This is a genomic window from Paenibacillus sp. Marseille-Q7038 (assembly GCF_965111595.1).
Genome location: NZ_CBCOOM010000001.1, coordinates 2,021,374 through 2,136,716 on the forward strand (window position 1 = coordinate 2,021,374; position 115,343 = coordinate 2,136,716).

116 protein-coding genes and 1 pseudogene (2 of these 117 only partly in view) are annotated in these 115,343 nt (G+C 41.1%); 32 read left to right on the plus strand and 85 right to left on the minus strand.

The window, feature by feature from the left end; translation table 11 throughout:
- From ACWPWY_RS09525 to ACWPWY_RS09535, 3 genes are all read right to left on the minus strand, one after another.
- On the minus strand, nucleotides 1–996 hold the 5' portion of the coding sequence (locus ACWPWY_RS09525) for an acetyl-CoA C-acyltransferase (protein WP_454191474.1). 210 nt of this gene lie to the left of the window's left edge; the window shows 996 of its 1,206 coding nt (coding positions 1–996); it begins with the start codon at nucleotides 994–996; its stop codon lies off the left edge, out of view.
- A gap of 152 nt (nucleotides 997–1,148) precedes the next feature.
- The gene (locus ACWPWY_RS09530) at nucleotides 1,149–3,581 is read right to left on the minus strand and encodes a 3-hydroxyacyl-CoA dehydrogenase NAD-binding domain-containing protein (protein ID WP_454191475.1); all 2,433 of its coding nucleotides are present in this window, start codon (nucleotides 3,579–3,581) and stop codon (nucleotides 1,149–1,151) included.
- Nucleotides 3,578–5,758 (minus strand): heterodisulfide reductase-related iron-sulfur binding cluster, encoded by a 2,181-nt coding sequence (locus ACWPWY_RS09535; RefSeq protein ID WP_454191476.1) that lies wholly within the window; start codon nucleotides 5,756–5,758, stop codon nucleotides 3,578–3,580. Before ACWPWY_RS09535 ends, ACWPWY_RS09530 begins: the two co-directional genes overlap by 4 nt.
- A 367-nt stretch (nucleotides 5,759–6,125) precedes the next feature.
- On the opposite strand from ACWPWY_RS09535, the gene ACWPWY_RS09540 reads away from it, so the two are divergent.
- From ACWPWY_RS09540 to ACWPWY_RS09550, 3 genes are all read left to right on the plus strand, one after another.
- On the plus strand, nucleotides 6,126–6,710 hold the full coding sequence (locus ACWPWY_RS09540) for a TetR/AcrR family transcriptional regulator (protein WP_191799662.1): 585 nt from the start codon (nucleotides 6,126–6,128) through the stop codon (nucleotides 6,708–6,710).
- Between the two features lie 72 nt (nucleotides 6,711–6,782).
- Nucleotides 6,783–7,550 (plus strand): electron transfer flavoprotein subunit beta/FixA family protein, encoded by a 768-nt coding sequence (locus tag ACWPWY_RS09545; RefSeq protein ID WP_454191477.1) that lies wholly within the window; start codon nucleotides 6,783–6,785, stop codon nucleotides 7,548–7,550.
- A 128-nt stretch (nucleotides 7,551–7,678) separates the two neighbouring features.
- The gene (locus tag ACWPWY_RS09550; protein ID WP_454191478.1) at nucleotides 7,679–8,656 is read left to right on the plus strand and encodes an electron transfer flavoprotein subunit alpha/FixB family protein; all 978 of its coding nucleotides are present in this window, start codon (nucleotides 7,679–7,681) and stop codon (nucleotides 8,654–8,656) included.
- Between the two features lie 149 nt (nucleotides 8,657–8,805).
- Here ACWPWY_RS09550 and ACWPWY_RS09555 read toward each other — a convergent pair whose 3' ends face one another.
- The 7 genes from ACWPWY_RS09555 to ACWPWY_RS09585 all read right to left on the minus strand — a co-directional run bounded on the left by ACWPWY_RS09555 (nucleotide 8,806) and on the right by ACWPWY_RS09585 (nucleotide 15,636).
- Nucleotides 8,806–9,435 (minus strand): SGNH/GDSL hydrolase family protein, encoded by a 630-nt coding sequence (locus ACWPWY_RS09555; RefSeq protein WP_454191479.1) that lies wholly within the window; start codon nucleotides 9,433–9,435, stop codon nucleotides 8,806–8,808.
- 177 nt (nucleotides 9,436–9,612) lie between these two features.
- Nucleotides 9,613–10,377 (minus strand): exodeoxyribonuclease III, encoded by a 765-nt coding sequence (locus tag ACWPWY_RS09560; protein WP_454191480.1) that lies wholly within the window; start codon nucleotides 10,375–10,377, stop codon nucleotides 9,613–9,615.
- A 155-nt stretch (nucleotides 10,378–10,532) separates the two neighbouring features.
- Nucleotides 10,533–11,060 (minus strand): hypothetical protein, encoded by a 528-nt coding sequence (locus ACWPWY_RS09565; RefSeq protein WP_454191481.1) that lies wholly within the window; start codon nucleotides 11,058–11,060, stop codon nucleotides 10,533–10,535.
- A gap of 267 nt (nucleotides 11,061–11,327) precedes the next feature.
- On the minus strand, nucleotides 11,328–12,050 hold the full coding sequence (locus tag ACWPWY_RS09570; RefSeq protein WP_285742172.1) for a YebC/PmpR family DNA-binding transcriptional regulator: 723 nt from the start codon (nucleotides 12,048–12,050) through the stop codon (nucleotides 11,328–11,330).
- A 126-nt stretch (nucleotides 12,051–12,176) separates the two neighbouring features.
- Entirely contained in the window at nucleotides 12,177–13,544 is a 1,368-nt protein-coding gene (locus ACWPWY_RS09575; RefSeq protein ID WP_454191482.1) for a DUF4179 domain-containing protein, read from the minus strand.
- Nucleotides 13,537–14,118 (minus strand): sigma-70 family RNA polymerase sigma factor, encoded by a 582-nt coding sequence (locus ACWPWY_RS09580; protein WP_454191483.1) that lies wholly within the window; start codon nucleotides 14,116–14,118, stop codon nucleotides 13,537–13,539. Before ACWPWY_RS09580 ends, ACWPWY_RS09575 begins: the two co-directional genes overlap by 8 nt.
- Before the next feature lie 138 nt (nucleotides 14,119–14,256).
- Nucleotides 14,257–15,636: a DUF4179 domain-containing protein gene (locus ACWPWY_RS09585; RefSeq protein ID WP_454191484.1), complete on the minus strand. Its 1,380-nt coding sequence runs from the start codon at nucleotides 15,634–15,636 to the stop codon at nucleotides 14,257–14,259.
- A 103-nt stretch (nucleotides 15,637–15,739) separates the two neighbouring features.
- Here ACWPWY_RS09585 and ACWPWY_RS09590 point away from each other — a divergent pair, with 103 nt between their 5' ends.
- On the plus strand, nucleotides 15,740–16,522 hold the full coding sequence (locus tag ACWPWY_RS09590) for a DUF4184 family protein (RefSeq protein WP_454191485.1): 783 nt from the start codon (nucleotides 15,740–15,742) through the stop codon (nucleotides 16,520–16,522).
- A gap of 93 nt (nucleotides 16,523–16,615) precedes the next feature.
- Here the strand turns inward: ACWPWY_RS09590 and ACWPWY_RS09595 are convergent, their stop codons facing one another.
- On the minus strand, nucleotides 16,616–18,997 hold the full coding sequence (locus ACWPWY_RS09595; RefSeq protein WP_454191486.1) for a family 43 glycosylhydrolase: 2,382 nt from the start codon (nucleotides 18,995–18,997) through the stop codon (nucleotides 16,616–16,618).
- A 316-nt stretch (nucleotides 18,998–19,313) separates the two neighbouring features.
- On the minus strand, nucleotides 19,314–20,558 hold the full coding sequence (locus tag ACWPWY_RS09600) for a purple acid phosphatase family protein (RefSeq protein ID WP_454191487.1): 1,245 nt from the start codon (nucleotides 20,556–20,558) through the stop codon (nucleotides 19,314–19,316).
- A 284-nt stretch (nucleotides 20,559–20,842) separates the two neighbouring features.
- Here ACWPWY_RS09600 and ACWPWY_RS09605 point away from each other — a divergent pair, with 284 nt between their 5' ends.
- The 4 genes from ACWPWY_RS09605 (at nucleotide 20,843) to ACWPWY_RS09620 (ending at nucleotide 24,914) form a co-directional block, all read left to right on the plus strand.
- A complete protein-coding gene (locus ACWPWY_RS09605) occupies nucleotides 20,843–21,256 on the plus strand; it encodes a hypothetical protein (protein WP_454191488.1) in 414 nt (137 codons plus the stop codon).
- Between the two features lie 272 nt (nucleotides 21,257–21,528).
- Nucleotides 21,529–22,242, plus strand: a complete 714-nt coding sequence (locus ACWPWY_RS09610; RefSeq protein WP_454192842.1) for a polyphosphate polymerase domain-containing protein — start codon at nucleotides 21,529–21,531, stop codon at nucleotides 22,240–22,242.
- A gap of 1 nt (nucleotide 22,243) precedes the next feature.
- Nucleotides 22,244–22,972 carry a DUF4956 domain-containing protein gene (locus tag ACWPWY_RS09615; protein ID WP_454191489.1) on the plus strand — a complete coding sequence of 243 codons (729 nt, stop codon included), beginning with the start codon at nucleotides 22,244–22,246 and terminating at the stop codon, nucleotides 22,970–22,972.
- Nucleotides 22,973–22,991: 19 nt separating this feature from the next.
- Nucleotides 22,992–24,914 (plus strand): CotH kinase family protein, encoded by a 1,923-nt coding sequence (locus ACWPWY_RS09620; protein ID WP_454191490.1) that lies wholly within the window; start codon nucleotides 22,992–22,994, stop codon nucleotides 24,912–24,914.
- A 120-nt stretch (nucleotides 24,915–25,034) separates the two neighbouring features.
- On the opposite strand, the gene ACWPWY_RS09625 is transcribed toward ACWPWY_RS09620, so the two are convergent.
- The gene (locus tag ACWPWY_RS09625; RefSeq protein ID WP_454191491.1) at nucleotides 25,035–25,823 is read right to left on the minus strand and encodes a sulfite exporter TauE/SafE family protein; all 789 of its coding nucleotides are present in this window, start codon (nucleotides 25,821–25,823) and stop codon (nucleotides 25,035–25,037) included.
- A gap of 447 nt (nucleotides 25,824–26,270) precedes the next feature.
- Here ACWPWY_RS09625 and ACWPWY_RS09630 point away from each other — a divergent pair, with 447 nt between their 5' ends.
- Nucleotides 26,271–27,008: a spermidine synthase gene (locus ACWPWY_RS09630; RefSeq protein WP_454191492.1), complete on the plus strand. Its 738-nt coding sequence runs from the start codon at nucleotides 26,271–26,273 to the stop codon at nucleotides 27,006–27,008.
- Between the two features lie 106 nt (nucleotides 27,009–27,114).
- On the opposite strand, the gene ACWPWY_RS09635 is transcribed toward ACWPWY_RS09630, so the two are convergent.
- The 4 genes from ACWPWY_RS09635 to ACWPWY_RS09650 form a co-directional block, all read right to left on the minus strand.
- Nucleotides 27,115–28,281 (minus strand): copper amine oxidase N-terminal domain-containing protein, encoded by a 1,167-nt coding sequence (locus ACWPWY_RS09635; RefSeq protein WP_454191493.1) that lies wholly within the window; start codon nucleotides 28,279–28,281, stop codon nucleotides 27,115–27,117.
- Between the two features lie 309 nt (nucleotides 28,282–28,590).
- The gene (locus tag ACWPWY_RS09640; protein WP_454191494.1) at nucleotides 28,591–29,055 is read right to left on the minus strand and encodes a GNAT family N-acetyltransferase; all 465 of its coding nucleotides are present in this window, start codon (nucleotides 29,053–29,055) and stop codon (nucleotides 28,591–28,593) included.
- A gap of 154 nt (nucleotides 29,056–29,209) precedes the next feature.
- Nucleotides 29,210–29,431, minus strand: coding sequence for a hypothetical protein (locus tag ACWPWY_RS09645; RefSeq protein ID WP_454191495.1), 222 nt, complete (start codon nucleotides 29,429–29,431; stop codon nucleotides 29,210–29,212).
- A 130-nt stretch (nucleotides 29,432–29,561) separates the two neighbouring features.
- Nucleotides 29,562–32,153, minus strand: a complete 2,592-nt coding sequence (locus ACWPWY_RS09650; RefSeq protein WP_454191496.1) for a WG repeat-containing protein — start codon at nucleotides 32,151–32,153, stop codon at nucleotides 29,562–29,564.
- Nucleotides 32,154–32,288: 135 nt separating this feature from the next.
- On the opposite strand from ACWPWY_RS09650, the gene ACWPWY_RS09655 reads away from it, so the two are divergent.
- Nucleotides 32,289–32,660: a DUF948 domain-containing protein gene (locus tag ACWPWY_RS09655; RefSeq protein WP_454191497.1), complete on the plus strand. Its 372-nt coding sequence runs from the start codon at nucleotides 32,289–32,291 to the stop codon at nucleotides 32,658–32,660.
- 32 nt (nucleotides 32,661–32,692) lie between these two features.
- Nucleotides 32,693–32,866: a hypothetical protein gene (locus ACWPWY_RS09660; protein ID WP_454191498.1), complete on the plus strand. Its 174-nt coding sequence runs from the start codon at nucleotides 32,693–32,695 to the stop codon at nucleotides 32,864–32,866.
- Between the two features lie 72 nt (nucleotides 32,867–32,938).
- Here ACWPWY_RS09660 and ACWPWY_RS09665 read toward each other — a convergent pair whose 3' ends face one another.
- From ACWPWY_RS09665 to ACWPWY_RS09675, 3 genes are all read right to left on the minus strand, one after another.
- Nucleotides 32,939–34,489 carry a BCCT family transporter gene (locus ACWPWY_RS09665; RefSeq protein ID WP_454191499.1) on the minus strand — a complete coding sequence of 517 codons (1,551 nt, stop codon included), beginning with the start codon at nucleotides 34,487–34,489 and terminating at the stop codon, nucleotides 32,939–32,941.
- 87 nt (nucleotides 34,490–34,576) lie between these two features.
- Nucleotides 34,577–34,876, minus strand: a complete 300-nt coding sequence (locus ACWPWY_RS09670) for a hypothetical protein (RefSeq protein WP_454191500.1) — start codon at nucleotides 34,874–34,876, stop codon at nucleotides 34,577–34,579.
- Nucleotides 34,877–35,004: 128 nt separating this feature from the next.
- Complete coding sequence (locus ACWPWY_RS09675; RefSeq protein ID WP_454191501.1) at nucleotides 35,005–35,286, minus strand: hypothetical protein; 282 nt, start codon at nucleotides 35,284–35,286, stop codon at nucleotides 35,005–35,007.
- Between the two features lie 190 nt (nucleotides 35,287–35,476).
- On the opposite strand from ACWPWY_RS09675, the gene ACWPWY_RS09680 reads away from it, so the two are divergent.
- Nucleotides 35,477–36,334, plus strand: a complete 858-nt coding sequence (locus ACWPWY_RS09680; protein WP_454191502.1) for an SDR family oxidoreductase — start codon at nucleotides 35,477–35,479, stop codon at nucleotides 36,332–36,334.
- A 143-nt stretch (nucleotides 36,335–36,477) separates the two neighbouring features.
- Here the strand turns inward: ACWPWY_RS09680 and ybaK are convergent, their stop codons facing one another.
- From ybaK to zwf, 5 genes are all read right to left on the minus strand, one after another.
- A complete protein-coding gene (gene ybaK, locus ACWPWY_RS09685; protein WP_454191503.1) occupies nucleotides 36,478–36,957 on the minus strand; it encodes a Cys-tRNA(Pro) deacylase in 480 nt (159 codons plus the stop codon).
- A 155-nt stretch (nucleotides 36,958–37,112) separates the two neighbouring features.
- Nucleotides 37,113–37,481 carry a hypothetical protein gene (locus tag ACWPWY_RS09690; protein WP_454191504.1) on the minus strand — a complete coding sequence of 123 codons (369 nt, stop codon included), beginning with the start codon at nucleotides 37,479–37,481 and terminating at the stop codon, nucleotides 37,113–37,115.
- 117 nt (nucleotides 37,482–37,598) lie between these two features.
- Entirely contained in the window at nucleotides 37,599–38,315 is a 717-nt protein-coding gene (locus tag ACWPWY_RS09695; protein ID WP_454191505.1) for a 3-ketoacyl-ACP reductase, read from the minus strand.
- 194 nt (nucleotides 38,316–38,509) lie between these two features.
- Nucleotides 38,510–39,178, minus strand: coding sequence for a fructose-6-phosphate aldolase (gene fsa / locus ACWPWY_RS09700; RefSeq protein ID WP_454191506.1), 669 nt, complete (start codon nucleotides 39,176–39,178; stop codon nucleotides 38,510–38,512).
- Between the two features lie 73 nt (nucleotides 39,179–39,251).
- Nucleotides 39,252–40,787, minus strand: a complete 1,536-nt coding sequence (gene zwf, locus ACWPWY_RS09705) for a glucose-6-phosphate dehydrogenase (protein WP_454191507.1) — start codon at nucleotides 40,785–40,787, stop codon at nucleotides 39,252–39,254.
- Nucleotides 40,788–40,902: 115 nt separating this feature from the next.
- On the opposite strand from zwf, the gene ACWPWY_RS09710 reads away from it, so the two are divergent.
- The gene (locus ACWPWY_RS09710; protein ID WP_454191508.1) at nucleotides 40,903–41,787 is read left to right on the plus strand and encodes a LysR family transcriptional regulator; all 885 of its coding nucleotides are present in this window, start codon (nucleotides 40,903–40,905) and stop codon (nucleotides 41,785–41,787) included.
- A gap of 170 nt (nucleotides 41,788–41,957) precedes the next feature.
- Nucleotides 41,958–43,288 (plus strand): IS3 family transposase gene (locus ACWPWY_RS09715; RefSeq protein ID WP_454190738.1). Its coding sequence is split into 2 segments (ribosomal slippage): nucleotides 41,958–42,336 and nucleotides 42,336–43,288, totalling 1,332 coding nucleotides; the frame shifts between segments, so codons are not numbered across the junction.
- Nucleotides 43,289–43,405: 117 nt separating this feature from the next.
- On the opposite strand, the gene ACWPWY_RS09720 is transcribed toward ACWPWY_RS09715, so the two are convergent.
- The 5 genes from ACWPWY_RS09720 to ACWPWY_RS09740 all read right to left on the minus strand — a co-directional run bounded on the left by ACWPWY_RS09720 (nucleotide 43,406) and on the right by ACWPWY_RS09740 (nucleotide 46,479).
- The gene (locus ACWPWY_RS09720) at nucleotides 43,406–43,873 is read right to left on the minus strand and encodes a hypothetical protein (RefSeq protein WP_454191509.1); all 468 of its coding nucleotides are present in this window, start codon (nucleotides 43,871–43,873) and stop codon (nucleotides 43,406–43,408) included.
- 17 nt (nucleotides 43,874–43,890) lie between these two features.
- Nucleotides 43,891–44,430 carry a redoxin family protein gene (locus ACWPWY_RS09725; protein WP_454191510.1) on the minus strand — a complete coding sequence of 180 codons (540 nt, stop codon included), beginning with the start codon at nucleotides 44,428–44,430 and terminating at the stop codon, nucleotides 43,891–43,893.
- A 13-nt stretch (nucleotides 44,431–44,443) separates the two neighbouring features.
- Nucleotides 44,444–44,977 (minus strand): MauE/DoxX family redox-associated membrane protein, encoded by a 534-nt coding sequence (locus tag ACWPWY_RS09730; protein WP_454191511.1) that lies wholly within the window; start codon nucleotides 44,975–44,977, stop codon nucleotides 44,444–44,446.
- Nucleotides 44,978–45,004: 27 nt separating this feature from the next.
- Nucleotides 45,005–45,649, minus strand: a complete 645-nt coding sequence (locus ACWPWY_RS09735; RefSeq protein ID WP_454191512.1) for a hypothetical protein — start codon at nucleotides 45,647–45,649, stop codon at nucleotides 45,005–45,007.
- A 239-nt stretch (nucleotides 45,650–45,888) separates the two neighbouring features.
- Nucleotides 45,889–46,479, minus strand: coding sequence for an MSMEG_1061 family FMN-dependent PPOX-type flavoprotein (locus ACWPWY_RS09740; RefSeq protein WP_454191513.1), 591 nt, complete (start codon nucleotides 46,477–46,479; stop codon nucleotides 45,889–45,891).
- 160 nt (nucleotides 46,480–46,639) lie between these two features.
- On the opposite strand from ACWPWY_RS09740, the gene ACWPWY_RS09745 reads away from it, so the two are divergent.
- The 3 genes from ACWPWY_RS09745 (at nucleotide 46,640) to ACWPWY_RS09755 (ending at nucleotide 48,173) form a co-directional block, all read left to right on the plus strand.
- The gene (locus ACWPWY_RS09745; protein ID WP_454191514.1) at nucleotides 46,640–47,365 is read left to right on the plus strand and encodes an AzlC family ABC transporter permease; all 726 of its coding nucleotides are present in this window, start codon (nucleotides 46,640–46,642) and stop codon (nucleotides 47,363–47,365) included.
- Complete coding sequence (locus ACWPWY_RS09750; protein WP_454191515.1) at nucleotides 47,362–47,685, plus strand: AzlD domain-containing protein; 324 nt, start codon at nucleotides 47,362–47,364, stop codon at nucleotides 47,683–47,685. Before ACWPWY_RS09745 ends, ACWPWY_RS09750 begins: the two co-directional genes overlap by 4 nt.
- A gap of 86 nt (nucleotides 47,686–47,771) precedes the next feature.
- The gene (locus ACWPWY_RS09755) at nucleotides 47,772–48,173 is read left to right on the plus strand and encodes a secondary thiamine-phosphate synthase enzyme YjbQ (protein WP_454191516.1); all 402 of its coding nucleotides are present in this window, start codon (nucleotides 47,772–47,774) and stop codon (nucleotides 48,171–48,173) included.
- Between the two features lie 93 nt (nucleotides 48,174–48,266).
- Here ACWPWY_RS09755 and ACWPWY_RS09760 read toward each other — a convergent pair whose 3' ends face one another.
- From ACWPWY_RS09760 to ACWPWY_RS09790, 7 genes and pseudogenes are all read right to left on the minus strand, one after another.
- Nucleotides 48,267–48,689, minus strand: coding sequence for a hypothetical protein (locus ACWPWY_RS09760; RefSeq protein ID WP_454191517.1), 423 nt, complete (start codon nucleotides 48,687–48,689; stop codon nucleotides 48,267–48,269).
- Nucleotides 48,690–48,776: 87 nt separating this feature from the next.
- Entirely contained in the window at nucleotides 48,777–49,937 is a 1,161-nt protein-coding gene (locus ACWPWY_RS09765; protein ID WP_454191518.1) for a DUF2812 domain-containing protein, read from the minus strand.
- Nucleotides 49,918–50,226, minus strand: a complete 309-nt coding sequence (locus ACWPWY_RS09770; protein ID WP_454191519.1) for a PadR family transcriptional regulator — start codon at nucleotides 50,224–50,226, stop codon at nucleotides 49,918–49,920. The genes ACWPWY_RS09765 and ACWPWY_RS09770 overlap by 20 nt, the downstream gene beginning before the upstream one ends.
- Nucleotides 50,227–50,476: 250 nt before the next feature.
- Nucleotides 50,477–50,926, minus strand: a complete 450-nt coding sequence (locus ACWPWY_RS09775) for a MarR family winged helix-turn-helix transcriptional regulator (RefSeq protein WP_454191520.1) — start codon at nucleotides 50,924–50,926, stop codon at nucleotides 50,477–50,479.
- A gap of 110 nt (nucleotides 50,927–51,036) precedes the next feature.
- Nucleotides 51,037–52,068 (minus strand): annotated as a pseudogene (locus ACWPWY_RS09780) (NADH:flavin oxidoreductase/NADH oxidase).
- A 306-nt stretch (nucleotides 52,069–52,374) separates the two neighbouring features.
- Nucleotides 52,375–53,670 carry an arsenic transporter gene (locus ACWPWY_RS09785; protein WP_454191521.1) on the minus strand — a complete coding sequence of 432 codons (1,296 nt, stop codon included), beginning with the start codon at nucleotides 53,668–53,670 and terminating at the stop codon, nucleotides 52,375–52,377.
- 103 nt (nucleotides 53,671–53,773) lie between these two features.
- Nucleotides 53,774–54,115 (minus strand): ArsR/SmtB family transcription factor, encoded by a 342-nt coding sequence (locus ACWPWY_RS09790; RefSeq protein ID WP_454191522.1) that lies wholly within the window; start codon nucleotides 54,113–54,115, stop codon nucleotides 53,774–53,776.
- A gap of 255 nt (nucleotides 54,116–54,370) precedes the next feature.
- Here ACWPWY_RS09790 and rocF point away from each other — a divergent pair, with 255 nt between their 5' ends.
- The gene (rocF, locus tag ACWPWY_RS09795) at nucleotides 54,371–55,279 is read left to right on the plus strand and encodes an arginase (protein WP_454191523.1); all 909 of its coding nucleotides are present in this window, start codon (nucleotides 54,371–54,373) and stop codon (nucleotides 55,277–55,279) included.
- 57 nt (nucleotides 55,280–55,336) lie between these two features.
- Here rocF and yidC read toward each other — a convergent pair whose 3' ends face one another.
- From yidC to ACWPWY_RS09825, 6 genes are all read right to left on the minus strand, one after another.
- Nucleotides 55,337–56,206, minus strand: a complete 870-nt coding sequence (yidC, locus tag ACWPWY_RS09800; protein WP_454191524.1) for a membrane protein insertase YidC — start codon at nucleotides 56,204–56,206, stop codon at nucleotides 55,337–55,339.
- Nucleotides 56,106–56,510, minus strand: a complete 405-nt coding sequence (locus tag ACWPWY_RS09805) for a hypothetical protein (RefSeq protein WP_454191525.1) — start codon at nucleotides 56,508–56,510, stop codon at nucleotides 56,106–56,108. The genes yidC and ACWPWY_RS09805 overlap by 101 nt, the downstream gene beginning before the upstream one ends.
- 317 nt (nucleotides 56,511–56,827) lie before the next feature.
- The gene (locus ACWPWY_RS09810) at nucleotides 56,828–57,016 is read right to left on the minus strand and encodes a hypothetical protein (protein ID WP_454191526.1); all 189 of its coding nucleotides are present in this window, start codon (nucleotides 57,014–57,016) and stop codon (nucleotides 56,828–56,830) included.
- 166 nt (nucleotides 57,017–57,182) lie between these two features.
- The gene (locus tag ACWPWY_RS09815) at nucleotides 57,183–58,328 is read right to left on the minus strand and encodes a stalk domain-containing protein (RefSeq protein WP_454191527.1); all 1,146 of its coding nucleotides are present in this window, start codon (nucleotides 58,326–58,328) and stop codon (nucleotides 57,183–57,185) included.
- Between the two features lie 180 nt (nucleotides 58,329–58,508).
- Nucleotides 58,509–59,177, minus strand: a complete 669-nt coding sequence (locus tag ACWPWY_RS09820) for an HD domain-containing protein (protein ID WP_454191528.1) — start codon at nucleotides 59,175–59,177, stop codon at nucleotides 58,509–58,511.
- A gap of 28 nt (nucleotides 59,178–59,205) precedes the next feature.
- Nucleotides 59,206–60,810, minus strand: a complete 1,605-nt coding sequence (locus ACWPWY_RS09825) for a DUF4153 domain-containing protein (RefSeq protein ID WP_454191529.1) — start codon at nucleotides 60,808–60,810, stop codon at nucleotides 59,206–59,208.
- Nucleotides 60,811–60,929: 119 nt separating this feature from the next.
- Between ACWPWY_RS09825 and ACWPWY_RS09830 the strand changes: the two genes are divergently transcribed.
- The gene (locus ACWPWY_RS09830) at nucleotides 60,930–62,660 is read left to right on the plus strand and encodes an ABC transporter substrate-binding protein (RefSeq protein ID WP_454191530.1); all 1,731 of its coding nucleotides are present in this window, start codon (nucleotides 60,930–60,932) and stop codon (nucleotides 62,658–62,660) included.
- A gap of 73 nt (nucleotides 62,661–62,733) precedes the next feature.
- Here ACWPWY_RS09830 and ACWPWY_RS09835 read toward each other — a convergent pair whose 3' ends face one another.
- Nucleotides 62,734–63,222, minus strand: coding sequence for a GyrI-like domain-containing protein (locus ACWPWY_RS09835; RefSeq protein WP_454191531.1), 489 nt, complete (start codon nucleotides 63,220–63,222; stop codon nucleotides 62,734–62,736).
- A 177-nt stretch (nucleotides 63,223–63,399) separates the two neighbouring features.
- A complete protein-coding gene (locus tag ACWPWY_RS09840; protein WP_454191532.1) occupies nucleotides 63,400–64,239 on the minus strand; it encodes an AraC family transcriptional regulator in 840 nt (279 codons plus the stop codon).
- A 123-nt stretch (nucleotides 64,240–64,362) separates the two neighbouring features.
- Between ACWPWY_RS09840 and ACWPWY_RS09845 the strand changes: the two genes are divergently transcribed.
- The 3 genes from ACWPWY_RS09845 (at nucleotide 64,363) to ACWPWY_RS09855 (ending at nucleotide 67,005) form a co-directional block, all read left to right on the plus strand.
- Nucleotides 64,363–65,361 (plus strand): Gfo/Idh/MocA family protein, encoded by a 999-nt coding sequence (locus ACWPWY_RS09845; RefSeq protein WP_454191533.1) that lies wholly within the window; start codon nucleotides 64,363–64,365, stop codon nucleotides 65,359–65,361.
- Between the two features lie 13 nt (nucleotides 65,362–65,374).
- Complete coding sequence (locus ACWPWY_RS09850; RefSeq protein WP_454191534.1) at nucleotides 65,375–66,319, plus strand: aldo/keto reductase; 945 nt, start codon at nucleotides 65,375–65,377, stop codon at nucleotides 66,317–66,319.
- A gap of 107 nt (nucleotides 66,320–66,426) precedes the next feature.
- Complete coding sequence (locus tag ACWPWY_RS09855) at nucleotides 66,427–67,005, plus strand: sugar O-acetyltransferase (RefSeq protein ID WP_454191535.1); 579 nt, start codon at nucleotides 66,427–66,429, stop codon at nucleotides 67,003–67,005.
- A gap of 44 nt (nucleotides 67,006–67,049) precedes the next feature.
- Here the strand turns inward: ACWPWY_RS09855 and ACWPWY_RS09860 are convergent, their stop codons facing one another.
- Together ACWPWY_RS09860 and ACWPWY_RS09865 are read right to left on the minus strand one after the other, a co-directional pair.
- A complete protein-coding gene (locus tag ACWPWY_RS09860) occupies nucleotides 67,050–67,571 on the minus strand; it encodes a glycosyl-4,4'-diaponeurosporenoate acyltransferase CrtO family protein (RefSeq protein WP_454191536.1) in 522 nt (173 codons plus the stop codon).
- A gap of 65 nt (nucleotides 67,572–67,636) precedes the next feature.
- Nucleotides 67,637–68,728, minus strand: a complete 1,092-nt coding sequence (locus tag ACWPWY_RS09865; RefSeq protein WP_454191537.1) for a glycosyltransferase — start codon at nucleotides 68,726–68,728, stop codon at nucleotides 67,637–67,639.
- Nucleotides 68,729–68,929: 201 nt separating this feature from the next.
- Here ACWPWY_RS09865 and ACWPWY_RS09870 point away from each other — a divergent pair, with 201 nt between their 5' ends.
- Together ACWPWY_RS09870 and ACWPWY_RS09875 are read left to right on the plus strand one after the other, a co-directional pair.
- Complete coding sequence (locus ACWPWY_RS09870) at nucleotides 68,930–70,456, plus strand: phytoene desaturase family protein (RefSeq protein WP_454191538.1); 1,527 nt, start codon at nucleotides 68,930–68,932, stop codon at nucleotides 70,454–70,456.
- Between the two features lie 172 nt (nucleotides 70,457–70,628).
- Nucleotides 70,629–71,357, plus strand: coding sequence for a cupin domain-containing protein (locus ACWPWY_RS09875; RefSeq protein WP_454191539.1), 729 nt, complete (start codon nucleotides 70,629–70,631; stop codon nucleotides 71,355–71,357).
- Between the two features lie 277 nt (nucleotides 71,358–71,634).
- On the opposite strand, the gene ACWPWY_RS09880 is transcribed toward ACWPWY_RS09875, so the two are convergent.
- From ACWPWY_RS09880 to ACWPWY_RS09915, 8 genes are all read right to left on the minus strand, one after another.
- Nucleotides 71,635–72,999: an LLM class flavin-dependent oxidoreductase gene (locus tag ACWPWY_RS09880; protein WP_454191540.1), complete on the minus strand. Its 1,365-nt coding sequence runs from the start codon at nucleotides 72,997–72,999 to the stop codon at nucleotides 71,635–71,637.
- 37 nt (nucleotides 73,000–73,036) lie between these two features.
- Nucleotides 73,037–73,933, minus strand: a complete 897-nt coding sequence (locus ACWPWY_RS09885; RefSeq protein WP_454191541.1) for an ABC transporter permease — start codon at nucleotides 73,931–73,933, stop codon at nucleotides 73,037–73,039.
- 46 nt (nucleotides 73,934–73,979) lie between these two features.
- A complete protein-coding gene (locus tag ACWPWY_RS09890) occupies nucleotides 73,980–74,870 on the minus strand; it encodes an ABC transporter ATP-binding protein (RefSeq protein WP_454191542.1) in 891 nt (296 codons plus the stop codon).
- Nucleotides 74,871–74,903: 33 nt separating this feature from the next.
- Nucleotides 74,904–75,944: an ABC transporter substrate-binding protein gene (locus tag ACWPWY_RS09895; RefSeq protein WP_454192843.1), complete on the minus strand. Its 1,041-nt coding sequence runs from the start codon at nucleotides 75,942–75,944 to the stop codon at nucleotides 74,904–74,906.
- Between the two features lie 304 nt (nucleotides 75,945–76,248).
- On the minus strand, nucleotides 76,249–77,496 hold the full coding sequence (locus tag ACWPWY_RS09900; RefSeq protein ID WP_454191543.1) for an ABC transporter permease: 1,248 nt from the start codon (nucleotides 77,494–77,496) through the stop codon (nucleotides 76,249–76,251).
- 26 nt (nucleotides 77,497–77,522) lie between these two features.
- On the minus strand, nucleotides 77,523–78,245 hold the full coding sequence (locus ACWPWY_RS09905) for an ABC transporter ATP-binding protein (RefSeq protein ID WP_454191544.1): 723 nt from the start codon (nucleotides 78,243–78,245) through the stop codon (nucleotides 77,523–77,525).
- A gap of 197 nt (nucleotides 78,246–78,442) precedes the next feature.
- A complete protein-coding gene (locus tag ACWPWY_RS09910) occupies nucleotides 78,443–78,952 on the minus strand; it encodes a PTS sugar transporter subunit IIA (RefSeq protein WP_454191545.1) in 510 nt (169 codons plus the stop codon).
- Between the two features lie 128 nt (nucleotides 78,953–79,080).
- The gene (locus ACWPWY_RS09915) at nucleotides 79,081–80,148 is read right to left on the minus strand and encodes a stalk domain-containing protein (RefSeq protein WP_454191546.1); all 1,068 of its coding nucleotides are present in this window, start codon (nucleotides 80,146–80,148) and stop codon (nucleotides 79,081–79,083) included.
- A gap of 202 nt (nucleotides 80,149–80,350) precedes the next feature.
- Between ACWPWY_RS09915 and ACWPWY_RS09920 the strand changes: the two genes are divergently transcribed.
- Nucleotides 80,351–81,226, plus strand: coding sequence for a LysR family transcriptional regulator (locus ACWPWY_RS09920; protein ID WP_454191547.1), 876 nt, complete (start codon nucleotides 80,351–80,353; stop codon nucleotides 81,224–81,226).
- Nucleotides 81,227–81,248: 22 nt separating this feature from the next.
- Here the strand turns inward: ACWPWY_RS09920 and ACWPWY_RS09925 are convergent, their stop codons facing one another.
- From ACWPWY_RS09925 to ACWPWY_RS09960, 8 genes are all read right to left on the minus strand, one after another.
- Nucleotides 81,249–82,103 carry a RhaT/GlcU family sugar-proton symporter gene (locus ACWPWY_RS09925; protein WP_454191548.1) on the minus strand — a complete coding sequence of 285 codons (855 nt, stop codon included), beginning with the start codon at nucleotides 82,101–82,103 and terminating at the stop codon, nucleotides 81,249–81,251.
- A 229-nt stretch (nucleotides 82,104–82,332) separates the two neighbouring features.
- Complete coding sequence (locus ACWPWY_RS09930; protein WP_454191549.1) at nucleotides 82,333–82,680, minus strand: DoxX family protein; 348 nt, start codon at nucleotides 82,678–82,680, stop codon at nucleotides 82,333–82,335.
- A gap of 126 nt (nucleotides 82,681–82,806) precedes the next feature.
- Nucleotides 82,807–83,325: a hypothetical protein gene (locus tag ACWPWY_RS09935; protein WP_454191550.1), complete on the minus strand. Its 519-nt coding sequence runs from the start codon at nucleotides 83,323–83,325 to the stop codon at nucleotides 82,807–82,809.
- A gap of 53 nt (nucleotides 83,326–83,378) precedes the next feature.
- Entirely contained in the window at nucleotides 83,379–84,020 is a 642-nt protein-coding gene (locus ACWPWY_RS09940; RefSeq protein ID WP_454191551.1) for a hypothetical protein, read from the minus strand.
- The gene (locus ACWPWY_RS09945; RefSeq protein WP_454191552.1) at nucleotides 84,017–84,922 is read right to left on the minus strand and encodes a hypothetical protein; all 906 of its coding nucleotides are present in this window, start codon (nucleotides 84,920–84,922) and stop codon (nucleotides 84,017–84,019) included. The genes ACWPWY_RS09940 and ACWPWY_RS09945 overlap by 4 nt, the downstream gene beginning before the upstream one ends.
- Nucleotides 84,919–85,476, minus strand: coding sequence for a hypothetical protein (locus ACWPWY_RS09950; protein WP_454191553.1), 558 nt, complete (start codon nucleotides 85,474–85,476; stop codon nucleotides 84,919–84,921). The genes ACWPWY_RS09945 and ACWPWY_RS09950 overlap by 4 nt, the downstream gene beginning before the upstream one ends.
- A gap of 50 nt (nucleotides 85,477–85,526) precedes the next feature.
- Nucleotides 85,527–86,348 (minus strand): hypothetical protein, encoded by an 822-nt coding sequence (locus ACWPWY_RS09955; protein ID WP_454191554.1) that lies wholly within the window; start codon nucleotides 86,346–86,348, stop codon nucleotides 85,527–85,529.
- A 181-nt stretch (nucleotides 86,349–86,529) separates the two neighbouring features.
- A complete protein-coding gene (locus tag ACWPWY_RS09960; protein WP_454191555.1) occupies nucleotides 86,530–88,059 on the minus strand; it encodes an MDR family MFS transporter in 1,530 nt (509 codons plus the stop codon).
- Between the two features lie 478 nt (nucleotides 88,060–88,537).
- Here ACWPWY_RS09960 and ACWPWY_RS09965 point away from each other — a divergent pair, with 478 nt between their 5' ends.
- Both ACWPWY_RS09965 and nrdG read left to right on the plus strand, forming a co-directional pair.
- A complete protein-coding gene (locus tag ACWPWY_RS09965; protein WP_454191556.1) occupies nucleotides 88,538–90,505 on the plus strand; it encodes an anaerobic ribonucleoside triphosphate reductase in 1,968 nt (655 codons plus the stop codon).
- Between the two features lie 5 nt (nucleotides 90,506–90,510).
- Complete coding sequence (gene nrdG, locus ACWPWY_RS09970) at nucleotides 90,511–91,005, plus strand: anaerobic ribonucleoside-triphosphate reductase activating protein (protein ID WP_454192844.1); 495 nt, start codon at nucleotides 90,511–90,513, stop codon at nucleotides 91,003–91,005.
- A gap of 134 nt (nucleotides 91,006–91,139) precedes the next feature.
- On the opposite strand, the gene ACWPWY_RS09975 is transcribed toward nrdG, so the two are convergent.
- Nucleotides 91,140–91,817, minus strand: coding sequence for a DUF1796 family putative cysteine peptidase (locus ACWPWY_RS09975; protein WP_454191557.1), 678 nt, complete (start codon nucleotides 91,815–91,817; stop codon nucleotides 91,140–91,142).
- A 193-nt stretch (nucleotides 91,818–92,010) separates the two neighbouring features.
- Between ACWPWY_RS09975 and ACWPWY_RS09980 the strand changes: the two genes are divergently transcribed.
- Complete coding sequence (locus ACWPWY_RS09980; protein WP_454191558.1) at nucleotides 92,011–92,184, plus strand: hypothetical protein; 174 nt, start codon at nucleotides 92,011–92,013, stop codon at nucleotides 92,182–92,184.
- A gap of 139 nt (nucleotides 92,185–92,323) precedes the next feature.
- Here ACWPWY_RS09980 and ACWPWY_RS09985 read toward each other — a convergent pair whose 3' ends face one another.
- From ACWPWY_RS09985 to ACWPWY_RS10025, 9 genes are all read right to left on the minus strand, one after another.
- Nucleotides 92,324–93,064: a glycerophosphodiester phosphodiesterase gene (locus tag ACWPWY_RS09985; protein ID WP_454191559.1), complete on the minus strand. Its 741-nt coding sequence runs from the start codon at nucleotides 93,062–93,064 to the stop codon at nucleotides 92,324–92,326.
- A 159-nt stretch (nucleotides 93,065–93,223) separates the two neighbouring features.
- Complete coding sequence (gene rbsK, locus ACWPWY_RS09990; RefSeq protein WP_454191560.1) at nucleotides 93,224–94,117, minus strand: ribokinase; 894 nt, start codon at nucleotides 94,115–94,117, stop codon at nucleotides 93,224–93,226.
- 298 nt (nucleotides 94,118–94,415) lie between these two features.
- Nucleotides 94,416–94,829 (minus strand): cupredoxin domain-containing protein, encoded by a 414-nt coding sequence (locus ACWPWY_RS09995; protein ID WP_454191561.1) that lies wholly within the window; start codon nucleotides 94,827–94,829, stop codon nucleotides 94,416–94,418.
- Between the two features lie 222 nt (nucleotides 94,830–95,051).
- Nucleotides 95,052–95,330, minus strand: coding sequence for a hypothetical protein (locus tag ACWPWY_RS10000; RefSeq protein ID WP_454191562.1), 279 nt, complete (start codon nucleotides 95,328–95,330; stop codon nucleotides 95,052–95,054).
- Between the two features lie 22 nt (nucleotides 95,331–95,352).
- Nucleotides 95,353–95,706 carry a hypothetical protein gene (locus ACWPWY_RS10005; RefSeq protein WP_454191563.1) on the minus strand — a complete coding sequence of 118 codons (354 nt, stop codon included), beginning with the start codon at nucleotides 95,704–95,706 and terminating at the stop codon, nucleotides 95,353–95,355.
- A 141-nt stretch (nucleotides 95,707–95,847) separates the two neighbouring features.
- On the minus strand, nucleotides 95,848–96,537 hold the full coding sequence (locus ACWPWY_RS10010; RefSeq protein WP_454191564.1) for an N-acetylmuramoyl-L-alanine amidase family protein: 690 nt from the start codon (nucleotides 96,535–96,537) through the stop codon (nucleotides 95,848–95,850).
- Nucleotides 96,538–96,878: 341 nt separating this feature from the next.
- A complete protein-coding gene (locus ACWPWY_RS10015) occupies nucleotides 96,879–97,211 on the minus strand; it encodes an antibiotic biosynthesis monooxygenase family protein (protein ID WP_454191565.1) in 333 nt (110 codons plus the stop codon).
- Nucleotides 97,212–97,304: 93 nt separating this feature from the next.
- Nucleotides 97,305–97,883 (minus strand): DUF1273 domain-containing protein, encoded by a 579-nt coding sequence (locus ACWPWY_RS10020; protein WP_454192845.1) that lies wholly within the window; start codon nucleotides 97,881–97,883, stop codon nucleotides 97,305–97,307.
- A gap of 114 nt (nucleotides 97,884–97,997) precedes the next feature.
- Nucleotides 97,998–98,345, minus strand: coding sequence for a hypothetical protein (locus ACWPWY_RS10025; protein ID WP_454191566.1), 348 nt, complete (start codon nucleotides 98,343–98,345; stop codon nucleotides 97,998–98,000).
- Nucleotides 98,346–98,942: 597 nt separating this feature from the next.
- On the opposite strand from ACWPWY_RS10025, the gene hflX reads away from it, so the two are divergent.
- Nucleotides 98,943–100,223 carry a GTPase HflX gene (hflX, locus tag ACWPWY_RS10030; protein WP_454191567.1) on the plus strand — a complete coding sequence of 427 codons (1,281 nt, stop codon included), beginning with the start codon at nucleotides 98,943–98,945 and terminating at the stop codon, nucleotides 100,221–100,223.
- A 91-nt stretch (nucleotides 100,224–100,314) separates the two neighbouring features.
- On the opposite strand, the gene bshB2 is transcribed toward hflX, so the two are convergent.
- Together bshB2 and ACWPWY_RS10040 are read right to left on the minus strand one after the other, a co-directional pair.
- Entirely contained in the window at nucleotides 100,315–100,971 is a 657-nt protein-coding gene (gene bshB2, locus ACWPWY_RS10035) for a bacillithiol biosynthesis deacetylase BshB2 (protein WP_454191568.1), read from the minus strand.
- 15 nt (nucleotides 100,972–100,986) lie between these two features.
- Nucleotides 100,987–101,331: a YojF family protein gene (locus tag ACWPWY_RS10040; RefSeq protein ID WP_213531368.1), complete on the minus strand. Its 345-nt coding sequence runs from the start codon at nucleotides 101,329–101,331 to the stop codon at nucleotides 100,987–100,989.
- Nucleotides 101,332–101,592: 261 nt separating this feature from the next.
- Between ACWPWY_RS10040 and ACWPWY_RS10045 the strand changes: the two genes are divergently transcribed.
- Entirely contained in the window at nucleotides 101,593–102,372 is a 780-nt protein-coding gene (locus ACWPWY_RS10045) for a sporulation protein (protein ID WP_454191569.1), read from the plus strand.
- An 86-nt stretch (nucleotides 102,373–102,458) separates the two neighbouring features.
- On the opposite strand, the gene ACWPWY_RS10050 is transcribed toward ACWPWY_RS10045, so the two are convergent.
- The 4 genes from ACWPWY_RS10050 to ACWPWY_RS10065 all read right to left on the minus strand — a co-directional run bounded on the left by ACWPWY_RS10050 (nucleotide 102,459) and on the right by ACWPWY_RS10065 (nucleotide 106,173).
- Nucleotides 102,459–103,562 (minus strand): DUF1648 domain-containing protein, encoded by a 1,104-nt coding sequence (locus tag ACWPWY_RS10050; protein WP_454191570.1) that lies wholly within the window; start codon nucleotides 103,560–103,562, stop codon nucleotides 102,459–102,461.
- Between the two features lie 5 nt (nucleotides 103,563–103,567).
- Nucleotides 103,568–103,978, minus strand: a complete 411-nt coding sequence (locus ACWPWY_RS10055; RefSeq protein WP_454191571.1) for a GntR family transcriptional regulator — start codon at nucleotides 103,976–103,978, stop codon at nucleotides 103,568–103,570.
- A 308-nt stretch (nucleotides 103,979–104,286) separates the two neighbouring features.
- Nucleotides 104,287–105,141 (minus strand): DUF1835 domain-containing protein, encoded by an 855-nt coding sequence (locus ACWPWY_RS10060; RefSeq protein WP_454191572.1) that lies wholly within the window; start codon nucleotides 105,139–105,141, stop codon nucleotides 104,287–104,289.
- 105 nt (nucleotides 105,142–105,246) lie between these two features.
- Nucleotides 105,247–106,173 carry a S66 peptidase family protein gene (locus ACWPWY_RS10065; protein WP_454191573.1) on the minus strand — a complete coding sequence of 309 codons (927 nt, stop codon included), beginning with the start codon at nucleotides 106,171–106,173 and terminating at the stop codon, nucleotides 105,247–105,249.
- A gap of 72 nt (nucleotides 106,174–106,245) precedes the next feature.
- On the opposite strand from ACWPWY_RS10065, the gene ACWPWY_RS10070 reads away from it, so the two are divergent.
- Nucleotides 106,246–107,556: an MFS transporter gene (locus ACWPWY_RS10070; protein ID WP_454191574.1), complete on the plus strand. Its 1,311-nt coding sequence runs from the start codon at nucleotides 106,246–106,248 to the stop codon at nucleotides 107,554–107,556.
- A gap of 95 nt (nucleotides 107,557–107,651) precedes the next feature.
- Here ACWPWY_RS10070 and ACWPWY_RS10075 read toward each other — a convergent pair whose 3' ends face one another.
- From ACWPWY_RS10075 to ACWPWY_RS10085, 3 genes are all read right to left on the minus strand, one after another.
- On the minus strand, nucleotides 107,652–108,497 hold the full coding sequence (locus tag ACWPWY_RS10075) for a chemotaxis protein (protein ID WP_454191575.1): 846 nt from the start codon (nucleotides 108,495–108,497) through the stop codon (nucleotides 107,652–107,654).
- 151 nt (nucleotides 108,498–108,648) lie between these two features.
- Nucleotides 108,649–109,575, minus strand: a complete 927-nt coding sequence (locus tag ACWPWY_RS10080; RefSeq protein ID WP_454191576.1) for an AEC family transporter — start codon at nucleotides 109,573–109,575, stop codon at nucleotides 108,649–108,651.
- A gap of 392 nt (nucleotides 109,576–109,967) precedes the next feature.
- Nucleotides 109,968–110,810 (minus strand): serine/threonine protein kinase, encoded by an 843-nt coding sequence (locus tag ACWPWY_RS10085; protein ID WP_454191577.1) that lies wholly within the window; start codon nucleotides 110,808–110,810, stop codon nucleotides 109,968–109,970.
- A gap of 160 nt (nucleotides 110,811–110,970) precedes the next feature.
- On the opposite strand from ACWPWY_RS10085, the gene ACWPWY_RS10090 reads away from it, so the two are divergent.
- The gene (locus tag ACWPWY_RS10090) at nucleotides 110,971–111,249 is read left to right on the plus strand and encodes a hypothetical protein (RefSeq protein ID WP_454191578.1); all 279 of its coding nucleotides are present in this window, start codon (nucleotides 110,971–110,973) and stop codon (nucleotides 111,247–111,249) included.
- A gap of 64 nt (nucleotides 111,250–111,313) precedes the next feature.
- On the opposite strand, the gene treR is transcribed toward ACWPWY_RS10090, so the two are convergent.
- From treR to treC, 3 genes are all read right to left on the minus strand, one after another.
- Nucleotides 111,314–112,042, minus strand: a complete 729-nt coding sequence (treR, locus tag ACWPWY_RS10095; protein WP_454192846.1) for a trehalose operon repressor — start codon at nucleotides 112,040–112,042, stop codon at nucleotides 111,314–111,316.
- Nucleotides 112,043–112,111: 69 nt separating this feature from the next.
- Entirely contained in the window at nucleotides 112,112–114,127 is a 2,016-nt protein-coding gene (treP, locus tag ACWPWY_RS10100) for a PTS system trehalose-specific EIIBC component (protein ID WP_454191579.1), read from the minus strand.
- Nucleotides 114,128–114,142: 15 nt separating this feature from the next.
- Nucleotides 114,143–115,343 carry the 3' portion of an alpha,alpha-phosphotrehalase gene (gene treC / locus ACWPWY_RS10105; RefSeq protein WP_454191580.1) on the minus strand. It continues 536 nt past the right edge of the window, so the window shows 1,201 of its 1,737 coding nt (coding positions 537–1,737); its start codon lies beyond the right edge, outside the window; it ends in the stop codon at nucleotides 114,143–114,145.

A 115,343-nucleotide genomic window follows, 5' to 3' on the forward strand; every position in this document is an offset into this window, starting at 1 on the left:
GAGTTCCAAAGCTCGAATGATATGAAGGCATTGCGATGCAAAAGCTTCATTAATTTCATAGAGATTCACATCGTCTTTTTCAATTCCCGCCATTTTAAGTGCTTTGGGAATCGCTTCGACAGGACCTACTCCCATCACCTCCGGCTCTACACCGGCAAGAGCAAATGAACGAAAAGTAGCAAGCGGGGTAAGTCCAAGTTCTTGCGCCTTTTCCCGGCTCATCACGGCTACAACAGCTGCTCCGTCACTGGTCTGGGAGGCATTGCCTGCGGTTACGGTACCTTGGATGTAAAAGGCAGGTCTGAGTCGACTGAGTCCTTCCATTGAAGTATCTTCTCGAACACCTTCATCGGTATCAAACGTGAAAGAATGGCTGCGTACTCTTCCTTGTTCGTCTACCGAAGTGGTGGCTACCGTGACAGGTACGATTTCTTCTCGGAACTTACCGGAAGCAATTGCTGCTGCTGCTTTGCGGTGACTTCCTACAGCAAAGGCATCTTGCGCTTCGCGATCCACATTAAATCTGCGCGCCACTTCTTCCGCCGTATGGCCCATGCCCATGTACACTTCCGGCATTTCTTCCACAATCCGGTGATGAGGAGCAGGTTTGAACCCGGTCATGGGTACATGACTCATGCTTTCCACACCACCGGCAATAATGACATCTGCGTGCCCAAGCATAATACGTTCTGCCGCAAAAGAAATCGCTTGTAAACCAGATGAACAGAAACGATTGACGGTCAGCGCAGGAACCGTAACCGGGTATCCTGCATATAGCGAAATAATCCTCGCTACATTTAAGCCTTGCTCACCCTCCGGCATCGCACAACCAAGGATGATATCGTCCACATCTTCCTTTTGCAGTCCAGGGGCACGGTCAATGACTGCTTCGAGTACCGCCTTCCCTAGATCTTCCACCCTCGTCTGTGCCAGACTCCCCTTCTTCGCTTTCCCGATCGCCGTACGAGCTAGCGATACAATCACTGCTTCTCTCATGATTTTCACCTCACCCTTTGGATTAAAAGACTAGTTGAATCAATTTCATAACTCATTAAAATGATAAATTTGTAACTATATATAGAAAAACAAAACCATTTTTATCTATATATAGCCCTGATTAAAGCAACTAAAGGTAGTATGAAATTGATTCAGTTACGTAGCGGTTTACCTTTGGACAACATGTGCTGCATACGCTGCTGTGTTTTCACTTCTCCAAGTAGACTGAGGAAAGCTTCTCGTTCCAGATCAAGTAAATACTGTTCACTGACGACGGTTCCTGGAGACACATCTCCTCCTGTCAGAATGTGTGCTAGTTTCTTCGCTATCAAATAATCATGATCACTAATGTACCCGCTGTTTTTCAATCCAAGTGCTCCCACTTGCAGAACCGCACGACCGTCTCTTCCCGCTACTCTTGCTTTACCAGTTCCTTTTGGCTGATAGCCTGCCCGTTCGAGATCAAGTACCGCTTGTTTAGCTTCAAATATACGGAAGTCTTGATTCATCACGACCCGGTCATGACTACGACCATACATACGCAGAGCTTCATGACCACTGGTTGACGTTTTCGCCATGGCGATCATTTCGAAAATTCGGTTTAGTTCAGGCTGAAGATCCGAATCAGGATCTCTATAACGGTCACTCGTCATGAGTGCTAGTTCCTTACAACCGCCGCCCGCTGGAATGAGTCCTACACCCGTCTCGACCAATCCAAAGTAAGATTCTGCGGAGAAAATAATGCGATCTGCTGGAAGGCAAGCCTCCACACCGCCGCCAAGTGTCATTCGGTGAGGTGCTGCCACTACCGGTTTTTCAAAACCTTTTAATTTCATCATACTGCCTTGGAATAAACGGATGATATCATCCACTTCATCCCAGTCCCCGCTTTGGGCTTCCATCAGCATGAGCATAAGATTGGCCCCAACGCAGAAATTACGTCCCTCATTTGCTATCACAAGTCCGCGATAATTAGCTTTCACTTCCTCAGCACTTTGCTGAATCATGACTAGAATATCTGCACCAATCGCATTATTCGGTGAAGTAAACTCCAGACAAGCGACGTCATCTCCAATATCAATCAGGTTCGCACCCGTGTTTTGGCGAATGATCTTGTTCTGCGCCTTCAGGCTTTGAAGCGAGATCCGTTCTGTCTGTGTTTCGACTTCTTTGTAAGCTCCTTTATAGAAGTGGAGAACAGCTCCGTCTTTTTGCTCATAGAAAGACTTGTTGCCCGCGGCAATCCAATCTTTGACCCAAGCTGGTATGACGAGACCTTCTGCTTCCATCCGCTGTACGGATTCGGGTAGCCCAATCAGATCCCATGTTTCAAATGGTCCAAGCTCCCAGTTAAAGCCCCATTTCATTGCATTATCGATATCTTCAATGGAATCCGCGATCTCTCCCAATTTTTCAGCGGAATAAATCAGTACTTGTTTAAGTACATTCCAAGCCAGTTCCGAATAACGGTCATGGGTGCCAAGGAATGCTTTTATTTTCTTCCTTGAACCTTTTACCGCTTTTGCAGCTTCGATCGAAGCTGATCTAATTTTTGCGCTTGGATTATAGTCCACCCTGGACAGATCAAGTGAGAGTATTTTGCTGCCCTGCTCCCCTTTCACTTTCTTATAGAAACCTTGGCCGCCCTTTTCTCCAATCCAACCTTTTGCTACCAAATCATGTAGGACATCAGGTACAGCGAAAATGTCTTTCTCAGGTCCCTCTGGAACATGGTCGTATACATTCCGAGCAACATGAACAAACGTATCGATACCCACAAGATCCAGCGTTCGTAAGGTCGCGCTTTTCGGCCTGCCGAGGACAGGACCCGTAGCTGCATCCACTTCTTCTACGGTATAGTTGTTTTTTTTCATTTCATGTAAAGTAACAAGCAGACCATACGTGCCAATCCGATTGGATATAAAATTAGGTGTATCTTTTGCAAGCACGACCCCTTTACCAAGCCTTCTTGAACAGAAGTCCCCCATAAACGAGGTGATCTCCGGGTCAGTATCAAATCCAGGAATGATCTCGAGCAGTTTCATATGTCTAGGAGGGTTAAAGAAATGAGTTCCGATAAAGTTCTTGCGAAAGCGTTCGCTGCAATCCTCCACCATGGCGTTAACCGAGATTCCCGAAGTGTTGGTACTTACGATCGTTCCTTCTTTTACCACTCCTTCAATCTGTTTTAGAATGGATTTCTTTATGTCGAGCTTTTCCGTCACCACTTCGATAATCCAGTCCACATCTTTTAGTAGATGGAAATGATCTTCTATATTCCCCGGTGTAATTCGCTGTACAAAATCTGCCGCAAAAAGCGGAGCCAAACTAGATTTTGGAAGAGATGCAATTGCTTTTGCTGCCAGTTTATTTCTAAACTTAGGATCTGCAAGGCTTAACCCTGCTTTTTCATCCTCTGGGCTTAGAGATCTCGGAACAACATCAAGCAATAAACAAGGAATTCCTGCATTGGCCAGATGGGCTGCAATACCCGACCCCATGACACCGGACCCTATAACGGCGGCTTTTGAAATCGTCCTAGAAGCAGTCTTGTGAGCCGTATCTTGTGCTAACGTTTTGTTCATTTAACTACGACCTCCCGTTCGTGGGTTTCTTTCATTCCAAATACAGACGCTTCCAAAATTTCCGCAATATCTCGAGTTTTCACTTGCTCTTCTACTTCTTGTAGCTTCGTACCATCTTCTAGCATCGTAAGGCAGTAAGGACAAGCGGAACTGATCATCGTTGGCGATACCGCAAGGGCTTGCTCCGTTCGGGCTAGATTTACCCGTTTTCCCTCACCCTCTTCCATCCACATCTGCCCGCCACCGGCACCACAGCACATTCCGTTTTCACGAGTTCGCTCCATCTCAAGCAGCGTTACACCTGGGATGGCCCTAAGTACGTCACGTGGCTGATCATAAACATCGTTGTACCGACCAAGATAACAGGAATCGTGATACGTAATTTTTTCTTCAACAGCATGTTTCGGGGAGAGTCTTCCTTCTTTCACGAGTTGGTCTAAGAGCTGGGTGTGGTGCAGTACTTCTGCCTTTAATCCAAAATCAGGGTATTCATTCTTAAAAATGTTGAAGGTGTGCGGGCAAGCGGTGACGATTTTATGGACACCATACTTTTCAAAGATCTCGATATTCTCTGTACATAATTGCTGGAACAGGAATTCGTTCCCCATCCGGCGTGGTGTGTCGCCAGAATTTTTTTCTTCGTTCCCCAGAATGGCAAAGTTTACGCCTGCTTCGTTCATCAGACGAACCAACGCGCGGGTTATTTTGCGGCTGCGATTATCATAGGAACCCATCGAACCTACAAAAAACAAATACTCGAATGCCGGATTCTCTTTCACGGTCGGGATCTGAAGATGAAAGGTATCTTCCGGGTCTATTTCCTTCACCCATTTACTGCGTTCAGCCCGGCTGATGCCCCATGGGTTACCTTGACGCTCAATGTTCTGCATCGCTCTTTGTCCTTCTTGCGGCACACTGCCTTCCATAAGAACAAGATATCTGCGCAGATCGACAATTTTGTCTACGTGTTCATTGGAGACCGGGCACTGATCTTCGCAATTACGGCAAGTCGTACAAGCCCATATTTCTTCTTCTGTCATCACTCCCCCAATAAGCTGAACATCCTTGACATTCACACCTTCCACCTGATGCCATGCTTTCTTCTGAGCTGCCATCGTGGGACGAATATCAGTGATACCTTCTCCCTTCCACTCCGCGAGTTCATGGTCTGTACTACTCATGGAATAAACTCCCGAGTATCCAAATACAGCAGCGGGCACCCAAGGTGATTTGGAAGTGAGCAGAGCTCCTTTTTCCGTCAAATGATCCCTCAGTTTCACGATCATGTGCATGGGCGACAGAATCTTTCCTGTACTCGAAGCAGGACATACATTCGTACAGCGTCCACATTCAACGCATGCATAGAAATCAAGCATTTGTTTCTGAGTGAAATCTTCTATTTTACCTACACCGTAAGATTCAGCTTCTTCATCTTCGAAATCTAAAGTGGTTAATTTTCCTGGGGCAGTTGTTCTGCTAAATAAAATATTGATAGGGGCTGTAATGAGATGAAAGTGTTTCGATTGAGGAACATATAGCAGGAATGATAGCAAGATCATGAGATGGAGCCACCAACATACGTAGTATAGAGCGTTGATTGCCATGTCAGGCATCCAGCTTACAGCAACCGCAAGACTTGATGAGATCGGGGATAGTGAAGATGATGCCAAGCCTTCTCTTACTCTCTCGAATGCCATGGTGAAAAGAACCGATATCATAAGCGTTGTAATGAAGATGACGACGATACTAGGTTTAAACCCACGTTTCAATCGATTCAGTTTCTCCCCATATCTGCGGTATGCCGCGTAAGCGATGGCCAGAAGAATGAGAACTACCGTAACCTCTTGCATGAGAATGAACCCTTCATAACCTGGAATCGGAAGCCGATGACCACTTAGGCCTTTCCAGATAATATCCAGTGCGCCAAACTGCAAAATAATAAAACCGTAAAAGACAACAAAGTGCATAATACCGCTTCTTGGATCTTTAAAAAGTTTCGTTTGACCAAATACCTGAACGGCAAAGGTGCGTAATCGTTCGTTCACATCTCGCCTGAGGTCAGCCGGCTTTCCTAAACGAATGTACAGATACCGATGATACACGACTCTTAGGAACAGATATACCGCTAGACCGGTAACGAGGAAAAAGAGCAACGCATTCCCGATTTGCAAGATCATCCTCATCAGCCCCTTGTATCTTCATTCTTTACCTAGAATCCTTCTCTTTATCGTCTTTGGGCAGCGTGTCACTCCCTTCTTTATTTCTCACCAAGCCAAGATTAGGGAAGCGTTTGTATGAAGCGCTTTCATCTAATGTATAAAAAAGAGACCTCCATACTCCGTTTGACTGTAATACAACATGGATTCGTCAAATAACGTGAATGATGAACGTCTCTATTCTCTATAAAGTAGATGTAATTGCTGCATATTTAATATTTGTTAACCCATCGTTGACAATGATAAGAACGTATTCTATGATGATCAAAAGAAACTGAATGAGTATTCATTCATAAATTTAATTGTAGTCTAACATCGGGGTGACGATATGACAAGTAAAAAAACAGAAAAATATCATTTAATTCTTCAGGGCGCCCTCAAGGTATTCGCTGAAAACGGCTATCACCGTTCGCAAGTTTCCAAGATTGCCAAGGCAGCCGGCGTAGCGGATGGAACGATTTATTTGTATTTCAAAAGAAAGGAGGACATACTCATTCATCTGTTCCAAGAAAAGCTTGGAGAACTGGTAAATAAGTTTCATGAAAGCGTAGCTGAAACGAATGATGCATGTGAAGCGCTACGAATGATATGCACCATTCATTACACGGAACTTGAGAATAATCCAGAGCTTGCTTATGTGACTCAGATTGAAATGCGGCAAAGTGAACTGGAACTGCGAAAAGAAATAGGAATTACGCTGAAGCCATACATCGAGCTTATCGAGAATATTGTTCAACAAGGGATCGACAATGGACAGTTTCGGGCGAACCTCAATGTAAAACTTGTGCGAAATTTAATTTTTGGTTCCATGGACGAAGTCGTTACTTCTTGGCTTTTATCTGGTCAAAAGTACTCCTTACGTGATCAAGTGGATGAAACACTTCAGTTTTTTATTCACGGCGTTTCCAAGTAGAGAGGTTCTACATCTCTACTATTCACATATAAAAAACTCACAAGCATTCATTTTGAAGGGAGAGCGTAAACGATGAAAATTGTAGTGCTCATGAAACAAACATTTGATACAGAGGAAAAAATCGTAGTGAAGCAAGGTACGATTGTGGAAGATGGAGTCAAGTTTGTCATTAACCCTTATGATGAATATGCAGTGGAGGAAGCCGTCAAGCTTCGTGATGAGCTTGGCGGCAGCGTAACCCTTGTATCCCTCGGTCCCAGTCGAACCGCCGAAGCGCTGCGCACTGCCCTTGCAATGGGTGCCGATGAAGCAGTCCTCATCTCGGATGATCGAATTCCGGATGATGAGTATGCTGTCTCCAAAGTTCTATATACCTATCTATCCAAAGAAAATCCGGACCTCATTCTTGGCGGTAATATCTCGGTCGATCGCGGATCAGGCCAAGTGGCGATTCGGCTTGCGAAGCTGCTCCATATCCCCCATACCGCTTCCATCACTAAACTGACGATAAACGGTACGACCGCAGAAGTTCACCGTGACGCAGAGGGAGATCTTGAAATACTCACCCTCCCCTTACCAGCCCTATTCACCGCTCAACAAGGACTAAATGAACCCCGCTATCCTTCCCTGCCCGGCATTATGAAAGCGAAGAAAAAACCATTCAAAACCTATACACTTGAAGATTTGGACCTTACGGAGGATGAAGTGAAGCCAGCGACAAAACAAACCGAACTCACGCTCCCCCCAGAACGAAGTGCTGGGCAAATTCTAAAAGGCGAACCTGCCGAAGCGGTATCTGAACTTGTTTCCTTACTGCGAACGAAGTCTAAAGTGATTTAACTTTTGAATACGTTTTCAATTGTGATGTTTCTATAACTGTATGGCAAGTAGAATGTCCTACATGCAATTTTTTTGTGAACCATGATCCCCTGCTTGATTTATTCTATATTGCCCGGGAGGTTACATTGATGAGCAAAACGATATTCATTTACGCTGAAAGCCGTGAAGGTAAGTTACGTCAAGTTGCTAAGGAGACGTTAGGTGCAGCTCAGTTCATTGCGAAGGAAGGGGATACCATCTGCGCTTTTGTTGCTGGATCCCAGATTACAGAAGCGGTGTCTGCGATCCTTCCTTACGGAGCAAATCAGGTTGTCGCCATGGAACATGCAGACCTTACGCACTATAATCCCGATGCCTACTTTGCTGCAATTAAGACTGCATTGGATCAGACTAAACCAGACATCGTACTTTTTGGTCATACCGCCATTGGACGGGATCTTGCCCCGCAAGTTGCAGCCTATTTACAAGCAGGTCAAATTTCCGACGTAACCGCGATTGATAATGAAGACGGGGAAACGATTTTCACCCGGCCCCTTTATGCAGGGAAAGCATTTGAGAAACGTGTATTCGAATCCACTCCTGCTGTCGTTACCATTCGTCCTAATAATATTAAACCTGCTGAATTAAGTGAGACTGTTGCTCCATCAAGTATAGTGGATATCGCTTATCCTGCTCCTTCCCTGCGTACCGTGATTAAAGATGTCGTGAGCAAAGCTACAGGAAAAATAGATCTGACGGAAGCCAAAGTGGTGATCTCTGGAGGCCGCGGTGTCAAGAGTGAAGCAGGATTCAAACCGCTCGAAGAACTTGCCGATTTGCTAGGAGGTGCTGTCGGTGCTTCCCGTGGAGCTTGTGATGCAGGATACTGTGATTACTCCCTTCAAATCGGTCAGACCGGTAAAGTCGTTACTCCTGAAATCTATATCGCCTGCGGCATAAGCGGAGCAATCCAGCATTTGGCGGGCATGAGTCAATCCAAAGTCATTATTGCGATCAATAAAGATCCAGAAGCACCGATTTTTAAAGTCGCAGACTATGGTATTGTTGGCGATTTATTTGAAGTGGTACCGCTTCTCACCGAAGAATTCCGTAAAGTGCTTGTATAATGGATATTGATGTTGGTATTATGAAATTGATTTGATTGTAAAATAAAAAAACTACCTTTAGCTCTCATCCATAATGGATGCTTGCAGGAGGTAGTTTTCTTTTATTGATATTTTCTTTTTTTTGATAAAAGTGTTGTGCTTTTCTTATATTAGGATTGAACCGCTTCGAGCCATGCTTTACTAATCAGAGCATGACCTGCCGCTGTTGGGTGTACTCCATCTTCTGCCCAGAATGCAGGATCGAGTTGGGTACTTTTTGAAGCAAATAAACCATCTAAAGGGATATAATATGTTTTAAATTCACGAGCTAACTCGCGAATCGCATGAATTTTTGGATCCAGATCTGCTCTCCATTCTCTCTGCCCTGCGGGAACTGGAAGAACAAATGGTTCGATGAGGACCAATTTCGCCTTTGTTTTTTCCTTGGTTTGAACAATCAGATCACGATATGTACGATAGAAATCTTCGGGTGAAGTAAACTCACCTTGATCGTAATAACGCCAAGTGTCATTAATACCGATATAGATCGACACCCAATCCGGCTGATGAGCGATACAGTCCTCTTCCCATCTTTGCTGCAGATCCGTAATTCGGTTACCGTTAATACCCCGATTTATAAACTTCATATTTAGCTCAGGATATTGTTTTCCAACTTCCGCTGCTGTCAGCAAAGCATATCCACTGCCAAGACTCCAATTGTTACTATAATCACGACCACAATCAGTAATGCTGTCTCCAATAAAAAGAACGGTCTCTCCCTGTTGAAACGGATGGCTCACTGTTTACTTCCCCTCTCCAATTACCTGATATATACTATCATTTCCAACCCCTATGATAACGCTATCAGTTCGAATTGGGAATAGGTTTCCGTAAATTCACATAACAAAAATAGTGATAATAACAAAACGTTTAATATACCTAACCTAACAAAACCAAGCAACTCAGGATTATCAATTTTATTTAGCAATATCTATTTCAAGCACGATTGGACAATGATCACTACCGAGCACTTGACTATCGATCGATGCGTCTATTAATTGGGGAGCAATTCTCTCCGATGCTAGAAAATAATCAATACGCCAGCCGATATTCCGCTCTCGAACCTTCGCCATATAAGACCACCAGCTATATACATCAGTCTGATCAGGATAAAAGTAACGGAATGTATCCACAAATCCGGCTTCCAGCAATTTCGTCATTTTCCCCCGTTCCTCATCTGTAAAACCCGAATTGCCCCGATTGCTCTTCGCATTTTTGATATCTATCTCTTGGTGTGCGACATTAAGATCCCCACAAATCACCACAGGTTTTTTCTGATCCAAGCCCGTAATATACTCTCGAAATTGTTCTTCCCAATCTAGACGAAGAGGGAGCCTCGATAGATCTCTCCGAGCATTCGGTGTATACACGTTCACGAGATAAAATGATTCAAATTCTAAAGTGATCATTCTGCCTTCCACGTCCGGATCTTCTTCACTCATTCCATACTGGACGGACAATGGTTCTATGCGAGTAAATATCGCAGTGCCCGAGTATCCTTTTTTCTCGGCATAACTCCAGTAGTCCTGATACCCTTCCCCGAGCTCCAGTTCAATCTGTCCTTCTTGCAGTTTTGTCTCTTGAAGACAGAAAATATCCGCATTCATTTGATGAAAATAATCCATAAACCCTTTTTTTACACAAGCTCTAAGCCCGTTTACGTTCCAAGATACTAGTTTCATGTCTCTCTCCTTGATGTCTATACTTTCTTTTCATTCTAGTAAATAAAAAGACCGTAGGCAAACTAGCAAGCTAGTATCTCTACAGTCTGCCCAGAGTAAAAGGAGGTTTCTTAACTAACAAGGAAGTATGTTCGTTTCCTTCTAGCCATTATCCCTTATAAGATAATTAACTTTAATGGGCTATTCTGCGGTGGTGCAGATTGTTTCCATAGCTTCGTTGTTATAGCAACGATATCTTGACCTTTTTTTATATCTGATAATTTCTCTTTTTCATCCTTAAGTATAAGTATCTCTTGTGTATCATAATCTTTTATCTTTACAGATAATTGGTTTTCATCTTTACTAGGAACAACATCTAACACCAATGCCCATATGCTCTCGAGATTTTCTTTTTCATACTCTGGATTTTCGATCAAGAAGCTTTCCATTAAAGTTTCCTTTTGAGTTTCAAACTGCTTCTCACTAAGCTGATCTTTGGTTTTACTTTCCTTTTCTTCGGAACCTTCTACGTTGTTAATGGAATTCACAGTTAACACTTTGCTGTTGTCTAAATCTTGGGATGAGCATGCTGCTAAGAAAACAACAACCACCATAGTTAATATCAGACTTATAAAAACCTTTTTCATCTTTTCTTCACCTCTCGCTAATATAGACGAGAAAAGCCTTAATAAAGGTTGCAGCACTCTGTTATCCTTCTCCTTATTCGATTAAAAAGAAATCCATTGTGAACATCTTCTAATAATAAAAAACTCACTCCTTGTATAGTTACATCCCATACAAAAAGTGAGTTAAAATAAGATACCATTCATAAAAACGTACATCACCATAAAAATCAACAAACGACCTAATACATACCATCGCTGAATGAAAAATACGGTGAATCACGAATTTATTTCCATGGTCAGACAAGACATCAAGACTTTAAAACGTCGAGGTTAAAGGAATTTTTCCTATTCTTCGTCGAACTCCACGTTGTGGTACACCTGCTGCACATCTTCCAGATCTTCAAGCACATCGATCAGTTTCTCGAACTGAGCAAGTGCATCGCCTTCTAGAGATACGAAGGTTTGTGGAAGCATAGTAAGCTCGGCTACCGTAAATTCGGAAATGCCTGCATTTTTGAAAGCATCTTGTACGGCGTGGAATTGATCTGGTTCAGCGTACACGATAACAGAATCATCTTCTTCGATAATGTCACGTACATCAAGATCTGCTTCCATTAGCAGTTCAAGCACGTCATCCGCTGTTTTTCCTTCTACACCGATAACGGCTGTTGAATCAAACATGTAGCTTACGGAACCACTTACTCCGAGGTTTCCTCCGTTTTTACTGAAAGTGGAACGTACTTCAGAAGCAGTACGATTCACGTTGTTCGTGAGGGCATCCACAATAACCATGGAACCATTAGGTCCAAAACCTTCATAACGAAGTTCGTCAAAGTTTTCTTCGGAACCGCCTTTTGCTTTTTCCAGTGCGCGGTCGATGATCGCTTTTGGTACGTTATAAGTTTTGGCACGCTCAAGTACTACTTTCAGTGCGCGGTTCGACTCAGGATCAGGTTCACCCTGGCGAGCAACTACATATATTTCACGTCCAAATTTGGCATAGATTCGGCTAGTACTAGCGTCCTTATTTGCCTTTTTCTCTTTGATGTTATTCCATTTACGACCCATAATATATCGCTCTCTTTCACTTAGAATCAGGCTCAATCCTTTCTATTATAGCTTTTATGGAATGAGTTGAAAAGTTTACACGTCACATTTCTTGTAAGCGATACATGAACGACATAAGGACAAATTCTATTTTATTTTAATATTGATATCTGCTTTCGCAAATCCTGGGTATTCCTTCACCTTGAAAGACAAAGGCTGTTTATATTCCCTTTTGGGTATAGAGAACGTCATTTCGTGGCTCTCCGTGCCGGGTCCCGTCCACATTAACAATTTAGCGTCGTTCATTGGGTATTCTTTACCTGCAGCATCTGTGAATGTGTTATCTTCATTGAAAAATTGTACATAAGGATTGAAATATGGATATTCCGTCTGGTCATAAATTCCTTCTGCACTGATGCTTACTTGAATTTCGTTTCCTGTTTCCTCTACCTTATCTAAGACAATGTGTGGGTTAGGTGTGTGTATGGTCTCTACCGTCTCTGTATTAAATGTAAATACTTGATCTCGTTTATTCAAAAAGAATCCTTTTGCTTCTAAAGTCAACGAGTCCGTTTGACTAAAATAAGGACTTTCAAAGAAATAAGTTCGCTCTCCTGTTGCTAAGTCACCCTGTACGGTCTCCATTCTTCTTTTGTAATCAGTATTATCATTTAATCTTAAATCAACTAAATCATTGATCTGCATTGTATTATTTGGGTCTGCTGTGACATGCACTTTTGCTTGAAGAGGCGTAATCGTTACTTGATCAATGATCACTTTCTGACCATCTACTTCCATCTGCTTATCGACTGGAATGACCTCTCTCATACCCGCAAAACGTTCTTTATCCACGGTAAATGTAATTTCATAATGATGACCAATCATATTCACTTTCAGAATTAACCGTTCCGGCATCGTTTGACCGTCTAACAAGCGAAAATCAAGTTTTTCATAAGTGTCAACTGCTTCCTCAATCTCTTTAGGAAGACCGCTTAGTTGTGGCTCGCTGATCTTTTCTCCTTTTTCATTCGTCAATTCAAAAGCCATATAATCATTCGCTTTCCCTTCCCTCACTTTTGGACCATTTAGGGAATAGAGTATGAGAATCCGGTCTTCATCCGCAAGTATACTTCCCACCGTAAACACGGTATCTTCCGATGTATCTGAAATTCCTACTTTTTGTAGAAAATCATGTTCCATTGCTTTTGCAAATAAGCTGTCATACCGAATGAGATCTACGAATTTATTCAAACCCGGCATGTCCCGAACTGTGGAAGCAAAGGCTGGTGATACTCTGATACCGGCAACGAATATTATAAAAACACTCATCATAGCTGCGGCTGCTACAAAAACAGATCTCCTTTTTCTCACATCCCCATCCGTTTTCTTTCCTTGTGACAATCCCTTACGGATTGCAAGATCAAGTTCGAAGTCAGATACCATCATCCGCTGCTCATGCAGTTGTTTATTTAGCTCAAAAATATTCTCCCAATTCTTATCTTGATTTTCAGACATATTTCCTCACCTTCCTGTCCTCAGTCCATGGCCTTTCTTTTTCTTCATGATCCTCTTCTTCCATCATCTCAATTCTCATTTGTTTCAATCCCTTATGAAGCCAGGTTCGGATCGTCCCTTCCGGCTTGTCCATAAGTTCAGCGATATCTGGAATGGTAAGATCACGATAATATTTCAGTACGATGACCATCCGATATTTCGGCTGTAGCTTTCTAATCCGTTTTTCCATATCTAATTTGTGATCGGAATCTACACTTTGCGGAGCAAGTACTGCATCATATCCCATATGATCCGCAGCCGTAGGCACCTCTCTACGTTTCTTCTTCTGTTCATCCATACATACGCGTATTAAGATTCGAATGACCCATGTTGTAAAATATTCCGGTTGCTTCAGTGATTTCCGTTTTGCCCATACTTTGCTCACCGTTTCTTGGACCACGTCTAGCGCATCCTGCTGATTGAGCATATAGGAATAAGCAATGCCGTATATTTTATGCTTGTCTACACTCATTCGCTCTAAGAATGCTTCTTCATCTCCTTGTTTTGCTTTCACAGCCAGTTCCACTAAATCCACTCAATCCCTCCTCCTTTCCATCCGGTCTGATTTCCTCTATTTGTTAATTAGACTGACGTGCAGCCCATTTGGTTTTTGTTCATGCCAAAAATAAAAGAGCCACCAGAACAAGCTGTGACTCTCCTACAAAAATATTAGTTATTTTGAATTTGTTAGATCGACCAAAACCTTTACTTTTTCTTTCACAAAACCAGGATACTCATGAACTTCAAAGGTCAGCGGCTGCTCGTAATCTTCTTTCGGGATCGAATAATGGGACATTTGTTCTGACTTGCTTTCCCCTAGATGACTGTATTCAGTCTCATTGTCGCTCAGTATTTTATATTCGGTATTCTGTGCATCTGTAAAAACAGCGTTTCTATCTAGTAAGCTAAACATTCTAGAATGTTTCGGAACTGGATTATCTATATCTTTTGCAAGGATACTAATTTGTATTTGATCTTCCTTCACAATGACTTCAGAGAGGGATATCTGATCGCTTGGAGCTAGTAAGGTCTCTTTCGTATCTGTATTTATCACTAATTTCTTATTCCTATCCGAGATATAACCCCCCTCTGATATCAGATATACAGGTGAATCTTCGAAATAGGTACTATGAAATTGAGCGGTATAACCCCCTGTTAGATTCAAATCACCGTATCCCCCTCGGTCGGTATATCTTTTCTCCTTCTCATTCATCAGCGATAAGGAAATCAAATCGTTAATTTGTCTTGTATTCATCGAATCAGCTACTAATGTTACATAGGAAGCAAGCGGAGTAATAATCGCTTCATGAACAGTCAATTGTTGACCACCAATAGAAAAGTTTTGATCTATTCGGTGCGTTTTTTTCATGTTCGCATAATGCTTTTGATCGTTTGGAATTGTGAAATTAAACTGTTTATCATCTATCTTAATGGTTAAGATCAACGTCTCCGGGATATTCCCTTCTAAACCTGCTTCAACATTATATATACGAGCATCTGTCAGAATCTTATCTTTATTCTTCTTATCATCGCTTCTTGCTGGGATATATCCGTAACTACTTAATGGAACTTGATTCCCAGCTGTGATTTCTACTTGAGTAAATAAACTATTCCCGCTTTCAATATTAGGTTCCGTAAACGTGTACAAAATAACAGCTTTTTTCTCATCAGCTATGAGGCCATCTACCGTTATTGAATAATCTCCGTCTGTATCTGTGATATGTAGATCTTGCAATAAATCATGTTTCACCGCGTTATAGAGCGTTTGATCAGCTCGTATCAGTTCCAAATAGCTTAATTTCCCTGATAACTTTTCCATTAAGATTCTATCCTCTTCTGATACTCCATTTCTCTCCAGTACGAGAATGACCAAAAGAAAGACAAGGGTGAACCCAGTGATATAAAACAATCGTTTTGACCATCTATTTCGAGGTTTCTTGCTGTTCCGAGGTGATTTCTCGGTATCTAATTTCGGAAGTTGACTTTTAGAAGCGTCATTCGATACTTTTTTCATCATTTGTGCTACATTTTGTTCTTCCACTTCGTCTTTCATATGTGCTTCCCGCCATTTCCTTAGTTATTGCTAAACTATACACATAGTTAACGTCTAAAAAGCCATAAAGTTAGCTAAATAGAAAAAAGAAAGAGGAACATCCATGCCACTCACCTTTGCTCATCCAGCCGCTGTACTTCCTTTCGTTCGAAACAAAACTTATCTTCATTTTCCCGCGCTTGTTCTTGGGAGTATGGCACCAGACTTCGAGTATTTCCTGCGAGGTAGACCTTCTGGCGAAATCGGCCATACGATAAATGGATTCATGACGCTGAACCTTTTCCTCGTTATCCTAACTTATCTAGTATATCGGTATATTGTATATCCTCCTTTATTCAGCAATCTCCCTACCGATGTGCAGGGTATCCTCACTTCACCTTCGAAGTCAGAACATCTACGGAAGCCAAGAATGCTCCGGGTCCTTGTTTTTGTATATTCCGCTTGGCTCGGCATGGCAACCCATGTGATCTGGGACTCGTTTACACACCAAGGAGGATTTATGGTCTTAAGGTGGAGTCTCTTACAAGAAACCCTATCCATTTCCACGTATCACCTTCCCGTTTATAAAATATTGCAGCATGGCAGTACTTTGTTTGGTTTATCCATTATCTTTCTCTTTTCTCTAAGCCGTTTATGGAAGCATCGTAACGAAGTACCGATCTCTGCCTATTCATTAAATTTCAATTCAGGGAAGTGGATGTACTGGTTTTCTCTCGGGGTCCTGATGATTGTAATATTCGTGCTATGGATAGCGATTGATCCGATATCCTTATCTGAATATGGAGTCTATGTCGTGCGAGTGATTGACTCCGTCATTCTCGGCTTTCTGTTCGTATCACTTACTTATCTTTTCAGGCAACCTTCCTCATTTCGAAGTAGACAATAATTCACATGAAAAATAAAGAAAAAAGCCGTAAGACAGATGGATCTGAGAGAACCAGTCCATGAATCTTACGGCTTTCTATTGTGCTCTTGTAAATTATTTCGATATTAAATCCTGAATTTCTTCCTTACTCAAAGCTTTATTATAGATGCTGACCTCATCTAAACTTCCATTGAAGTAGGGATCAGCTGCAAATCTGCTTTTACCCAGGTAAGATTCATTAGCAAGCAGGTCTTTCGGGTTATACGTCATTTCTTTATTCGTAGCAACTGGCTGTCCATTCACGTACATGGTACCGGTATTCCCCTCAAGCGTTACGGCTACATGCGTCCATTCGTTCTGAGGAAGTTTCGCTGGCGACAGCAAACTTTGATCAACTCCGTTATGAATCGTGAACTGTAATACGCCTGTATGCTGAGAAGGAGTCAGGAACATATGCTTTCCAAGTCCGTTTCCAAAATCAAAGATACGCTGCCAGTCTCCTCCACCATTCCAATTCACCCATGCAGCAAATGTGAAATCTTGAGCATCGGTAACGAGTCCTGGTACCTGCACATAACCATCTTTCCCGTTAAACTGAAGGGCAGCTCCTTTTTTACCTGATGTTAGTTGCGTTGCGCCTCCTTGAAGCACTCCGTTTAGTCCATTTACAGATTGATCACTTACTTTCGTTCCTTGTACATCGTCAAAATTATAATTCGCAATGACGGGCCCTGTAAGTTCGGGCAGAACGGTCACGTTGAACGTTTTTGTGCCTACGACTTTTCCTTTTTGTATCTTTGCGACAAGTTGAACCGTAGCTTGACCCTTACCAGCTGCAGGTCTTTTCACTACCCCTGTATTAGAAACAACTTCTTTATTAGACGAAGTCCAGCTGATTGTGCTGTCTTCACTAGCTTTAATGGGTAACACAAGATTTTGGTATACGGCGGTCGTATCGCCGATCGACAAATCTTTTTTCACAGCAGCTACCACATCTTTGTCTTTCCGTTCTTCTGTACGACTGCCCCATAGAGCAACCCCTTGATTCGAAAGCGCAGTAAACGTCATAACCGTCTGTTCTTTGGATGAATCCCACTCTCTGGAGAAGACGCCTTTATACTGTGCACCATCCACAATCACTACCGCTTCCCCATTTTTCCCAAGACTCCAGGTACCCTTTACATCACCCGTAATCTTACCTTTCTTGTCAAACACCGCTTTTAACGGAGTTTTGATCGCATTCGTAATCTCTTTACCATGATTGATGATTTGGTAGGTGCCTTGAACATCATTTGCATTGATATTCTTCTTAAATTCCTGATCCGTATAACGATAAGGTGCTACCACAGGCCAGCCGTCTGCATTCATATACATCTCGTGTACACGGATTTCATGCCCCTCGCCTTGATTCGGGAAACGACTATGGAAGATTAAAAATGATTTCCCTGTCTTTTCATCGTAATAAGCAGAGTTATGACCCGGAGATACATAACCTAAACCGGAACCTGATCCAGGGTCACCAATTTCTCTCGTGAACTGAAAGTTCCCCATTAGTTTCACGCCGAAAGGCTCAATGGAACGATCATCAAAGAGCGGCAGAGATGGATCTGCTTTGACCTGAGTCATATCATTTCCTTCTGCATCAAGGTAAGGACCATCCGGATTCTTGGAACGAACAACTCTCATATTATATCCGCCAACAGAGTCAAGTCCGCCATAAGATAAGTACATGTAATAATAATCAGTCTCTGGATGATACAAAATATAAGGTCCTTCAATACGGCTGTGATTGCCGCCAATTAATTTCTCGCCATATCCTTGATCAGGCAAGATCTTGCCTGTCTTTGGATCCATTTCAAGAATAAAAATTCCGCCTGAATAGGATCCGTATACCATCCACAGCTTCCCATTCTTATCGTAGAATACATCAGGATCGACTACATTTGGATGCTTTGTAGCATCATAAATCGTGCCATCTTCTGAGATCTCATCCCACATACCTGACTTCAGCAGAATACCTTCGTCCTTATAAGGACCTTCGATATTGTCTGCTACAGCTACGCCGAGCGCAGATCTCGGAGAGTCTCCTTTACAAGCATTGTAGTACATATAAAAACGTCCATCTTCGAGTTGAATGACATCCGCTGCCCACAGCGTATCACTCTGTGCCCAGGCGAGAGCTTCTTTGAGTTCTTCCGTAACATTCGGAATGAGCTTATTGCCGTCTTTTACACCGGAATCAATCAAGTTCCAACTCATCAGATCTGTAGATTTTGCAGCGGCAAGGTGGGAACCAAATACATAAAACGTGTTGTCTACTTTAATCAAGGACGGATCATGAACAGAAGCTTCTTGAAAAACAGGACTTGTCTGCTCATTTGCCCCCTTCGCTTCACTAACAGAAATCGCTCCTGTAGAACCAAAGACGCTAAACAAAACCGTCAAGGTTGTCGTGAGCAGTGCTGCTTTCTTACTTCGCTTGAATAATGGATACAACGTTACCCTCTCCTTTTCATGTACAAATAAGGGAATACACTTCGCAGATGAAACGCTTACAGAATTGATATGCTTAATAATTATGTAAATCTATTTAGCTGTTTGTTAAATAATAACATTGATGATGTGTTCTTTCAATATAAAAATGGAAACCCTTACAAATTATATATTCTTCTTTTCATCAAGAAAACAAGAGATGTATGGTCCGTTTGTATTCATCTATTTTTAAACTAAAAAAAACGGCAGTTTCGGAACAAACTGCAGTAATAATACGCAGAATCGTTCCGAAAGCAGCCGTTTTATTAATTAGAAGTTGCTACTCTTCATGTTCAATACTAAACACATCTAACAGTTTTCCATCCACATCATAAGCCTGATACGTCAGCGTATTATCTCGAATTGTGATTCCAGCAAACATTTGTTTGTTATTCTGGAAATGAATTTTGTGGTAGAATTGGTCCTCTTTTTTCTCATTGAATTTAGGACCGCTTGCATTGGCAACCACATATACGGTTCCTTCGTGATTACGAACCAGATCAGACCCATCTCCCGTAATCTCTCCTTGTTTAATCGGATAAGATCTCGAATACTCATGATTGTGGCCTTGAAGAACTAAATCTACCTCATATTCATCAAAAATTTCCGCCCAGTCCTGGATTTTCTTATACGTGTTTCCACCATATACTGGACGATGCATCGCTACAATTTTCCACTCTTTATCTGTACTTGCCAAATCTTCTTTCAGCCATTCTGTCTGCTGCTTGATACTCCCTTCGGTATTGAGTACAGCGATATGTGCACTGCCATAATCAAAGGAGTAGTTGGTTTCTGTTCCCGTTAATTTGGATGCACCGTTATCTGGCGTATGGAAGTAAGAAGCAAATCGTTCAAACTTATCATCCATCACATCGTTATTACCGATGACAGGCACGATGGGGATACGGCTAATCCAGGAAGTACTTTCTTCTAGAAAATAGTTCCACGCATCATCCGAACCCGCATCTTCCACAAAGTCTCCCGCATGAACGACAAACGAAGCACTTGGAAACGTCTCAAAGGCTTTATTCATTGTATTTTTCCAAAGTTCAAAATCACTTTGCGTCTCACCTTGCGAATCCGTAGCATAAATAAAAGAGAAATCCTCCTCTTCTGGAGCGGTTTCAAAAGTAAGTACATCACTCCATCCTTCCTCTGATCCGTCTCCTACTCGGTATTGATATACGGTTCCCGGTGTTAGCCCGGTTGCCTCTACTTTATGAACTCCGACCGTTGCCCCGTTATCCAGTACAAGTGACGTCGTTGTTCCTTCGAAATTCAAGATTTGATCCCCTTCAAAAGAGGTGTCCTTCCCTTTTACAATCTGAAGTTTTGCAGACAAGTTCGGATTATCCGTTTGCCAAGTAAACGCACGGCTAGTCGTAGAATCTTCGCTTATCGTACTTATTACGACCGGATTTGCATTAGTATCTGAATCCCCTTTGGAGTACCACTGCATACCTAGCACCGCCGCAACAATGACTACAGCAAATATGATAATCCACATTGTATCCTTTCGGTTCATCTCCTTCCTCCATTCCATAACGTAACTTAAAGTCTGAGGTGGTAACTGCAGCTGTTTGCTAAGATACACCGGAATGAAACTAGAAGTCAAACGAACATTTTCTAAATTCGTTACGTCGTTTTATGGGGATGATGTTAAATTCATCCATTTTAAGGATCCGTTCAAATTCAGTTCACAAACTTTTATTATACTTTAATTTATTTCGTTTCGTTTGAAGCGGCAATTCACCTTGAAGAAGGGATCTGCCGAAGTTTTAAAGTATAAAAATAAGGTGGTGCTCTTTTGTGAAAAACAAATACTCTTTTCTCCTTCTATACTTTTGCTCCATCTGTCTGATTCTGGCCCTTTGTCTATTCGGCAACTCGTCGTCTTCATTCGTTGCTGCAGCAGCTGTTACCGCTCCTACTTCTGAGAATGCAAACACTCCTGAACAGACAATGCCGTCTGTCACTCCAGATGGTGCCCAAGGCAACCAGGTACCCGGCCAAGACCGAGGATTTGGTGGAGGATTTCCTGGAGGAAGTGCTGAAAGAGGCATGGGATTTCCACCAGGTGGTGGAGGAGAAGGTTTTCCTTCCTTTAATCAACAAAATACACAGCAAGGATCAATGACCGATTTCATATCTTCTGTAGTATCTATCCTCTTCCTTCTATTAGCTTCCGCATTTGTACATCTATATAAACGGAAACGTCTTTAATCTTCATAATCAAAAACTTGTGAGACTGTCTACCCTTGTGGTCGGCCGTCTTTTTTTATGTGCTTCATTTGACAATCATTAACTTTGTTCATTCTTTTTGTAATCAGAATGTAAAATTCATCTATTTTTAAGGTTCAGTTCAAATACAGTTCACACAGTCCAAGTAAGATGGGTCTCAAGCCGAAAACAATCAGATTCCAGTTAGCAGAGTAACTTGTGGAATCTACCCTAGAAAGAGAGGTGTAATTATGCTCACCCCAGCTCATGTGCAGCTGAGTAAACCTGTAAAGTACCGCAATGAACTTAAGTTTCTTATCAATCAGCATCAGTATACGATTCTGCGGCAAAGACTTAGAAACATTGTAAAGTACGATGAGAATGTAGGAGATACCGGAGAGTATCACATTCGAAGTTTGTACTTTGATGATATGGACAACCGTGCTCTTCACGAAAAACTGGGTGGTGTTCGCGATCGGGCTAAATACCGGATTCGAATCTACAATGTGGAAGACAAGGTCATTCATTTTGAGAAGAAAGTAAAAAAAGGGGATCTCATCGCAAAACAAAAAGTATCCCTGACAAGAGAAATATATGAATCCATAGTCGCTGGTGATTACGAAGTACTGAATGTTCCTGAAAAACCGCTGATGTACGAAATTTATCATGAAATGCGGGACCGGATGTTACGTCCAAAAGTCATTGTTGATTATGTAAGAGAGCCCTTTGTTTGTCACCATGGCAATGTAAGGATTACGTTTGATAAGGACCTTCGAACCGGTCTTCACTCTCTTGATATGTTCAACAAAGATTTACATCCTGTAAGGGCAATCGATGAAAACCTAATGATTCTGGAAGTGAAATTTGATGAGTACATTCCGGAATACATACGGATTGCATTACAGCTTGAAGGTTTAAACCGGCAATCAGCTTCAAAGTATGTGATATGTCGTAAATTTTTAAAGTATAACACTTGGGAGGATTATTAAGATGTCAGCAACAGCTTCTACGACGGCAGCAGCCACACAAGCTACTACCAACACTACAAATTTTACAGATATCATCAAAAATTCGGTGATGGAAAACTTCTCATCCGATATTAGTATTTCCAAAATTATTATCAGTTTAGCGGTCGCTTTTCTGATTGGTCTCTTCATTTTCACACTTTATAAGCGTGTATTTAGTGGAGTACTTTACTCCAAAAGCTTTAATGTTTCTCTAATTGGGATGACAATGGTTACGGCGATGGTCATCATTGCGATTAACTCCAACCTCGTATTGTCTCTTGGTATGGTTGGTGCGCTGTCCATCGTTCGTTTTAGAACACCGATTAAAGACCCGACAGATCTGATTTTCTTGTTCTGGGCTGCGGCAGCGGGGATTGTCTCTGGTGCAGGATTCTTTACACTTGCAGCACTCGGTTCCGCTATTATCGGTTTGATTCTCTTCTTCTTTATTAAACGGACATCTCTTGATACTCCTTACCTTCTTGTCGTGAACTGCGAAAGCGATGCTACGGAAAAACAAATTCACGAACAACTGGGCAGCATCGTAAAACGTTACAATGTAAAACAAAAAACGGTGACTGCAGGCAATATTGAAGTAACCTTCGAAGTTCGTTTGAAAGATAGCGAAGGCAGCTTTGTTAACGAACTTACTAGAATTCAAGGTGTTAAAAATGCGGTACTTATCAGCTATAACGGTGATTATGTATCCTAAAGATAAGGTGGTGCTCTAGATGAAGAACAAATTTACTAGTCTTCTTCTATGCTTCTGCTCCATCTGTCTGATTCTGGCCGGCTGCCAATTTGGCAGCTCGTCTTCTTCTACAGAAACAGCTGTATCCAAAGAAACACAGAAAATAGAAGAAACCGTTTTTCCAAAGGATAAAGTGGTCGATGTAAAAATAACGATCGATGAAGATGAATTTCAAGACATGCTAGACAACGCCAGTGCGGAAGAATATAAGCCCGCCATTGTAGAATATAACGGTGTTAAACTTGAAAATGTCGGTATACGCACGAAGGGGAATTTAAGTCTTCGCTCTGTTGTACAAATGGAAGACTCAAATCGCTACAGCTTCAAGCTTTCCTTTGATGAATACGTGAATCAGACACTCGAAGGCATTAGCAAAATCAACTTAAACAATAATTATAGTGATGCGACCAGCATGCGAGAATTTTTGACCTATGAATTGGCAGAATTGATGGGTCTTCCTACCCCTGAATATTCTTTCGTTAACATCTACATTAATGATGAATTATGGGGATTTTATCTTGCTGTTGAACAGATCGATGAAGCTTATCTGGAGCGGAACTTCGGTACCTCCTATGGCTCACTATACAAAGGTGTAATGACCGGTCAAGGCAGTGATTTAACTTGGCTGGGTGATGATCCGGATCTCTATACCGGTCTTGAAGTGAAGTCTGAAAAATCAGATGGTGATGCACTGATCGCCATGCTAAATGAACTTAATAATGGTTCAGACTACGAGAAGTATATCGATATAGAGGATGCATTAGGATATATTGCCCTGAACGTTCTGACGAACAACACGGATAGTTATCTTGGATCTAATAAACAAAACTATTATCTGTATGAAGAAGATGGAGTCTTCTCTATACTTCCTTGGGATTACAATATGGCTTTTGGGGGCTTAGGTAGAAATAGCCTGTATATCGATGAGCCAACGCAAGGAGCTTTGGATGAACGTCCGCTCATTGCAAAACTGCTTGCTGTAGATGAGTATAAAGAGCAGTATCATCAGATCCTATCAGAAGCGATCAATGGATACCTTGCTAATGATACGTTTACTGCACGAGTACAAGAAGTGAAGTCGATGATTGCGGAATATGTAAAAGCAGACCCGAACGCTTTTTATACCTATGATGAATTTGAAAAAGGAGTTACGAGTCTGATCTCCACCAATGCATCGCAAGTCAAAGATATTTCGGAACAGCTTGATGGTACCTCTCCTTCTTCCGGCGACGGCTCCGGTAGTGGGTTCGACATGGGTGGAATCATGGGAGGAAAAGGCGGTGCCGGTGGCGCTGCTCCTGGTGGTAATACTGGAGATGCAGCTGGCGCTCCTGGCGGCGCTGCTCCCGATGGTAATACTGGCGGTCCTGGTGACGCTGCTATCGGTGGTAATACTGGCGGTGCAACTGCTGATGATGAAATAGCAGCAGATGGTGCTTCTATTAGCAAACAGAATGAGAATGTGCAAACAGCACCTGATACCGCAAACAACGTTGTTCAGAATGCAAGCGAAAATGGGGCTACAACGGAACAATCTAATACAGCAAACCAGCCACCTGCTGGAGAAATTCCATCAGACAAAACTACCCAAAATGGTGGGCAGAGTAATACAACTACTCCTACTGATGGAGCTCAGCCAGACGCACAAGTTGAAGAAGGAGATGGTATGACACCTCCTGATGGCTTCGGTGGCGGTATGGGTGAAGCACCAGATGGTTTTGGCGGCGGTATGGAACGTCCTGAAGGCGGCATGATGGGAGGTGGTGGATTCCCTGGTGCTGGTAAAGATCAACAGAGTATGCAACAAGGGACTACACAAGATTTAATTTGGGTTGCCGTATCTCTAATCATTGTCATACTCGCTTGTCTTTTCGTCACTTTCTACAAACGCAAACGACTCTAGTAGTAAAAATGCCAAGCTACGTTACGATTTTAACGTGAAATGTTACCGTGAAAATGAAATGACAACAACTCCAAAAAAGACTGTTCACCTTTCGGTGAACAGTCTTTTTTAACGTACAGATTATAAAACAGACGACCATACCTTTACCGCCGTTATGGTAATCAAAAGGACAAGAGCATATCTTAAATACTTCACGTCCATTTTTGAACCTACCAAAGAACCGACAGGAGACCCTGCGATACTCCCAATAACCGTGAAAAGGATCGGAAGAATCGGAATATCTCCCCCACTTATTTTACCGATCACTCCGCCAATTGCCGAGACAAAGACAATCGATAAAGAAGTCGCAATCGTAATTCGAACCGGTATTCGAAGCACTTTCATCATAATGGGAATAAGAATAAACCCTCCCCCAGCTCCAACAATACCTGAAACTACACCTACAACAAAAGCAAGCGAACTCGCCAAAAATCGGTGGAATGTAATTTCCTCTACCTTTTGCATCTCTTCTTTGCCTCTTGCGGGGAATAACATAAGAATTACGGCAAGCACCGCAAGGATTCCATAGATGATGTTAATCGTTTGCTCCTCGAAGCGAGAAGACCACAATCCTCCTAGCAGACTACCTATTAATATACTGGTACCCATCCAAGCAGCTAAAGAGTAATGAATTAACCTCGTTTTTGTTTTTCGAGACTGCAGTCTATACCCAATAATTCCAGAAAGGGATGAGAAAAACACCTGGAATATACTAATAGCAGCTACTTCATGGGCTGTAAATCCACCCACACCGAGAAGCGGCGGGATAAATAAAAGAAGCGGATAATTAATGATAGCCCCGCCAATTCCAAGCAAACCTGAAAAAAACGAACCGATGAATCCGAGCAGGATCATAAGCAGTATAAACATAAGATGTTCCCTCCTCTCGCTCACAACACAATTAATTAATTTGCCCAACCTACATGACTATACAAACTTGAAAAGGCAAGTTATAATAATCCCAACTAAATGAATAGGAATAAAGGTGATACTTATGACCGGTTTGAACCGTCTTTTTCGCCAGCATTGTCCCAAATGCAAGCAGCCTTTATCCAGCAAGTTAACTCTACTACATGTAACCAAATCCTGTGCAGAGTGCGAATATAAAGAAGAATTTTATCCTGCTCTAGGAATAAGAGTTACGTACGAAGAACATTCTTCTTATCCTGCGGACTGCAACAAGAATAAGCTGAAATAAACTTTTATCTTTTCTTCCTTTGCTATTCCATCCTCCATTATGACATAAAACTGTATTTTCTTGTACAGAAGTTGGTATAGTGAGATAAGAAGATGGCTATAGATAAAGGAGTTTTAGACATGACACAGTACTTACACCAAGAAACGGAACCTAGACCCATTTACGTCTATGATACTTCTGAAGTTTACGGAGAAAAAGGAAGATTTCGTGTGCTTGAATTCGGTAATGATGCAATTCAGGGAATCCTGGATCTAAATCAGCCGGAGCGAATCCTGTTTGAATATCCTAGAGCGCTTCTGCATTTAATGGAGGTCAACAACCCCTCTTACGAAGATGTATTTTTGATTGGACATGGAATCGGCACCTTATCCTCTGCTTTGCGTGACAAATATGTAGTCATTTCAGAAATTGACCAGAAAGTATCAGACTTAAGTAAAGAATACTTCGGCTACGATGGTCCCCCCGTTCTCATTGAGGATGGATATACATTACTAAAACAGATGACGAGTGGCCGTTTTGATTATATCGTTGTGGATGCTTTCCATGAAGGTGGTATTCCTGAGCAACTGACAACGATGGCTTTTTTTGAAACGGCTTGCGATAAACTAAGTGAGGATGGAACCCTTTTGATGAACATTATCGGAAGAGGACCTCAGGATCCTTATGTACAGTCCTTTTATCGGTCTCTTTCCTCTCTTTTTCCTGTAGTTGATCTTTTTTCTCTATATGCAGGAGGTATAGGAAGATCAAAGAATATGATCATAGCTGCCGGTTATCATCCTTTGCGATATCAACAAAAATCGATGGCTCATTTTCGCAAAATCACCTCAAATCTTCCCACGATAGGAATGGATTGAAAAATACAAAGACAAGAAAAGCTAACAAACCGCCGTGTCTTATCACGCCGGTTTGTTTTTTTTATATAGATAGAAAGCAATATCTACAGGGACACACATTCCCTTGTTAGATCTGACTTAAATCAAGAGTATACGTATTTACCATGTTGTTTGATTTATTTTTATAATGAAAAGATAGAACTCCATCAATGATGCTGTCAAAAAAGATAATATGATCCCTTACCATTTCATTATTTCGATCGAATCCTGCCTGTTCTAAATATTCCCTTTCACTTTCGGGAAGCGAGATCCATTCATGTACGTAAACCGCTTTTTCAGATTGTACATTATATACAATCAAGTGCTGAGAAGAATACTCCCGTAAAATCAGCATGCGCTGATTGTAATGCTCAACCATATAGATTTCATCTTTTTGCATGATGTCTGTTAGATTATATAGGGCAACTACTTTCCCGTTCTTATCTAAAAATCTCGCCTGCTTCCCATTAGTCAGAAGCACATTTGCATGTGACTTATGAAGTGTTGTGTCCTCATAATATCCTTGGAATGAGAAACTGTCTTCATCCAGTACTTTCCCGTTTTTAACAAGTGCTTGTCCTGCATTTCTAGAGATACCTGCCATGCCAAAACTTTCGTTCATCCGTAAATAGTACGTACCAGCTGCAATCTTTTCCACTTCAAACTCTCTCATCGTTTTAAACCTCTTACTGACCTTACCGATTTTTGTTCCTATCTGGTTACTTTTAGCTTGGTATAACTCTCCTGTAGCCAGTTTGACCCAATAGGTCATTTGATCCTCTGTCCCTTTTGCATAGGTTCTGGGGATCAGAATCGTCTTTAGATTACGATTCCAGGTTACTTTCTGTTTGACCGAGGAAGCAACAAATTGTAATGGAACATAAATCTTGCCTTTTTCCATTTGAAGCGGTACATCAAGCTGCACTTTTTTCTTATCTACGTATGCTGTTTTGCTTCCTAGTGTCAACTTAATTTCCTTATTAACACCATATAAAGTCGCTGACTTCGATTTCTGGTTCCAGGAAACATTCAGACTTAGATAATCACTAATCTCTCGAATAGGCAGCAAAATCCGACCTTGCTGTAGAATGATCGGGTCCTCCAGCTTTGAATATTGCTCTGCTGTCTCTACTCCAGCTTGGACATAAACCTTTGAGCTCTTTGCATCAACATGAGCTGAGAATAATGTACCAGCCATCAATATACTACTGGACAGCAATACGACGTTCACTATCCCTTTCTTCACGATAGACATACGATTCCTCCTGTTAACGGGTTCCCTCATGCTAATCACTCCACATATTTGGTGCAACAAACACAAGTTGAATCAATTTCATAACTCATTAAATCAATAAATTCATGAAATTGATTCTTATATAACTAATTACAATAAAATAAGGAAAATCAAACACTTTTTTACTATATATTTGAGCTTCTATCTCTCTTTTATAGGTACAGATCCACTATTAAGACTCCTGTGTTCGTTACAAAAAACATAAAAAAGCCTGATTTCTCAGGCTTTCAACGTAATTCTTTTATGGTAATTCTTTTTATTTTCATTTCATCATTTCATTGTCAGTTGCTTCATCATAAACACACTGTATGGGTCTTCCACATAATCGGCAAAAGGTTCGCAATATTCGAATCCTAATTTTGTGTATAAACCGATTGCCGGTTTAAAGCTATCTAACGTACCTGTCTCCAGGCTGACCTTATGGTAACCTCTTCTTTGTGCTTCTTCTACCATATGTTCAAGGATTCGCTTGGCGACTCCCTTTCGGGTATGTAGGGGGGCGGTGCGCATCGATTTAATCTCTCCGTGCGTGGGATCAAGTTCTTTCATTGCCCCGCAGCCAAGCAGTTCATCACCTTCCCAAGCCGTCCAGAAGGTAATCTCTGGTTTTTTTAATCGATCCAAATCCAGCGCATGCATACTGTCTTCCGGAGACTGTGATAACATTTCTTTGTAATGATCTTCAATTAACGTAATGATCTCTGGCCCTGTTAGATCATCGATTCTGATGTTCATGACATTTTACGCTCCTATTCATTTTGTATTCAACCATTCACCAAGTTATCCTATAAACTCAATATTTTGAGTATAACTATATAATATGTGGAGTATCGTAAATGCGTCTATGCCTATGTTAGTTCTAATTTAAATTAGTCGTTTCTATCTGAATTTAAAATGTAAAATTCATAGCGTATATTCCGGCAGTCCAATAAAGGATAAACAATAGAGGGGCAATGATTACTAGAACGAGTCCTCCAAACATCAATTTCACATATCTCGTTCGATCCACTCCTGCACGAAGTTCCCATATCGCAAGCGTAATATAATACAAGCCGAGCATAACCAACATAAGCGGTACCATAATAAATAATAGTAAAAAACTAGACGCCATAAATCTCCCCTCCTTTAGATAAGTAATTTTAAACACGAGAAAAAATTATCTTTCACATCTTATCCGAAGAAACAAGGAACAAAAAGCTCTCCTGCTAGTCAGGAAAGCTTTTAACTAACATCTTATCTTATCAAATCTGGAACGATTTCCATAACTCACCCTCTTTATAGATAAGTCCCTTGATCTGATCAAATGGAATCGTAAATGTAGGAAAACCCGCAGCATAAGGCCCAATTTCATAAGGATTGAAATAGAGATGGAGAGCATGATCGGATATATAGAACGGCTGATCTGGTTTAATCCCTTGGTAACTCTCGGAAAATACATAGGCATACGCAGGATCATCTGTTATCATTTTTCTAATCCGTTTACTCAATTCCTCCACGTAATCCATACCTGCTTTAAACAAATCTCTCAACATAAATATACGGCCGGTTACAAGATGAGTCAGCGCATGTGTTTTTGTTGGTAAGCCATGTGCCGCTCCTACGGTATAGTGATAACCATTTAATTCCAGGATAACAAGATTCTTTTTATAATAAATAACATCATAATCCCCTGTAAAAATCTCTTCTTTTTCATGATGTAAAGAGAACTTCTTCACTTCTGCCAACTGCTTCATTCGGATATTCACTCTTTGTTCGCTAGTTACATCCGGCATTCCTTCTATTACCGGATAATAAACGAGGTAATTTTGATTTGGCTTATATTTCTCTTCCTTAACTCGGTAGGTTCCATTAAGCGAAACCACCTTATTCGGCTCCCAGATGACATCCCCTATACGGTTCACATAAAATAATCTTTGATCAATAAACGCTTGGATCACATTGTCTTCTTTGATTGTTAATGTACCGCTGCCTTCGATATGTGGATACCCTGAAGCGGGAGTTCCATTTCGGTCTATAAAATAGGTCTGTTCGTGATCATTCACACAAGCAAGACCATCTATAAACTCAGATACATCAGAGAATGTAAAATCAGTCAGCAGTGTACCTGATCGATCTGCTATTGCGTAAAGCGCCAAACCTAACGGATATTTAGAATCTGCTGTTCTTCCAATAGCCCAGCGATCTTCTCCAAGATCACGGATATCAAGATATTCCGCAGGAATGATGTACACTCCTTGCTTGTTTATTACTCCGTAGCCTGGCTTATAATCATCTGATGTGTTTACGATAGCCTGCCCCTGATGAAATCCTGTTGCCCCTGTAAAGGAAGGAGGAATAATAGCGGCTCCCCTCTCATCCATATATCCATAAGTTCCACTTGCTGTCTCCTTAAATACAAGTAACCCATCACTATAGTTTCCTACATAATAATAGGGATATGTAGCCAGCCTCTCTCCTGTTTCGTTAATCAACGCATACTCATATTCCTTAATTTTTACAATCGCCCTCTGCTGATGATAGTCGCTTGCTTCTTCATATTGTGCAGGAATGACTTCTTTCCCCTCGGAGTCAAGATACCCATACTGTACAACACTACCTCCAGCAATGTTTGTTGTCTCCATAGAATAAACAGAACGATTCTCAGCCAAATTTGAGATAAAAGAATAGGGCTCCCCTGTGACCTTCTTTCCTTCTTCGTCCAACATAGCAAAATGATAATCATCCTCAGATACGACTGCACGTTGCTCTACGTAAGGCGATATCGATGTATACATTGGTTCTACTAGATACCCGCCTGAGAGCTGAATCATACCGTATTTCTTCTTTTGAGCTACAACAGCAAGTCCATTTTTCTGAAAATCTCTTGCTTCACTATATTTTAGAGGAATTACAGATTCGCCCTCTTCGTTTATATATCCCCACTTCGTACCATCGGTTGTTTTTTCCGCTGCGGGGAGTAGAGATACTCCTCGCTTGTTCTCAGTAGATATCGCTGTTTGTTCCATGATTCGTTCTTCTATGATTTGTTCTTCTGTGAATTGTTCTTCTGTAATTTGTCCGTCCATATGTTTATAGATATTCTCTATTTTTGATTGTAACTGTTGAAGCTCTCTGCGAGAAGGGTACGGAGTTTGGAACAAAAGATTCGTATGAATCGATTGCAGCGCAGCGGGCAGCATTCCTGCACGATACTGAGCATCCGCCAGGTAATACCAATAAAATGGATAGTTCGGATGTTCTTCCGTTTTCCGCTCGTAATATCGAACCACATTCACAAAATAATAAGGATAGACATCCCATGCGGGCACGAATTCTCCTTCTTTCCAGCGAAGTACTTCTACACGGTAAGCCTCCCCCGTATCGTGGGTCCAAAGCGCAATATCACTCGCCTGATTCCCACCGGATCTTCCGGGCACGTTGATCATTTCAATGGAACTATAAGACAAATCCTCTGGTGCTGCATCGATGAAAACTTCGTCTTCCCATCTATAGATCGAAAGTTTTGACCGAATCGCTCCAATCTGCCAACCAATTAGTAAACTCTTCCTATCGTTACGTAAGATAGGTTCACTAGTCATAAGTGTAAGACCATACCCATGACCTTTTATTCTCGCTGCGACCTTCCATTCCTGATCAGTAAAGACAAGTACCATCAGATATAACTCTTCATTTAACTTATAAACGACAGAAATCTCAGGAATTTCATCTCCTGTTAGATCCCCTATATAAATTGCCTGACGAGGCAATGGACCTTCTATGTTTATGACCGTTGCCGTACTAGGCAGATGGGACAAGACAAGCTGAGTTAGCTGGGCTTCCTGATGCTTAGACATAAATGTCAGGCCTCCTTTTTACAACAGTATCCATCCTCATCGTATTGTTATAAAAAGATAAATATGCCGTTCTTTCTTTTAAATTTGGAATAACCCAATGTGGACGACATATATTTACGTGAAGGAGGCTTGAGGATGATTATATCGATCAGCGTTGCTGCAAGTGCTATTGCTTTTATTGTTTTAGTCTATTATGTAGTACGAGTGCTGGTGAAAGGGATGAGCACGCTTAGTGAAACAAACAAAACATTATCCGAAGTCAGAAATGCGATTCATGGACTGACTCAGGAATCAACCAAACTCATACAGACAGCGAATGTCATTACCTCCGATGTAAAAGGCAAGATTCGTTCTGTTGAACCTATCTTTCACTCTGCGGGGGACGTGGGAGAAGCCATTCACAGCGTGACGAAAACGGTCAAGCAAGCTTCAGAAGCGATTGGTGATGTCATTCATCCGGCAGCAGAGAATGATTCTAGAAAACCTGTAAAAATCAAATTCAAGTAGCATTGTAACCTGTAAAGAAAAGGGGGTGAATTATGCCAACCATCCTGGTTCAATTAGCTTATCTTATTATTTTCATCTGGTCGGTTGTAATGATTGTTCAAGACATTCAGCTTTCCCGAAAATCCTGGCTGAATATTTTGCTGCATATTGCCGTAGCCATCGTGTCCCTCAATTGGTTTTTGCAATCAATCGGATATCGATTATAAATGTTTCCATATAAATAAGAGGAACCCCGAATATAATTCGGGGTTCCTCTTATTTACTATATTTTATTCCACTTATACCCGTGTTTTATTAGCCTCTTCTTTTATCTTCTGATATCGTCTGAGATCCGCTTTTTTGACGGGAAGTGTCTCTTTTCTAATCAGTTTTGTCATCGCGACAAGAAGCAGTAACAATAATACCGTAAATGGTAAAGCAGCGATTAAGGAAGCGGTCTGCAAAGCTTCAAGCCCCCCTGAGTATATTAGTACTCCCGCAATAGAAGCCATTAAAGTACCCCACACAAGTTTACCAATACTTGATGGATTCAAACTGCCACCGCTGGTCATACTTGCGAGAATATAAGTTGCAGAGTCTGCAGACGTTACTAAGAACGTAAAAATGAGCAGGATCGCTAATACGGACATAATTCCGGCGAACGGCAGTTGATCAAACATTTGGAACAAAGCTACTGAGACATCTTCATTTACAGCTGCAGCTATTCCTGTATTTTCATGAAGATCAAACCATAGCGCGGTACCTCCAAATGCGGCAATCCATAAACAAGAAATCAACGTCGGAATAATCGTGACACCCACAATAAATTCCCTGATTGTTCTTCCTTTTGATACTCTTGCTATAAAAGCACCAACGTAAGGTGATGAAGCAATTGCCCATGCCCAGTAAAAAATAGTCCATTCTCCTACCCAAGTTCCTTCTGAATAAGGTTGAAGCCGCAAACTATACTGAACAAAACTCGTTATGTAATCCCCGATTGCTAATGTAAATGACTCGAGTATAAAGACGGTTGGACCCATTGTAAATACAAACACCAAAAATGCTATCGCCAAAGTGAGGTTAAAATTACTCAATATACGGATCCCTTTATCAAGTCCTGTCATCGCCGAGATCATATAGCATACGAAAATAAGAAATAACATCAACAGTTGAATCATGGTGTTGTTTCCTATACCAGAAACCTGTTCGACTCCTCCACTCATTTGAAGAACACCAAGCCCGATGGAAGTGGCAACCCCCATCACGGTTGCAATAACAGCTAAGATATCAATCCCATTTTTAACGGTTGTCTTCTTCCCTGTTACTGGTTCTAAAGCGGTGGATATAAGACCATCCCTATTTTTACGAAATTGAAGGAAAGCAATAGCAAGACCTACTAATGCAAATACAGCCCACTGACTAATTCCCCAATGAAAGAAGGAATATCCCATCGCTACGCGTGCCGCTTCCGTTGTTCCCGCTTCCACACCCGCAAACGGCGTGTTAAAGAAGTGACTCATCGGCTCGGCTACTCCCCAGAATACAAGTCCAACGCCAAATCCAGCGGAGAATAACATACCTAACCACGTAAAAAACGAGTACTCTGGTTTGCTTATTTCTCCTCCAAGACGAATTGCACCATACTTACTAGCCGCGAGCCACATAAGAAATACAATGATTACGACTAGTGACAACAAATAAAACCAACCAAAATTTTCTTTAGAAAAATCAAATAAATAATTTGCAGTATTTCCGAAAGCCTCAGGCATAATTGCGCCCATCAAAGCAATAATAGCAGCAACTATTGCAGAAATGGAAAATACTTTATTTTTGAATAATTTGCCAATCACAGACTCACCTCTACCATTTTAGTAAAAACTCTATTTAGAATAGTTATTTACACCAAAATGATAAATCTTAATCAGGAAATGAGCGTATTATTCCAACAGTAAAGAATACCATAAGAAAAGAATGATACCTAAAATAGGCAATAGACCGCCGATCACCATGGCAACATAGGGAGTTGGGGATTTCATATATTGTATAAATTCCTTTTTTTCGGTTGTCAGAAAAACTTGTTGCTGAATTCCATTCACAATTTTCTTGCTGTCTGCTGGGCTTAACCCGGAGATGTGTGCCCACATATCCATATATTCCTGTTTACTTTTTTCTAATAACTCATCCGCCGATGCTTCTTCTTTCAAATGGTCGGCCTCTGAATTTAAGATATCTGACATGGAATCGCCGCCTTTTTCACTGAATTTACTATATTACTATAGAAACACGAAAAAACAGAAAAAGTTTGAATATTCTAATGAGAAATGTTAAATAGAAAACGACCAGACAGTGATCCTTCGCCCATCTTCTAGATGAATTGTTTTACCGCTAATATAAAAGATTTTGGATTCTCTCTCAGTGTGTAAGGATACACACCTTGCTGCGTATGTATATATAACATCCCATGACCACTGCCCATGGAGCGGTAAGATAAATCAAATACTTTTTCGATGGGAAACTCACGATATGCTGATACGATTTTATCCGGGTATAACTTTAGGAGTCGCTGATGTTCTATGATCTCCATGTCCAAGGAATGGATCTTTCGCTCCATTTTGTAATAAGCCTGAATCGCAATGGGGTTGCTCATTCTCGATGTTCCTTTCTTTGAATATACTTTATCGTACCATCTATCCTCTTAGTACGGTACCCCATCCTTCATCAAATGAACCGCTACCTGCTGACGAAACCCACTTTACATGATAGTCTGTGACTAGAATGTAACCCATATACCTCACCCTTGTACAAGGCTAGATCAACCCCAAAAGGAGTGACATGTAATGAACCCATTCTCACCTGATCTGTTAAAAGATAAAGTCATCATTGTTACCGGCGGTGGAACCGGTCTCGGACTTGCCATGAGCGAAATGTTTGCTGACCTAGGGGCAAAGCTCGCTTGGTGCGGGAGGAGATTTGAAGTGCTTGAACAGTCCGCTCGAGATTTTACAGCTAAAGGAGTTGAAGTATTCTACCAAAGCTGTGATGTACGAGATGCAGCACAAGTAGCGTCTTTTGTGGAAGCGGTTACTGCTCATTTCGGTCAGATTGATATCCTTGTTAATAATGCTGCCGGGAACTTTATTAGTCCTACAGAGAAGTTATCTCCACGGGCCGTAGATGCGATTTTGAATATTGTGTTACACGGTACCTTTTACATGACACTGGAAGTTGGGAAAAGATGGATTGAGCGTAAAGAAACCGGAACCATGCTGAATATCGTAACTACTTATGCATCTAGCGGCAGCGGGTCGGGGTATGTTGTTCCTTCTGCTGCAGCCAAAGCGGGGGTACTTGCGCTTACACGTTCACTTGCAGTCGAATGGGCTCCTTACGGTATTCGCCAAGTTGCTATTGCGCCGGGTCCATTTCCAACCGAGGGAGCTGGGTCCAGATTAACGCCGACTCCCGGGCTCGAACAGAAATTAATCGATAGAGTACCTTTCAAACGTGCCGGGAACAAAGAAGAACTCGGTGTGCTTGCTGCGTTTCTCATTTCTGATTACGCAGGTTACATAAACGGAGAAGTCGTTACTATTGACGGCGGAGAGTGGCTTCAGGGGGCAGGACAGTTTAACGGGTTAGTAGAACTCACCGAAGAGGAATGGAATGCTCTCTCTAAAACAACTCGAAAAGGATAACAAAAGATGCCTTCTCTGAAAACGAGAAAGGCATCTTTTTGATGTAGAACAATATGCTCTAATCTGAGTAAAGTTATAGAAGAGAAAGGGACAAGAATGGATACTACTTCGAATACTTGTCAGTAAGGATTCTTACTAGATTGTTATTTACATAATTCACATAATGCCGCACCAGTTACTTCTACAAGCTGACTTGTCGTTATTTCCATTTGGCATCCTACTTTTCCTGCACTAATGATGATTTTATCGATATCTTTCGCTTGCTCATCTATAAATACAGGATAACGTTTCTTCATTCCAATCGGAGAACATCCCCCTCGAATATAGCCCGTCACTTCTAATAGGTCTTTGACAGCAATAAGTTCAATTTTCTTTTCCTTTGCAGATTTCGCTGCTTTTTTCAGATCTAATTCACACTGCACAGGAATTACAAATACATAATATCCTTTCGTGTTACTGCCATGCGCCACTAAGGTTTTATAGACAAGTTCTGGAGACTTTCCTACTTTGCGCGCCACAGATAGACCATCAATGTCTCCATCATCTACGGAATAAGTAAGTATGTCATAGGAAACCTTCTGTTTACCCAGCATTCGCATCGCATTTGTCTTTTCTTGCTTCATTTCATAGCCTTCCTTTCTTGATTTGTTAATGACAATAATTCTATTCTAATCATCGCTTATATGTATGAAAAGTGTAGTTAACTAAGCAAATCGTGAAAACTTATGGAAGTGAACCATATAAAAAAGAGCCGCAGATCTGCGGCTCTCCTCATCCATCACCATAATAAGCTGATTGTCAGTAGGTTGAATAAAGCTAATGGGAGAATAACATTGGGATTGGGTCCATGGCCTGGAGGACCCCAACCAGGTCCTGGGCCATGGCCATGGCCATGACCGTGACCACCCCCACCCGGTCCGTATCCGCCTGGATAAAATCCACGCTGATCTTCGACTTGCAAAAACACATAATGTTCATCTACGTTCACTACAATACCCTCAATTGATTCTCCATCTATGGTAAGTACTTTCACCTTGTGATTAACCAATTGCTTGCAAGCGTGTTTTGCATGCTCTTTATGTTTTTTCAAGTGATCTGCGAGCTGATGCTCACATTGATACATTAATTGATGTCCGCGATATGCCACTTTCTATTCCTCCTTCATAAATCATCCTGCTCACAATGTATGCAGCTGACTCATAAAGGGTGTTTGCCTATAGAAAGAAGGACACTCGACACATCAAAAAAAACAAAATCTCGTGATTTAAGGATTCGTGGACCACATACCTGCCGATTTAATAAAGATTCTGGAATTCAGTTTCAACTGAGAAACCATGTATTCAGCTAAATCTTCAGGCTGCATTACTTTATCTGGATTGCCATCCGTTAAGTTCAGATCTACTGCCATATCTGTAGCAACGGTGCTTGGCGTAAGCGCAGTTACACGGATATTGTGTTTTCTTACTTCTAGCATCAAAGATTCCGTTAATGCCAGAACTCCTGCTTTCGAGGCACTGTACGCACTTGTAACAGGTGCACCTTTTTGACCTGCTGTAGAAGAAATATTAATAATATCACCTGTTTTACGCTCAATCATTTGCGGTAGAACAGCTCTGGTTGTATAGTAAACGCCCATCAAGTTAACTTGAATAATCTGTTCCCAATCCTTCGGATCAAGTTCCATGAAATTACCGAACTTCGAAATACCCGCATTGTTAATCAGGATATCAATAGGTCCGAGTTCTTTACTGACATGTTCTACCGCTTTTGTAATAGACTCAAGATCGGATACATCCGCTGTGGCAATCGATACTTTGACACCGTAAGGTTGTAGTTCTTCTGCCACTTTGTCCAAGTGACTTTTATTCCGTGCAATGAGGCCTACGTGAATGCCTTCTTTTGCAAACTCAATAGCGGTTGCTCGTCCAATGCCTCGTCCTGCACCCGTAATTAGGGCGACTTTCCCTGTAAGGTTTTGCATAGTCTCCACTCCTTTTAAATAAACTGTCACAATCGTATTATACTTTTTTATCCTTTGGTTTTCCAAACTTAACGTGACAGGTATGTCATTAATTATACAGTCAGATGTTTGGATAAGTCTGGTATAACTGTGAAGTATATAAAAACGGTAGCCCCCGCTTGAGAGCTACCGCCAAATCATATTCTTATATTCGTTTATACTTGAACTGTTTTTTTCCAATCTGCAGCAAATTTCTCCATTCCTTGATCCGTTAATGGATGTTTGGATAGTTGTTCAATGACAGAGAAAGGAATGGTAGCAATATGAGCACCAGCCATAGCTACTCGGGTTACGTGGTCCGGATGACGAACGGATGCTGCAATAATTTGGGCATCCAAATTATGAATTTGGAACAATTCCGCAATTTTAGCTACAAGCAGTACGCCATCTTCTGAAATATCATCCAAACGACCAAGGAATGGGGATACATAGGTTGCACCCGCACGTGCAGCTAATAGTGCCTGATTAACTGTGAAAATCAAGGTTACATTGGTTTTTACACCTTTTTTAGTCAGATAACGGCATGCTTCTAAACCAGCAAGTGTCATCGGAAGTTTAATCGTAATATTTTTATCATTATTATTGATTTTAATAAGTTCATTAGCCTGTGCAATCATCTCTTCCGCTGTCTCTGCATCAGGTGTTACTTCTGCCGATACAGATTCAACTTCTGGTACTTCACGTAAAATCTCCTCGATACGATCTTCAAATTTCACGCCTTCTTTAGCAACCAGAGAGGGATTTGTCGTAACTCCAGACAACACTCCAATTTTGTAAGCCTTTTTGATGTCTTCCAGATTAGCTGTGTCAATAAAGAATTTCATCGATATTACCTCCGTTTATTGGGTATGATTTGTAGGCTTCAAATTTATCGTAAACGTGTTGTATACGTTCCTTCTATTGAAGCACAGGGCTTTTTGTTGCTAGACTAAGATCTTCTTCTATTACTTCAGTTCTGTGTCCCTCTTCTTGATCGAACCACCAGTGGTATCCATCCTGCTCAAGCAGTTCATCTGAAGCAGAAGGTCCGTTAGTTCCCGCAGCATATATATGCAGAGGTACAAGGTTCTCATTGTATGCTTCTAAAATCGGCTGAACCCATTGCCATGACAACTCCACTTCTTCCCAGTGTGCAAAGAACGTAGAGTCTCCATTTAACGCATCACCGATTAAATTCTCATAAGCTTCCGGTAAATTTGCTTGACTCTCGTGAAAATCAATATACATCGGTTTGATCTTCTCTTTATTCAGAGGATCTCTTGTATTCAGATGTAGCGAAATTCTTTCATCTGGACTGATTTCAAATACAAGCAGATTTGGCTTTTTATTCTCTTCATTTGCGTTGCCTGATTTTTTCAGCGGCTCTTTGAACTCGATCACAATACGTGTTGATTTCTCTTTCATTCTTTTACCCGTACGGATATAAAAAGGAACTCCGCGCCAGAAGTAATCATCAATTTTGAGCTTCGCTGCGATAAATGTATCATTACTGGAGTTTTCAGGGATATTGGGTTCCGAAGTATAACCTACGACTGGATTCCCATCAATCACTCCTGCCCCATATTGCCCACGGACAACATAAGAGTGGACATCCTCTTTATGCAGCTGTTCCAAAGAATTCATGACGATTTTCTTTTTCTTCCGAACATCGTCATTCGTTGTATTATTCGGAGAGTGAGTCGTCAGCATCATGAGCAATTGCAGCATATGATTCTGGAACATATCCCTTACTGCTCCTACTTGATCATAATAACCAGCCCGTTCTTCCACACCTACGGTCTCATTGGACGTAATTTGAATATTGGCAATATAGCGATTATCCCATAAAGCTTTAAAGACTGGATTGTTATTTTGCAGTACTTCCAGTTTCTGAACCATCGGTTTCCCAAGATAGTGATCGATCCGGAAAATTTCTTCTTCTTTAAAAGCAATGGACAGACTTTCATTTAACTCCCGTGCGGACTGTAAATCATGACCAAATGGTTTCTCGATCACTAGACGCTTCCATCCACTTGTTCTTCCGAGTCCACTTTCCTGAATATTAGCCGCAATCGTCCCGAAAAATTGAGGTCCTACAGACAAATAAAACATCCGATTCGACTTCGTTTGAATTTCTTGCTCCTGTTGTTCAATTTCTTGCAGCAATGTTTTGTAATCTTCTTTATGACCAACATCCAGAACACGATAGCGGAAGGCATGCAAGAATTTTTGAAGATGATCTTGATCTATCACTTCGCGCCGGGAGAACATCCGTAGAGATTTCTCAACATTGGCCTGAAAATCGGAATCGGAAAGTTCTCTTCTTCCAAGACCGAATACAGAAAACGAATCGGGTAATTTATGATCAATAAATAAATTATATAAAGCAGGGTAGATTTTTCTTTTGGCTAAATCCCCTGTAGCTCCAAACAATACAAATGTTATGGCTTCCATTATTTTTCTCCTCTCAGTTGTTGCCAGTTAGTTAAATCTGGTATCTCAACCTTTAATCCACTATAATACGAATTACACCTATACAGGTAATTAATATATTTCACAGGAGCTATAGATGACGTCTATGATCAATCACGAATTATACAAAGTATTTTATTGGGCAGCGAAAACCGGAAGCCTGTCGAGTGCAGCCAAAGTGCTGTTTATTACTCAGCCAAGTGTGAGTCATGCGATCAAACAGCTGGAAGAAAGCCTTGGGGTCACCTTGTTTTATCGAAATTCCAAAGGGGTTTCTTTAACACAAGAAGGGGCAACTCTTTATTCCTATATAGAACAGTCTCATATTTTGATTTCGCTCGCAGAAGAAAAAATGGCTGCACTTAAAAAATTGGACAGCGGTGAGCTGCGGATCGGCGGAAGCGATTCCTTGTTCAAACATTACATGCTCCCTTATCTTGAGAGCTACCATCAGAAATATCCCGGTATTAAGCTCCATCTTAATCACGGGACAACTCCAGAAACGATTGCTTTCCTGAAGGAAGGTAAGATTGATCTAGGTGTCGTTCGTATGCCGATCGTCGATCCTCAAATTGAGGTAATGGGTGGGATTCAGCTGCAGGACTGCTTTGTAGCGGGAGCTCATTATGCTGAACTTAAGGATCGCGTATTATCACTCGAACACCTGCTTGAGTACCCGATTATCTTATTTTCGCGCAACAGCCGGGTACGGATGGCTATCACAGAGCTTTTTCAAAGCTACGGACATCAAATTAAACCTGAAATTGAGGTGGGCAGTGTAGATTTGTTGATTGAACTTGCACGAAAAGGTCTTGGAATCTCTTATGTAACGAAAGAATTCATTTCGAAGGAACTAGAAGAAGGCTCTTTATTCGAAATACAACTCGATATCCAAATGCCCCCTTCACAAGTGGGCCTCATGATTATGCGTAATATGCCGCTGTCCACGGCAGCAAGCAAATTTATTGAACTCGTAAATTAATCCTATTAAATAAATGGCATTAAAAAAAAGAACATTCATCGCCTGATCTTGAACTGAACCCCGAATGGTAGACACTTTAAAAAAAGTGACTCCATTCGGGGTTTTTCTATTTTCTTTCTAGAAAAGTCCCGTTATACTAACATTACAATTTTTAGAACGGAGTAATTATCATGAGTAAGATTATCTTTAATGAACACCAACAAAGACAATTAGAGGCCAATCCAAATGTTAGAATCGTGACAGATCGGACGATTCAATATACCCCTGACTTTAAACTACTAGCGGTTAAACAAAACCAAGTTGGCAAAGGACCAGCAGAAATTTTCACAGAAGCTGGATTTGATTTGAAGGTGATTGGCCTAAGTAAAGCACGAAGTGCCTTAGATCGTTGGCGTAGAACCTTTCAAACCTATGGAGAAGATGGTTTTTTTGAAGAACGTCGAGGAAAAGGCAGTAAAGGACGTCCTAAGAAAGAAAATGCCTCTGCAGAAAGGAAATTAGCCCAAGCAGAAGCGCGTATTCGATTGCTAGAGGCGGAGTTGTCTTTACTAAAAAAGCTAGACGAGTTAGAAAGGCAGGCGAAAAAGAATCGTCGTTAACAGCTCGAGAGAAATACCAAGTCATCAATGAAACGATTCGGCAGTATCAATTGAAAAACATGGTCCGTTACTTATGTGAAGTGGCTAGAGTAAGTCCTAGTGGCTATTACAAGTGGCTTCAAAACGGAGAAAAACGAGCCCTCAGTGAAGAATCAGATTATCAAGATTATCTCTTACTAAAAGAAATTTATGATCAAGCCAACGGGAAAATTGGTTATCGTGGTTTGTATATGGAAGTGACTGAAAAAGCCGGTCGGCCCATGAATCATAAAAAAATCTTACGTTTAATGCGTAAGTTTCACTTCTTTGCCAAAGTACGAAGAGCAAATCCTTATCGTACGCTAACCAAAGCTACAGAAGCTCACTGCCAGGTACCAAACCACTTAAAACGTCAGTTCAACCAAGAGGAACCTGGGAAAACATTCGTAACCGACATTACTTACTTGCAAATTCAGGGTGGTAAAACGGCTTATTTGTCATGTGTGAAAGATGTGGCGACACGGGAAATTGTCGCTTATGAACTTTCAACGAGTTTACGGATGGAAATTGTCTATCGAACGTTAAGCAAATTAGAAGACTTTATCGGGAATCGACTACATCCAGAAGCCATGATTCACTCGGATCAAGGTTTTCATTACACCCATCCAGAGTACCAGTTTCGTGTAAAGAGGATGGGACTTCTGCAATCTATGTCGCGAAGAGGAAACTGCCTAGATAACGCACCGATGGAGTCTTTCTTTGGGCACATGAAAGACGAAATATCTTATAAACAAGCAACCAGTATAGTAGAACTAAGACGAATGGTTGATGATTACATGGACCACTATAATAATACAAGAAAGCAATGGACATTAAAAAAGATGACTCCGGCAGCATACCGAAGTCATCTCATTGCCGCTTAAACAGCGGCACATCCTTTTTTTAAAACTGTCTACTTAATAGGGTTCAGTTCATCTGTCAGGTTACGAATGCTCTCTTTTTTATCATGTTCATTACTACAAAGTAATTAATTGCATGAATTAATATAAAATCGTAGACTTACAACCGCAAATGACATATTGCCCTGTGATTTGAGCGCCTTTATAACACCATGAATTACCGCTGTTAGGCTGAACGTACTGACTCACACAATCCATACATTTCGCTCTTACCCCTACCGGATCACTCGTATACCACCAGCCTGATGGATGAGGACATAAACCTTTACACCCATTTAATGAATTGTTCGTCGTGCAAGTAACATAGGTAGAAGGGCAAGATCCGTCTACTCCACATCCCGTGCAAAATTGTCCATGCGGTGGTACGCAGGCTCCTGCTAAAAAAGAGACTTTAGCCACATCGTCTCTTGGATTAATCAATATCTTGGCAAGCAGTAAAGCAATCTGTTCAGACATCCGGTTCAGCCACGTTTTGCGCGTCCATTTTCGAGTGATGCGGCTGATAGAATCTTGTGTCTGCTCGTCTTTATTTATCGGTTTACGCCACATCCAATTCCCCCTTAGAACTAGGAAACCTTCGCCATTTTAATATAACTCTCCAGTTGTTCCCGATTGTTGACGAGTCCCTTATGTCTAATGACACCCTGAGAATCAATTGCGTAAGCATAAGGAGTCACTTGAACATCCAGCTGATGAGCAAATTCTGAACTTACGAGAACAACCTCATCTTCATATTCCATTTGATGAGCGTAATCCTCGGCAAGTTCTGCCGTTGAGAATAACATAAGAAGAGGCTGTACCTGATGCTCCTTCGTCATAGCCTGAAAATCAGGCAGAATTTCGGCACATTCTCTGCACGTTGGCGATCCAAATAACATCAGCGCAGGTCTTCCTTTCAGTTCCTCTGTAGACCACTGCCTGCCATCTAGATGAGGGGTTGTAGCTGCCGGAAGCCTCTCGCCCACAGGAATGCCTGACTGATTCACTCCTCGCGCTGTCCCCATAATCATGATGCCAAGTTGTCTGAATAATATAAGATTGAGAATGACTAGCGGAATAACTAGCAGCCATAAAATCGCATAGGATATCCAGAAAAATGTAGACATGAGAAAACACCTTCTACTTCGTTATTTTTTTATAATAGGTAGCGGCTATAGCGCGGTAAGCACGAATCGCATAGATGGCATCCGGCACTCCGATCACACAAACCAGAGCAAATATCATACACAAAAGTTCTATTATGAGCCCTTCCAACGATAAAGATAAAGGTAATTCCCTAGTCTGCAGCCAGCGATGCAGGAACATGGAGAGAGAGATGACCGCTAGAATCCCATTCCCCGTGGCAAGCCGGTAGCTTAGCTTGGAAGCCATTTGTGAACCAAAACATCCGCAATCGACCCTTCCCTTACGCTGTAAATAATAGATGACACCGATCCCTTGAATAAGATAGAGAATAGACAAACTAAGTAAACCAGCAACGGATGATATTGTTAAAAGGATAGTGACTGAGATTAACTGCATTACAATTAACAATCGATGCATATGGGAATTACCTGGGAAATGATGAGGATCACGGAAGATTTTACTCCATGTATAACTGACAATGGAAAAGAACATCGGAAAGGTTAGGAAGATAGCTGTAAGATCATACAAGATCATCAGGTCTCCTTTGAACTTGAACTAGTTCATGAAGATAAGAATAATGGAACCTACAAGAAGCATGTAGGAAGCTGCTAACCTCATGGCAGTCAGCGCTGTGTATCTGAATACTCTTTTCTCCAGCATCTGATAGACGAACGACCGAATAATAGGAAGGCTGAACAACGTCCCTCGCACGATTCCAAAACAAAAACCCGCCACTATACTTAGCCACCAGGGATCTGAGAACAAAGAGATCAGAACATAACAATGAAATAATACGCCCGCTTGGAGAGTAATAAAGCCCATCCCCAGAATATTTCCCCATAGCGCAGCTGTACGATATCCTGCATCTTTAATCCATGAAGACGGTACGATAAAGTTACCGGAAGGCAGAAGCCCTGTTTTGTTCCACAGTTCAAGCCCAATAAAGAGAAGAAATAGGATGATAATAACGGGCTTATAATACAAGTCTAGTTGAATTCCTTTCAGTAGAAGGTTTGCTCCACCGATGAGTAGTCCTGTTAACACTCCGCCCAGTATACTGAAAAAAATATAGACGCCCGCATATCTGACTTTGCTGACCTGTGTACTCTCCAGACTCCCGAGAACATTTAGTCCACATGTCGTATCAACACTTGCAATCGCAGCCGCCACAGCAAAAACAAATAATAAGAAGGACAACAACTTCGCACCTCCCCTTATTTCACGTGGTGAAATACTTCCCTTATTCATCGTATGAGTTATGGAATGAAATTAGCCTTAAATCAAAAAAACAAAGCAAAAAAGAAACAAAAGTCTCTTCGTATGCTTTGTTTTTGGTATTTTGGTCATACATTTGTTATAAGTTCTTTTCACAAAGGTAAGTGATTATTTTCCTCTTGTGACAGCCATAGAATATAGACCATCTCCTAGACGAGGTCAGGTTATAACGTGATTCCGTTCAACAGGAGATGCGCTTTATACATGTCAAGGGTATTAGGCAATTCGTCTTTTTGGGGCCAGCTTTCGGATGACCATACTGCGCCTTGGATAAAGGCTTTTGGACAGTGGATGAAACATTCCTCAACTTCGACCACAACGGCAAGCCCTGTCGTCGTTCCGTCCCATTCCTGACTTTGAATAAAATCTTCATTCTGAGTGATGATGGCCTTTCCATTGATACGAAGCACTTCATTTAGACCTGGAATGATACAGACCATGCCTACTTGCGGATTTTCAATGATATTCAGTAAAGAATCTGCTCTCTTATTTCCGGAACGATCTGGAAAGGTAATATGCTTGTGATCAAGCACTTTAACAAATCCGGGTTTTCCTCCCCGAGGAGAAACATCCAACTTCGTTTTTGCACTCGCAGTACCTAGAAAAAACAAGGAAGACAATTGCAAATACTTTTCGATATGTTCGTCCACGACATCCACTGTTTTTTTGGTTATAAATTCTCCAGGTTCCTCAATCTTCATACGAAGCTGTTCTTTTGAGCTGATCCTATCTTTCATCCACAAGTCATTTGTCATCTAAAATGCCCCTCCCTGTTACTATAGTCAATTGAAACAAATCACTTTAACTAAGTAGAGTATATCTTTCTCTTCTATTGATTGACAACTAACGAAACTCTTTACTATAGTAATCTGAATATTAAAAAAGCACTTTATTACTTGAAAGGAAGAAATCATCATGAGCTTACCACTGCTTCATCGAACCCAAACAGCTAGCGAGGATTCGTTTGTACAGGGTGTCAAAGACTGTATCCCCACTTTGCTAGGATATATGAGTATTGGATTCGCTTTTGGAATCGTGGGCATCTCCTCTAATCTAAGCATTCTTGAAGTTGCTTTATTATCTATTCTCGTCTATGCGGGATCAGCTCAGTTCATTATCTGCGCTCTTCTTGTTACAAGTACGCCTGCTTCAGCCATCATTTTCACCACTTTCATTGTTAATCTGAGACACTTTCTGCTCAGTCTGACCGTCGCGCCTTATTTGACCCGTTACTCGCTACCGCAAAACATAGGTTTTGGAGCATTATTAACGGATGAGACCTTTGGTGTTGCCGCAAGCCGGATCGCCGGACAGGGTAAACTGAATGATCGCTGGATGAACGGTTTAAATATTACAGCGTATCTATGTTGGATAGCTACTTGTACACTAGGGGCCGTGTCGGGTCAGTGGATATCCCATCCTGAAGCACTCGGACTTGATTTTGCTTTAGTAGCTATGTTTGCCGCCTTATTAGTACTACAGTTACAATCCACTCCAAAAAATAAACTTACACACCGCTTGTCCCTTGTTTTATATATGATCATTTCTATGATTGTTCTCTCTTCCCTGCTTCCATCACACGTAGCCGTATTGATATCGACGATTGTTGTGGCAACCATCGGGGTGGTGACAGATCGATGACGACAAGTATGAGTATGATTTGGCTTATCATAGGATGTATGCTCGTTACCTTGCTTCCACGCATCATTCCTTTTATTTTCGTTCGCAGTGTACAGATGCCTGAGGTCGTTCTCAAATGGCTCTCTTATATCCCTGTATGTATTCTGACCGCACTGGTTACTGAAAGTATGCTGCAAGATACAGGCAGTCTGCTTCGTTTTGACTGGCTTGTAGTAATTGCACTGATTCCATCCGTCATTACTGCCATATGGACAAAAAGCCTCTCTCTCACCGTCATTATTGGTGTTGCCTGCATGGCTTTACTTCGTTTTATGATGTAATACATAATCTATAATTAAAAGAAGAGTTATATTTACGTAAACTATGTGTAATATAGGAATAACATTTCGTTCAGGAGGGAAAGTATATGTTGCATAAAATAGAGCTGAATACATCCAAAAGAGATGAAATGAGAGATATTACACGGGATGTACAATCTTATGTACGAAAAAGCGGAATTGCTGATGGCCTAGCCGTGATCTATACCCCGCACACAACCGCAGGAATCACCATTAATGAGAATGCCGATCCTGATGTCAAACATGATGTCCTGATGAGACTGGATGAAGTCTATCCTTGGAACCATCCAAAATATCGACACGCCGAAGGCAATACTGCCTCCCATCTAAAAGCAATAACGACAGGAACATCTCAGACGGTTATTATACAAAATGGGGAACTGCTGCTTGGAAGATGGCAAGGAATCTATTTTTGTGAATTCGATGGACCACGCACCCGGGATTGTTATATTAAGATCATGAAAGATTAACGTTGTAAAATACAAAAAGGCAGGAGGTTAACTCACTGCCTTTTTCTTTTTCTAATAGAATCGATCCTATTCAATCTCTCAGAACAAACAACATTAATCCGAATAAAGTTGTCCATTAAATGTCTCCGGTCCTACACGTATCGTACCAAGTAGGTTGGTGATGACATAAGCGGAATAGGTCAATTGAGGAGTGACTGGCGGGTTAAAGTCTGTTGCGGTGAAGTTTATAATCTGTGCAGCTAATAAGCTGAGGTCAAATGTGGAAGTTGCAGAATATACGATGGGATCTGTCGCCGCCGTTCCTCTTACAATTCTTATCGTAATACCTGCTAGAGCAAGTGGAATCTGTACGGAGATCGTCCCACTGAATACCACACGCGGATTTGGTCCTACACCAGCTGTGATCAGTCCAATCTGGCCAAATAACTGCGGGGCATTGGTTAGAAGAATAGGTATAGCTATTGAGTTTGATGTTGAGGCATTCTGAGATGTTCTGGAGTCTATAAATTTGCTCATACGTTCTCTACCTCCTATTTCTAGTGATAGATCATCATATGCTTGGCCCCGCCATTTGGAATAAACGGTTTTACTAATTATCTAAAATTATCGAAGTCGTCTATAATACAACCATGTTCGGATGGTAAAAGATCCAAACACGAAAACGACCAAGCTTTGAATCAGAAACGATGAATCATAATTTTGAATGTCTGCCCACTGACGGTATTTTCCTATTCTTAAAAGATGGATAACTACAAAAGGGATAAACATACAAGAGTAGGTAACAGCGATCCGTCTGGCATGTTTTAATTGATGAGACTTGTCACTGTAGATTTGAGGTGGCTCCTCACCCGAATACTCATGGCTCCATAAAGTCCATTTCTGGAAATTGAATGGGGTACAATAAAGAGACTTCCAACCCGCATCTCTGTGAAAAGTATAGTAAGCTTCGTCTACATAGTTTTGATAATCTGCACAATAACTTACCTTACGCGGAGTTCCCTTTTTAAAATAAAAAGTGGCTCCTGTTTTTCCCACATAATAAAGATTGAACCCCTTTTCCTCCATTGTCTCCAGCCACTTTTCAAGCTGATCCGGTGCATAAGTCCAAGCATACTTTCGCTTTACTACGATTTGTCCTAAACGTCTTAACTGCTTTATTTCATTCCTACTTGGTCTTCCTTCTACTTGTCTGCTCTCTTGTAATTGATTCCTTTCACCAAGCAATTTCTTATTAGACGTCTTTATCTTGATAACAGAGTAAAGTGAAAGTAACCATAGTATGATTCCTGTACCTGCCGAGAAGAAAGTGATGATCCAGAGAGGACTTTCAACAAAAGTAGACTGATCTTGAGAAAATATAACCATGCTCATGAGCAGATTAAATACAACAATTACGGTTAAATAAATAAAAATGCTCCCAAAAAGATACATTAATTTATTGTTATGTTTGATTATATTTTCACGTACGGGGTAGCTTTGAATTTCTGTTAAAGGCTTATCGTTTGCTGCTACATACCAGTTTCCACTCTGCAAAACCATGGCCCATCCATTATCTAATAAAAAATTAGATAATGACTTTTTTTGGGTTTTATCGAACCCTATCCTATATAACCTTTTTCTCTGTTCGCCTTGCTGAAATATAAAGTGTCGTGTTAACCGATTTATTTCTGCTAATTCATGACCTTTTTCCGACATAGATGAAAGCCATTCCTCCGTTTTCTGCACATCATAGCTCCAAAAGGGTCTATATACTTTTGCTTTCACCAAAAAACCTCCTGTACTTCTGCGCATTATCGTGTAACTCTTCAAGTCTGCTGATCTCAGCCGTGATTAACTTCCTGCCTAATTCAGTCACTTCGTAAACCGTTCTTCTTTCCTCATCGGCAAACACCATTATAATTCCATCTTTCTGCATTTTTGTTAACGTTCCGTATACGGTTCCCGAACCTAAGCAAATTCTTGAATTCGATATTTGTTCTACATGCTTCACAATTCCATATCCATGCCTTGGCTCTGCTAAGGAAAGCAGAATATAAAAAGCCGTTTCTGACATTGGTAGATACTTTTTCAGTGTTTTTTCGATAACCAGACTACTCTCCTCCCTTTACTTGTACCCATACACTAAAATGAAATGATTATGTCGTACCGTGATTGTATCACGACGTGACATATGATGGGTATGAATTGCAAATAAGGTATATATTTTACATCTCATTTATAGATTCACAATAGTACAGGTAGTGAACTTATTTACATATACAAAAAAGGCTGCTGATTGTAATCAATCAGCAGCCTTTTTATTATTAAGATATTTCGTTCAACTTCCGTTTGGACTGGAGTAGCTTACCTATAAGCTCTTCCATTTCCTTATCTGGCAATGCGTCTGCAAGTGTTTTTTGAAACGTAAGTGTAGCCTTATTTACTTTATCTTGACCGATCTCTGTGAGCGCCGTATACACACTTCTGCGATCCTCTACACAAGCATGCCGTGCAAGGGCCCCGCATCCTTTGTTCTCAAAGCGAGCTACGAGCCGCGACATAGCCGACTGGCTTAGCCCGACCATGGATTCAAGCTGCTGCAATCTTAGCTTCTTCATAGGTGCTTCCGATAGAAATAAAAGCATATAGTACTCATTCAGAGATAAATCGTGTTTTTCTTGTAACTGTTGTTCTAGTGTATTCTCGATATTCGTTATCATTTGAGTTAATGACTGCCAGTTCGAGATGAAGTCATTCATAAGATTTGATTCCATATTGTAATTTCCCTTCAGAATAATAAATGAACCCATGTAACGACAAAACAATCAATAACTGTAGTATAACAAACATTAAGAATGAACACGAGCTACAATGCGTTCTCTTCTTATTTCAAGCGGAAACCCATTTTATATTGTTCAGGAAGTTGTATTTCTTTTTTTAATTGCTCTGCCGCATTTAGAGTCCAGTATGGGTTCTTAAGCATAGCACGACCAACAGCAACAAGATCAGCATCTTCGTTACCAATTACCGCATTCGCAAGCGCAGCATCATCCAGTCTACCTACAGCAATAACAGGGATATCAACATTTTGTTTGATCGCTCTTGCTAAAGGAACCTGATAAGCCACGTGTGTTCCCGGACGTCCGGCTGCTGTAATCTGACCTTCGCCGCCCGCACTTACATGAATCATATCTACTCCAGCTTCTTTATAGGCTTTGCTGAATTCTATGCTATCTTCAATACGATAGCCGCCTTCAACGAATTCGGTTCCTGAAATACGCATGATCAGCGGCATACTCTCCGGCATTTCACCTTTCACTGCACGAATGACTTCAACCGCAAATTTATTACGATCCTGTCCGTATTCATCCGTTCTTTTGTTCGTGATTGGTGATTGGAACTGATGAATAAGATATCCATGTGCTCCATGTAGTTCGATCGTGTCAAAACCAGCCTGCACAGCACGGCGTGCCGCATGACGAAATTTCTCTACCATTCCTTTTACTTCTTCTGTTGTTAATTCTCTTGGTGTTTTTCAGCCCTCATCAAAAGCGATAGGTGAAGGAGCGACAGGTGGATTCGCATCCTCCGCTTTACGTCCTGCATGAGCAATCTGAATTCCGATTTTTGAACCGTAATGATGAACATCTTGCACAATTTTAGCTAGTGGTGCAATCTGATCGTCCGACCATAGTCCAAGGTCATAATCACTGATTCGTCCATCCGGCTCTACATCTGTCATCTCAACAATAATAAGACCCGTACCGCCAATAGCACGGCTAACATAGTGAGTATGATGCCAGTCGTTTGCTACTCCATCTTTTTTGGTAACTGAATATTGACACATCGGGGGCATAACCACTCGGTTTTTAAGATCTAATCCTTTGATCTGATACGAACTAAATAGATCTAACATATATACTCTCTCCTTTTTTTACATCTGAGGTATGAAGCATTGTGTTCCAAAAAAAGCTTACATTCAAATTATTTAATTGATGTATGCACATGCATGAATATTACTACATCCATTTTTCAAAGTCAATAATTTCAAATCTAACCCCTATGTTAATAAACGAATGCATTACGAAATGAATCATGATTGGATAAAAAGAGCCATAAAACGTCCCTCAAACAGGGTACCATTTTATAGCCCTCATTACACTAATTCTTAGCATTCTAAACCAATGCCGTTTGTCCTATTCTGCTAAATAAGTAGCAGTATTCAATAAATTAACAACCAAAGATATAAACCAAGCAGTGTAATAAATAAAGTAGGAATCGTGATGAGTATTCCTGTCTTGAAATAGGTTCCCCACGAGATCCGAATCCCTTTTGCAGAGAGAACATGCAGCCATAAAAGGGTCGCTAGAGAACCAATCGGCGTTATCTTCGGACCGAGATCAGATCCAATGACATTCGCATATATCAATGCCTCTTTTATAGTTCCCGTCACTTCAGCTGCATCGATCGCTAGTGCATTGATCATAATCGTAGGCAGATTGTTCATAACAGACGATAGGATAGCAGCAATAAAGCCCATACCCATCGTAGCTGCGAAGAGCCCTTCTTGCACCATAACCTCTATCACTTGTGCCAAGATATCGGTTAATCCCGCATTTTTAAGCCCATAAACAACCACATACATTCCTATGGAGAAGAACACGATGTTCCAAGGAGCACCTTTAACAACTTCTTTCACGGGAACCACTTCGCTTTTTCTTGCAGCAATTAAGAATATCATGGCAATAAGGATTGCTATAAAGGAGACAGGTATTCCGATAAACTCGCTCGTGAAATAGCCGATTAAGAGGAAAGCAAGAACAATCCATGAGATTCGGAACAATTTTAGATCTGCTATAGCTTCAGAAGGATTCCGTAGATGGGTAGAGTCATATTGCTTTGGAATGCTTTTTCGGAAAAATAGATAGAGAACACCGATACTTGCAGCTAATGAGAAAAGATTAGGAATGATCATTCGGCCTGCATATTCAGCAAAGCCTATTCCAAAAAAGTCTGCAGACACAATGTTAACAAGGTTACTCACGACAAGCGGAAGTGATGTCGTATCCGCAATAAATCCACTCGCGATAATAAACGGAAAGATCTTCTTCTCATCGAAATGTAAAGCACGAACCATCGCAAGAACGATTGGCGTTAAAATAAGAGCAGCCCCATCGTTGGCAAAAAAAGCTGCCACCATCGCGCCAAGCAAACTGATGTAAATAAACATGCGAACACCATGACCCTTAGCGGCTCTTGCCATATGTAAAGCAGCCCATTCAAAGAAACCGATCCGGTCGAGTATTAACGAAATTAGAATGATCGCTATAAAAGCCAGTGTCGCATTCCATACGATCTGAGTCACATCCCACACATCATGAAAGTCAACCACTCCTGCAAGCAAAGCAATAATAGCTCCCCCGCAGGCAGACCAGCCAATCGATAGATTTCGAGGCTGCCATATTACCAAAACCAGCGTTACGATAAAAATAATAATAGGTATAAATACCGAGTCCACCTTACGCCCCCCGCTTACAAATTCATGTTGTATATACTTCTACAAATTAACTCTGTGAGATCATTATTATATAGGAATATACTTATATATTACAGAGATTTTATTATACTTTTGGGCCACATTTGGATTGTTGTTCACTGATTCCTTTCTCACGGAGTAATGCACTCCCACTCGGAAGTTGTTCAAGTACTGCCGAAATATAAGGCTTATCCTCAATGCATAAAGAGTAATAAATCCATTGACCACGTCTTTCTTCTTTCACAATGCCGAGAGATTTCAACTTTCGCAGATGCTGACTGATGGCTGGCTGAGACATTTCAAAAATATCAACGAATTCGCATACACACCATTCCCGTTCTTGTAGCAGTAACAGCATCAATAATCTTGTTTTATCACCAAGCAACTTTAGACGATCAGCAGCTAAGTTAAGTTCCTCTACATTCATATCTTCATACCCTCCTTATCCCATAGAATGAGAATCCGAAACGATAGACTTGCAATATGATTAATCATATACAAACCTCTCTAACATGACAACTACGTAAGGAATGGAATAACACATTTCAAAATATATGTAAAAGAAGTGAACGTGTTAGCCAAAATCAGAATAAAGTATGAAAAAAAGAAAGACAGCCTTTATGTTACTTCTTCGGGATCTTAATTAGGAACTCATTCAAGTCTTGAGGAGGTTGGCACGGTTATGATGAATCCAAAAATTCCTGTATCTATTTTGGCTGTCCCCTTTGATCTTGGAGCTAGTCAACGAGGAACAAAACAAGGTCCAGAAGCCATTCTGAAGGCCGGGCTTGTAAACAAACTACAATTACTCCAAATTAAACACACGCTCCACGAAATTCACTTCCCCCCTTTTATAGAAGAAAGCAATTCAAGTTTCCCACGATTAAAACATCTAAACGAGCATGTAATAGTCCATTCGAAACTTGCTGACGAGGTATACCGTTTATCTAAAAATGGAGCATTCCCCCTTATCCTTGGCGGAGATCACAGTATTGCTATTGGAACGATTAGCGGGCTTAGAAAACATCATCAGAGTCTTGGAATCATCTGGATGGATGCCCATTCGGATTTAAACACGCCCCTTACTACACCTTCTGGTAATATCCACGGCATGTCTTTAGCTGTTAATCTAGGTATGGGAGATCCTAAGCTTACATCAATTGGTGGCATGAAATCGTCCCTTGATCCCAAAAATGTCGTCATTGTTGGGGCAAGATCTATCGATTATGGAGAGCGGAACCTTATCCGAAAAGAAGGCATTACTTGCTTTACGATGCATGATATTGACAAGCTTGGTATGGCGCATGTAATGGAAGAAGCCATTCGTATCTCTTCGTCTGGAACAGATGGTGTCCATCTTTCTTTTGATATTGATAGTATTGATCCGCAGATTGCTCCGGCGACAGGTACTCCGGTTCCTGGAGGACTTAGTTACCGGGAAGTCCACCTTGCTATGGAAATGCTCTACGAATCCAGCATTCTGACTTCTGCTGAAATCGTAGAAAACAATCCTCTGTTTGATGATCATGAGCGTTCTTCAGAGCTTCTGGTCGGTCTTATTGGATCACTTCTTGGTGAACGCATTCTCTAAACAGGAAAAAGAACAGCATCTCCTGATCGGGAAGCTGTTCTTTTTTTATTCTATATATTACGCGGGATTTGGACCTTTTGTTTTCTTCGTTTTGGAACTAGGAAGGGAAACTACTTCCGTGTTTTCGGTTACCTGATCTACCGGATACATTTTACGGAATAAAAGTGTCTGGAAGATCAGGAAAGTACCGCCTGCCAACCAGTAAAGTGGAATTGCTGCAGGTGCACTCATCGAGAAGAACGCCATCATGATCGGTGAAATGTAGCCCATGATCGCCATTTGTTTCTTCTGTTCTGGCGGCATTCCTTGCATAGAGATACGAGATTGAAGCAAGTAAATAGCAGCTACAAGGAGTGCCAATACCATATCCGGTTCCCCAAGTTTAAACCATAGAAACGAGTGACTGCTCATGTCCGGCATGAGACGAATCGCTGTATACACTCCCGAAAGAATCGGTAGTTGAATTAATATAGGCAGACAGCCAATATTAAGCGGATTAAACTGATGTTTTTTATAAAGTTCCATCATTTCTTGCTGCATTTTCTGCTGACTGGCAGTGTCTTTCTTGTTCTCATAGCTTTTTTTCAGCGCATCGAGTTCGGGCTGCATTGCCTTCATTACGCGCTTCATTTTTTGCTGTGATTTCGATTGACGCATCATGAGCGGGAATAGTAACAGGCGAACGATGATGGTCAGTGCAATAATGGCTAACCCGTAACTGCCGTTAAACCAGCCAGCCAGATGCTGCGTGATATAAGAAATTGGAAATACAATATAGTGATTAAAGAACCCTGGTGTTGTACTGCTGATTTCACTCACATTAGAGCTACAACCTGAAAGTAAAAATACCGCTAGTAAACTTGCTAGTATTGCGTAAATCCGTACCGTCCGTTTTTGAATAGGAAAGAATCCTTTTGCTTTTTCCATGTATATCCTCCTCGTTATTGTGTTTTGCATCATTCAATAACGAGGAGTGATACTTATCAGAATCATCATCTGGTGATATTTTATATCTTCGAAGGAGCAAAATGACGGATGTTACATAAAAATCGGCATCCGACGGCATCGGTTCTGGAACGTATTCAGGCCATACTGCTTCGCCTTGCACACCAAGTCTACGAAGTTCACCTGAAAGATGTAACAATGAAATACAAGTAACCGTAAAAATCAGACCGATCGATACTAAATAAGGAATAAAATCATGAAGTTCTTGAAGTTCAAACCATAACAAAAGGATTCACCTCCTTTAACTACTATTATTATATCCTTTTTACAGATGAATAATGGTATCAATTTCACCAATTTTATAACAATATACATTTACATATTTATAAAATCCAAAAAAGCAGACAACCTCTCTGCTTTGACCATCAGGAGTTCTCTGCTTTTTACGATTGTATTCATTTTTTATGATATGAATCTATCTCTCTACAATCTATATTCGGCTTGCTTCTATTCCTGGTATGATCTCTATTTTTTTAGTTATACCAGTATGGTCTTTCTACATTAGGTTCTATATTACTATACAGTTGGTTTCTCACTTTAACTTTACATGTGTACCATGCGCAGGAATTGTTGTGTTTCTTCAGCTCCATCGTTTACTTCATCATCAAACATTCCTTGATCAGCCCAGCAAGCTCTGCAATCCTCTTCTGTAGTACAAAATGTTGCATCTTCACAGGTATAACAGTACATGAGTAAATTCCGGGTTACTTGATCATTTTCGATTGCTTTCATTTCTCTCATCTCCTTGTTTTATCTCTTGAATTCAATTTAACATAAGAAACAGGATATGTTTGTGATTATTTTCACAATATTAAAAATGTCACTGTGTTTTTGTGATTTATATGTGAGACCTCCTGTTATGAATGAATAACAGAAGGTCTTTTTCTTTTTTAGCAGTTTATGAATTCGGCGGAATCGTTATGGTTTGATCAGAAGCTTTTCCCGTCATGGGTCCGATATGAAAAGTAAGGGTATCCCCTTTACGTAGGGTAAACCTGATTTGGTCTCCATAAAATGGAATGTCGTTGATTTCAGCGTATTCCTGATCTGCTTTATTAAGCAATTGTTTGTAAAGCAAAGTACGCTCTCCCGTAGCACGATCAATATAGGTTAGCAATCCTTTCTTATTCGGTCGAATAAGCAGGTACTCTTTGTCAACCGCTTCTACGAAGTAGGTATCATCTTCGCTACCCAGTTTTTTCAGATCATACGTTTGAATGATTTTCCCTGTTCCATCTTCAAGTATACGTAAAGTTTCCCCATCCGTAAGGACGATTTCCTTCTTATCTACAGACAGAACCGCATTTTCTTCAAAACGATTGTAATATTTCACATAGCTCTGCCGAATGACTGCCCCATTCTTAATGACAATCGTAAAAGTCTGCTTATTCAGCATAGGCTCTCCGTAATAATCAGAGATATTCAGGATAACGAGGCCTGTTGCTGTTTTCGTAAATTGATACACGGGCTGATTATATATTTCTTTATTAAAATCATAGAGCTGTTTTTTCGTACCCTTTGCATTAGTTGTAAAAAGTTCGCCCTCCCGGCTAATCTCGTAACGTAATCCCCCATAAACGCTGGGATCATTCCCCGAATATATTCCCGTGGCAGACAACTTTTTAGCTGAGCGGTCATACGTCAGTCCCTCTCCCTGCAATGCGGAAACAAGAAAAGAAGCAGGTACGTAAATATCTTTTCCGCTCTTCATAGGAGCCGCTGACATCGTAATTCCCTTACCGTTAACTACTGCCTGCTTACTGTTTAGTCTAACCGCTACATTCAAGGAAGGACTCATGAGAGTCACTCTTTTTCCAGACTGATCTAAAGTGGCGGATAATGACAAATCCTTACTGATTTGCAGCAAAGGTAAATACGAAACCCCATTCTTGATCATTGCTTTGCCCTCAATAACACTACCTGAATCTAATACCAGTTCATATGAAGGATTCGAAGCAGCTTCTCCTTGCAATGGCTGGGTTGTGAATAATATACTTGCTGCAATAACGGCTGTCCCTATCTTAAGTACATGCAATCTCTTCATTCTGCATTCCTCTCCCTTCATTCTCTGTACTGTACTCATTCATAAAATAAATAACGTTGTTATATGAAATTTGTTGCGTGATTTTATAAATAAAAATAGACTATGCATCTCGTGAAATGCATAGTCTTTCATCTCATCAGTACAAGGAACACTCTCTCAAATTAAATAAAACGGCTATTTTTAAACGTTTCCTTCCCATTCCTTAAAGAATTGATCTAGATATTGTTCCATAAATTGATGCCTTTTTTCAGCAAGTTCAATTCCATGTTTTGTATTCATTAAGTCCTTGAGCTTTAATAGTTTTTCATAAAAATGATTAATTGCTGTGTTTTTGCCTGTCCGGTACTGTTCCTGGGTCATTTCTTCTCTAGGCTTCACCTCTGGATCATAGATTAAATGTCCTTTGGAACCGGCATATACAAAGGCTCTTGCCACAGAAATAGCACCTATCGCATCCAGCCGATCTGCATCTTGGACAACTTTGCCTTCAAGCGTACGCATAGGCGAATTATGACCGCCGTTATAGGACATATTCCCGATGATCTCGAGTACATGTGATCTATCCTCACCCGATACATGATGTTCTTTAAGCCATGTATCTACCTTAGACATCCCCGCTTCTTTGGAAGGGTTCAGTTTTTCATCCGCAATATCATGTAAGTAAGCAGCAAGTTTGCAGATATAAAGATTTGCTCCTTCAGCGGCCGCGATTTTCTCCGTCGTCTGAACAACGCGGTAAATATGCCAATAGTCGTGTCCCGTACCCTCTCCGCGAAGTTCTTGCTTCACATACGCTTCTGCTGCTTCGAGCAGAGCTTCTTCCTGTTTTGTAAGTATCGGTTGGTTCATATCCTATCTCCTGATCTATATCATTATTTTATTTGACTGAAGACTGCGCTGATATATGCTTGGATATCGCTTGCTGTGCTCTATATTCAGCTATATTAAACGAAGGCCATGCTCTTTCCCTCCCTTTAAGTTCCTCGTAAAGTCCTTTCAGATGATCATTCATTTGGGGATATTTCTCACTGAATTCGATCAAGGTGGGAACGGCATCTACAGAAAGAGAAGTTAAAAATTGTTCGTCCAATGACCCTGTAAGATGATATCTCTCTATATTTTTCGTTGCAATATAAGAATCCATCCCTGCATAGTTCACTATTACGTAAGCGATCAGCCCAAGAATAATATAACATTTCGCCAGCGGTATTCGCTTGTTATGAATCCAAAGCCCCGCAATAATCATGAGTACAGCTAAAAACAACATAAAGACATGAACTAGAAAACGGATGTGGGTAAACCCGTACGCTTCTTCATACATATGGAGTCTGGAGTAAGCGGAATACAAAATAATTAGGGAACAAAGCACTAGTAGGTACGTCATGAAATGATTGATTCGGCGGACTATAGGGCTGCTCTCTGCCGTATGCAAAAGCACCGTCATCAGTATTGTGAAATTAAGCAATGCCACAAGCATCAGTTCAGCAAACCCTTTTCGCGCATAATCCGCATAAGTTATTCCCTCCGGCAGTGCTCCTTCCCAAGCTCCGAATAGATAAGAGAACTGAAGTGAAATAAAAATCATATATACGATATTAATCAGCACAAGGACCGTAGCAGCAATGATTGGATCAAGCAACAGCGTTCTCCGCTCAATATCTAATCTTTGAGAATTGTGCTCATTTTGTGAGTGTACTCGGACGTTAGCAGAGGAAATAAAGTCTTCCTCTGTGTCATCAGGATCATCTTTCTTAGAAAAGGAATTCATAATCTGTTCTTTCTGGGATTCCGGCTTAACAAAACCAGTCACATAACCAAAAAACAGCAACGTAAAGATAAATACCCATGTCAGACGAAAAAAGCCTTCACTGTACGTGATCTGATTAAGCCAGTTCGGAATGGAACCTAAAAAGGCTTCGAATAAACCATCTGCGGATGAAAGTAACGTGATGACTAAAACGAGCAACGGTGCTGAGATGGCCACACCGATAAATATTTTGAGAACCGTTTTTCTAGTACCCTCAGCCATCTTCTCAGAGACGGAAGAAGTGACACACGAAAATGCAGTAGGAAAATGTCTGAAATTTCTGGGTATTACATGAAGCAAAGTGTCGTAAATAATGCCTTTCTGGAACCAGTCTCTTGTCTGATATCCCATCCATATTGTAAGGTGAATCGCAATAAGAATCGGGAGGACAAGTAAATTAAGAAAATGAAAGAAATATTGATCAAAAAGAACATAGGAAAATGACAACATGACAATGACCAAAGAAAGTAATGCATTAAATTTGGTGTATGGGACAAGCCGATCGCCCGCAAACAAGAACATAAACACATAAAAAATAAAAACAAAAATGGGGACTGAAATACCGGGCATGTGTCCATAAAACAAATACTGATGAAGAATTGCTAGTATACAAGCAGCAAACAATGTCACCAGATTCCTTAAGGGAGACTTCCAGATGGGCAATGCAAGATTCATACGTTACAACCTCCGAAGTGAAATTGGTTTATACCATTTATCTTAGGTGATAAAATAAGAAAATAAATAGAAAGATAATGTCTAGAATTTTCGTATTTTATCAACGGAGGTGTAGCGTAGTGAAATTACATTCCCAATTTTTACGATTACATGGTTATTACGGAGCTGAACCTTCGGTACAAATTACACTGGATGAACTTGCACTGACCCTTGAATGCACACATCGAAATGCCCTCAATATTATTCGTAAAATGGAAGCAAACGGCTGGATCGAATGGCGAGCACAAAGAGGTCGGGGTAAACGTTCAGAGTTGTTTTTTCGGGTCGATCCTGAAGAAATTGTGGCGCTTACGATGATAAAAGCGATCGATCGCCATGAAATGAAGAAAGTGATGGATGACATCAAAACGTATACTAACTCTACGCGACTACCTGAACGTTTACAGGGGTGGCTGATGAGTTATTTTGGACCCCATTCCAAGCGGAATGGAGTGGGTGAACAATGGGATATCTTACGTCTCCCCTTACGCCAACAGATTCACGAGCTTGATCCGCTTCGAATCAATCTGCTTGCCGAATCGTTTGTATCAGGACATGTATTTGATGGTTTACTCACCTCAGATCCAGAAACAGGAGCAATTTTGCCCCATCTCGCACATGATTACGAGGTGAGTGATGACCGAAAAGTATGGACCTTTTATTTGAGAAAAGAGGTGAGATTTCATCATGGAAAGACACTTCATGCCGAAGATGTTCTATATACATTTAATAGACTAAAGGGAAGTAATCAACCATTGCTATACCATTTTGTGATTCATTCTATTGCTTCGGTAACTGCGATCTCCAGTCGGTGTGTTGAATTTACTTTGCATCAAGCTAATGAGTATTTCCCGTCTTTTTTATGTACCACACGGGCTGCCATCGTTCCTTTTGATCGGGATCTAGAACAGCAAGACCTGTCTCAAAATTCATCTAAAATATACGGTACTGGTCCATTCCGAATAACCGAGCATAATTCAAGTATGTGTATCCTGGAAGCTTATCCAGACTACTTCAAAACGAGACCGCATCTTGACGTGGTAGAAATCATTCAAGTCCCTTGGCATATACAAGATCAAGACTCAGAATTAGCGGAAACTTCTAATCCCTTATTTCCTGTTCTGCTTTGGGGAAACTCTACTAATTATTCAGGAGCTACACAGGCATTAAGCCAATCCCTTGTACGTAAACTGGTTACTTGTAATACCGAAAAAGACGGGCCTCTTCAGGATCCGAAAATTCGAAAAGAAGTGTTGTCGAGTATAAGTTTGTCTGATATAGAACACGCGCCAGAACCCTTACATAAGTCTAGGGATAATCATGAGGACACCGGCGTCCCCCTTATACTTGCAACGATTCCTCAGTACCGAAAAGATGCAGCTATCATTGCTTATCAGCTTGAAAATAACGGATATAACTGCAATGTCAAGATTGTACCTGTCGAATTGTTTAAAGGACCTGTTCGTATGGAAGCTGATCTGATTCTCTTTTCGCTTCTGCTCGATCAGGACGAATCACTCCGTAGACATGATCTTTATTTGACAATATCTTCCCATGTAGGACAGGATCTACAAAAGACAATTCTTACGAAGTTACAAGAAATCGAACGTACAAAGAATCCAAGTAACCGTTACACCAAATTAATTGAACTGGAACTTATGCTTACGGAAGAAAGTATGCTTCATGTCCTATATGATAAACCATTTGAAACCGCAGTGCTGCCTGGAGTCCGAGGAATAAAGCTTGGAAGTCAGGGATGGATTGATCTACGACATATCTGGTTTTCTAATCGGGAGAACGTAAGGACATAATGAATGGGAACCCTATTTATTCGTTGCTATAAAGGATTCCACCTGGTCTTACTATGTAAGTCAGGTAATCAAACTACTTAACGGAGATATAAATATCGACTTGGCCATTCATTGGATCGACTGAACGTAGATCATACAACTCAAAGTCAGACTGAAATGCCCGCTCGTTATATTTAGACCATTCCCATATCTCCTGCCAAGTTTCAACTACAACTTCTTGTACCGGACCTATACGCGTTGTAAACACTACATATTTAGACTCAGGAACTATCCATTCTTCTAATTCGGCAGGAACAGCTTGTCCTTCTACAATCTCCGTTCCAAGCGCAATCGTATAGGCACCGGTCTCATCTGATCCATATTTCGTATATAAAGCAATGATTGACGAATTTATTTTGTTTGGTATACGTTCTAGTACATTATTTTCATAAAAATTAGACCAAAGTGAAGGAATTACCCCTTCTCCCTTCAATTCAGCTTGATTACTGGTCACCGCTGCCATACCCGAAAAACGAAATTCACGATGACGTATGACCTCATTCTTACTTAGTAGACTAGACATAAATATTTGCGCCTCCTAGATTACGGTCTGATAGGAAATTTATAGTTCAAAAAATCCACTTCCTCATTATAGAACAAATGTTCCCATAATACAAACATCAAATTTCAGTTCTTCATGTCTTACCACAGCGCTGAAGATAACCCGATATTGATATCATTCAATACAAGGTCACTCGTTTTATTTTCCGAATAATCTTCGATATTCAGTTGGAGTCATGCCTTCATGTTCAAGAAACCGACGGTTAAAATAGCTGGCGCTTGGATACCCCGTTTCAGAAGCGATCTGACCGATTGTTCTTTCTGTATGTTCCAGTAATGCTTGCTTCGCCATTTGAATACGGCACTGCGTAATAAAGTCCATCGGCGTCATTTGCATCGTTTTTTTAAATAATTTGCAAAAATAATGGACGCTGACCCCTGCTTCTTCCGCCCAATGTTCCAAAATAAATGGACTAGCTGCTTCTTTTTGAATTCTAGGCAACAGTTTCGTAATTCGGTCCGTAGAACGTCCGGTTCTGCTCTTCGTATGTGCTTCTGCTTGATGGACGAACTCTGTAATCACGGCATAGGTGAGTGTAGATAGAATGGTCGGGTTCAGCATTTTATAATTTTCCGCTTCGGTAAGAAGATCCAGATGTGCTTTTTTCCACCCTTCCGGCTGACGCAGCGTCCAGATCCGGTGATCCTGAAACCCTCGTCCAAGCATGTAATCAGTTAAACTGCTACTTCCATAAAAATGGATCCATCTGATATCCCATGGTTCACTCGTACTGCTGTAATACCTCTGTTCTTGTAAAGGAAAATACAAAAAGGCATCACCTTCTTCCAGTTCGTATACAACCCCCTCCATCTCCACATAACCTTTACCAGCCGCTACAAAATGAATATTAAAATTGTTAAGGGCCCCTTTTTCGCGGGTTACCGAATGTTTTGGGGTATTACTAAACAGGCCGACGGACTCAGGGTAACAAAAAAAACGCTGATCTGTTATTGTAACTAAGTGACTTTGACGTTCCATCGCTGATCTCCCTTATAAAGACAATATTGTGTTAATAAACTGCAAAATATTATCATTTTAAATTTGATTAGTCAATACAATGACAATATCATGATAATAATATATCAGAAGGTAGGTAAAAACATGAGTCAAACGTTACGTTGGGGTATTCTTGGAACAGCCAGTATTGCGAAAAGGTCTGTTATTCCAGGCATTCGCGGGTCAAGTCGAAATGAAGTTGTCGCCATAGCAAGCCGTAATCAGGAAAAAGCAGATGAGGCTGCAAAAGAGCTACATATCGAAAACGCTTTTGGAAGTTATGAAGCATTGCTAGCTAGCGATGCTATAGATGCAGTATATATCCCGCTGCCGAACCATCTTCATCTCGAATGGACCTTACGCGCGGCAGAAGCTGGTAAACATATTTTATGTGAAAAGCCGATTGCGCTAAATTCAGCGGAAGCTGAGAAAATGGTCGAGGCATGTCAGAAAGCTGGAGTTCATCTTGCGGAAGCCTTCATGTATCGGCATCACCCTAGGTATCAAATGATTCAAGATACGATTCAATCTGGAGAAATCGGAGAACTGCGCGGAATTCATGCGAACTTCACTTTTAATAGTGCCGCTAACACAGATAATATTCGCTATCATAAAGATTGGGGCGGCGGTTCCCTCTACGATGTAGGCTGTTATCCGATCAGCGTAGCAAGACTTCTCATCGGGCAAGAACCGGAAGCGGTTACCGCACAAGCATTGTTCTCAGAGAAGCATGGCGGAGTAGACATGATGACCTCGGGTTTTGTTGAATTCCCGAATTCCATCTCTCTCATCTTTGACTGCGGAATGTGGGCTGCTTTCCGGAATGAGATGGAAGTGCTCGGCACAGACGGCGTACTTAAAGTCCCTTCTGCTTTTGCGAGTGATCCAGACACAGATTCATCCTTCTCTATCACAGGAAAACTCGGTAATCGAGTGGTAGAAGTACCCCGCGTGAATCATTATTCCTTAATGGCTGATGATTTTGCCGCTGTCGTGCTGGATGGGAGCAAGCCTAAGTTCGATCCACAAGATGCTGTTTTTAACATGAAAGTGCTAGAATCTGCCCTGCGCTCAGCCGAGCAACGGAAACGAATCGAACTTTAGGGAGGAACAGTCCATGGAAAAAATAACGATTGAAGGCTCTCACAAGCCTGTCTCTCGTCTCATTAAAGGAACGGATTATTTCCGTCATGACAACTACGATCAGGTCGTAACCAACTTGAATGCTTTTCTTGCGATTGGTGGTAATACCATTGATACAGCTCATATTTATTGTGGAGGACAGAGTGAAGAAGTCATCGGCCGGTATCTGAAAGAAATGAATAATCGTGACGAGATCGTTATTTTTACCAAAGGTGCTCATCCGGATCATACGGGAGCAAAAGTTCATAAAGCGGCAATAGATCATGACCTGTCTGTAAGTCTAGAACGGCTTGGGACAGATCATGTTGAACTATACGGCCTTCACCGGGATGATCCATCTGTTCCCGTTGAGCATATTATTGAAGCGCTCAATGAACATATTCAGGCGGGACGGATTGGGGCTGCTGGTGCGTCAAATTGGACCTGGGAACGGATTCAGGAAGCGAATCACTATGCGAAGACAAACGGGCTGCAAGGATTCACCTTCAGCAGTCCTAATCTTAGTCTAGCCAAAGCCAAAGAACCTTTTTGGGCCGGCTGTGTTTCCGTTGACGAAGCGACAAGCAGGTTCCATGAACAAACCCAGATTCCTGTCCTCTCCTGGTCTTCCCAAGCACGCGGATTTTTCACTGGCCGGTATACCCCTGAAATAACAGACAACGAAGATTTGGTGCGTGTATTCTACAATGACGATAACTGGGAACGACTTCGCAGGGCCGATGAGCTGGCTAAGAAAAAAGGAGTCACTACCATCCAGATTGCTCTTGCCTATGTATTGAATCAGCCTTATCCAACCTGTGCCCTGATCGGTGCTCAGAACCCAGCAGAACTCGCGTCCTGTCAAAAAGGTGCGGAGATACAGCTTACACGAGATGAAGTAGACTGGCTTGATCTTTCCGCCAGCTCTATTCCTCAATAAACTCGTAATCCATTGCATTTCATGGCCGAGTACACTAAACTGAACAGTAATTTTATGAAACAGACATTTTTCTACGAATTGCAGCAATCGTTAAAGGAGAGCTTTCGATGAAGACAGAAAAAGAAAAGATGCTCGCAGGGGAACTGTACTTGGCATGGGACGCTGAATTAACACAAGATCGTGAGCAGGCAAGACGCCTTACAAGAATCTATAATCAATCAACAGAAAACGATCCGGAACATCGAGCTGAAATGATGAAAAAACTGCTTGGAACCGTTGGTGAACATTTCTATATTGAACCTACATTTCGCTGTGACTACGGATATAACATCCATGTAGGTGATCATTTCTATGCGAATTTCGACTGTGTTATTCTTGATGTATGCGAAGTAAACATAGGGAAATATTGTTTGCTCGGACCAGGAGTTCATATTTACACAGCAACGCATCCGCTTGATCCGATTTCCAGATGTGACCGGGCTGAGGAATATGGCGCACCCGTCACTATTGGAGATAAAGTATGGATTGGGGGACGTGCTGTCATTAATCCAGGCGTTACGATTGGTAACAATGTAGTGGTAGCCTCGGGTTCAGTTGTAACCAAGGATGTACCGGATAACGTCGTAGTTGGCGGGAATCCGGCCCGAATTTTGAAAAAAATTGAGGTAAGTGGAAACGTGATCTAGCATCTGTATTTCACTTGAATTTAATAAAACGACCAAAAGACCCTTTAATCCATTGAAGGGTCTTCTTTCATCTTACCTAAATAACTAGGGATTACTTCTTCTCTTCGTTGCAGAATTCGAACAATACGTGCCCGGTTATATCGTAAGGACAGAATGCAAGGTACATTGGCTGCTAATGCATACACCACCATCCCCCATGCTACCATCGGCATATTCCATAAAAAGAACAACGGTACTGGCAAAATGGAGACATAATGACACCACTCTCCTCTATAGGCCTCTCTTTGGTATATGTGAAGATAAGCAGTATCACTTCTCTGGATCCGATGCTTCTTGAAATCCTGTCCTATCCATATCGCTCCATCGGGCAATTTATTTTTCCATCGTCTAATATGCAGAATACGATCATAAAATGAAAGTTCTTTGCTAGAAGCTGTATAATGCAGCCCATCAAACCACCGATCCGGTAAAACAGTGAACAAATAAGAAATACTGAAATGAAGGATAAACCACGCCGCAATATTAGCCACTATAGTAATCGGTCCTGACCACTCCCATACTTGCACCTGCCTGCCCCTTTCAAATATGATTCATTTACCTTGTTTACGCTACATCGCTACTTATTAAGACACTAGAGCTCAATTTCACGGTCTTTCCATTTCACTTTTTTCTTCACAAACGTCATTAAGATCGATCGAGTAAACAAGACAAGGAAGAATAACAGCGGCAACGGATAGATACTCCAGACCCACCAGCGGAAATTCCCTACTCTTCTGAGTAACACTGCTATTTCTAAAGCAAAGATAACATAGATGACCGAACCAAATAGAAAGTCCTCATTAGAAAAGCTATCTATCAAAAGAAAGAAGGACGAAATCATGCCCATGATCCAAAGGATTACTAGTAGAAGACGACGAAACCGAGTGGCAGCAGCACCCGATGCCATACTTTTACTCCACCCTCGCCATAAGGAGTTCCATCCTGCAGGATACATTCGAAAATGTAAGACCGATATCCCAATATAATTTCGTACTTGATATCCTAAGCTTGCAAAACATTTCCCAAGTGTATGATGGTCGAGTATTTCCCCTTTTACGAGTTCGTGGCCTCCACTTTCTTTATATGCATCACTACTACAGACAATACAAGGACCAAAAGCTCCTGTTCCATCCCTCCCACTGCCGATTGAGGCGGGGATAATGACATTGAAAAATGCGGACCACTGTTCATAAGGACGCTTCATCTGATGATAAGGCTGAACAGACAAGAGCCCCTCTGTATAACGAGAAAGTAAGATCTCTATTCCATGTGGACTTAAATTGATATCCGCATCCAGAAATATAAAAATATCACCTTTCGCCACCTCAGCCCCTTTTGCACAGGCATGATTTTTACCAAGCCAGCCCTGTGGCAGTTCACCTGGGTCCACTACCGTTGCTCCAAAAGAGCCCGCTATTTCTGCTGTTCGATCTACAGAGCCGTCATCAACAACGATAACTTCAGTAGGCAAAATGGTTTGTTCCTGTATTGAACGGAGTAACGAAGTAAGATTCTCCTCCTCATTCCGAGCCGGAATAATAATACTAACAGAAGAGAGCTGTGCGACTTTTCTCTTCTCTCCCCTATCACTCTGATTATGTTTTGTTTGCTGAATCAAAGGTTTCATCCCACTTAACATGATAAGGCCGGAAATCCATCCTGCAATAATCCATACATAGGTCACTTATAAGACCTCTTTTCTTTGGATGAGTTGTGAACCTAGTTTAATCTCTTAAAAAAACGGAAAAGATGGAACTTGAAATCAAATACTAGCAACATTATGAACCTGAGCTGATGTCATTTATACAATTAACATGCATTTACAGCCTTGTGCATTAATAATAATGAACCAGTTACATGGTGATATAGAAAGGGTGCAATCCTTATGAGTAAAAAAGTAGTGGTCATTGGTGGCGGTCTTGGCGGTCTATCCTGTGCCATGCGTCTAGCAGCAGACGGATATGATGTAGAGGTTCTTGAGAAGAATGAACGAGCCGGCGGAAAACTAAATATCCGTTCTGGAAAAGGCTATTCCTTTGACACCGGGCCCTCCATTCTAACCATGCCTTGGGTTCTTGAACAACTGTTCCATAGTACAGGAAGAAAACTAGTTGAATATATGACGCTCGTTCGCGTGGAACCACAATGGAGAACTTTTTTTGAAGATGGCGTCTCTATAGATGTCACAAGTGATCTCCCGCAAATGATGTCTAATATCGAGGATGTTTCTGAAGAAGATGCAAAAGGTTTTTTGAAATATTTACAGTACTGCCAGAAGCTTTATGATCTCAATAAAAGCAGCATTTACAGCAAGAGTTTATCTGGACTTGATGAGCTTCGCGCCATGCATACGGTAAAAGAACTGCTCGCCATGGACCCGCTTCGCACCATGTCCCAGAGTACGTCAAAATACGTAAAAGACAAACATTTGCGTCAATTATTTAATTTTTTCATTATGTATATCGGCTCCTCTCCCTATCACGCGCCTGCCGTACTTTCACAGCTTGTGTATGTACAGCTCGGACTCGGAATCTATTATGTTGAGGGCGGAATGTATAATATCGCTAGAGGAATGCTGCGCGTTCTCGAAGAACAAGGAGTTCCCGTAAGAACGAATGCAAAAGTCGCCCGTATTAATACAAAAGGTCAGACGGCAACAGGTGTAACACTCGAAGATGGTACCGTCATTGATGCGGATCTCGTTGTATCCAACCTAGAGGCTATCCCTACTTATTACTCCCTACTGAAAGATCAGAATGGAGCGATCAGTACAGCGAAGAAATTAAACAAGTATGCACCAACCGTTTCCGGGCTCGTGTTACTCCTTGGTGTGAACAAAACGTATGAGCAGTTACTGCATCACAATTTCTTCTTCTCAAATAATCCAGAGAAAGAATTCCATGATATGTTTAACAAAGGAATTCCGACGGATGACCCAACCGTATATATTGGTGTTTCCAGTAAATCGGATGCCTCTCAGGCTCCGTCAGGCAAGGAAAACTTATTTGTATTAACTCATGTACCGCCGCTTAAATCCGGTAAGAGTTGGCAGGCTTATAAAGAGGAGTACCGTGAATTAGTGCTGAATAAACTGGAACGAATGGGACTTACGGGTATACGTGATCATATTGAATATGAGTACACTTTTATTCCAGATGATCTTCAAAATTTATATGGGGCAAACGGCGGTTCGATCTATGGTGTAGCCACAGACCGCAAAATGAACGGCGGATTTAAAATACCAAGTCAAAGTGAGCTAATGAATAACCTTTACTTTGTTGGGGGTTCCACACATCCAGGAGGCGGAGTACCTATGGTTACCCTCTCTGGGCAGCTGACTGCCGATCTAATCAAAGAGAAGGAAAACACCAAGAAAGCTGTTAAACCCCTCAAAGTGAAAAAGTCAGTATAACCACATCCCTATCCGATATTAAAGTGCATGGTTCTATGAAAAATAGGATCATGTGCTTTTTTTGTATGTCTAAGAAAAGTTCCTGAATTTTAAAAAATGGGGATGAGCGGAGCATTCTTTGTTCAATCTGCATATGGTGTGAGATAAATATACCTGAAGCGGAGGCCACTCAATGAATAAGGATCCTATTTTAAAATCACCGAACCTTAATCTCAGCGCGGATTCAAACAAGACAGTCAACTACAAGCGAGATGCAAATAATTATATTACACAAGTTTTTGAAGAACAGCTGCCAGCGATCAAGACTGGTTTTTTCAATGTCCATATGAATAAAGGTTTTATTGTACAGCCCCACTGGCATACCAATGTAAATGAACTCGTCTTTGTGATCAGCGGTGAGGTTGTAACTTCCGTATTTGACCCTTTTACCCAGAAACTCAAATCCTATCGGATAAAGCCAGGCCAAGTATCCATGTTGCCGCTCGGCTGGTTCCACTGGATTGTAGCTATGAAAGAGGACACTCATTTTCTTACTATCTTTGATGAAGCAACGCCGGATATTGTATATGGCTCAGACTTCCTTCGTTTTACTCCCAAAGAAATTATGAGTCTTGCTTATTGTGTTGATGAAGAAAAATATGCGGCTGCCGTAGCACCTATACAGGAATCTATCATTTTAGGGCCGCCGCTAGGATGTAAGAAACGAAATGACTCTACAGATCCATCATCTGAAAACCGGGCTCCATTGTATCCACCGCAACCCTCGCATCCTTATTCTCTTCCGCAAAGTCCGATCCCGTCTCCTCAAGGATATTCTTCAGACGGCTATGGCTGGAATCAGGCCCACCCTTTTAATTACTACTATCCACAGGAAAATTACCGTCCTCATAAAACGTACTAATTTGGGGAATCCCACCGCTTTGATGTATTATTTATTAGGGCGGAGGAGTTCCGTACATAGCAGAGATATACCATTAAGAGATGATAATGAAGATGAAACAAAATAAATAGGATGATCCATCTTGCGCCTAAAAAAGATGCCGCCTGCAAAATACAGACAGCATCTCCTCAAGTTACATAGCTTTTCTTGTAATGCCCTATACAAAGGGTTGAGTTTAGAGTTTAGAATTCAAAATCAGTCTTTTTTCATTCTTCGACAAATTACAAAATGCGGGTCATCATCCGGTTGTTGATCCGCTCTCTGTAGATTTGAAGGTGTAACCGTTGATAGGTCTTGTGAGACCTAGATTGTCACGCAACGTGTTGCCTTCGTACTGCGTACGGAACAAGTCTCGTCGCTGCAGCTCGGGTACGACCAGATCAACAAAGTCCTCAAGTCCACCTGGTAAATATGGCGGCATGATATTAAAACCGTCCGCTGCTCCGTTCTCAAACCACTCTTGCAGCTGATCCGCAATGGACTCTGGCGTCCCGAGAATTTCACGATGTCCGCGTGCCCCCGCGATATGTTGATACAACTTCCGAATACTCAGACCCTCACGGTCCGCTAAACTTTTCAGCAATTGGAACCGACTTTTGCCACCGTTTATTTGTGCAAGCTCAGGCAGCTCAGGCAGCGGACCATCTACCGGGTATGGACTTAGATCGAAACTAATAAGCGCAGATAATAGTGCAACACCTGCCTCCACAGGAATAAGTTCCTCAAAACGCGCTTTTTTCTCCTGTGCTTCTTCTTCTGTTCTTCCAATGATAGGGAATACACCCGGCATTATTTTAAGATCAGATGGTCTTCTACCGTACCTAGCTAGGCGTCCTTTCACATCACTATAAAAAGTCTGTGCCTCTTCTAACGTCTGCCAGGCTGTGAAAATGACTTCGGCTGTACGTGCAGCAAGTTCCTTACCAGGTTCTGAAGCTCCCGCTTGGATGATGACAGGATGTCCTTGAGGGGGACGCGCCACATTTAGCGGTCCCTGAACAGAGAACCATTTGCCCTCATGATCCGTCCTATGAATCTTTGTCCGATCCGCAAACTTTGCCTCTTCCTTATTTGCAACCAGGGCATCATCCTCCCAGCTATCCCATAGCTGCTTGACCACATCAACGAATTCCTCAGCACGTTCGTATCGCAGTTCATGTAGAAGGTGTTTCTCACGACTGAAATTGCGAGCCTCCGCCTCTGTATTAGAGGTAACCACGTTCCATGCCGATCGTCCGCCGCTGATATAATCCAGTGAAGCAAATTTACGGGCAACATGAAAGGGTTCATTGTACGTAGTTGAGACCGTGGCTGCCAGACCGATGTTCTCCGTATCTGCAGCGAGGGCAGATAACAGCGTCAGCGGCTCGAGCCGCACCTGAACCGTTTGCTCTAACGCAAGCGGGAATCGCTCATGCACTGCATATCCATCTGCGAGGAAAACCATATCAAATTTGCCTCGCTCCGCTGTTTTTGCCACTTGTCTGTAAAATCCATAATCGAGTACTCCTCTAGCGTTACTATCTTCATATCTCCATGATGCCACATGATGCCCGGGAATCATCATAAATGCGCCCAGGTGCATTTTGTCTGTACGTGCCATATATACTTCCTCCTCTTAATACAAACTGAAAATAGAATTAATTTGTCTTCCAACCAGAGAAACGTCTTTCAAGTAGCACAAGCCCTTGATTAATGGCAAGCCCAAGTGCGGAGATCGTTAGAATGCCGGCATACATCTCAGGAATTTGAAAATTGTACTGAGTGTAATTAATCAAATAACCAAGCCCTGCTTTGGCACCCACCATTTCAGCTGCAATGAGTACGAGAATCGAGGAAGCCCCTGCAAGCCGAATACCGGTAAAGATCGAAGGTAATGAAGCTGGCAAGATAACTTTGATGAATAACTTGAAGGGGGCGAGTCCAAGTGAACGAGCTGATTTAACAAGTAACGGATCGACATTCCGCACCCCATTTACGGTGTTTAGAAGAATAGGCCAGGTGCATGCAAATAACACAATTGAAATCTTCGATGTTTCTCCAATTCCAAGGATCAGAATAAAGACAGGTAACAAAGCAAGCGCCGCTGTATTTCGGAACAGCTCTAACACTGGGCTTAAAATGACGGCAACCGGCTTGTAATAACCAATCACGAGTCCAAGAGGAATAGAAAATAGGATAGCTAACAATAGCCCGCTGACACTGCGTATGATGCTCGCCTGGAAGTTCTCAAGTAGCGCACCCGATAGAGCGAGTTCCCACCACGCCGTAAGGACTTTGGATAATGGCGGTAAGAAGGTCGAGTCTACTAGAGAAAGTCTTGGGGCGATCTCCCATACAAAAGCGAGCGCTACGATGGCAGCAGAACCTCTGATGCCGCTAAATACAGCCGTCTTCACTCGAGTCGAAGTATCTTGGAGCTTGGGTTTCCTACTCCTTACCTCTATCCCCAATGTACCTGTCTCGGTACCTGTAACTATTTCCATAGGTGCAGCAGGATTCGCTGCACGCACAACAATCGATTTGTTCATGCTCATACAACGGCAACTCCTTTCGTATTTTTGTTTTATTGTAAGTTGACTGCTACTTAACTTTTGCCTTATCGTTCTTTACTAAAGTTCCATTGCTACGGTCAAAAGCTTGTGATCGCTGTACTTCTTCTCTAAGCTCGCTCCAAATCTCATGCCGGAGCTTGCCAAATTCGGCCCCTGAACGTATGTCCTCTTCCTCAGTACGAGAACCGAGTGGAATATCAATAACTCGCTTGATTGTTCCAGGTCTAGCTGTCATCACCGCCACTCGTTGCCCCAGATATACTGCTTCTTCAATGCCGTGCGTAATAAAAATAATGGTCTTGCCTGTCTGTTCCCATATCCGCAGCAATTCGTCTTGTAACGATTCCCTGGTCTGAGCATCCAGAGCTGCAAAAGGTTCATCCATTAGTAGCACCTCGGGATCAAAGGCAAGACTACGGGCAATGGCTACTCGCTGCTTCATCCCACCAGAAAGTTCATGTGGATAACGATTTTCAAATCCGGACAAGCCAACTAGGGATAGATAATGACGTGCTCGTTCCTTCCTTTCCTTCGCACGAATTCCTTTGGCTTCGAGTCCAAACTCAATATTAGCCTCTGCGGTGCGCCATGGAAATAATGCGTACTGCTGAAACACAATACCTCGGTCCAGTCCAGGACCTGTTATCGGCTTTCCATCCAGTAGAATCTGACCCGAAGTAGGCTTAGACAATCCAGCAAGCAAATCAAGCAAGGTAGACTTTCCGCAACCACTTGGACCTACGATTGCCATAAATTCCCCTGGACGTACCGCTAAATTAATGTGGTCTACCGCAGTGAATTCCGAGACTCCCTTACCTTCTCGAATGGAGAAACGTTTAGTTACATCCTCAAAGGTAATCTTGGAATTCTCATTTGTTATTACGTTGTTAGATGAAGTATATTGATTGTTTCTACTCATCGCTGCGATGCTCCTTTCTTTATGGCTGTCATTTTATTTTTTATCCTCGTCCTTAAAAGGATTGAACTCGTTCGTGTACAAATCTTCCATTTTTACGTTTCCAGCCTTATCATCGCCACTGCTCTCTAGCCATTTTCTCCAGATTTCAAACTCCTCTTCACGGATCGTACCTCCCTTACCGGCGATACCCGTTGATTTCCAGTACTGCAAATTGGACCCGTCCTCCTGGCGGTCGCGTTTGTTAATGATATCTTTATACCGTTTGATGACAGCCTCTCTCGGCTGAGTTCGAGCCCATTCAATGGCTTTCGCCGTTGCTTCCACAAATTTGCTTACAGTGTTCGGATTTTCTTTAATAAACCGATTCGTAAAGACAATTGTCCCAGCGCTTTGGGCTCCGAACAACTCGTAATCGCTGAACAGCTGACGAACATCGCCCCGATCTAAGGCTCGGTCTCTTAAAATTCCGCCCAAGACAGCCACATCAATCTGATTAGCACGCAGTGATTGTTCCATATTTACTGGAGGCAGGGCGACAAGCGTCACCTCTTTGATTTCTTCCTCCGTCAATCCTCCCCTAAGTAAATATTCTTTCAGTACAAATTCCGCATGTGCACCAAGTGTATTCATTCCGACTTTCTTGCCGATTAGGTCTTTAGCGCTTTTGATTGGACTTCCTTCCAGTACGTAATAACCGTTGAAGGTTACCTCATCCATGCCGTAATAGCTAATTACCGACTTAATCGGTGCACCTGCAGAGATGAGTTTAATTATTGCTCCATTAAAAGCTCCACCAAAATCGGATTGCCCTGTAGCTGCTGTTTGGATATCCTGCGGTCCACTTGTCGTATTGCCAATCCATTTAAGCTTAATAGGAGCCAAATATCCGAGATCTTCTGCAAGCTCGGGATAAGTCACAGCTCCCGTTGAGCCTTGATAACGCAGCTCCAGTGTTTCGATTCCCCCCCCTTTATCAGAGGATGCAGAAGCAGCTTTACTATCATTACTACAACCTGTTGCCAGCAGTGCTGTCGATATTACCGCAATGAGGACATGAAACGTCCGGTCTCTCATTCGCCTTCTCTTTTGTGTCGTTCGAACGGTTGAATACCCTCTGTTCTCTAACTGACCCATCTCCTCGCCTCCCTTGTTATTCTATCTTTTAGAGTTTGATCCTAAGGTTTTGTCTACCGGATACAACAAAAAAAGACGCAAGCGGCAGAAGATATCTCTTTCTGCTGCAGTGCGTCTCCGGTAAATCCGGTCAACCTTATAATCCCCATAAACTTACTGTGATTTGTGATTTGAATCATAACAGAGTCTTCTTATTTCGTCAACAAGTTGTTTCCTTTTTATTTTTTATTAACTTGGCGGATTGTTATTCCTTTGATTTCTGTCTATAGGTAGCAATTAGAGCCATTCCGGGAACGATCCAAATCGAGACGACCGTACTTGCTATAGCCAGTAAAACTCCGTAAATTCCTGTCTGAACACTGAGACCAAAGGCTGTGGATAACAGAAAAGCTGGAAAACTATACAATGTACGAACCGCCAGAAAAGCCGCTGACTGATGTTGGTCTTCCGTATATGGTAGTACTTTCAGATAATCTGAATTTGTAAAAACGTGCCATCTCGTAAATAACCAATATGCAATCATAAATAGAATAAGTACAAACATAATACATTTGATGTATATAGGAGAAAGCCAGATTGCCGGTATTCCAATGAGCGAAATCTGCATGTACAAAAGCAGAGTTTCTTTCTTTCTTAAAAAAGCCTTGATTCCGGCATTAGCTAGTCTTTTCTCCGGTTGCCCCTTATATAATCGCTGTGATTTGGTGAACAGCCACGTTTTACTGGTGCTTTTTGTAGGTTTCTCCGTAGCTTGCGACAACAATTTCTCCGTAAGTCCCATCTTGGTTGTATTATCTTCTTCGACATCTCTAATAAAGGTCCCCGTCATACGGATCCTCCTTCGTACTAGCCATACAAGTAGGATGGTCAGCAGAATAATAAGAGGTATTCCAGCTACGGATAATATAAAGGCTTGGTTTAGTGTAGATATAATTATTAGTAAAATCGCCGCTACATCAGGGAGCAGTGAGAGAAACTTTCCTTTCCATCCACGATTGCTTGCACTAACGATTCTTTCAGCTAAACCACTTACACATGACAATACTGCGATGTAAATAAAAAATATGATCCAATCCTCAAGAAAATATTCGAAATTCCTTACCATAAAAGGAAGGACGAATACGGACAATAAACATCCTTTACCTATGTTCATAAAAGAACTTACGAGTACACCACGAAACATAATTTTCTTCATCCACGTCTGTTGCTGCCTGAGAAACAATACATCAGCATCTTCTAAAAAGAGCAACAATTTACCAGAGAACAAGAACCAGATCAAGATAGCAAACAAAGAAAGGGGAACCCATTCTGACCAAACGGGAAGTGGGTCTGTCCAGAAGTCAATATAAATACCTCCTCCAATCAACAAACCGGGTATGAGGATATATAGCATCACGATCCAGTCTACAACTGTGGCGAGTGCCTTTCTTTGCTGTTCGATATAGGTACGAAACCTACGCCAAAATATCATTTTCGGTGTTATCTGCAGCATGACATCATTTTCCTTCCTCTTCCGGTTCATGCTAAAAGAGTGAAACAGTCAAATAGTGAAGCATTCGGCTGCCTGGCAGCCAACCTTATATCTTCTAGGGTACCTCTGGACGCAATCTTTCCCTTTGACATCAGTATAAAAGAATCACATATCCGCTCTGCGGTATCCAGCACATGGGTACACATGAGAATGCCTGCACCCCGTTTTCTTTCCATATCAAGCAGCTCAAGAAAATCCCTAGTAGCCCTGGGATCAAGCCCGATAAAAGGTTCATCTACGATATACACATCAGGTCTCGATAAGAATCCAATCATCAACATCATCTTCTGTTTCATCCCTTTGGAAAAACCTCCAGGTAGTTTGTCTCTTACTGCTATCATGTCGAACTGTTCTAGCAGCAAATTAGCCTGTATCTCAAAGTGCTGATCTTCCATACCAAAAGCAGCAGCGGCAAGATCTAAATGTTCCCAAAGTGTTAAATCTTCATAGTAAACTGGACTTTCGGGTACATAAGCATATCTCGGCGGATCACCTGAGATCGTTACACTCGCTTTACATTCTTTGAGTAAGCCTAGAATGGCTTTAATGGTTGTACTTTTTCCAGCCCCATTAGGGCCAATAAGTCCGAGCAGTTCTCCTGGCATAACTTCAAATTCAATATCCTGAATGGTAGCTGATCCCTTTTCGTATCCCGCTTCCTCAATATGTACTTTCAGAACAGCCTCTTGCTGAGCTGAATAGGTTGGCATAGACATCATTGCTCCTTTAACGGATTGACTTATTAAAAAATAGTACGGATGAGCTGGCATATCGTTGCATCAAATGATCAAACAAGTCTGCCGAATACCTATCGATGATTAAATCAGAGATATCTTATAAAAGCATTAAAAAAGGGATGACTGCCAGCAGTGGCAATCATCCCTTAAAACACAATCAAAAATTATAATTAGTTAAGATGTACACGAAGGACGGTTTCAGACATGGCTGTTACGGAACCTGCATTGTCCAAAGGCTCTACACTCTTAATTGCATCTACTCCGTCAGGAATCAGAACAGGCGTAATCACAGGGTAACCTGCTGCTTCGATTGCTTTGATATCAAACTCAATCAGAAGTTGACCAGCTTTTACTTCATCACCTGTGCTTACATGAGCTTTAAATCCCTCTCCTTTGAGAGATACGGTATTAACACCAATATGAATGAGAACTTGCGCTCCTGAAGCGTGCTCTAAAATAACAGCATGTTTACTTTTTTCGATTAAATGAGCAACTTTACCGTCAAAAGGAGCTACCACTTTTCCTTCAGTTGGTTCAATTGCAATTCCCTCTCCCATTGCTTTTTGCGCAAATGCCGGATCCGGAACCTGTTCTAAAGGAACGACCTTACCTGTCAAAGGTGCAATCACTTCAAGTAATTCGATTTTTGCCTGTGTCTTGCCTTTTAACCATTTAAACATACAATCTCCTCCAGTGTATCTATCCAAGTCTATTTATATTGTGCAGTTACTATTATATACTACTGCGGATTTTCTTGCATTTATGTCGAATCGTAGTGTCACGCACCTTCCAATATCGATACAGAATTCTATTTTTCCACTGGTTCATACTTTATTTCGTCCGCTTGATATTTATGATCTTTGTATTGATATGTCACGATGAGCTCCCCCGCAGGAGATGTATTTGTATAGTTTGCACTTGCCCGCAAAATAAGCTTTCCGTCAGTTACCATATATCTCTCCCATGCACCAAAACCAAGACCGTCATTTAAGCTCATTTCGCTCGCATAGGGATCTTTAATCACTTGAGTGACGGGCTCTTTACTCCCTTTTATCTGAAGACTTATCTGTATTTGATTCTTATCTGCCTTAATCGTAGATTTTTCAATATTTTCTTCCACTATCTTTTTAAGCGAATCGATCTTTTCCTCTTTCTTCGTCACTGGATTCCATACTTTAGCTTCTTGATTGAATAGTCCTGTACCATACCCTAGCGTGTTCACGACAACAATTTCTTTGTGGCCGTCTCCATTAATATCTTCCGTAATCAATTTAGGTTTATAGTTCCATCCCCACATTCCATTCCAGTCGGGAAAGGAATACGTTTGTCCTGAGATTTTCAGCTTCATCCCTTCGATAGAATTATATTTCCCTATTTTCATGGGAAGCAGCGTAATATCTGGCTCTCCTTCAGGATGCATTTTATAGTAATTCACTGTATTGAATGTTGCCGCAACATTGTCCTCGGATAAGGTTACTTTTGCTCCGGACATCTCTGCCAATAAGGTGGCTGGAACAAACATATTGCCATTTCGTAGTTCAGCTGTCGTTTTAAGTCGAACCGGATTAGAGCTAGTCTCGACAATTTTTTCTCCAGCAGTAATTATATATTTTTTCCCTTTTGATTTGACCTCAGCTCTTTTATGAACGTTATTCCAGGTTAGCTCCACTTTCGCTAATTCATGGATCATTCTTAAAGGAAGAATATACACGTCATTCTGGATGGCCGCTTTAGATGCATATGAAGAACTTTTATCATCTACGGAAACTTCTTTAAGCATTTCTCTAGCATCTGCTGAAGATGCTGTAGCATAAGAGCCAGCAACAACAGAGAAGATGAATAAACCAGATACAATATGATTCCAATATTTTTTCATAAGAAGAACCCTTCTTTCTAATCCCATTGTATTCTTTCTATACATTAAACACTTATGAAGACAAATAGTTGGAATACACCCATCTTTTTTAAGGTATGTTCATCATTTTGTAACCAAATTCATACTACACATGGGAAAAATTTAAATATAATAGGAGCTTGGGTGGAGTGTGTTCTTACTGTTAGAATGGAGGATAATCTTGATGGAACTTGCTCAACTTTCCTATTTTATTAAAGTCGCCGAATTGGAACATGTGACTCGTGCAGCTGAAGAATTACATATGGCACAACCCGCATTAACCAAAGCAATTCGACAGCTGGAAAAAGAATTGAATACCCCTTTGTTTGATCGACTGGGAAAATATATACGTCTGAATGAGAATGGAAGAATCTTTTTGAAGTATGCGACAGAAGCTTTACAGCTACTGGAGGAAGGTAAAAAACAGTTGCAAGATACAACCGATGGCAAGAAAGGTTCTGTTCAGCTGGCAATAGACGTACATACTCAAGATGTACCTGAACTTATTATGAAGTTTAAGGAGAACTTTCCGGATTTTAACGTAGCGATTGTGCCCTATGTGGAGGGAAGCTATCATCATGACCTGTGTTTGACTAGTATGCCGATCATACCGCAGACCATGGAAAGAGTTTGTTTATACAATGAGGAACTCCTTCTAGCCCTGCCGGATTCTCACCCGCTTGCCAGCTTAGAAACGATTCATCTGCAGGCTGTTAGGCATGAATCCTTCATTATGGCTCCTGCTTCTAGCAGTCTGCGAGTCATTACAGACCGTTGTTTTGCAATGGCTGGCATACAGCCGTCTATCGCACTAGAGAGTGAAGATCCGATCCTTGTAGAGCGTATGGTTGCAGCAGGACAGTTACTTGCAATCGTCCCTTCCAAATCATGGACATCGTCTGCTTACTCGGGTATCGTGCTGCGCCGTATTATGAATGCCGGCAGTTCAAGAACGGTATCGCTGTGCTGGATGAAAGGACATTATTTATCTTGTGCTGCGGAGAGATTTAAAGAACTAGCGATACAGTATTATAAAGAAAAACCCTCAGTTTCGGTCTAAGACCGGGACTGAGGGTTTTGTTTTACGTTTTTGAGATCCCAAGTAGAACTGCAGAAATAATGATAAGTATAATTCCGATGGAAATAAAAACGAGTTGTCGTTTCGTTTTATGTTCTTTTAGTATAAATATTCCGCCTAGTGTAGCAACCACTACACTCATTTGAGAAAGGGTAAAACTTGTGGCTACCCCGACCTTATCTTGCGAGATAAACAAGAACATATTCCCCGCTGCCCAGATTAAACCTGGTAAAATATTTTTAAGTGCATAGGTATTAAATGGTTTGTGTTTTGCCGTAAGGACTAAACCACCAATAGCCATCCCGATCCCCTGCGGAAGAAGTACACTCCAACCATCTATTCCAAATAAACGAACGATAACAACGTAGACAAGATAACCAAAGGTAGATACAAGTAATGTGAGAATACCTTTTTTCAAGTTTCCTTTTTCGTCGTCTTTTTCGTTCTTGCCTTTTATGGATGTGAAAATTACTCCGGTAACAATAAGTACGAGTGCAATAATTCCTAATGTGACGGATTTCCCTGAATCCCATTCCTTAAAGATAAATGCCCCAAATAACGTTGTCGCCACCAGCTGCATACCGGTAGATATAGGTAATGTTTTGGAGACACCTATGACATCAATCGTTTTCAGCTGTCCACCTTGTCCGAGAACCCAGAAGAACCCAGATATAAGACCAATGATCATTGTCTTCATATCCAGATGAACCGGATCATATATGTATAATCCTATTGAAAACAGCAAAGCACCTAACGTCGTTCCAAGCGTTTGGGTGTAGGGTCCTCCCCCAATTTTGACATTAACCAGAACAAGACTCCCCCAGAAAATAGCGGGTAAGAGTGCGTAAAAAATATCCATGCTTCAATCCTTCTCTCTCTATAAATATCGAAGACATGTCATTACAATCCATAAAAATATATGTAATTATGAATATATAGACATACTCATTATTATGTAAACAAATTTATTCATTTTGAATTAAAAAACAGAGATATTTTTTATTCCTTTTATCACCATTAACTTTTTGCAGGCAAAAAAAAGAAAGACTGCATTTTCTTATGATGAGAAAATGCAGTCTTTCTTCTATTTAGGATATATTCACAAGATTCATGCTCACAATAACAAAACAGATCATCATTAAAGTAACCGAAGGTAAGACTCCCGCCATGGATCCTTTTCCGAGTTTGATTTGCATTACAATCATCGCTGCCATCACAATCGCAAGATAAAAAGCTCCTACTGCTCCAAGCAAGAGATTCCAGCTTCCAATAAAGAGCATAATAGCTCCTATCATTTCTAAGATTCCCATCACATAACTAAACCACTTCGGTAAGCCAAAACTCTTATATTTAGTGGCCACCTCTTTGGACATAAATTTACTAATCCCGAGCAACAAAAACGCGATGCCTGTTCCCACCTGTAGCACTGTTGTCATTGTAGATCTCCTTTGCGTTCATAATGATGTAGGAGTAGTATCCATGGGGTTTATTCAAGTTATGCGGTGGAATATCTAATATGTATAGAAGGAACACAGGAACCCCCGAAACTCCTTATCTCCATATTATAAAACTTCCCATCGGTGCTGATTCTTTTCTAATTTCGGATGAATAAACTTAGGATCATCTATAAGAATCAATCTAATCTTCGTGATCCACTCATCAAAAAAAGGATAAGAAGCAAAACAATTCGCATATTCGCTTGACAGCATTAGAAAAAAAGGACCTTTGTACTTCTCGGTTACATGGCGTAGTGCCGCTTCCATTGGCGTATATTTTTTTCTTTTGCCTTCCCAATTCTCCACGGTAATCATGCTATCATTCTGTTCTCTTTTCCATTCATGCAAACGGTCTTCTCTTTTGTAAAAAGGAAGCACTGGGTGATTCGTCATCCGTTTCACTGTCGCTTCATGCAGTGGATAGAGAATGAACTTCGTGAATTTACGCTCCTTTACTATATGGTATGCTTCCGATAACTGTATATCTGTTATTTTCTCAAAATCACCATAATAAATCAGTGATCCTTTATACATTTCCTTCGGTGGTTCATAACCAAAAGGTACGGCGTGTACTTCTCTTGCCATTATTAAGTTCTCCCTTCTATCTTTATTTACTGTCCGTTCTAATAATACCCATTCTATAAGTATGGATCACCGCTCTGCATATTACTCGTATCTTTATCTTGTTCTTGGTGTACCGCACCATATGCATTAGCCAAGCGAAACAAAAACCGAATGAATAAGAACATGAAAAATACGTATAAGACTGCATATATCGTCATAACGATTGCCCATTCTTGTTCCAAATTAATTATAAAAGGATAGAAAAATTGCTGAAGGACAAGGAAACCAATGAATGCTTTGCGTCTCGTTATGAATGCCTCTTCTAGCGATGGATCACTCATTTGATGCCATATCGATAATTGTCCGAGTGAAGTAAACAACAGCATCATCATCAGTAAATCGACTAAGGACGAAACCTGCCCATACACAATGGAAGACAAAGATATATCTTGGGACCACAAGCTCCTATTTATACTCGGGGACCAATCGGCTATAAAAGATTCAACCAAAAAAACAAACGTAATCCATTTCACTTTTCGAAATAGAGCAGACTCCGCTTCCAAAGAAGAAAGCGAGTATAGAATGAGTACATACCCTAACAGGTCATTAAAAACATCAAAATTCATGATCTTTATATCCAGTATAAGCAGGGTGAATCCCCATGCCATTCGGCGAAGTGCTTTTTCACTAATGTGCTGAACTGAGAGGTTGGTCATTTCACAACACCCCCATTTCGCACAATCGTTTTGATCTCATCAGATGAATAGTAAAAATGATTATATGTCAGAAGATCGTAAACTATTTTGGTACCGTCCGGTAATCTAAAATGCACTAAAATTCCTACAGAATAATTAATAAACCCATCTTGCGCAAGTCTCGGTTCTGTAGATGTATACTGAAAATTTATACGATCTCCTTTTTTAATTTGTTTAGGGTATGTAACTTGATCATACGGTTTGCCATACACACGAAGCTGGAATAAATCTTTTACTTTATCGGTATGACTTAATTCAATTTTCTCAAGCACTGCGTCTGAGTTCATCTCAAATACCTCATATCCCGAACCGTCGGAAGAAGATCCCCCGTGAATCATGGCTATACCCTGAGATTTTGTTGGATCGGCACGAAAGATAAGTTCACCGATCGGAACCTGTTCTGAGGTGCCATCATCATAATTTACGGTTATGGTGTTTACGATGAGTTCATTACTTTGATCAGGCAAATACTCCAGATCCTTTTCGGTAAATTTAAAATGCATTTGGTAGGATAACTGATATTTATAACGTCCTCTTTCATTTTTTGAATATGATTCTTTATTGAATTCTTCGATCAAGATAGACTGCACTTTCTTCCCCGGTCCTTTGTTCTCCATAAAATCAATTTCCATCATATTTGTTCCATTGAAAATCGTTGTCGTCAAATAGTGGGTAGGAAAAACAGGTTTCTTAAGCTGCATACTGTTGTAATACCAAATGTTTCCTGTCCATAAGATTAGCAAAATTAGTAATAGTCCTAATCCTATAAATGTAGTCTTACGCTTCTTGGGTGAATGGATCAGTTCTTTGTAATTCAATCGTATTCTTCCTTCCTTCTCATCGCATAATATTTGTTGCGTCATCCTCTGATCTGCTCGGCCGCTTTTGCCATTCGGTACAGTACTCTTACGAAAAGGATATAAAGGATAGCGGAAAGCAGTACAGGAACAATGACAAAAACGAGCTTATCCGCAACTAGATTAAGAAAAAATGGATAGATGAGCATTTCCAACATCAGACAGCCTATCAGCCATAAGCTTCTTTTTTGCATCGACTGTTTTAGTAAACCCGATCTTATATAGTACCATAAAGGAAGATCACAAAGACCCTTGTATATGAAATATAGGAGTATAATCATGAGTAATTCTAAGCCTTGCGTATAGATATGGTTACCAACCGAGTTGGCTTGGAATGTTTCAGCAGTACTTATTGACGGCATGAAATCCTTAGGCAGGGAGAGAATGGATAGCAAAAGAGCAATCCATGAGACAACATGAAAAGCAGATGTTTTTTCGCTTAATACCACAGCAGCTCTATAAATCAAGAAAAACCCTATAAAATCAGCAAATATATCAAATGAATAGGAATTAATATGAAAGTTAACTTCAATGATGATGAAAATAAAGCCAATCCCCATTCTCCTAAGGGGTGTCGTAACCTTTGTACGCAATAAATACTCCAATCCATTCACCTCTCTTGTATATAGGACCTCACTTGCTCTTCTGAGAAATAAACAGAGCTCTCATTAATCGCTATTGCTTCTACCCTAGTTGAACCATCTTCCCGTTTAAAATGAAGCTGAACCACGGGGTTATATACCCTCATTGATCCTTCACCCTTCATCGGAAGATTCCACTTGTAGCTAATCCGAATGGGGTCATTTGCGTTCAGTTTCCATTCCTGTAGATCGGTATAGTCTGTATCATTCACCATAAGCTGAAGAACCGGTTCGATATCAAACTGATTTAGAGACACGTGTTCAAGGATTGCAGGTTCTTTCATCCGAAGAGCCGTAAGTCCGCTGCCATCAGGAGAAGCGCCGCTTGACGTAGTAAGGACAATGGAATCTTCATCTGACTGATCAAATGTCTCAATACGAATTTCACCGATCGGGATTCGTTCAGACTCAATCCCTTGGTACACCACTTCCATTTCATGAATCACAAGGTCCTGCTGTTCATTTTGCTCATTTTCTTCTCTTAGCGGCTTATAGTAAAGGACCTTTAGAACATGGTGTGTATATTCCTTCACTTCTTCGATTCGGTAACTGGAGTAAGGCAGCTCATCAAATTTGATATATATGACCCTGTTATCACCCGTTTTGTTCTCCAGATAATAAATTGGAATTTCTTCTTGATCTACATCGTAACTCCCCAAATGCACAAGGAACAAAGGTTTATCGAGTCTCACCCCGAAGTAATACCATACATTCCCTGCCCAACTCATGATTAACAGCAATAAAAATCCAATGAATACTGTTCTTGCAGTTAGCCATTTCGGCGTATTCATCTGTACCCACCTCATTTCAAGACATTATTTTACCACTAATTAGCAAATGAGGGGAGATAAGTGTTCTAATTCCTAATAACCACATAAAAAGGTGGATCAAATTGAGTTCAATTTGATCCACCTTTTTATATTGCATTCCACTCTGCGATATATGATTCAGTAAGTACAATTGCATACTCATTTATTTTCCCTTTACAGTTGCCGTTCTTGTAATAAGTTCTGTCTCACCTTGTACCGAAGATTCCGGACTATTCGCTGGCTGTCCCGCCACTCTTTTCACAAACAAAGCAATGACGAAACCGAGACAAGCAAGAATCAGTCCAATCTGAAATGCATCCATTACACCTGCAGTCATTGCTGCATTCAATTCAGCCGTTCCAGGATTCGCTATGCCGGCTAGCGCTTTCTTCTCCCCATTCTGCATAATCGAGATGAAGATTGCTGCACCCAGAGCCCCTGACGTTTGCTGTAGCGTAGTTAGAACCGCTGTTCCATGCGGATATAGCTCTGCAGGCAGGGCATTCAGTCCATTAGTTTGTGCAGGCATCATAATCATGGCAATAGATATCATCAAGAACGTTTGAAGTACGGCCACGAGCCAAGCAGACTGCAATGGCAGCAGTAAGAAACAAGTGATCGTAACAATCATAATCAACATCCCGGGCAGAAGAAGCACACGTGGTCCATATTTATCAAATAATTTCCCCATGATTGGTGACATGAGTCCATTCAGAAGACCGCCAGGCAACATAACAAGTCCGGTCATCAAAGCACTATAAAGCATCACTTCCTGCAAATAAAGAGGTAAAACGAGCATCATAGCAAACATAGTCATCATCACTATGATGGATAATACAACAGCAACTGAAAACATCGGATAGATAAATACCTTCATATCCATAACAGGTGCAGTCAACTTCTTCTGCCTCCATACAAAGAGAGCAAGGGATATAGCACCAATAGCGATAATATAAATTACATAGCTCTGAATCGCTGAGTTGCCGCCTTCCCCCATACTTCCAAATCCGAATACAATCCCTCCAAAACCAAGAGTAGAGAGAATAACGGAAAACACATCCAGTTTCGGTCTACTCGTACTTGTAACATTTCGTAACTTCATAAATCCGAAGACCAGCGTTAAGGCCACGATCGGAGCTACCAAAATAAACAGCCAGCGCCATGATAAATGTTGCAGGATAAAACCTGATAATGTTGGTCCAATTGCGGGTGCAAACATAAGCACAAGTCCAATCAGACCCATTGCAGCTCCTCTACGCTCCATAGGAATGACAGCCAAGATGATATTCATCATCAGTGGAATTAGTACTGCCGTACCTACGGCTTGAATCACTCTTCCTAAGAGAAGAATACCGAAGCTCGAACTGATTGCTGCAAGGACTGTCCCGATCAGAAATAGGGCCATTGCAGACAGATAAAGTTGTCTTGTTGTAAACCGCTGAACTAAATACGCAGACACGGGGATCAGTATACCGATGACAAGCATGTAGCTGGTCGAAAGCCATTGTGCGAGATGAGGTTCAATATTTAGGTCACCCATGATCTGAAATAAAGCTACATTCAGCAGCGTTTCGTTAAGAATAGCTACAAAGGCACCCGACAATAAAACAGCAAGAAGTAAACCCGTTTTTGGTATGTCGGTACTCCCACTACCGTTGTTATCTGCCGAATGATTCAGTGAATTTGTATTCAATTTTTCTCCTCCATCCAATTCTATCTATATATGTAAATCCGTTACCTTCCTTCTAGCTTCTTTTCTGAAGGTTAGATATCCGGACAATGTAAGGAGTAAGTATCGTTACTTAATATGATTTATCGCACTTTTACAACATACCACATCCCAGTTTCTTCTGCATCCGTATTTCTTTTCTATATCTGTTTTTTATTCATTTTATTTATAAATCATTCTGCTATCATTTTTCATGTTTTTTTACTTCATATTGTATAGCTCTTCCTCCCATTATAGACAAGGGTTTGTGCCTTTTTTTAAGTCCCTGTATCAGGTTTCAAGCATGGCAAAGTGTGATTTATATCATACACTTCGAGTATATCTTGTAGGTATGATACTCAAATAGATCAATATATAGTGTGTATCGTATGACAAGAACATATAAATCAACCAAAACAAACAACACATAACAGAAAACGGAATTAGAAGGAGATCATTCACTATGGCAAAATTAGAAGCATTCCTACCTAACCCTAAACAAACTGATGAACTCACAGATATTATGGACCAAATTTTAGGCAGTAAGGACACTGACCTGCTTAGAGAAAATGCAAATTTGAATGGAGACTCTTTCAGCGGAAAGATGAGTAAAATCGGATCTGAAACGGCAAAAAAACATGTCATGAAGCATGTCCTTCCCAAACAGGTTGCTCAAGCGATAACTGAGGGGGAACTTTATGTTCACGATCTTGATCAATATGCGCTTGGTACAACAAACTGCATCTTTATTCCTTTTGATCGGCTTCTAGAACGCGGATTTAATACTGGAAATGGTTCAGTACGAACCCCTCAGTCGATCATGTCAGCGATGTCACTTGTCGCTATTATTTTTCAGTCCCAGCAAAACAGTCAATTTGGCGGTGTTTCTGCCAACAAAATCGATTGGGACCTAGCTCCTTATGTAGCACGCTCCTTTAGAAAGCACTTCCGAAAAGGAAAACAATTGTTTGAGGAAACAGCGGAATTAGATCAGGAACATATCCATATGAATAGCGAGTTCGCACAAACAACTTGTCCTAAAGCCTACGCTTTTGCCATGGATGAAACTATTCAAGAGACACAACAAGCGGCTGAATCCCTTATCCATAACTTAAATACAATGAGCAGCCGGGCAGGCGGACAAATTCCATTTACATCCCTAAACTATGGATTATGCACGTCTGCTGAAGGAAGACTGGTGTCAAATGCGCTTCTTGATGCTACCATCGCTGGACTTGGACATGGAGAAACACCTGTGTTCCCTCAACATATCTTTCAATGTAAACAAGGGATTAACCAAGCACCAGGCGAACCTAACTATGACATTTTTGTAAAAGCACTCGAATGCTCGAGCCGGAGATTGTATCCGAATTTCGTCAATGTAGATGCTACATTTAATTTGCCATTTTATCGTGAAAATGACCCAGATACCATTATTGCTACCATGGGTTGCCGCACGCGTACGATCGCTGATCGGTTTGGTCGCAATCGTCAAAGTGGGAAAGGAAACCTTTCTTTTAATACGGTTAACCTGGTGAAGCTAGGTATTGAACATGGTATCGCACTACGTAAACGGACAGAGCCCGATATGAAAGAATTCTACAGAAATTTACACCGTGTAATGGAGATTGCTTTAGAAGGGTTACTGCATAGATATGCCATTCAATCTGTTCAACCCGCAAAAGCTTCTGACTTTATGATGCGGGAAGGTGTCTGGGAAGGCGGCGAGCATTTGAATCCTGATGAACCCGTAGCAGCCCTTCTGAAGCATGGAACATTGTCGATTGGATTTATAGGACTCGCTGAATGTATGAAAGCATTATATGGAAAGCATCATGCAGAAGACGAAATATCCTATAAAGAAGCGGTTCATATGATTGAGACCATGCGTAACTTCTGTGACGAAAAAGGAAATGAATATGGGCTGAATATCACCCTCTTTGCTACGCCAGCAGAAGGTTTATCGGGAAAATTCACTGTTTTGGATCGAAAAAAATATGGGGTTTTACCAGAAATTAATGATCGGGATTATTATACGAACTCTTTCCATGTTCCTGTCTACTATTCGATCTCTGCAGCGAAGAAAATTCAACTCGAAGCACCATTCCATAAACTATGCAATGCAGGAGCGATTTCTTATGTAGAGCTTGATGGAAATGCCCGTAATAATCAGGATGCATTCCGCCGAATTGTACAATATGCCCTGTCTCAAGATATTGGTTATTTCTCGGTCAACCACCCATTAGATCGCTGCCCTTCCTGCGGCTATGAAGGCGTCATTGGTACGGAATGTCCAAGCTGTGGAATCAATGAAAATGACATTCATTTTAGCCGACTTCGCAGAGTAACTGGATACTTAACTGGAGATTATACGGTTCGATTCAATTCAGCGAAACAAGCAGAAGTCAGAGATCGGGTTAAACATCTATGATCCCTTTGCACATCTGCGGTTATATTCCAGAGTCTATTAATGAGGGCGCCGGTCTTCGGGCTGTTGTTTTTATAAGCGGCTGTAAACATGCATGTCCCGGTTGTTTTAATCCATCTTCCTGGAACTTTAGAGCAGGTAAACCTTTTACGGAAGAAGAACAACTACGCATTCTTCAGGAAATAGCGGATAACCCATTGCTTGATGGGCTGACCCTATGCGGGGGAGATCCTTTCTTCTCTGTCCCAGCCTGTATTGCATTCGTACGGAAGTATAAAGAACTTTGTCCAGGAAAAACGCTTTGGGCTTATACCGGTTTTGTTTATGAAAAACTGCTGGAGGATCCAGACATGCGCTCGCTTGCTGAGCTTTGTGATGTCATTATTGATGGTCCTTTTCAAATGGAATTGAAAGATACCACGCTTCTTTTCCGCGGGAGCCGAAACCAGCGAATTATCGATGTACAAGCATCGTTATCCCAAGATGCAGTGATTACTTTATAACACTTATAGAAACATCCGGTGACATGGGCTACGGTTCATGAACCGGATGTTTTTCTGTTTTTCATGATAGGTAAAATAATAGTGTGTCCTCGATCATAAGGGACAAGAAACCTCTTTATATTAATGTGAATTTTTCATATGTTGTAATTTTGTAATAGATAGGTATTTACTTCTTCGTTGGTCATGGTATTATAAATCCCTCCCAAAATAGTTCGCCATATGGTGTGGTTATCTTGAAACATGTTGACTACCTCAGGAATCAGCAGTGTACAAACATTTGGCAGATGAACATCAATTTGAACCACATCAGATACCTGTGCGTGATTAACTATCAATAATTTATACTCACCTACCACGAGGTCATCTAGAACATGTAACAGCTCTTCCGTTTCATGTACAGATGCTTCTGTTCGCAAAAAGAAGATTCGCTTGCCACTGCGCATAAGCTGCAAAAACCGGCTTGCTCTATAATCTAGTTTTTGTCTCAAGCCTGCATAGCTTTCAAGGATATCGGGATCGTTATCTTCCATCGGAAAATCATGAACGGAATACAGATCATAGGCAGCGTCCCGAATAACATAACAGCCTGAATCAGAACTTGCCCCATGATACCTAAGATTATCTCTTAACATGACATGACGGAATCGATCACGCAGCAGCGCACTCACTCCTGATAAATGAGGGGACATCATCCAGTCGATGACTCCAGCTATATTTCGTATTTTACTGTGATTCAGCTGGCTTGCAGGAAGACAGTTATGGCCCAGACTATAGAGGACATCATACCCACCCTTTAATTCATGCAGTTCCATTTACTTTGCCTCCTTTCAGCCAGGGTATACCTTATTAGATTATGAAAAGCTCTGCTGTGCCTGTGCGATTGGACTTCTCCCTGCAAAAATCACACTCGTGATTACTTGTTTCACTCTTCTCCTCCTGCGGTAATGATACATAATTACGGAATACTTGGCTCAAACTAGCCATAACGGAAAGGGTGAACCTATCATGAGTGAAGACAAAACAGACCGTGGAGCCGGTTTTGATTCCATTGTTGAACCGGATCCGAGATTCGATCCGCTCGATTGGACCAAAAACTCCGATTCCATTACGATTTCTAATTTGACAGAAGATGAGCAGGGGATAACGGATGAGGATAAGGATGAAGAAGAAAAGCGATAATCAGGAAGCGCAGAATATGTGGCTTTCCTCCACTTATCGACGTAATTATTCTGCGCTTTCGAATCCAAAAAAAAGAGAGAAATCTACGGGTGAGTAGGTTTCTCTCTTTTTGTATATAACTAAGAGCATAGTTATGCGCTTAGCGGTTAACTCTAAATTCTTCCATTATTTTTTTTAATCGGCCAGGATAATCAGTAATGATACCATCGATTCCTTTTTCTATCAGTTTGGTCATTACCTTCTCTTCATTTACCGTCCAAGCATACATCTGCAAGCCTTCGTTCTGTACAGATCTAAAGTCTGCCTCTTCTACGTGGATGAAATACGGATGCAGAGAAAATGCATTGACTCCTGCAGTATTCGGTAATAACTCAGGGCGAGCGAAATTCTGAGCATATAATAGGCCCGTTTTCACTTTTGGATTCAATCTTTCCAAAGTGCGTAAGCTGTCAAAATGAAAAGAAGATACAATGACCTGATCATACATGTCGCACTCTTCTAGCAGCGCTATCAATTTTTCTTCCACACCTTCGGAAATCCCGCCCTTCATTTCCACATTAATCATCAGATGCGGGGGAGCAATCTCAAATACTTCCCTTAATGTAGGGATCGATTCTCCTTGATATGAGGAATCAAACCACGATCCGGCATCAAGCTGCTGAAGATCTGCCTGCGTCATATCTTTTACAAACCCGTTTCCATTCGTCGTACGGCGGACAGTATCATCATGAATGACCATTATTTCTCCATCTTGGGATAGATGTATATCCAGCTCAAAGGCATCACAACCTTGCTGCAAAGCAAGCTCAAAAGCAGCTATCGTATTCTCTGGAGCTTCCCCTTTAGCCCCCCGATGGGCAATAATCAGCGGTATTTTCATAGAATCAGCACCTTTCTCACAAGATAGAAGAATGAGATGTCAAAGTATTCTAGTCTGTAATCTAGTTTAGTATACGATGTTCGTTTTCCCCTATCACTCGTTTCATGTAAAATCTATATTAAATTTAGTATTTCAGCATAATACGATGTTTATAGGATACTACTGCTGATTCTCTACTTCATGACGGAACGGCATTCCGCCTTGAGCTCCGAATTTGGTTACCGATATAGAAGCCGCTAGATTAGCAAAGGAGATGCTTTCTTTTATTGACTTCCCTTCTGCCACTGCCACCGCAAATGCCGCGTTAAATGTATCGCCTGCACCTGTTGTATCTACAGCTTCCACAATAAAAGCAGGGACCACGACCTCTTGCTCGCCATCATAATACCGGACCCCCTTCTTTCCTTCGGTTAAAATAAGTTTATTCGGGTATTTACGTAAAGAATCTTGAATATTCTCTCCCTTAAACATCATCTCTGCCTCATGTTCATTTGGCGTAATATAAGCAGCGTCTTCAATAAGTTGCTGACTTATTCTTCTTGCTGGCGCCGGATTAAGCACAAGTGGAACGCCTGCTTTTTTACAGATTGCTGCTACATGTTCAACCGTCTCTTCAGGTATCTCCTGCTGAATAAGAACGATATCCGAGGTGCGAATCACTTCAGCGGCTTGATCGATATAAGCAGGGGTCACTTCATTATTAGCTGCTTTTACTACGATAATGCTGTTATCCCCTTCAGCCAAAATGATATGAGCTGTCCCGCTCTCCATCTCAGCTACCGGCTGTACATAATCGGTAATTACATTGTTTTGCTTAAAATTATCCAAAATAGCTTCTCCATATGTGTCTTCACCAACACGACCTATCATGTACACTTCGGCTTCAAGCCTGGCAGCAGCCACAGCCTGATTAGCTCCTTTTCCTCCGGGTACCTTCCGAAAAGATTCACCAAGTACCGTTTCACCTGCGCCAGGGCGTTTACTTGACGTGACTACGAGATCCATGGAAGAACTTCCGATGACTGTTACTTTTGGTTTTTTATATGTATTCATTGTTACAATTCCCGCCTTTATTTGAGATTTACTTTTCGTTTCCTATATGTTTACATTTAATGAAATGGTATTATTTACTATATATTACGATAAGGAGTGATCGCTATCATGCAAAATATAGGGATAACAGGTTTGATCTTGCTCATTGTAGCCCTTGTCTTTGTTATTTGGTTGATACGAAAAATAATACATAGATGAGGATGGGCTACTCTATATATGATAAAAGGACTGTACCTATCAGGCAACAGTCCTTTTTGTCTATTCTTTTGCACAGATATATAGATGAGGTCACTTTGTGTCAAATTACGGTTATATTTCCATAATACATATACATTCCGCAATTAAATGAATAAGAACCCGGATCAAGCGTAGTATCCACGGTGTAGTAGTTATCACCTTTCTCCAAATATTTCAGCATATCTAAATCTTTGGACACCACATCCGTAATGCAGGTGAGGGAGGTATCTTTTCTAAAATTAATTTTGGTCGGTACTCCTTGTTTTACCTCAATCTTATCCGGATAGAAACCGTCCGATTTGACCTGAACCGTAATCACTTCATATCCTTCCAGTTCTTCTTCTGCCTGCCCGCTTCCTCCAGCAGACGGCATAATTTCCTTTCCGCTAAACATAAATAAGGCCCCTGCCAAGATGATTACAGCGACCAGGCCAATTGCGGCAAAAGGCCACCATTTCGGTAATTTTTTATTCATAATCAATCGTTCCTCTCGAAAAACAATATTCATGATGTTCCATACTCATTATAATGATAAATCAATGATTCTATAACAGAAATGACCCTTTAGAGCTACTTTACACCTATTTCGCTCCATAAAATCTTACTATTCTGTGACGTTCCCTTTCAACTAAAGTCATGCACATGAAAAATAGCCCGCTAACTGATCAGTTAATGGGCTGACTTTACTCTTGCATGTTCAATATAAAATAGGATTGTTATTCACGATGGAGACAAGTTCATTCCCCGTTTTGTGCTGAGTGGCTTTCATCAATTCTCCGTCTGCATTGATCAGGTAGGTTATAGGAATGGAAACCGGATTGTCTTGATAAGATCCATCTGCGTGACTTGTGCCAACAACGATACATCTGTAGTCTTTTGCGATTTGCTGAGCAATATGAATCCACTCATCATACTGTTCCTTGCTAAACATGCCTACACCTATGGGATGAAAGAGAATATCGATATCCCCTTTCATCTGTCCTATCCTCCTCAACCTTTTATTTATCAAGATGACGCTCGTAAATGTACCAAGAACATAGCCGCGCAAGCGGGAGAAGCAACAAGATCACAGTCAAGAGCCAGATTCTTGAGCCCCCTATGTTTTCTTTAGGAATAAATAAGAGAACCATTCCAAAAAGGAAGGCAAAAACGGAAGTCCAGTTAAATGCTGCACCATTTACTGGGCTGCCGGTCATAAAAATAGATTGGTAGCCTTTTGAGGCTTCTGAATAACAGGGAGTGTGATAGGCAGTTAACGAAAAAAATGAGAGGTTCACTAAGAGATCATATCTAGATTCAATTTCAGCATTACAATGTACACAATAAATACGCTGATGATGTGATGCGGACAAGCAGATCCCTCCTGTAACCCGTTTTGTATATTATACAATAACGTACAATCAATCCTATATATGTATATAAGAATCAAAAAAAGCACCTGTTTGGCTCTTTACCAACAGTGTGCTCCAATAGCTACCAGTAGTCTGGCTACTTTATTTCACTCGTAGGACCTGACCTACATGAATTATAAAGTTATTATCTAATTTATTCCATTCTTTGATCTGCTGTGTTGTACTTCCGTATTTTAAACTTAAAGCATATACTGTATCTCCATTAACAACCGTGTGCTGAACCGTTGTAACCTTCTTTATTAGATTAAAATTTTTCACGAGACCATTCACATGTCCGCGAGCAACTAAATCGAGATGAGAAGCTGATTTAAGCAGTGCTGCGTCGCTGTTTGAATCTATGAATCCATTCTCCGTCAATATAGCAGGCATACGAGATTCCCGAAGCACATGAAAGTTTGCCGTTTTTTGCCCTCGATCGGTAAGTGTATTTAACTTTATAATTTCATTGTGCATATTACTCTGATAGTTTGCAGCGCGTGTGCTGGATCCCGGATATACGAAATCCTCATATCCTGTACCCCCGCCAGCATTAATGTGTATTGATAAAAAATAATCGGCTCCCCACGTATTCGCTGCATTGGTACGCTGTGTCAGAGTCACCGTTTCATCCTTCATCCGGCTCATTAAAATAGATACGTTACTATATTCTGCGAGCAATATGGAACGAACCCGAGTAGCGATCGCCAGTGTTAGATCTTTTTCTTTCAGACCATACCCTAACGCTCCTGAATCGGATCCTCCGTGACCAGGGTCAATAAATATTTTAACCATGATTTATCACCTCCCTTATATTATATGATGGGGTCTACTAGATGCTTGGACGAAAAACTCAGGAAACGACAAAAACTCTATCAATCCGGAGATCGATAGAGTTCTCTTTTTGTCCTTATTTTCTTTTTGGCGGTATCAATACATACACAATAAATCCAATGACGCAAACAATCGGGATTAACGTAATCAAGATATTTTCCCATAAAATATGCACTATTTCACCTCATAACAATAGCAGAATCATGTGGGAAATTATAACATATTAATAATAGGGAAGATACCTAGGTCCGATGTTTCATAAGATTACTTTCTATCATTATTCATGTTATGTAGAAAGATAATTATACTTCCACCTGTTCAGGCGTTTTCACAAGATACATAGATACTTCGGTATCTAGCAAATAGTCTGGTTTCTCTTGAGTTCGTTTGTTCCGATGACCCTCAATGTGAGCAGGACTCTTCTCCCAAGTCTTCCATGCTTCCTCTGATTCCCAGCGAATCATGACGATAACTTCTTCTGTTTCTTCCCCTTTTTTACGGTTTTTTTTCACCATCACAGATCGATCAATAAAGCCTGGAATCTCAGACATCGGACCGCCTGGTTTGCCGAAACGCTCCACAATCTTCTCACTGAAACCTTCTTTTACCGTAATTTTACGAAGTTGAACTAACATGATATAAACACCCTCTCTAATATCAATACCTGTACAACTATACTAAACGATAATGATTATCAGTGTCAACGTATGGATACCATCTACACCTATTTATTCCACCCAGTCTGTTTCTCCTTCTTCGTAAAAACCCGTCATTTCATCCGCCATGTTCTGGATATCTTCGGAATGAATGATGGTGATGCCATACCCATCTTCTTGCTGCTTTTTGAGTGCTTTTTCTTTCACAAATTTAGGACTTCCCGGACCTGATTCTTCATCATATACAAGTAGTAAATGATCCGTTTTCCGAAATAACAGTTCGTCTCTGGCAGCAAACTGCCAAGGTCCAATATAAGGCTGTTTACTCACCACACCATAATAGTCCACATTCCGTTTAATTTCTTCATAGTACGTTTTCTTATCCTCCGACCAATTCGCTTCGGGATCAGCAAAAGCCGAAATAATAGATAATTCGAGCTGTGGGTACTCCTTTTTTAATTCAATGACAACTTCACAAGCCCACAGATCAATTCCAATCTGCCCAGGTGTAATAACCCACTCAATTCCATCCTCAATCAGCGAAACAAGTTTGGAACGAAGAGCCTGCTTTATAAAAGGAATACCAGGATGTTTTTGGTTGAAAATGCCGAGCTCATGCGCCCGATATCCGGTTACTAATAAGTTTTTCATAAAATAAAGCCATAGACCGCCTTTCCGACTGTTCTTGATGTTACTATCGTACCACATTCTACTTCTTTGTTGCTTCTACCCTGTTCTTATACGATGACGCCCTTGCCGTTTTACTTATATTTTATTGACGATCAAAAGTTCCGTTTTTTTCATATCAAACGTATGCTCTATGCTTTCCTCTGAAATCACTTTTAGTTTCAGCAGTGCAGCAATTTTGGCATGGTCTGCTTTTGAAATCAGCTTCCATACGTCTGCGTCAGGAAGAGCTTTATATAATTTATCATCATCATATTCTTTTTTGGATTGGCCTACGAGTTTTGCCGTATAATCTCCTGCATCGATCAGATTCACTCCCTCCTCTTTCATCACTAGGATAATCTCATCCCGAAGTACAGACAATTCTTCATCTATCGCTTTCTTTCGTTGTTTCAGTTCAAAATAACGATGTAGTAATAATTCCATTACCTATCACGCTCCTTTATGAACATATGTATGCAGATGGTACGGAAAAGATGGCTTTCTTACAAAAATAAAAGGACAAGCTGTTCAGGTAAAAAATCATTATATCTATCTTTTCTTTTGCTATCTTTGTTTTTGCTGTGCTAAGATAACCCTAACTTTAGGAACGGAGGGATACCGGAATGATTATAAATTGGATTCGAGTGAGATTTACTTTTGCCCCTACTAACTAAATAGGCAAAGACTCTGTCTACTGTGTGCGGACAGAGAACTCGGATTCGATCTATTTTATTTGGGTATTCAAAAATCCTGCATAATGTAGAGCGACGAGGTCAGGACGAATCATTCCTGTCCTTTTTTCGTCTACGTATATTACTCTTTGGGGATGGCCATTCAACAAGCTGACCTCTATGGGAAAGCGATTTTTCTTCTCCATATTTTTGACGGCTGGATATCTTTACGATCTGGACAGAATATGGCTTTGTAGAATCGGATAGATTTTTGAACCTACTTGTTCTATGTCCACCGAGTTCTCATGCGTAACACAGGCAGCAGTCCGCCTGTGTTTTTTTAATGTTCAAGTCTAAGGAGGACAACCAAATGAAACAAATGATCAAAGAAAAAGCGATTATTGCAGGTCTCGAACGCAAGGGACAGGAAGATTTTCTTTATTCTATGGAGGAGCTCGCAAATCTGGCTGACGCATGCCATATCTCCGTGGAGGCTGTTATTACGCAAAAAGCGGAACGAGTACATCCTTCCTTGTATCTAGGTACGGGTAAAATGGAAGAACTAGCGAGGCTCCTGGATACACTTGAGGTGGATATTGTTATTTTTAACGATGAACTTTCCCCCTCCCAGGTTCGTAATCTGGAGAAAAGACTTGATGCATCCGTTCTTGATCGAACGACACTCATTTTGAATATATTTGCCGAACGTGCAAGATCAAGAGAGTCTCAGCTACAGGTAGAACTAGCCAGACTACAATATGTGTTGCCACGTTTATCTGGTATTAGTTCTTCGTCAGGCAGACAGCGAGGCGGTGTGGGCACCAAAAATAGAGGCTCTGGTGAAACAAAGCTAGAACTGTCTCAGCGCCGCATAGAGGATAAGATTACCGAACTCAGCCGAGAACTTGAACTGCTTGTCTCACAGCGCGAAACTCAGCGAAGACGACGGCAGAAAACGGAAATTCCGGTAGTCAGCCTTGTAGGATACACCAACACGGGTAAATCGAGTCTTATGAATGCTCTATTGCAGAAGCATCATGCACCCGAGGATAAAGCTGTATTTGCAAAAGATATGCTATTTGCTACCTTACAAACATCTGTTAGAAAGCTGGAACTTGCCGACCGAAAAAGTTTCCTTCTCACCGATACCGTCGGATTTGTCAGTAAGCTGCCCCATCATTTGGTGAAAGCTTTCCGTTCGACCTTGGAAGAGGTACTGGATTCAGATCTGCTAATCCATGTCGTAGATAGTGCTAATCCTGATGCGGAGCAGCTCATTGAGGTAACCAATACAACGCTTCGAGAGCTCGGAGCAGACGAAATCCCGGTTATTTATGCCTATAACAAAACGGATCTTCGAATGCTTCCGCTCGAATCGAAAGAACTCCGGCAACCTGCTGTTCTCGTTTCAGCCAAGACCGGAGCAGGACTTGAGGAAATGGAACAAGCGATCCGTGATGCTATCTTTGGCCACTATAAAGAAGTCGAGGTCACCATACCTTATGGCGAAGATCAATTCGTCTCTTATCTACATGAACATGCATATGTAAAATCAACCCGCTATGAGGAGGACGGTACAAAACTTACCGTTGAAGCTTCTCCGGCTATGATTCAGAAATGGTCCCAACTGTTTGATAAGCCTACCTCCTAATATTTTCGATTATAAAAAAACCTCCTGCCTTATCAAGGCAGGAGGTTTTACTATGCTATAAAAGCCTTGCAAACTACACTTCAAAAAGTCCTTATTTTACAGGATAAGTCCAAAAGTATTCCGTCTCTAAACGTTTCTGGAACTGTTTATCCTTCAGCAGAGAATCCCCGGACAAAATACGGAACTGTGAGCTGTGAGCCTGAATAGACTTCACTTTATTGAGTTTGTAATTCCGAATATCATAAGATACGTCCGGCTCGCCGAGCGCTTCTTTATGACCGTTCGAGAACGCAACACACTGAATAGCTGGACGTCTGTCTTCTTCTAGTGCTTCCACAACACGTACCACAGCAGCTCCTGTAGCATCATGATCTGGGTGAACGCTGTACCCTGGATAGAACGTAAAGATGATGGACGGATTCAACTCCTCAATCAGTGCTGATATCGTACCATCCAAAAGATCGCGATCTTCAAATTCAATCGTTTTATCGTGGAAGCCCAGCATTCTTAGATCTTGAATACCGATCGCACGGCAAGACTGCTTGAGCTCTTCCTTGCGAATCGCTGGTAGTGTAATACGATTAGCAACTGGCGGGTTCCCCATATTTCGAGCCATCTCACCGAGTGTGAGACATGCATAGGTAACCACTGCCCCTTCTTCATTAATCAATTTCGCAAGCGTACCTGAAATACCAAATGATTCATCATCCGGATGCGGTAATACGACTAGAATACGTTTTTGTTCCATAAAGAACCCCTCTTTCTAAAACAATGTTCTGCTAAGCAGCAAAGATACGATGAGGCGCCCTTCTGCGTCATGACCTGCAAGCAGTACACGTCCTTCTTCATTTTCTTCCCAGTGGGTAAGACCTTCTGTGTATACCCATCCGTCATTAATTTTTAAACCAACACGATAGTAGGTATCCCCCTCAATCGTGCCCTTTGAATATTGAACCGGTATATTCTTAATAAAGTTCGAAGCAGGATGCTTCGAGCTATCATTATGGGCTGCATAAGCTCCCATTGTAAGTTCCATATGAAGATATAAGTCTTCGTTTGCATATCGGTCCAGCTGTTCTTGTACCAATGCCTTATTAATTAACTGCATGATGATACCTCCGGTAACTTCTACGAATCTATCATACCTTGTTAGGTATAATGGGTGGTTTCTATCAAAATTGGTGTACACTACATATAGCAGTATATCTCAAAAAACGGGGAAAACAAAATCAATCTGCGTATTTTTAATGCCGCTTCGTTTCATACCCGTGAAATCGGTATATATAGCTGTATCTAAAGATGAAACATAAGGGTGATCTTATACGTAATAGGATTAAACCATTTATATCCATAAGGAGGCTTTACATTTATGTCCTTTTTTAACAAAATGCTTGCTAAGGTAGGCATCGGTTCAGCTGAGATCGACACTTTACTTGAGAAAGTATCTTATGTACCCGGTGAAACAGTGAAGGGTGTCGTTCGTATTCAAGGAGGCCATGTGGATCAAGAGATTGAACGTATTTACATTCAGCTGATGACACGCTATATAAGAGAACAAAACGATCGAAAAGCAGAATACAAACATACACTAGCCTACTTTGACGTCTCTGAACGCCTGCTGCTTCGCAGTGGTGAGAAAGTAGAGATTCCTTTTAGTTTTCCGCTTCCTCTTGAGACACCTGTTACTTATGGCGGACAGCCCGTGTGGTTAAGTACAGGGCTTGATATTGAAATGGCCATTGATCCAACAGATCATGATGCAATTAAAGTAGAGCCTCACTTCTATATGGACGCCGTTTTTGAAGCTGTTGAATATTTAGGATTCCATTTTAAATCCTCTACTTGTGAACATGCTACAAAGCTGGGCCGTGGAGTTCCTTTCGTACAAGAATTTGAATACTATCCAAGTTCCCGGTTCGCTGGGCGCGTTCATGAGCTAGAACTAATGATGAACCTTGAGGAAGAAGGGATTCATGTGCTTGTTGAGGTGGACCGGAGAGCACGAGGCCTCATGGGATTTTTTGAACAGGCTTTTGATCTGGATGAACGTCATATTCGTCTTTACTTCGATCGTGCTGATATTGCTCAAGGTGCTTCCCACATCGCTGAGCAGATCGAACGAGTGATTGAAGAACAAACACGCCATTAACGTAATAAGGTTTATTAAAAAGCTAGTATCTGCTCTATTGTAGAGAGATACTAGCTTTTTCTGATTTCGATAGACTGATGTTTTATTTATAATAGGATGCTCACAAGCACGATCGACCCAATAATTCCTCCGAAAATAATCCAGGCCAGCGGTCTTGCATGATTTATCGTCCATCCATATCCCATTCTTTTTTCTACAAACAAAGATGGATCCTGAGGATTAAAATAAAACATCCCGAGCTTCCAGTTCTGATCATCATCACGCGGTGGTTGTGAAGAAGGAGCCACAGGCGATTTGACTCTGCTTCCTCCCTGACCTGTCGTGACATATAAGATACCTGTACCCGCTAAGATGAAAACAACGATTGAAATGCAGACAGTAGCTAAGATGATCGGATCAACAGGATATAACATTTGGAATTGCATAAAGCAGAACAGTAAGATAAGCATGAGAGAAGTAAATAAATTAAAGATCGAATTCCGGAGCCGAAAAATCCGATTTTTCTCCAAAGACACTTCTGGATGCTCCGTATCTACCTGTTGTTTACTTCGATAAATAACTGTATTAATAAACATAAACAGCAGGGTCATCATGATCTGCATAACAACTGGCATAAATACGGTACTAATCGTCTTATCTTTAATCGTTGTCGGATTTCCTTGAAAATCATATTGCATCACCATTTTATCAGGGAACAAATCATAATTCACCAGTGTGAAAATAAAAGTCGCTATAATCAGGACCAGATGAATCAGATACCACTTTTTGGAGATCACCAGTTTCTGTTTACGGAAGTTCATATCAATCGTTACCTTCGCTTGAGGTATTTTCATCTCTGTTAAACGTTCCGCTTTATATTTTTTCATTTTCTTATGAAAATATATCATGGTTAAAAACTGAGTCACAATACTGATCAGCACATAGATCATAATCCACATGGCCGAAACGTTAGCCGAATCTGCACTCCTAACCGTCATTGCCATGGCGAATACAGCAAGAATAGCTTGAATTATAAAATTGCTAATCGCATACGCTTTACGCATCCTTTTTAAATCAGCACTATGGAACACTTCTTCACTCACCGTAATTCCAAAACTTTCGGTATGTCTTGTAAAGTAAGGGATGAATGACGTAAGGACTACCATTGGTAAAAACAACGTAAACAGCAAGATAAAGTAAATTCCAGGCATGCCTATCACTCCTTTTTATTATCCGCTTTATTCACGGGCGGCTCGATCTCCAGGTATATACGCTCCATCATTTCCTTCATATCCTTCAGGGTAACCCCTCTTAAAATCGCCTCAGCAATCAGCGGTCTAATCTGTGCATTTTGTTTATCACTGAATTCTTTATTCGCCTCTGGCATACCGTCCGGATTAACAACCACACCTTTCTGACGATGAATATGGATATAATCCTCTTGCTTAAGAAGCTGATAAGCTTTGTTCACTGTGTGCAAATTAATACCGATATCGGATGCCAGGCTCCGCACAGAAGGTAATGCTTCTCCAGGCTTAAGATTGCCGCTGGCGATACCCTCAATGATCTGATTTGTCAGCTGTGTATAGATGGGTATATCTGATTGCATATCAAGTTCAATTATCATGAACGTTTTGCACCCCCATTTCCCTTTATGTATCCGATTAATGTATCTGTTATATTTGTAGTATAACAGATACATTATGTATATGTAAATAAACAAACGATTGTTCATGTTGTGAGATAATTGTTGCTGTTATCTTTTCTGCATGACAAAAAAAAGCGCTGGATCAGCCTTGCGGCTTCCAGCGCTTTTCATTGCCTTATTATATATAGATAGGATTCGGCTACCATTCACGTTCATGAGGAGAAGTTATTCGTTCCCACTCTGCCAATGTACGAAATGCTTCTTCATCACGATCGCCGCACATATCTCTATCTTACATCCTCCATTTCCCATTTCACGCGATACCGATGAAGTTGTCCTGGTGCCCCTTTGAAAAGAACCTGTTTGTCTTGAATAAGGGAGCGAAGCCGATACTCCAAAAAATCTTTACGAAGAGAATAGGCTTCCCTTTTTCTCACTACTTCACTTACTACTTTGGACGCAGGCACATACTGATCGGGATAAAAAGAAGACTGTTCGATGATTACATCCCGTAGATCTTGATCCAGCACATCTTCTGAACATAATCTAAAGCGGCCATTCTCCCATATCCGAAAAAGAGCAGGATCGTTTGAAATCTGCTCCCAGTCTAATACATAAGCATCCATTTCTTCTTGTGTAAGTAACGAAAATCCATCCATTTTATGTAGAAACGGAGTATAATCAGAAGCTTTCAGTTGCGACAAATTCACGGAATTCGAATGGACATTTCCTACAAAGCTTGATTCCTTTTGGATCGGATTCACAAGCTTCACATTCATCTTCCGATCTCTAACCAGCGATAGTACAAACCTAACACCGATTTGATCGTGCGCATGATTTCCATGCCATATGGTTATATTCGCATCATCCGAAAGCGACTGAATGTTCTCTACCACTTTTCCCGTCTGATGATCGGGATTATAGGTATACAATTGCTCATAATTAGACAACCGAGCTGATAGCCAGCGAGTCCGCTTCTTCTCTCCTTCTTCTAGATGAAGCTGCTTCAGCGGTCCATAAGCAAACCAGTCATTAAAAGAAATCACTTGATGGTCATGCCTTATCTCTGCCTTGTGAAGAGCCGCTTTCAAAATACCTTGTTCTTCCATCCCAAACATGATATGTACATGCTGATTGGTCAAGGGCTGTTCACCTCTTTTTCAATTCATTTTGTCGGTTTTATCTATAATAGCTACGCTATGGACACTTCTTTTTCCTTCTTCATAAGCAAAAAAGCCCATATATGATCAAATTACAGCAGGTCTCTTCCATATGAGCGTTTTCTTCGCTGTAGAAAGTTCTGCTTCGAGACCCAGTGGGATTGCAATATTCGGAGAACAATGTCCTATATCAAAACCTGCCAGCGCAGGCCGATCTGCTTTTTTTAAATAGTGATGAATAACTTCCTCACAAGTAAATGATGATTTATCCGTATTCGGTACACACTCGTGAAAATTCCCCACAATGAGGCCTGAAGCCTCCGTCAGTTTTCCAGCTTGCAGTAATTGACCCAGCATACGGTCTATTCGGTACGGCTCTTCCTTAATCTCTTCGATAAGCAGAAGTTTATTCCGAGTATCTATTTCATAAGGTGTACCGAGACTAGATACGATGAGTGACAAGTTCCCGCCAACGACGGCTCCGCTTGCTGTCCCTTCCACAATTGAAGTCAGTGTAGAAATCTCTTCGGTATACTCCATCGCTAAGGGTGAGAATAATTGTTGATATCCCGCTAGGGTAAGAGGATGAAGCGAACGATCAATTAAGGATGACAGCATCGGGCCATGAAACGTAATGAGCCCTGTTTTCTTATATATCGCCTGATGTAAAAAAGTAATGTCACTAAACCCCCAGAAAATTTTCGGGTTATGCTTAATGCAATCATAATCAAGCAAATCCGCAATTCGAGCTGTTCCATATCCCCCACGCGCACAAATAATTGCCTTGATCTCCGGATTCTGAAACATTTCATTTACTTCTTTTGCTCTTTCTTCATCGGTCCCTGCTAAGTAACCATACTGACGAAATATGCTTTGTCCAATCTCCACTCTAAGACCCATTTGTGTAAAATATTCTGTACCTCTGAGCATTTCGACTGGATCTGCATAACTTGCTAGTGCAGTAATTCCTATAAGATCTCCCGGACTAAGTTTCGCTGGATAGATGATATCCATATTCCTCATCCTCTCGTAACCTTGACTTTCCTTATCTTCCAGTTCTTAATAGAAAAGACAGGAGGCTTCTACATGACACTTTGGCGCAATATCAAAGCAGAGATTACAAGCTGGCCTCGTAATATCCAGCTTTTTTTCCTTGCCAATATACTTTATCAGATGGGTGGTGGGATGTTTTCCGTTCTGTATAATCTGTACATTCAAGATCTCGGGTTTGATGTCTCGATGAACGGTAGAGTCATTAGTATTCAGTCTATTGCTACTGCACTCCTATTTATTCCCATCGGGCTGATGGGAGACAAGATGAGCCGTAAACCTATTCTTATTGCAGGGGCGTTGTTTAGTGGAATGACGTTTATGGGACGCTCTTTTGTGGAAGGTGAATCCAGTATCCTCTTTCTTGCTGCTTCTTCTGGTTTATTCGCTTCCTTCTTTCAAGTACTAGCTATACCTTTTCTAGCAGCCAATGTAACGAAAAACAACAGACTAAAACTATTTAGCATTCATGCCTCGCTTGTACTTGCAGCACAAGTGATGGGAAGTCTTGGCGGAGGCGTACTCGCGGATGTACTGAAATCAGCAGGAATGAGTAGTGTATCAAGCTTGCAGTATGTACTTCTCATTGGTGGAATGGCTACTGTTCTTGGAACGTTACCTTTATTTTTTGTAAGAGAATCAGCTATACTTAATAAGCAACCTGCACTACTTCCTAAACAGTTTGATCTTGACTCAGCATCAAAAAGAGAAATACATAATCAAAAATCCGCTGCTTCCGATTGGAAATTCATCCGTCTGTTTTTCTTTACCCAACTGTTAATCGGAACAGGTTCAGGTCTTGTCGTCCCTTACTTAAATCTTTACTTTACCGACAGATTCGATATCAGCCTTAGTCTGATGAGTATCCTGATATCACTTGGGCAAATCATGACCATCGTATCGATGATGATTGGTCCTTCGCTCGCAAACAAAGTCGGACCCGTTAAAGCAGTCGTTATATTCCAAATTCTCTCCCTTCCATTACTTTTATTAACCGGATACACCTATTCGCTTGTTATGGCGTCCGTAAGTTTCCTGTTTAGACAAGCTTTAATGAATGCAGCAAATCCTATTTTTTCTTCCCTATTAATTGATCATGTGTCTGAAAAAAGGAGAGGTATTGCCAATTCTCTCATGCAGACCGCTTTTATGACAGGATGGGCTACGATGGGTCCTGTTCAATCTTATCTCGTGACCACCTTCGGAAGCTATCAAGGATATGCTATTACTTTTACGATTACAGGACTTCTCTATGTGACAGCTTCTGCTTTCTTCTATCTCATGTTACGTGATAAACGTAAATCGATGCCGTATAGGGCTTCGTTAAATCAAGGAGCCGCTGAATAAAAAAAAGAAAATAGCTGTATACAAAAAAAGCAATGACATGGGCTTCTTTTTCTGAAACCTTGTCACTGCTTTTTCTTTTATAAATTTCCGATAGCTTATTCAGTATTCATATAACGATAGGCGTCTGCTAGCCGATCAGCAATGTGATTCACGACTTTTTTATCTCTCATATAACTCGTGTGACAGAAGGGATTCCAAGAAGTGAGTAAGTTTCCGACATTAATACTTACATCGGCTTTCACAGCCTCCTCATAAGCGGGATCAATCTCACGTAGAGGATAACCTAATATATCATCTTTGTCATAAAAGTTAACCCATTCTCCTTCAAGACCAGGATATAAATCCTTTCCTTCTAATGAAGGAATTCGAATCGGTTTACTAAAGTCACGATAACGCAAGCTCCAGAGAGGCAGTGTCGTTCCGAGTGAATAAAAATGAGTCAGCGTCTCTCCCCGCTCCAGCGGAGAAGAGGTATCAATAACTCCTGGAGAGTGTCTTGAGATAAACTGAAGATCATAGAAAAAATTACTAGCAATCACAGTACCTAAACTATGGGAAACAACGAAAAGGGGAGCAGTATTACCTATACGCTGGGATAAACAGTGGAGTGCATTACTTATTGATTGATGGACCGCATCATAATTATGTCCGTTCGTATCTACAGGTTGGTAAGCAACAGCATCAGCTAGATAGTACAATAAGTACCGTCTAAGTTTTTTGTAACGCAGTTTTTTATTCACAACCAAATCACGAAAGATCCGATCCTCATGATCACCGAATACATCTCCCCAGTACACCGGTTCAATATCAATGTAAGGTTTGGAAGAAGCTACATTCATCAAACCGGCAAAGGCATGATCTAGTTTTTTTATAAACTTGAATGCAAACTCCTTGTTCTGGAGGCCGAGACCATGAATAACGATAACCCCAATCTTTTGCATCTCGCTTCACTCCTTCCCATCTTTAAAATATAAAGATAAGACTAATGACTTGACAGCATAGCAGATGTACTGGGTCTATACGGTTCCCCTTGATTATATACATAATGGATAAATAAGGTAAATGTCTCAAGTCCTTATTTTTCAAACTAAGTTAGATGTTTAAAAGCACAATCGTCCCTGTTACCGTCAGCGTACTCAGAAGTGTCGAGAAAAAGACCGTCTGAGAAGAGAATTCGGGTTCATTGTCGAACTGAACAGCTAAGATCATGCTGCTAAGTGAAGTCGGAACACAAGAAGAAACAATGAGTGCTTTTGCTACCAGCCCATCGATTCCAAGAAGCAGCACTGTGAGTGCCGCTAATAGCGGTCCCCCAATAAGTCTCATAGCGACCGAGATGGCTACGCTCAGACTCCCCTTTTTCGCAAACGTCCATTTCATCGCTCCCAGCTGCACACCAAGTGTTAAAAGGGCCATCCCGATAAAAGCCGCATACAAATAATGAAGTGGGATTTGAAGGGTACTTGGGAGCTCAACACTGAGAATACGGAGCAAAAATGCAAGCGGAATTGCATATATAACAGGTTGGCCGACAATAGTTCGCCAGATTCTTTTTCTATTTACCTGATGTGCATTCACGCTGTAGATTCCATAGGTATTGGGTAAAAACGACTGTAACATCAGGATTATTACCTGAACCCCGAGTGTCAAAGGATTACCCGAAAAAGCAAGCTCATTAATTGGTAATCCATAGTTAGCACTATTGGCAAACAATACGCTGTTCCTCATCGCCGCCGGCATACCGCCTTCAAGTCTTAAGAGTTTAATAACAAGGGAACAAAGGATATATTGCATGAGCATAAACAGGACAAAAAAGCCCATCACTTGACCGAACAATGACAACGAAATATCGGTAGTGTACAGGAGATTAAAAACCACTGCAGGTGATAAAATATAAAAATTAATATTCGATAGTGTTTTGATATCGAGTCCTCTGGTTCGCTGGACGATGAATCCAATTGTCATGACTAAAAAAAGAGGGATTACGTTATTAAGCAGAATGGAAAAGAACAAATTCATAACTGAAAAAACCTCCAGATGGAAGACCTAAGAATGGAAAAATTCTGGCAAAGTAAGAGTAATAGAAAAATATGAAACGCACTCGTTTTTTTAAGCGTATAGATTGGGTAATGTATAAAAAGTGGTAACGAAAGGGTGTACACGACATGTTAAGAAAGCTTATTGATAAATTTCTCCGATCTTCTGGTCGCAGTAAAGGTAAAAGGTATTACAGCAGCTCAGCAAAGAAATATTCTAGACGCTACAGTAGCTCTCACCGCGCACCTAGATACCGCGGATCTTCTTCTGATCAAAAATACAAACATGGAAAACAAGGACATGGTTATTATAAGAGTAGAAAATACAGTTCAAGCTAAACATTATCTCGATCCCTCTATGTAAGAGGGATTTTTTTATGTTGAGATCATTGCTGTTAACGCTGCTTTTAGTTCATCAGAACGATCAAATGGCTCCTCAATCTCAAGAAGCCGCTCAATAATAAGTTTCAAATCTGCACGGAGACGAAGTTCCTCCTGCCAGCTCTGCTCATGAGGTGTATGAACATCCATGTCCGTTTCCTGCACCTCATACGTGGAATACAGCATAAATAACATAAAGTGACCGATATCATTCAGATCCGCTTGTTCGTTTGCTATCTTTCCTGTGATGCTTCTACGCTGAGCGGAAAGCCTAGCAATAAAAGAAGATTTGGGTAACAATGGAGCTGTTCCTATTTTACGAGCCAGACCAAAATCAATCAGCAGCAACCTTCCATCATGAAAAAGGACATTAGGAATACGCAGATCAAGATGGACGTAACCTTGATGATGAACGTATTCGACGAGATGAAGCAGCTGAAGTGTGATGAGAACCGTTTGTTTTTCATCAAACTTGATGCCCTGTCCAAAGATCAGATCTTCTAGCGTATCCCCTTCCATATAGGACATAACAAGATAACTTCTTCCCTTCTCTTGAAAAAGATCGATAAAACTAGGAATATCCGGATGCTGAAGCTCACTAATGATCTCTGCTTCCTGAAAAAGAAGCTTCACTGCGTAGTCACCTTTGCTAGGTCTTGCTTGTTTCACAGCTACCTCTTTACCTGTGGTACAATCTAAACACTTATATGTAATTCCGTAGCTTCCTTCACCAAGAACCTCTTGCACTTCGTAGCGCTGTCCTATAGAGGCTCCTTTCTCACGAGGATCGTCACGCCAAGCAGAAATGAAAGAATGAAGGGTTGAATAAAGACGCAACAATAACTTACCTCCTCAAGGTAAACCGGCCTCTTAAAGGCCATTTCCTATCCATCATTATAGCATGCTTGTAAATGTATCCTTGATCAATCATGTATAAACATACAAAATGATACCACCTTCGATTATAATTTGTAATAAATAGAACAGGAGTGGTTAATTGGAACTCGAATTCGTTTTGCTACTAGTCGTGTGTTCAATCCTATTATCATTTTTATTCCATCGCATTGATCTCACAAGAAAGACGAAGAAAGACATGAACAAAACGGTATTCGGACGAATTTTCATTATTTCCATTGTTATCATTGTTTCCGGTCTCATCGTAGGAGCATGGAATGGGCTTCTAATTTCTGCAATTGGAGTTCATCTCCTCATTATTTCAATTTCTGCGTTATTCATGAATCTAATTCTAAAAAAATATTCGAATAAGAAGTCATAAAAAGGTTCTCAAACCTAAAAATCCAGCACGCAAACCTTATGTAAGGAATGCATACTGGATTTTTTTAGAACGATAATGTGTTTTCTCTTCTTGCAAAATCAACAAATTGAAATTTATCCAAACGATGCCTGGATTCTGAATATTGAAACAACGTTGTATCTTCGAGATGGACATAGCCACGAACAACGACAACATGTGTATCTTCCCCAATATCCATGTATTCGTGGTCCATGCTTGTGGCACGTTCAACCGAAATTACTTTTTTAGCATAGCTGATTTTAAGATGCAGTTCTTTCTCCAAATACTCATATATGGACTGTCCTGTTATATCCTTGGACAGATGAGGAACAATCGAAGCCAGTAAGAAATCAATATCCAGTATAATTCGTTCTCCGTCTATTTCCCTGGCTCGAACGACCCTCCATACTTTTGTATCCGCAGATACCTGAAGTTGCTTCGAAATATACTCCCCTGCATGTGTACATTCCGTAACATACACAAGGGTATTACTCAGTTTCCCCATCCGTTCTGACATTTCTTTATAACTGACCAGCCCGCTCACTGGAAAATTATAACGATCTCTTTGGAGAACGAATGAGCCTTTTCCTTTTACTTTATGGATATAACCATTCTGAGCAAGTAAGTTTAAGCCTTTGCGCACCGTTTCCCGCGTGATTTCATAATGTTGTGCCAATTCATGTTCAGAAGGCAGCTTGCTGCCTGGTGCAAGAATTCCTGAGTCGATCTTTTCCGCGAAATCTTTATACAGAGTTACAAAAATATTATTCATCATCATATCACCAATCGTATTGTATCACGTTTTTTATGAAATGATTACAAATCAGTGACGCATTAGCTTACTTTAGTCAAAGGTTACCTTGAGGAGCGGGGCGGACGCTTCAACAATGCCGCTTGCTAATTCTTCAACTTTTGGAGACGGGTCCTGTCCATCCGGAATAATAATAGGTGTGATGACAGGGAAACCGGCCTCTTCTATCGCTTTCTTATCAAACTCAAGTAATAATTGTCCCTTACTTACACTCGTACCTGATTCGACATGTGTAGTAAATCCATTTCCTTTAAGTGAGACGGTATTAATTCCAACATGGATTAACACTTGGAACCCTTCGGTATCACTTAGAATCATCGCGTGTTTTGTTTTGGTCACATGTTCTACCGTTCCATCGAAAGGTGCATAAACTTTGCCTTCCGCAGGAAGGATGGCAATCCCCTCACCCATCTGTTTCTGTGCAAAAGCAGGATCCGGTACTTCAGATAGCGATACTACCTTACCGCTGAGTGGAGCTGCAATGGTCATTTCGCTTCTTTTTTGTGTATTGGAATGTACAATATTCTGTTCCGCATCCAAAGCATTATCAGCGCGACCATCCGAAACTTCTTCTGTTGCTGCCTCTTCATTATTCACAACCACACTAGATGGAGCGTTTTCAGACTTTAGCTGATCTCGGGACATACGCAGTTTTCCATAGAGCAGCGTACCTGTAAAAGAAACCACAATAACGATTAACATCCCAAGGAAGAAGATACCCCATTGGTTAGGGAAGATCGAAAGAAATCCAGGAATACCGCCTACTCCGATCGAAGAAGCCAGTACATTATTAATGGCAAGTAGGACTCCGGCAATACCAGAACCGATCATACCGAAAATAAATGGGTAACGATAACGAATGTTAACTCCAAAAATCGCAGGTTCCGTTACACCAAGAAAAGCAGATACTGATGAAGTTGCAGCAAGTCCTTTTGCTTTTTGATCTTTAAGAATAAACATCATGGCCAGGGCAGCTGCACCTTGAGCAATATTCGATAGAGCAAGCATCGGCCATAGGAATGTTCCACCTTGGCTTCCAATCAGCTGAATATCTACAGCCAAAAACGTATGATGGAACCCTGTAATAACAAGCAAGGCATACAAACCGCCATAGATTAATCCGCCAAGTGCAGAGAAAGAATCAAATATACTAATTAGACCATTTGTAATCAGATTTCCGATGGAAAATGTAACAGGACCAACGACTGTAAATGCCAAGAAACCGGTTACTAGAAGAGCTACAGGCGCTACAAGGAGCAGCTTAATCGAATCATGTACTCTTTTATTGAGGAATCCTTCGATTTTAGCCAAGATGTAGGCAGAGACAAGAACAGGAAGAACTTGACCCTGATATCCAATCTTCTCTACTTCAAATCCAAATAGGTTCCATACGGGAACTGTTCCTTCCAGTGTTGCATTTGCATAGTTGTAGGCACTTAATAGTTCAGGATTAACCAAGATCAAACCCAGTACAATACCTAGAAGCGGACTTCCGCCAAATTGTTTAACTGCTGACCAACCAATCAGTACGGGCAGGAATGAGAAAGCCGTACTTGCAATTAGATTAATGATCGAAGCTACATCTGCCCACTGCGGATATACTTCAATGAGGGACTGTCCTTCATAAAAAATTCCAGGACCCGCCAGAATATTATTTAGCCCGAGAAGCAGACCTGCCATAACGATCGCTGGAAGAATCGGGATAAAAATATCTGCGAGCATTTTTATCGCACGTTGAAGCGGATTCTGTTTCTTACTAGCTAGCGTCTTTACATCATCTTTCGATGCTCTAGAGCCGCCCGTTAGTTTCATCATGTCATCATAGACCTGATCAACGAGACCCGGACCGATGATTACTTGGAATTGACCTTGCGAAGAGAAGTGCCCTTTTACTAGGGCATTCTCTTCCAAAGCTTGCGCATCTACTTTACTCTCATCTGCGAGTGCAAAGCGAAGTCTAGTCACACAATGGGTAGCGGCTTCAATATTTTCTTTTCCACCCACAGCTTGAACGATTCGTTCCACCTGTTTTTGATCTATTTTAGACATAGCGTTTGTTCTCCCTTAATTAATAGTAGAATCTCCAGTATTTGAAATTAACCACATATGGGATGCGTAAGGTGATAGTTCAACAGTTGATGCTAGCACTTTATTGCCTGCCGTATTTGACAGAAGAAGTACTGCATCCTGCTGTGAAAGATGTTTCTCTACAAACGTTTCTGGCAATTCGAAATGAACTGTCTTATCACTAAAATTCGAAATTACAACCAGTGTCTCTTCTTCATTCATTCTTGCGTAAGCAAAAACTTCAGGATGAGCATGATCAAGACGAGTAAACGTGCCGTCTGTAATTACCTTAACTTCTTTACGAAGCTGAATCAGCTTACGGTAATGATGATAGATGGAATCCGGTTCTTCTACTTGTTGCTTCGCATTGATTTCTTTATAACGTTCATCAATCTTAATCCAAGGTGTTCCGCTCGTGAATCCTGCCTGATCGCTATCATCCCAAAGCATTGGAATTCGTGAATTATCACGAGATCTTACTTTTACAATATGGGAAGCTTCCTCCGGAGTTTTACCGCGATCAATCAGAATTTGATACATATTGAGCGACTCTATATCCCGGAATTCGGAAATATCATTCCATACCGGATCTGGCATTCCGATCTCTTCTCCCTGATAAATGTACGGCGTCCCCTGCATGCCATGGAGCGTTGTAGCTAACATTTTAGCGCTTTCGTTTCGGAATTCACCATCATTCGTAAATCGGGTAAGGGCTCTCGGCTGATCATGGTTATTCCAGAATAAAGCATTCCAACCGCCGCCTTGCTGCATACCCATCTGCCAGTGTGACAGTACACTTTTTAATTCTTCAAAATCATACGGCTTCAGTTCCCATTTCTGACCATTCGGATAATCCACTTTCAAATGATGAAAATTAAACGTCATCGAGAACTCATTCTCTCTGGGATTCGAATATCGAATGCACTGTTCAAGTGTTGTCGAAGACATCTCTCCAACCGTTACAATATTATAAGGTCTAAATACCTTCTCATTCAGTTCTTTAATGTATTCATGTACTCGTGGACCATCTGTGTAAAATTTGCGTCCATCTCCCGGAGCCACAGAACCATCGTCGTCAGGGAAGCTTTGGTCTTTGGATATCAGATTAATAACATCCATTCTAAAACCGCTTACCTCTTTCTCAGCCCAGAAGGTCAAAATATCAATGACTTCTTGCCTTACTTTTTCATTCTCCCAG

Excerpts from the sequence above, each read along its gene's own strand:
- ACWPWY_RS09955 (WP_454191554.1), bottom strand. The coding sequence starts at position 86,348 with ATGAATACGCCGAAATGGCTAACTGCAAGAACAGTATTCATTGGATTT.
- ACWPWY_RS09745 (WP_454191514.1), top strand. The coding sequence starts at position 46,640 with ATGAGCTTACCACTGCTTCATCGAACCCAAACAGCTAGCGAGGATTCG.
- ACWPWY_RS09925 (WP_454191548.1), bottom strand. The coding sequence starts at position 82,103 with ATGGATATTTTTTACGCACTCTTACCCGCTATTTTCTGGGGGAGTCTT.
- ACWPWY_RS09950 (WP_454191553.1), bottom strand. The coding sequence starts at position 85,476 with ATGGGGATTGGCTTTATTTTCATCATCATTGAAGTTAACTTTCATATT.
- ACWPWY_RS09985 (WP_454191559.1), bottom strand. The coding sequence starts at position 93,064 with ATGAAAATACCGCTGATTATTGCCCATCGGGGGGCTAAAGGGGAAGCT.
- ACWPWY_RS09810 (WP_454191526.1), bottom strand. The coding sequence starts at position 57,016 with ATGAAAGCAATCGAAAATGATCAAGTAACCCGGAATTTACTCATGTAC.
- bshB2 (WP_454191568.1), bottom strand. The coding sequence starts at position 100,971 with ATGGAACAAAAACGTATTCTAGTCGTATTACCGCATCCGGATGATGAA.
- ACWPWY_RS09570 (WP_285742172.1), bottom strand. The coding sequence starts at position 12,050 with ATGGGTCGTAAATGGAATAACATCAAAGAGAAAAAGGCAAATAAGGAC.
- ACWPWY_RS10050 (WP_454191570.1), bottom strand. The coding sequence starts at position 103,562 with ATGCCTGGAATTTACTTTATCTTGCTGTTTACGTTGTTTTTACCAATG.
- ACWPWY_RS09650 (WP_454191496.1), bottom strand. The coding sequence starts at position 32,153 with ATGTCTAAGCATCAGGAAGCCCAGCTAACTCAGCTTGTCTTGTCCCAT.
- ACWPWY_RS09825 (WP_454191529.1), bottom strand. The coding sequence starts at position 60,810 with ATGAATCTTGCATTGCCCATCTGGAAGTCTCCCTTAAGGAATCTGGTG.
- ACWPWY_RS09625 (WP_454191491.1), bottom strand. The coding sequence starts at position 25,823 with ATGTTTATACTGCTTATGATCCTGCTCGGATTCATCGGTTCGTTTTTT.
- ACWPWY_RS09935 (WP_454191550.1), bottom strand. The coding sequence starts at position 83,325 with ATGGCAAGAGAAGTACACGCCGTACCTTTTGGTTATGAACCACCGAAG.
- ACWPWY_RS09740 (WP_454191513.1), bottom strand. The coding sequence starts at position 46,479 with ATGACAAATGACTTGTGGATGAAAGATAGGATCAGCTCAAAAGAACAG.
- ACWPWY_RS10020 (WP_454192845.1), bottom strand. The coding sequence starts at position 97,883 with ATGAAAAACTTATTAGTAACCGGATATCGGGCGCATGAGCTCGGCATT.
- ACWPWY_RS09885 (WP_454191541.1), bottom strand. The coding sequence starts at position 73,933 with ATGAGCATGAACAAATCGATTGTTGTGCGTGCAGCGAATCCTGCTGCA.
- ACWPWY_RS09915 (WP_454191546.1), bottom strand. The coding sequence starts at position 80,148 with ATGAAAAAATATTGGAATCATATTGTATCTGGTTTATTCATCTTCTCT.
- ACWPWY_RS09845 (WP_454191533.1), top strand. The coding sequence starts at position 64,363 with ATGAGTCAAACGTTACGTTGGGGTATTCTTGGAACAGCCAGTATTGCG.
- ACWPWY_RS09775 (WP_454191520.1), bottom strand. The coding sequence starts at position 50,926 with ATGGAATCAAATCTTATGAATGACTTCATCTCGAACTGGCAGTCATTA.
- ACWPWY_RS09790 (WP_454191522.1), bottom strand. The coding sequence starts at position 54,115 with ATGAATGTAGAGGAACTTAACTTAGCTGCTGATCGTCTAAAGTTGCTT.
- ACWPWY_RS10045 (WP_454191569.1), top strand. The coding sequence starts at position 101,593 with ATGTCCTTTTTTAACAAAATGCTTGCTAAGGTAGGCATCGGTTCAGCT.
- ACWPWY_RS09895 (WP_454192843.1), bottom strand. The coding sequence starts at position 75,944 with ATGAGAGACCGGACGTTTCATGTCCTCATTGCGGTAATATCGACAGCA.
- ACWPWY_RS09645 (WP_454191495.1), bottom strand. The coding sequence starts at position 29,431 with ATGGCGTCTAGTTTTTTACTATTATTTATTATGGTACCGCTTATGTTG.
- ACWPWY_RS09920 (WP_454191547.1), top strand. The coding sequence starts at position 80,351 with ATGGAACTTGCTCAACTTTCCTATTTTATTAAAGTCGCCGAATTGGAA.
- ACWPWY_RS09615 (WP_454191489.1), top strand. The coding sequence starts at position 22,244 with ATGTCAGCAACAGCTTCTACGACGGCAGCAGCCACACAAGCTACTACC.
- ACWPWY_RS09930 (WP_454191549.1), bottom strand. The coding sequence starts at position 82,680 with ATGACAACAGTGCTACAGGTGGGAACAGGCATCGCGTTTTTGTTGCTC.
- ACWPWY_RS10055 (WP_454191571.1), bottom strand. The coding sequence starts at position 103,978 with ATGATAATTGAACTTGATATGCAATCAGATATACCCATCTATACACAG.
- ACWPWY_RS09630 (WP_454191492.1), top strand. The coding sequence starts at position 26,271 with ATGACACAGTACTTACACCAAGAAACGGAACCTAGACCCATTTACGTC.
- ACWPWY_RS09590 (WP_454191485.1), top strand. The coding sequence starts at position 15,740 with ATGCCACTCACCTTTGCTCATCCAGCCGCTGTACTTCCTTTCGTTCGA.
- yidC (WP_454191524.1), bottom strand. The coding sequence starts at position 56,206 with ATGGAAAAAGCAAAAGGATTCTTTCCTATTCAAAAACGGACGGTACGG.
- ACWPWY_RS09675 (WP_454191501.1), bottom strand. The coding sequence starts at position 35,286 with ATGAGCAACCCCATTGCGATTCAGGCTTATTACAAAATGGAGCGAAAG.
- ACWPWY_RS09910 (WP_454191545.1), bottom strand. The coding sequence starts at position 78,952 with ATGTTTAAATGGTTAAAAGGCAAGACACAGGCAAAAATCGAATTACTT.
- ACWPWY_RS09710 (WP_454191508.1), top strand. The coding sequence starts at position 40,903 with ATGACGTCTATGATCAATCACGAATTATACAAAGTATTTTATTGGGCA.
- ACWPWY_RS09980 (WP_454191558.1), top strand. The coding sequence starts at position 92,011 with ATGAGTGAAGACAAAACAGACCGTGGAGCCGGTTTTGATTCCATTGTT.
- ACWPWY_RS10075 (WP_454191575.1), bottom strand. The coding sequence starts at position 108,497 with ATGCAAAAGATTGGGGTTATCGTTATTCATGGTCTCGGCCTCCAGAAC.
- ACWPWY_RS09840 (WP_454191532.1), bottom strand. The coding sequence starts at position 64,239 with ATGGAACGTCAAAGTCACTTAGTTACAATAACAGATCAGCGTTTTTTT.
- zwf (WP_454191507.1), bottom strand. The coding sequence starts at position 40,787 with ATGGAAGCCATAACATTTGTATTGTTTGGAGCTACAGGGGATTTAGCC.
- ACWPWY_RS09620 (WP_454191490.1), top strand. The coding sequence starts at position 22,992 with ATGAAGAACAAATTTACTAGTCTTCTTCTATGCTTCTGCTCCATCTGT.
- ACWPWY_RS09890 (WP_454191542.1), bottom strand. The coding sequence starts at position 74,870 with ATGAGTAGAAACAATCAATATACTTCATCTAACAACGTAATAACAAAT.
- ACWPWY_RS09975 (WP_454191557.1), bottom strand. The coding sequence starts at position 91,817 with ATGGAACTGCATGAATTAAAGGGTGGGTATGATGTCCTCTATAGTCTG.
- ACWPWY_RS10040 (WP_213531368.1), bottom strand. The coding sequence starts at position 101,331 with ATGCAGTTAATTAATAAGGCATTGGTACAAGAACAGCTGGACCGATAT.
- ACWPWY_RS09530 (WP_454191475.1), bottom strand. The coding sequence starts at position 3,581 with ATGAACAAAACGTTAGCACAAGATACGGCTCACAAGACTGCTTCTAGG.
- ACWPWY_RS09835 (WP_454191531.1), bottom strand. The coding sequence starts at position 63,222 with ATGTCTAGTCTACTAAGTAAGAATGAGGTCATACGTCATCGTGAATTT.
- rbsK (WP_454191560.1), bottom strand. The coding sequence starts at position 94,117 with ATGAATACATATAAAAAACCAAAAGTAACAGTCATCGGAAGTTCTTCC.
- ACWPWY_RS10080 (WP_454191576.1), bottom strand. The coding sequence starts at position 109,575 with ATGAATTTGTTCTTTTCCATTCTGCTTAATAACGTAATCCCTCTTTTT.
- ACWPWY_RS09670 (WP_454191500.1), bottom strand. The coding sequence starts at position 34,876 with ATGTCAGATATCTTAAATTCAGAGGCCGACCATTTGAAAGAAGAAGCA.
- ACWPWY_RS09875 (WP_454191539.1), top strand. The coding sequence starts at position 70,629 with ATGAATAAGGATCCTATTTTAAAATCACCGAACCTTAATCTCAGCGCG.
- ACWPWY_RS10010 (WP_454191564.1), bottom strand. The coding sequence starts at position 96,537 with ATGGTTAAAATATTTATTGACCCTGGTCACGGAGGATCCGATTCAGGA.
- ACWPWY_RS09600 (WP_454191487.1), bottom strand. The coding sequence starts at position 20,558 with ATGAACCGAAAGGATACAATGTGGATTATCATATTTGCTGTAGTCATT.
- ACWPWY_RS10000 (WP_454191562.1), bottom strand. The coding sequence starts at position 95,330 with ATGAAAGGGGATATCGATATTCTCTTTCATCCCATAGGTGTAGGCATG.
- ACWPWY_RS09820 (WP_454191528.1), bottom strand. The coding sequence starts at position 59,177 with ATGAACCAACCGATACTTACAAAACAGGAAGAAGCTCTGCTCGAAGCA.
- ACWPWY_RS09550 (WP_454191478.1), top strand. The coding sequence starts at position 7,679 with ATGAGCAAAACGATATTCATTTACGCTGAAAGCCGTGAAGGTAAGTTA.
- rocF (WP_454191523.1), top strand. The coding sequence starts at position 54,371 with ATGATGAATCCAAAAATTCCTGTATCTATTTTGGCTGTCCCCTTTGAT.
- treP (WP_454191579.1), bottom strand. The coding sequence starts at position 114,127 with ATGTCTAAAATAGATCAAAAACAGGTGGAACGAATCGTTCAAGCTGTG.
- ACWPWY_RS09575 (WP_454191482.1), bottom strand. The coding sequence starts at position 13,544 with ATGTCTGAAAATCAAGATAAGAATTGGGAGAATATTTTTGAGCTAAAT.
- ACWPWY_RS09750 (WP_454191515.1), top strand. The coding sequence starts at position 47,362 with ATGACGACAAGTATGAGTATGATTTGGCTTATCATAGGATGTATGCTC.
- ACWPWY_RS09560 (WP_454191480.1), bottom strand. The coding sequence starts at position 10,377 with ATGAAACTAGTATCTTGGAACGTAAACGGGCTTAGAGCTTGTGTAAAA.
- ACWPWY_RS09725 (WP_454191510.1), bottom strand. The coding sequence starts at position 44,430 with ATGTCTACATTTTTCTGGATATCCTATGCGATTTTATGGCTGCTAGTT.
- ACWPWY_RS09655 (WP_454191497.1), top strand. The coding sequence starts at position 32,289 with ATGATTATATCGATCAGCGTTGCTGCAAGTGCTATTGCTTTTATTGTT.
- ACWPWY_RS09880 (WP_454191540.1), bottom strand. The coding sequence starts at position 72,999 with ATGGCACGTACAGACAAAATGCACCTGGGCGCATTTATGATGATTCCC.
- ACWPWY_RS09945 (WP_454191552.1), bottom strand. The coding sequence starts at position 84,922 with ATGACGCAACAAATATTATGCGATGAGAAGGAAGGAAGAATACGATTG.
- ACWPWY_RS09635 (WP_454191493.1), bottom strand. The coding sequence starts at position 28,281 with ATGTCTATCGTGAAGAAAGGGATAGTGAACGTCGTATTGCTGTCCAGT.
- ACWPWY_RS10070 (WP_454191574.1), top strand. The coding sequence starts at position 106,246 with ATGACACTTTGGCGCAATATCAAAGCAGAGATTACAAGCTGGCCTCGT.
- ACWPWY_RS09905 (WP_454191544.1), bottom strand. The coding sequence starts at position 78,245 with ATGCCAACCTATTCAGCTCAGCAAGAGGCTGTTCTGAAAGTACATATT.
- ACWPWY_RS10015 (WP_454191565.1), bottom strand. The coding sequence starts at position 97,211 with ATGTTAGTTCAACTTCGTAAAATTACGGTAAAAGAAGGTTTCAGTGAG.
- ACWPWY_RS09770 (WP_454191519.1), bottom strand. The coding sequence starts at position 50,226 with ATGTCAGAAACGGCTTTTTATATTCTGCTTTCCTTAGCAGAGCCAAGG.
- ACWPWY_RS09760 (WP_454191517.1), bottom strand. The coding sequence starts at position 48,689 with ATGAGCAAATTTATAGACTCCAGAACATCTCAGAATGCCTCAACATCA.
- ACWPWY_RS09850 (WP_454191534.1), top strand. The coding sequence starts at position 65,375 with ATGGAAAAAATAACGATTGAAGGCTCTCACAAGCCTGTCTCTCGTCTC.
- ACWPWY_RS09695 (WP_454191505.1), bottom strand. The coding sequence starts at position 38,315 with ATGCAAAACCTTACAGGGAAAGTCGCCCTAATTACGGGTGCAGGACGA.
- ACWPWY_RS10025 (WP_454191566.1), bottom strand. The coding sequence starts at position 98,345 with ATGGAATTATTACTACATCGTTATTTTGAACTGAAACAACGAAAGAAA.
- ACWPWY_RS09535 (WP_454191476.1), bottom strand. The coding sequence starts at position 5,758 with ATGATCTTGCAAATCGGGAATGCGTTGCTCTTTTTCCTCGTTACCGGT.
- ACWPWY_RS09900 (WP_454191543.1), bottom strand. The coding sequence starts at position 77,496 with ATGCTGCAGATAACACCGAAAATGATATTTTGGCGTAGGTTTCGTACC.
- ACWPWY_RS09540 (WP_191799662.1), top strand. The coding sequence starts at position 6,126 with ATGACAAGTAAAAAAACAGAAAAATATCATTTAATTCTTCAGGGCGCC.
- ACWPWY_RS09855 (WP_454191535.1), top strand. The coding sequence starts at position 66,427 with ATGAAGACAGAAAAAGAAAAGATGCTCGCAGGGGAACTGTACTTGGCA.
- ACWPWY_RS09640 (WP_454191494.1), bottom strand. The coding sequence starts at position 29,055 with ATGAACATCAGAATCGATGATCTAACAGGGCCAGAGATCATTACGTTA.
- treR (WP_454192846.1), bottom strand. The coding sequence starts at position 112,042 with ATGATGAATAATATTTTTGTAACTCTGTATAAAGATTTCGCGGAAAAG.
- ACWPWY_RS09870 (WP_454191538.1), top strand. The coding sequence starts at position 68,930 with ATGAGTAAAAAAGTAGTGGTCATTGGTGGCGGTCTTGGCGGTCTATCC.
- ACWPWY_RS09965 (WP_454191556.1), top strand. The coding sequence starts at position 88,538 with ATGGCAAAATTAGAAGCATTCCTACCTAACCCTAAACAAACTGATGAA.
- ybaK (WP_454191503.1), bottom strand. The coding sequence starts at position 36,957 with ATGAAGCAAGAAAAGACAAATGCGATGCGAATGCTGGGTAAACAGAAG.
- ACWPWY_RS10065 (WP_454191573.1), bottom strand. The coding sequence starts at position 106,173 with ATGGATATCATCTATCCAGCGAAACTTAGTCCGGGAGATCTTATAGGA.
- ACWPWY_RS09545 (WP_454191477.1), top strand. The coding sequence starts at position 6,783 with ATGAAAATTGTAGTGCTCATGAAACAAACATTTGATACAGAGGAAAAA.
- ACWPWY_RS09940 (WP_454191551.1), bottom strand. The coding sequence starts at position 84,020 with ATGACCAACCTCTCAGTTCAGCACATTAGTGAAAAAGCACTTCGCCGA.
- ACWPWY_RS09755 (WP_454191516.1), top strand. The coding sequence starts at position 47,772 with ATGTTGCATAAAATAGAGCTGAATACATCCAAAAGAGATGAAATGAGA.
- ACWPWY_RS09720 (WP_454191509.1), bottom strand. The coding sequence starts at position 43,873 with ATGTGGCGTAAACCGATAAATAAAGACGAGCAGACACAAGATTCTATC.
- fsa (WP_454191506.1), bottom strand. The coding sequence starts at position 39,178 with ATGAAATTCTTTATTGACACAGCTAATCTGGAAGACATCAAAAAGGCT.
- ACWPWY_RS09815 (WP_454191527.1), bottom strand. The coding sequence starts at position 58,328 with ATGAAGAGATTGCATGTACTTAAGATAGGGACAGCCGTTATTGCAGCA.
- hflX (WP_454191567.1), top strand. The coding sequence starts at position 98,943 with ATGAAACAAATGATCAAAGAAAAAGCGATTATTGCAGGTCTCGAACGC.
- ACWPWY_RS09995 (WP_454191561.1), bottom strand. The coding sequence starts at position 94,829 with ATGAATAAAAAATTACCGAAATGGTGGCCTTTTGCCGCAATTGGCCTG.
- ACWPWY_RS09680 (WP_454191502.1), top strand. The coding sequence starts at position 35,477 with ATGAACCCATTCTCACCTGATCTGTTAAAAGATAAAGTCATCATTGTT.
- ACWPWY_RS09585 (WP_454191484.1), bottom strand. The coding sequence starts at position 15,636 with ATGAAAGACGAAGTGGAAGAACAAAATGTAGCACAAATGATGAAAAAA.
- ACWPWY_RS09660 (WP_454191498.1), top strand. The coding sequence starts at position 32,693 with ATGCCAACCATCCTGGTTCAATTAGCTTATCTTATTATTTTCATCTGG.